Source organism: Metabacillus herbersteinensis (genome assembly GCF_042433335.1).
Lineage (GTDB): Bacteria > Bacillota > Bacilli > Bacillales > Bacillaceae > Metabacillus > Metabacillus herbersteinensis.
Genome location: NZ_JBHLVO010000003.1, coordinates 1 through 115,343, shown reverse-complemented (window position 1 = coordinate 115,343; position 115,343 = coordinate 1). Strand labels below are relative to the sequence as shown.

The window sequence follows — 115,343 nt, the reverse complement described above, 5'->3', positions numbered from 1 at the left end:
CCTGCCCCTGTAGAGGAAAGGATGGTTGTATCTGAAATTGGTGAACAATGATCACCTAGAACAGCTCCTGCAAGAACTGCGGCCATTGCAGGTAATAACAAATTTATATCCGTTGCAGCTGTTATTTCTCCCGCGATTGGAAGCATGATCCCGAAAGTTCCCCAAGATGTACCTGTTGCAAATGCCATTGCAGAACCTAACAAAAATAAAATAACTGGTAAAAATGCAACATTTAAGTTTGATCTTTCAACCAGACTAGCTAAATATTCCCCTGTTTCTAGTTGACCAATTAGATCAACAATTACCCATGCAAGCATTAATATATAAATCGCAGGAAGCATTGATTTTATACCTTCCAAAATTCCTTTAGGCAAGTAGCTAGCACTAATACCCTTGCTAAAGTATAAAATGAAGGTTACAGCTAATCCGAACAAACCACCGTATAATAGAGACGCAGACACATCAGTATTTTCAAAAATAGCGAAAATGTCTACAGCTGCTCCTACTTCAATTGCAGTGTAGCCTGTCCACAAAAATGCACCGACTGTTCCCACAATCAGTGACACAATTGGCCACACAAGGTTAGCAACTGTCCCTTTGTCACTTGTAGGGAGATCTTCTTTTACATCACCTAGAGGCTCCTTTGAAGGATCGACTACCTCACCCGTTTTAATAGCACGCTCTTCATGAACCTTCATACTGCCTAGGTTAATATTAAAGTATGCTGTTGCGAACACGAGCAACAGTGCTGCTAACACATAATAATTCATTGGTATCATTGCCACAAACGCCGATAATGGTGTGTACTCTGTTACACCATGTGTAGCTAAAATTGTACCAATCATTGCGATAATATACGCTCCCCAGCTTGAAATTGGAGAAATCACACAAACTGGAGCTGATGTTGAATCAATAATATACGCTAATTTGGCACGTGATACGCGTTGACGATCTGTGATTGGACGACTAACTTGACCTACTGCCAGGGCATTAAAATAATCATCGATAAAAATTAAGACTCCAAGTAATGCCGCTGTGAATTGTGCGCCTGCACGTGTTTTTACACGTTTCTCAGCCCATTGCCCAAAAGCTCGGCTGCCTCCAGAAATTGAAATGAGTGCCGTTACAATGCCTAAAATAATTAAGAATAGCAGGATATAAACATTCCATGTATTGAGTGCACCATCTGAAATAAAGATGGCCTTAAACGCACCAAAAATTGTCCAAAATGTGTTTTCACCTGAAAAATTAGTTAACAGAAGTGCTGCTGATAAAATTCCAACGCCAAGAGACAATAAAACTCTTCTCGTTAAAATAACCATCAAAATTGCAATAATGGGGGGAATTATAGAAAAAAGAGTGCCTTCCATGAGAAACCTCCTAAGATTTTTTTGAGGGCACTACTTCGCGAGTGGATAAAAACATTGAAAAAAAACGCAAAATAAAAAAGAGTATGATAGAAAATAACTATCATTACTCCCCCTATAAGATGTAATGTTATGTTATCCTCCATCCCGATCAGTAGCGCTCCACCATAGATAGTATCTATAATGACAGTATTACCCTTATTCAGTGCAATACCAGCAAACGGAGCTCCGACATTCTCCATTTACTTCGGCGAAAAATCCTTTTTCTTATGATCACAGTTGTCATCCTCACATAAGATACTCATATTTCCCGCTCCTCTACCTCATCTAGAGATAAGGTGGTAGTACGATCAAATTATATTAAGAAATTATATCAAAGTTTTATTCTTCCATCAACTAGGGTTTTTCTGGTAGTTGGATCGATGGTGAACTATCGTTACTTTCATTAAAGTAGAGAGGAACATCCCCTCTTATATTATCTTTAATTACAGGAATAGTGTTATGAATTGTTGCTCGCTCTGTTGCGAAAGGTAATATGATTTGAACTGTTACTTCTGTGTAAATTGAGATTTCATATATAGCATTATTTATTCCATACTCTGTAATTTTGTATTTTGGATCAGTATGGACGTCACCGATTAGATAAAAGCGAATAGGTATTTTCGGCCCTAATGTACTTAACAGAGCATTACCAGTTGCTCTTCCTAAAGGTATATCATAGATAATTCCTGAGTTTTCTTTTATATCCTTTTTCGGTTCTCCTGGATCTGAAGTATTAAAGTTGCCCATTTCTACTTCTTCTAACTTTTTTGTAATATTGTCTGTTACCCTTCTTAGAGCTTTATTTACTACTCTTGTGTTATATCTAGTGGAATTAATATTACCATCATTGTCTTTATCCTCAATATATAAGCTTGCAGCTTCTTCGTCTGTAAAAAGCTCTCCTTCTACTGCTTCTTGAATAATAAGTGTAGCAATAGATGTAGCCTCAAGTTCAGCAATACTCATTAAAGTGGGTTCTATTTGCTCCTCTATATACCACAGTCCCCCAACAGTCATAAATATAAAAATCACCAACGAAAGTAACAGCACATATCGAAAAGGCAAGGGCCCTCTTTTTGGAGGACGTCCACGAAATTTAGCCAAACAAATCCCTCCTTACAAGCTATACTTATGCATGCAAGGAGGGATGTACGCTCTTAATTTAATTCTAAGTTTAAATTTTTTTATAGTAACCGAAATTACACCATTTTTAACATTGCGTCTCTTCCAATGGTTCCAACTGTAATTCCATACTTTTCAGCTTCATATGTGACCGATTCTAACGGTGCGTCAAGCAATTGTTCAATTGTTCTTACGCCAACTGCTCTTCCTGCGATGATACCTCGATCTTTTAATTTTTCATTTAATAATCCAACATCCAATGCACCACACATAATGTAACCTTTGTCATTTGTGACAGCCATAAAATTTGTTTTCGGCAGTGCTACAGTAATAGCGGTAAACTGTTGATCTTCAATGATAATTGGGGTCATTGTCACCATAATCTTCTACACTCCCTTCATATAATCACATTATGAATGCAGGCGAAAATCGTGTGGACAAATACCTATTCATTATAGGGTATTTTCCTTAATTTCCATGCTAAAAGATCACGTAACATTTCAGGCATATAATACGTTTTCTTTTTTGCGTGACTTATCTCTGGATATAATGGACCCAGTGTAAACATATCAACTGTTGCGACGCTGTAGATCCGATCTAAATCTATGGGCTCTCCATTTACAATAATCTTATTAACATGCTCTTTGCCATCAGAAAGAGTAACAGTACTCACTTCGATTCCATCAAAAACCATTCTACCCATGACCTTCCCACGGAACCCAAGACCTTTTAATTGGAGGGCTTCCATCCGTTTTTCACGTGATTGGATGATAACTTCTTGAAGCACGTCACCTTTTATTTCAACTTTGCAAGGATTAATAGGATGTGGGCAGATGCGGTGAAGGTCCTTTTTTGTTACAACTCCGCTTTTTAGAGGCTCTAGAAGCATTCCGGCGTTTACCATTGAAACCTCGCCTTCACACCACTCTCTGATCGCACTAGCCATTAGGGAAGGAAAAGCTGAATCCTGAAACCAATCAAGTGACAGATCTTCATGTAGAACAACTACAGGCTCTGATAAAAGCTCTTCACTTTTTTGATATTGAGTAGCTAGCCATACCTCTGTTTCCTTACAGGTTTCTTCACGTTCCATTGAATGAAGCATTGCCGTTTTTGATACCAATAACTTTTCTTGAGCGTGAAAGTCCAACTTTACATGCCCTACATACTGCCCATACTTTCCCGCACCGGCCAATAAAGTCTGGTTGATTTCTTTTCCATTCTCTAAAACATGATGTGTGTGCCCACCTAGAATAAGTTGGATATCCAGGAATTCTTGAGCGATAATTTCATCGTCACTAATTCCAAGGTGAGACAGTAAAACAATAATGTCTGCTTTATCTTTTACTTGGTTAACCGTATGTACTAAGCTTTGAAAAGGATCTGTCACCTTCCAACCAAGCAGCTTATAAAACTTTTCATAAAATACCGTTACTCCTAGCAAACACAGTTTCATGCCATTTTTCAGTTGAATGAAATGATACGGTGTTACCCACTCCGGACGTTCATTAAATTCATTATAAATATTTGACAAAACAACCGGAAAGTCAGCTCTTTTGTAAAGAGCGTCTAAGTCTTCATGGGAAAAAGTAATCCCTTCGTTATTACCAATTGTCACAGCATCATATTGAAGATCATTTAACATATCTACATTGGCTTGACCTTTTGTTGCTTCAGTTATTAAGTGAAATCGATCTGCATGATCGCCAATGTCCACAAGAATCATCTGTTCCCCATTCTGCTCATGTTCTTGTCTTTTCTTTTTTATAAACTGGGCAGTTTGAGGCCAATTTTCGAAGTGGCTGTGCAAATCATTCGTATGATAAAGATGAATGGTCTCAAGCACGTAAGTTTCTCTCCCTTTTATATTGAATGGGTCAGACCAAGTTCTTAACTGTCACTGAAAAAATCCAACTGTCTTGGAGCTAGTCCTTCATATTTAATTCCAAATAGTTGAAGCATTTGCTTTGCATTATCTGCTGCATCTCCACCAGAGTTGTTATTAAACAACATATAGAGTAAATCTGTATTCTTTGCGAGTTTACTACAATGCTCCTGCCATTCTAGTAATTCTTCTTTATTGTAACGATAAAGATATCGAACCTCTCTCCAGTCAGTTCCACTTGCAGGCTTCTTCCAGCCGTGAACATTCCTGCCATGCATTCTAATTAGTGTTTTTTGTGAGTTTGTAGGATGAAGTACAGTAGGAACTGAACCTAAACCAGCTTGCGGTTCATCACAAATACTATGAATCCAATTTTCACTTTCCATAAATGTTAAGGTTTTATCATAAAAGTTAGAATTAAACCATGATTGATGACGAAACTCTAAAGCGATAGGATTGTCTTCCATTTGTTCTTTACACCATTTAAGATAATCGACGTTCTCTTTTTTGCAATCAAACCAAGGTGGAAATTGAAATAAGACCATAGCTAATTTATTCTCATCCTTATAAGGCATTATTGATTGGTTAAACGCTACAAACATCTCTTCTTTACTTTGGAATGGAATGTCACCACGTTGATGTCCTGTCATCCCTTGGTAGGCTTTCACTATAAATTCAAAGGTTGCTGGTGTATCCTTTACCCACTTTTCAGCATTTCTCAATGGCTGAATCGCGTAAAAGCTCGAATCGACTTCAACTACCGGGAAATGCCCAGCATATTCTTTTAATTTGTTTGAAGGTGAAGTCCCAGAAGAGTAGAGCGAATCATGATCTCCCCATCCAGTTAGACCAATTTGAATTTTGCTCAGGCGTCTTCCCCCCCATTGCTATCTACATTCATTCTTATTCTTGTATGATACTATATTGTAGTGTTTTTTCGAAGATAGAAGAGATTTTTTGTTTGAATTTGTTAGTAGTAGCTAGACTCATCCATTATCTAAGAATATACAAACACAAAAACGAGTGAATTATGTTACTAATACACTCGTTTTTGTGTTTGTTTTTTTCTTTTACTAATCAATTTAGTCTCTGCGATTGGTTAATAAGTGAGTGTTAATAATAATATTCCTAATCCACTGATTTTTCATAAACTTTTATAGATCCGCCACCAACTCCATATGCTTGAGTTGAATGGAGTCCAACCATATTTTTCATAATAGCCTTCCAAATCTGTTGTTAAATAAAGTTTTTTAAATCCTTTACTAGCTGTTTCTTGAATAGCGTGTTCAAGTAGGCGGGAACCAATTCTTTTCCCTCTATGTTCTGGATCAACATATAAACAAGCAAGCCACGGGTACAAGTCCTGACGACTATTAAGATCGTTCCTAATTAAAGCATATGTACCAATAATAGCTTCATTTAATAGAGCAATATAAAACCTTGGTATTTCATCCTTTGTTTTACAAGAGTGGTCCATACAATCTCGATAAAACGTGTAGTTCTGTTCGTTTCCCCGTTGTTCCCAAAAAATCCTAACTGCTTCATTAAATAAATCGGGCTTTTGCTGTATTTCTACCATCTCCAAACAATATCCCTCCCTTTATAAATCATTCTTGGTCATGCATTATTTTCCCTTCTTTTTCAGAAACACAGTCCCTTTTCTTTATGAAAAAAACGGGCTGACAGTTGAATGTCAGCCCGTTTTATATTTATCCGATTGAACCTTCCATCTCAAACTTAATGAGACGGTTCATTTCAACTGCGTATTCCATTGGTAATTCTTTTGTAAACGGCTCGATGAAGCCCATTACGATCATTTCAGTTGCTTCTTCTTGAGAGATACCACGGCTCATTAGATAGAATAACTGTTCTTCAGAAACTTTTGATACCTTTGCTTCATGCTCAAGTGAGATATTGTCATTTAAGATCTCATTGTATGGAATTGTATCGGATGTAGACTGATTATCCATAATTAGCGTGTCACATTCGATGTTTGATCTAGCTCCGTCTGCTTTACGTCCAAAATGAACGATTCCACGGTAGGTAACTTTACCACCTTGTTTAGAGATGGATTTAGAGACAATTGTCGAAGAAGTATTTGGTGCTAAGTGAATCATTTTTGCACCTGCATCTTGGTGTTGACCTTTACCAGCAATCGCAATTGATAAAGTCATTCCACGTGCGCCTTCACCTTTTAAGATAACAGCTGGATATTTCATCGTTAGTTTAGAACCGATGTTTCCATCAATCCATTCCATTGTTGCATTTGCTTCAGCAACTGCACGCTTTGTTACAAGGTTAAATACGTTATTTGCCCAGTTTTGAATCGTTGTGTAGCGGCAATAGCCACCCTTTTTCACAATAATTTCAACAACAGCACTGTGAAGTGAGTTCGTTGTGTAAACTGGTGCTGTACAACCTTCTACATAATGTACATGTGCCCCTTCATCAACAATGATTAGCGTACGTTCGAATTGACCCATGTTTTCCGAGTTAATACGGAAATAAGCTTGTAGTGGTGTATCAACTTTGATACCTGGTGGCACATAGATAAATGATCCACCAGACCAAACAGCTGAGTTTAATGCAGAGAACTTATTATCAGTTGGAGGAATTGTTTTTCCAAAATGCTCGCGGAAAATATCTTCATTTTCTTTTAATGCTGTGTCAGTATCTTTAAATACAATTCCAAGATCCTGAAGTTCTTGTTTCATATTATGATAAACAACCTCTGACTCATACTGCGCAGACACACCAGCCAAATACTTTTGCTCCGCTTCTGGAATTCCTAGTTTATCAAACGTTTGTTTAATTTCCTCAGGAACTTCATCCCATGAACGCTCAGACTTTTCAGATGGTTTTACATAATACGTAATTTCATCAAAACTCAATGAAGCCATGTCTCCGCCCCATTGTGGCATTGGCATGTTGTAGAAATGCTCCAGTGATTTTAAACGGAAGTCCAGCATCCATTGTGGTTCGGATTTCATACGAGAAATCTCTTCTACGATTTCTTTTGTTAATCCCCGTTTTGAGCGGAAAATTGAAACGTCTTTATCAGAGAACCCATATTTATAATCTCCAATTTCGGGCATCTTTTTAGCCATCCGTACTCACTCCATTCCTTTTAAGATGTGAGGTTAACCTCATTTGTTTTCATTGCTAATTCCCTTTTCCATGGCCTTCCAAGCTAGGGTTGCACATTTGATCCGAGCCGGGAATTTAGCAACACCTTGAAGCGCCTCTATATCACCGAGATCTATATCATCAGCATATTCTTTTCCGAGCATCATGTCCGAGAAAATTTGTGAAAGTTTTAACGCATTATCAATTGGTTGACCTTTGATAGCATGTGTCATCATTGATGCAGATGACATAGAGATTGAACAGCCTTCACCATCAAACTTAGCATCAACGACTTTGCCATCCTCAATTTTTAGCGTTAAGTGTATACGGTCTCCGCAGGTCGGATTATTCATATCAATTGTTAAACTATCCTCGAGTGTACCTTTATTACGAGGATTTTTATAGTGATCCATGATTACTTGTCTGTATAGTGTATCAAGATTAACATTAGAAGACATTGCTAAAGTACTCCTTCGTTTTAATGATTCCTGCTACAAGCTTATCAACTTCCTCCTCTGTATTATAGAGGTAAAAACTTGCTCTAGCTGTAGCTGAAACATTAAGCCATTTCATTAAGGGTTGTGCACAATGATGCCCTGCACGAACAGCAATTCCCTCAGCATCAAGTACAGTTGAGAGATCATGCGGATGAACATCTTCAATGTTGAAGGTGACCAACCCAGCTCGATTTTTCGGACCATAAATTGTGATGCCTTCAATTTGACTCATCTTGTCTAAAGCATATGACGCCAATTCGTGTTCATACTTTTCGATAGTGTCCAAGCCGATATCCTCTAGAAAATCAATCGCTGCTCCAAGTCCAATTGCTCCAGCAATGATCGGAGTACCTGCTTCAAATTTCCAAGGTAGCTCTTTCCATGTTGATTCGTACAAGCCTACGAAATCAATCATTTCTCCACCAAATTCGACCGGTTCCATCTTTTCGAGATGCTCTTTCTTTCCATATAGTACCCCTATACCCGTTGGACCACACATTTTATGGGCTGAAAAAGCAAAGAAGTCACAGTCCAAATCCTGTACATCAACCTTCATGTGAGGCGCAGCTTGGGCACCATCAACCACCATAATCGCACCATTTTTGTGGGCAATTTTCGTGATTTCTTTAATTGGATTGATTGTACCGAGTACATTTGAAACCTGCATCACTGAAACAATTTTCGTATTCGATGTCACGGTAGCTTCAACGTCTTGAAGGTTAATCGTTCCATCTTCTTGAAGCGGAATATATTTTAAAGTCGCTCCTGTAGACTTTGCAACCTGTTGCCAAGGAATCACATTTGCATGATGCTCCATATAAGTAATTACAATTTCATCACCTTCGTGGAGATTAGCTGTTCCGTAGCTTTGGGCGACTATATTTAATGCAGTTGTTGCACCACGAGTAAAAATCACTTCTTGTGTTGATTTTGCATTAATAAATCTACGTACTTTTTCACGAGCTCCTTCATATCCATCTGTTGCTTTCGTTCCTAGTGTATGAACGCCACGATGAACATTAGAATTGTACTCATGATAATACTTCGATAAGGCTTCAATTACTTGTAGTGGTTTTTGAGATGTTGCGGCACTGTCTAGATAAACAAGATCTCTTCCATTCACCTGCTGATCAAGAATCGGAAACTGCTTACGAATATCGTGGATATTCATTACTTAACTTTCCTTTCAATAACCTCTACCAACTGATTTCTTACTCCTTCAATAGGTAGTTTATTTACGACAGGTGCTAAGAAGCCATGGATAACTAAACGTTCTGCTTCTGTTTTTGGAATTCCGCGACTCATTAGGTAGTAAAGTTGAAGTGGGTCCACACGCCCAACAGATGCAGCATGACCAGCTGTAACATCATCCTCATCAATTAAAAGAATCGGATTTGCATCACCACGTGCTTTTTCACTTAACATGAGTACACGTGACTCTTGTACAGCATTTGATTTTGTTGCGCCATGTTCAATTTTTCCAATACCGTTAAAAATTGATGATGCACTGTCTTTCATAACGCCATGTTTAAGGATAAATCCTTCTGAATTCTTACCAAAATGAACGACACTAGTTGTAAAGTTTTGTTTTTGTTCGCCACGGCCGACAACAACTGTTTTCGTGTCGCCAATTGATCCATCGCCCATTAAATTTGTGATGTTTTCTGAGATTGTATCTCCATCATTCATTAGACCTAATGCCCACTCAAGGCCTGCGTCACGACCAACAACTCCACGTCGGTTCACATACGTTGTTACTCCTTTTGCTAACGTATCAACAGCACCATACGTTACTTTAGCGTTGTTACCAACAATTACTTCAGACACTATGTTAAATACAGCATCATCTGGATTTACAGTTGAAATATAGTTCTCAACATAAGTGACAGAACTATTATCTTCTGCAACAACAATCACGTGGTTAAAAAGTGTTGTATCAGCGTTGTCATGCACGAAAACTGCTTGAAGTGGTACCTCTACTACTACATTTTTTGGTACATAAACAAAGATTCCACCATTGACCAGTGCAGCATGTAAAGCAGTTAAGCGATGCTCATCTACTTTAACGCCTTCTGTCATGAAATACTTTTTCAATAACTCACCATGTTCACGAGATGCCGAATGAATATCTGTGAAAATAACACCTTTAGCAGCTAAATCTTTCGATAAAGAAGTATAAGCCGCCGTCGTGTTAAGTTGCACATATAAATTTTTATTTTTATCTTCTAAGTCAATAAGTGCTTTCACATCTTGATGTAAGTTATCTAGAGATGACAGCTTGTCATTTTTTACAGTATGCTGTTTGAAATTTGTAAAATTCCATTTATCAATCTTTGTTTTATCAGGTCTAGGCATCGGTAGGTCTTCAACCTTCGCAAGAGCTTGTAAGCGAAGATCTCGAAGCCAGTCCGGTTCACCAAGCTCGTTTGAAAAGCTTGTGACATAGTCCTGATTAATTGGTAATTTCGTTTCCAATGTCATGTTAATCCCCCTTACGCTTCTTGCCCAACAGTTTCATCTTCAATACCTAATTCTTGTTTAATCCAGTCATATCCTTCACTCTCTAAACGCTGTGCAAGCTCAGGTCCGCCTGATTTCACAACTCGTCCTTGCATCATTACATGTACTTTATCAGGTGAAATGTAATTTAATAGACGTTGGTAATGCGTAATAATTAAGCAACCGAAGTCTTCGTTACGCATTTCATTAATCCCTTTAGAAACGACCTTCAACGCGTCAATATCAAGACCAGAGTCAATTTCATCTAATATCGCAATCTTTGGTTGGATCATCATTAATTGAAGAATTTCGTTACGTTTCTTCTCTCCACCAGAGAAACCTTCATTTAAATAACGTTGCGCCATATCAGGATCCATCTCTAATACTTCCATTGTTGAATCCATAGTGCGGATAAACTTCATTAGAGAAATTTCTTGACCTTCTTCGCGACGAGCATTGATTGCAGAGCGAAGGAAGTCAGCATTTGTTACACCAGAAATCTCACTTGGATATTGCATGCCTAAAAACAGACCAGCACGAGCGCGCTCATCCACTTCCATCTCTAAAACATTTTCCCCATCTAAAGTGATACTACCTTTTGTTACTTCGTATTTCGGATGTCCCATGATTGCTGAAGACAACGTTGACTTACCCGTACCGTTCGGCCCCATAATCGCGTGAATTTCTCCACCATTTATTTCAAGGTTTACACCCTTTAAAATCTCTTTTCCATCAATTTCTACATGTAAATCTTTAATCACTAAAGTAGAACCTGCCATTACTATACCTCCAATAAATATATGAAATTTACTAATTCTCATTTTATTCTCATTCTTATCTTATAACAAATGAAATGTGAACACAAGATATTAAGAAATCATACCCGTTTAAATGCTAATATGTAGTTTTGATACTACCCCTGTAACAACTAGCTACAATACACTGTATCATTTTAGGTAGCAGCAAGATTAAAAGTACATGTATACCCGCTTGAAATCTAATAACTCCAATTAGTTTAAACGTTTTTTCATAAAACAATCCCTACTGATAGCTTAAAATTTATTAGGAACTATTATAAAAGGAACCAATCATTGACTGGTTCCTCCTTTTTAACGTATTACTTTCCGTTCAAATTCATTGACGATCATTTGACTTTTACGGTAATCCATTTCACGACTTTTTTCTACTTCCATGCGTTTATCATGGTGTCGACTGTACTCTGCATAGCCCATTCCGTGAGTTTGGTGCATTGCCTTTTCCATTTCTGTCGTGTAATTGAGATCAAGTTTATCTTGACTACAATAAATAATGAATCATTCCTTTCAAATTTCTTCGTCTCAACAGTTACAAGTGTAACAAGATTTTAACTAACCCTCAAAGTGTGTATGCACTCATATTGGATTGTGAGCGACGATATGAACCCTTTACCCTATTTGACGATAAGTATTTACCTATTTGCTAAAAAATGCTTCATAATGCTAAAGAGTTGATGAAATCCAATAATAATTTCTGGAAAGTGCGACAAATATCTTCGTATTCTACGATAGTCACTTAATACATAAAAAAAGCGCGGGGCGCCTTGTCAGCCTTAGGCATAGCATAAGACGATTCTAAATTGAAGGCGTTCTTTGCCTTCAATTTAGAATCGTCTTATGACCTCGAGGAGCTAGGCGTGGAGCTGGACTGCGAAAAGCAGACTTAGTATCAGATTTTATTACTTATTTGTAAAAAAGAGCCCCTTAGGACTCTTTTAATTTAACTCCTTTAATTCGGTCATACATTCTAGAACGAGTGTGACGGCCTGGCTCATTGCAGCTCCACCGCCAAATGCTGCTGTAACGCCAACCGCTTCCAATATCTCTTGCTCAGACGCTCCTTGATCTAAACAGCCTTTTGTATGATAGATAATGCAATATTCATCCTGTGAAAAAATACTTATGCCCAGTGCTATTAGTTGTTTTTCTTTTTGAGAAAGTGTTCCTTCTTTGAAACAAGCTTCGGTAAATGCATTAAAATGATGAGCTAAATCTGGCATTTTTTCAGTAAACGTTCCTAATCCCATTTTATAGTCAAGTAAAGCAGCTTCTGTTGAATTTCGCGGTTCAAACTGTTCCATTTACATAAACAACTCCATTTCACCATTTTTTCAACGTTAGTATGCTTTGATTTGAAAAATGTATTCAGAAATATATAAGAAAAATAGAAAAAGCCTGTCACGAGGACAGACTCACCTTTTCACTCACCAACTGCTGAAAGAACAGATCCTTCATAGTTTGTTTTAATAAATTCTTGAATTTCTTCTGATTGAAGTACTTCAACCAATGCTTTAATTTCTTCTCTCTCTTCATCACCTTCACGAACAACTATTAAGTTTACATATGGGTTGCTTTCAGGTGACTCAAGCGCAATTGCATCTTCAGCAGGATTTAAGTCAGCATCTAATGCATAGTTACCATTAATTAATACTGCGTCTGCTTCGTCATTTTCGTACGCTTTTGTAAGCATTGCTGCTTCAATATCAGCTTGGAATTCAAGATTTTTTGGGTTTTCTTCAATATCTTCTACTGTTGCTGCTGTTTTTTCAACACCTTCTTTTAAAGTAAGAAGACCTTTTTCCTCTAATAGTGAAAGCATACGACCATGATCTGCAACCGAGTTACTCATAATGATAGTTGCTCCGTCTGGAAGATCTTCTAATGACTTATGTCGCTTAGAGTATACTCCAATTGGTTCAATGTGGACGCCACCAGCACTTACAAATTTATACCCATTATCAGCAATTTGTGAGTTAAGGTATGGCTCGTGTTGAAAATAGTTTGCATCAAGCTCATTTTCTTCAAGTGTTTTGTTTGGCAATACATAATCCGTAAACTCAACGATGTCTAGTTCAATTCCTTTTTCCTTTAAAAGTGGAGCTGCTTCCTCTAAAATATCAACGTGTGGAACTGGTGATGCCCCAATTTTTAATGTTTTACTTTCACCTTCGCCACCTGTACTATCTTCAGCGCCACCACATGCTACTAAAACTGTTGCAATGATTGCTAATAAAAATACCAATAAACTCTTTTTCATTTTCTTTTCCCCCTATCGTTTATCTAGTGATTTAGTTAATAAATCTCCAATAAATTGGATGATAAAAACAAAAATTAAAATAAGTACAGTTGCTATAATGGTTACTTGAATGTTACCACGGTTAAATCCTTCTAAGAAAGCCAAATTACCAAGTCCACCTGCACCAACAACTCCAGCCATTGCTGTGTATCCTACCGATGCAATTGCAGTCACTGTTATTCCAGATACAAGAGCTGGCATTGATTCCGGGAGAAGCACTTTCATAATGATTGTGCTTGTTTTAGCACCCATAGACCTTGCCGCTTCAATAACGCCTTTATCAATTTCACGAAGTGCAATTTCAACCATCCTTGCGTAAAAGGGTGCCGCACCGATAATTAAGGCGGGCAATGCAGCGTTTGCTCCTAAGATTGTTCCGACAACTACTTTTGTAAAAGGTATCAGTAGGATGATCAAAATGATAAATGGGATGGATCGAAAGATATTTACAACTGATGCAACAAGTCCGTTAATCATTCTGTTTTCCCATATGTTTCCCTTAGCTGTCAGGAATAATAGTAATCCTAAAATAATGCCAATAATAAAAGTGGCAACAACCGATAAAGACGTCATATAAATGGTCTCGTAAGTTGCTTCCCAGACCTTTTCCCAATTCACTTCAGGCAGAAGTTGTTCAAGCATTTAGAATCACCTCCACCTCAACCTGTTGATTTTGTATATAAGAAACTGCTCTCTCTACCTCTAGGTCATTTCCATCCATGTGAATAAACAATGTACCGTAAGAGCCACTCTGCGTTTGTGAAATCTTACCTTGTAGGATGTTTACTTCCACTTCAAAATGACGAATGATATTGGTGATTAAAGGTTGCTCAGCTGCATCTCCGACAAAAGTTAGTTGTACAACCCTTCCTTTTGGATATAGCTCCAATAAGTGTTCAACTGTTGCTTTCGTGTCTTCAGGTTCTGTTACTTGCTTAACAAATCGTTTTGTTATTGACTGTTGCGGTTTTTTGAAGACTTGAAGTACTTCGCCTTGCTCGACAACACGCCCCTCTTCCATAACAGCTACTTGGTGACAGATCTTACGAATTACATGCATTTCGTGAGTGATTAGCACAATCGTCAAACCTAGTCTTTCATTAATATCGACAAGTAGTTCTAAGATTGAATCAGTCGTTTGTGGATCAAGCGCTGAAGTAGCTTCATCACACAACAATACTTTAGGATTATTGGCTAAAGCTCTCGCAATTCCAACGCGCTGTTTTTGTCCACCACTTAGTTGAGCGGGGTAGGCATCTTCTCGTCCTTCTAAACCAACCAGCTTAATTAATTCAGCAACTCTTTTATCACGACTTTCTTTTTTCACTCCGACAATTTCGAGAGGAAAAGCGATATTTTCTCGAACTGTTCGTGACCATAGCAGGTTAAAGTGTTGAAAGATCATACTAATTTCTTGGCGAGCTTTTCGTAATTCCCGGCCACCGATTTTATCAATTCTTTGCCCAGCCACTTCTATTGAACCGCTTGTTGGTTTTTCAAGTCCGTTCAGCAAGCGAATTAATGAACTTTTACCTGCTCCACTATATCCAATGATTCCAAAGATTTCTCCTTGCTTAATATCCAAATCTACCGTATCAACTGCCTTAACATTTCCGCTTTTTGATTGATAGATCTTGACAACTTCTTTTAGTTGAATCATGTCATCACCTTCTTTCTAGTTGTTTTTAGTCCTCTCACTCTATTAGTATAAAGATTTTACAATTTTCTAAACGAAAAATGCCTTTCTGCAAAAATGAGCAGAAAGGCATGTAATAGTTAATGTCCTTTCTCTCATCTACCAAAGCAATCATTGCTTTGTGTGAATTGGCACCATTTCAACATCGACTGTTGACGGTTGCCGGGCTTCATAGGGCACTTCCCTCCACCACTCTTGATAAGAGTATAACTTTATTTAATTAGTACCTTATTCGTTTTAAGTGAGTTTTGATTACGTTTGTGATTGTATCATGCGTTAAAAAAATGTGTCAACTATTTTATTCTATTTTTAAGATAAGCTAACAGTTGCTGAAGATCGTATGCTTGTTGCCTTAAAAATAGCTTGCTCTAAATCCTCCAATAAATCATCAATATGTTCGATTCCAACTGATAAACGAATTAAATCTTCAGTAACTCCAGATTTCTTTAAATCCTCTTGTTCGAGCTGTTGATGAGTTGTACTTGCTGGATGAATGATTAGGCTTTTCGCATCCCCAACATTCGCAACATGTGACCATAATTCGACAGCATTAATTAGTGCAGCCCCAGCTTCCCGCCCGCCTTTTATCCCAAAAATGACGACAGAACCGGCTCCTTTTGGTAAGTATTTTTCAGCAAGTTGCTTTCCTGGATGATCTGGTAGCTCTGGATAAGAAACCCATTTAATAGCAGGGTGTTCTTTTAAGTAATGAATTATTTTCCTAGTATTGGATACATGCTCTTTCATACGTACATGAAGTGTTTCAAGACCTAATGTGAATTGAAAAGAGTTGTACGGACTGATAGCGGGTCCTAAATCACGCAGCAATTGAACACGAGCTTTAATAATAAATGCTATTTCACCAAGTGCCTCTGCATAGACAAGGTTGTGATAACTAGGATCAGGGCTAGTGAATCCTGGAAACTTAGGGCTATTCCAATCGAATTTTCCGCCATCAACGATAATTCCACCGAGTGTTGTTCCGTTACCAAGCAACCACTTTGTAGCAGAATGCACAACAATATCTGCTCCATGTTCAATTGGACGACATAAATATGGTGTGGCGAAGGTGTTGTCGATAATAAGTGGTATTCCTGCATCATGTGCAACTTTTGCGACAGACTCTATATCTAAAACATCCAAACTTGGATTTCCAATCGTTTCAGCAAAAATAGCCTTTGTTTTCGGTGTAATCGCTTCTTTAAAGTTTTCTGGATCCTTTGGGTCAACAAACACAGTGTTAATTCCATACTTAGGTAAAGTGTTGGCAAATAAGTTATATGTACCACCATATAGAGTTGAAGCTGAGACGATTTCATCCCCTACACTAGCAAGGTTTAGAATTGACAAGGTAATAGCAGCCATACCGCTTGCGACCGCTAACCCCCCAACTCCACCTTCAAGCTGAGCAACTCTCTTTTCAAAAACAGTAGAAGTCGGATTATGAATGCGAGTATAAATATATCCCTGTTCTTTTAGTCCAAACAAGTCTGCAGCATGATCAGTGCTATTAAACATATACGCATTTGACTGATAGATCGGCACCGCTCTTGCTCCCGTAGCTGGATCTTTACTTAATCCACCATGAATATTCAAAGTCTCTAACCGATAAGATTTTTTCTCTCCCATTGCTATTCCTCCCATAATCATAAAAAATTCAAAATACAAAATGCGTGTTTCGTTCTATCTACCAACATATGGACTCTCTTGTGAAGTTAGCACAATTTTGCATAGAGGGAATATTCAGTCTTTTATAATAAAAAACATTTCTGGATACAAGCTGTCAATTTCAACTTGAGTAAGGTTGACCGTATTGAAGAAATGCATCAACCCTTAAATAATCCCGAAACGATCCCTTAACTCTTACAGCCCCTATCTTTATCATTTGCTGTAGCTTGACTTCACCAGTTAATAGATCGTTTATTTCTTCCTCTGCACCTTCGATAACGAACGATGTTTTTCCACCGTTTCTTTTAATTTGTTTGATTCCTTCAGTAGTTATTTTTATATATATGCTTTTTAAATTAGTTGGTCGAATTTCTAAGGTAAGAGGGTGGTGGGGATAGATCGGAGTTAGGATGTTCAATTCATTTATTCTTTCTAAAAATAAATCAATACACATTATTATTCCCCCGATTGTCTGTCATCGCCTTTGGTACTTAAGATTCTATTCGACTCAGGGATTTCCTTCTCAAAGAATTCGACAGTTAATTTGTTTGCTGTCAGATGCTGATGGTTTATTCATATTTCCCAAGAAATATGTAAAATGCCGCCCTATTTAGGCGGCATATCTTTTTAAAACATCATATAAATATCCAACTGATTGAAACGCATATACTCTTTCAAGTATTATTTCATCTTTAAATATTAGTAAACATGGAACACTTTCAACTGCCCATTGTACCGCCTCATGTGGATAAAAGTTTAGATTCACACTGTATATCGTTAAGTCTGACATCATTTCATCAACAACCGATAACATTTTTTTGCAACCTGACACGTACCACATAAAGGTGTGTACAAGTAAAGAATTGTATAACCTTCTTTGTTTATCCCTTTATCTTTTTCATTCCATTCAATCATTGCTACTTGTTTTACACCTCTTCATAAAAATTTAGCATCAACATCAATATTCGCACTTAGTAAAACAGAAGCAACATGATGATCAGGAGCTGTTGCAACCTCGCGATAGGTTTTATCAATGTAAATGTGTGAAGCCTCTGGAAATTCACGTCTAAATTGTTTCCGTAATCGCTCCCCCGCATCATCTGCATCAACTAATACATATACATCTTTGAAAAAGAGCTCATCGATCAGCTCATCAAGCTTTGTAACGCTGATTGTTCCGTTTGTACAAATAATTTCTATTGGTTCATTTATGACCGTTAAGACCTTCTTTTTATCTGATTTACCCTCAACAATCAATACTTTTCCAACCTCAACTACTGACATTGTCATCACCTGTTTTTAAAGTTAAAAGTCTTTCTATAAGTTATTCGAGTTGTCGAGGTTGTTTCCTTTTAAAAGAAAGAAAACCGACCACTTATTATTTATCTTTATGAATCAAAATGACAACTGCTCAGGTTTCAAGTTGGCCTATAAACTCCTAAAACAAGTATATTAAAACTTTTCAGGAAATTTACTGAGTATGAAAAAAACAGCAGAGGACTACTCCACTGCTACTAACACCAACCATTAACGTCATCACAATCCACATATTTTTCATCAGGCTTAGTCGGAACATCTACATATTGATAAAAATTGTTATCTTCATATTGATAATTCGTTTTCAAATCAAAGCTAGACTCTGCACCTTTTGAAACCATTTGTCCGATTTGCTCATTTTCTAAAAATAAGTTGATTTGCCCATTAGAGAATTTACCAACTACTCGATCGGTTATGTTTAGACGTTGTTTTTCTAAAGTCATATGGACACCCCCTTGTTTTACCTTTAGCGTGTCCATATTTATTAAAGTAATGCTACCCTAGACTATATGAATCTGAATCAGTCTTCGTTTGTCATTTCAACATATTGTTCTGAAGTCATTAAGTTATCCACTTCTTTTACATCGCTAGGCTCAATTACGATCATCCATGCTTTTTCATAAGGAGATTCATTGACAAATTCTGGACTATCATCAAGATCTTCATTTACTTCAACTACTTTACCACTAATAGGTGCGTATAATTCTGAAACGGTTTTAACAGACTCAACACTTCCAAAAGGCTCATCTGCTTTCACTTCGTCGCCTACTTCAGGTAACTCAACAAATACGATGTCTCCAAGCTCTGATTGTGCAAAATCCGTAATACCAATACGTACCTTCTCACCTTCAACTTTCACCCATTCATGTTCTTCCGAATAACGCAGTTCTTTTGGTGTGTTCATTTGTAAAAACCTCCATATTAAGTAGTGTTATGTTTATAATAAGAAAACTAAGCTAGGTCTTAACGATTACGCCTAGTTGAACTTACAAAATAGAAAGGATGAAAGGCTAAGTTCGCGACGTCCTGTCGCAACGCCTTTCTGACCTACATCATGTAGGCCTCCAAGTTTCACGAAATTGATCTTCGTTAAAACCAATTGTAACCTTTTCGTTATTTGTAACTAGAGGGCGTTTGATTAACATTCCATCAGAAGAAAGTACATCTAACATTTCGTCTTCTGACATTGTTTTTAATTTATCCTTTAATCCCAATTCGCGATATTTTTGACCGCTCGTATTAAAGAATTTCTTTAATTCTACACCGCTAGCCTCATATATTGCTTTAAGCTCATCCTTGCTTGGGGGATTGTCCACAATATGTACTTCTTTAAATTCTATTTCGTTTTCTTCAAACCACTTTTTTGCATTACGGCATGTACCACACTTTGGATACCAGTAGAAAGTTAAAGCCATCTTTTCACCACCCACTTACCTAAGTTTTAACATTTGTATTTTATCACAACATGTAACACAAGCATAACAGGAAGTGTCAAAACTCTTGTGATTTTGTTCTATATCATTCCTTAGTGTTAAAATTGCTGTAGAACAGCCAATAAAAATTACCTTATCTTTTAAAACATCCAACTAGTTTCAACATACTAGTCCAACAGTAAAAAGCAGATATACGAGTGTATATCTGCCTTTGTATCATGGTGCATTTATTAAGAAGTATAACCTTCAGCCTCAATGAGTTTTGCAGCAATTTCTCTCTTTTTTGCAATTACGTTAATTGGTGTGTGACGAGTAAATTTGCGTAATGCCGAAATCATCATGCGCAATGAATCACCATGTTCAATAGCCACTAGAGATTCTTTTGCATGTGCTTCAATTTCGTTAAATGCTTCTTGACAGAAAACTTGTGTATATAGAAGTTTTTGTTTATTTTTCTCTTCACCGTTTTTCCCAATTGCTTTTTCGGTGCGAAGAATAGCTGACTCCATTGCATAAACATTACTTACGATGTCAGCAATATTCACAAGTACTTCTTGTTCTTGCTGTAGCCCTTTGCCAAACTTTTGCGCAGCTAACCCAGAAATCATTACCCCAATTTTCTTGGCATTTTTCAATAAATATTTTTCTTGCTCTAATGTACCTTCGCCTACTTCTTCAGGCATAAGCATCATCAACTCTTCTTGTAAAGCTTGAGCTTTTTGGAACAATGGAAGCTCGCCCTTCATTGCTTTACGCAAGTAAGTGCCTGGTACTAATAAACGGTTAATCTCGTTTGTACCTTCAAAAATTCGGTTAATACGAGAATCACGGTAAGCTCTCTCTACTTCGTATTCAGCCATAAATCCGTAACCACCATGGATTTGAACGCCTTCGTCTACTACATAATCTAATGTTTCTGAACCGAATACTTTATTTAAAGAACACTCAATCGCATATTCAGCAATAGATGCCGCAACTTCTTTCCCATCTTTTACTTCATCAGCTGACAAACGGCTCATACGATCTTCGAATAATCCAACGGTACGATAAACAGAGCTTTCCATTGTATATAACTTCGTAGCCATATTTGCTAATTTTTCCTGAATTAAAGTGAACTTTGAAATTGGTGTTTTGAACTGTTGACGTTGGTTTGCATATTGGACAGAAACATCAATGATTCGCTTTGATCCACCAATTGTTCCTACAGCCAACTTGTAACGACCAATGTTCAAAATATTGAAGGCAATAACATGACCTTTTCCTAATTCACCCAATAAGTTCTCTTTTGGTACTAAAGCATCTTCTAAAATAAGTGTTCTTGTAGAAGAACCTTTAATCCCCATTTTCTTTTCTTCAGGTCCAGTAGAAACACCTAAATACTCTTTTTCAACGATAAATGCTGAGAAATGCTCTCCATCCACTTTTGCATAAACAACAAATACATCAGCGAATCCTGAGTTAGTGATCCATTGTTTTTCTCCATTTAATACGTAATGTGTGCCCTCAGCATTCAACTTAGCTGTTGATCTAGCACCAAGTGCATCTGAACCAGAACCAGGCTCAGTTAATGCGTAAGCTGCTATCTTTTCACCTGTGGCTAAATCAGGCAAATATTTATGCTTTTGCTCTTCGTTACCAAACAAAACGATAGGCAATGAGCCAATCCCTACGTGAGCACCATATGATAATGAGAAACTTCCCGCACGAGCAAATTTCTCCGTAATTAACGCAGAACTAATTTTGTCCAAACCAAGCCCACCATACTCCTCAGGAACATCCGCTCCCAATAACCCAAGCTCACCTGCCTGTTTTAAAAGCTTCACAGATTTTTCAAACTGATGATTCTCAATATCATCTAACTCTGGTAACACTTTGTTCACAACAAAATCCTCAGCAGTCTTAGCAATCATCTTATGCTCATCAGAAAAATCCTCCGGAGTAAAAACCCGATCAGCCGAAACATCCTCAATTAAAAAACTCCCACCCTTAATAACACCCTGAATCGTATTAGACATCTAAATTCCTCCATTAATCTTATTTTGAAATTTATCTAACTTTCAATCTCTATGCCCTATATCCCCTTCTAACTCCAATGCCCTTAAAAGAACTGAGCATAAAAACCGCAAGGTTAGCGAAGTTCTTCACCGCCACCAACCTGCGCCAGCAGGACTTTGGGGCCGCACACATATAACTCTCTATTAACGCTTAATACACTCTCTAACCCTATTTCAACTGCAACCCACATGCCCCAAGAAAGTACCAACGCTAACCCTCATATCCACCCAAACACTCCAATGCCCTTAAAAGAACTGAGCGTAAAACCGCAAGGTTAGCGAAGTTCTTCACCTCACCAGCCTGCGCCAGCAGGACTTTGGGGCCCCACACAAACAACAACTCTTTTATCACACTTAGTTCACTCTCTAAACGAATCTATAAAAAACCCCACATGCCCCAAAAAAGTCCAAACGCTAACCCACATCCCAACTCCAACACTCCAATGCCCTCAAAAAGAACTGAGCGTAAAAACCGCAAGGTTAGCGAAGTTCTTCACCTTACCAGCCTGCGCCAGCAGGACTTTGGGGCCCCACACAACAACTCTTTTTTCATACTCAGTTCACTCTCTAAACGAATCTATAAAAAACCCTCATGCCCCAAAAAAGTCCAAACGCTAACCGCCATCCCCACTCCAACACTCCAATGCCCTCAAAAAGAACTGAGCGTAAAAACCACAAGGTTAGCGAAGTTCTTCACCTTACCAGCCTGCGCCAGCAGGACTTTGGGGCCCCACACAACTAGTTTATATAGAAACAACATACACACTCCAACTAATCTCCACGCAAGCCCACACGCCCCAAAAAAGTACCAACGCTACCCCCTCATCCCAACTCCAACACTCCAATGCCCTCAAAAAGAACTGAGCGTTAAAACCGCAAGGTTAGCGAAGTTCTTCTCCCTACCAGCCTGCGCCAGCAGGACTTTGAGGCCGCACACAACAACTCTTTTTTCACACCTAGTTCACTCTCTAAACCTATCCTACCGAAACCCCATCATGCCCCAAAAAAGTACCAACACCAACCTCTATAAACACTACACACTACCCAATAAGCTCAAACACCCCAGCAGCACCCATCCCGCCGCCAATACACATCGTCACCACCCCAAACTGCTCATTCCGACGCCGCATCTCATGAATCAGAGACAACGTCAACTTAGCGCCCGAACAACCTAGTGGATGACCTAACGCAATCGCACCACCATTTACATTCACTCGGTCTTCATCTAACCCTAGCTCACGAATTACTTGGATAGATTGTGAAGCAAATGCTTCATTTAACTCGAAAAGCCCAATATCAGATAGCTCTAGTCCTGCATACTTTAACGCTTGTGGAACTGCAGCAATTGGTCCAATCCCCATAATTTCTGGTGGAACACCTGCTACTGCGAAAGACCTGAACCTGACCATAGGTTTGTAGCCTAATGATTCAGCTTTTTCACGATCCATTACCATTACTGCTGCAGCTCCATCGCTCGTTTGTGATGAATTTCCTGCAGTAACAGATCCTTTTACAGAAAATGCTGGACGAAGTGTACTTAATACATCAACTGTTGTATTGGCACGAACACCTTCGTCTTGACTAAATTGAATGAATTTTTCTTGTAATTTATTATTGGAGTCTACAGAACGCAGTGTTACATCGACTGGGACAATTTCATCAGCAAATCTTCCCGCTTCAATTGCTGCTGCAGCTCTTTGATGGCTTCGTACTGCAAATGCATCCTGTTCTTCTCGACTCACACCATACTTCTGGGCAACTTGTTCAGCCGTGTGTCCCATTCCTATGTAATATTCTGGTGCATCTTCTGCTAATCTAGCATTTGGACGGATAACATGACCCATCATTGGTACGAGACTCATAGATTCTGCTCCACCTGCAATCGCTGTATCTGAGTGCCCCAGCATAATCTTTTCAGCTGCGTATGCAATACTTTGTAAACCAGAAGAACAATATCGATTAATTGTAATTGCTGGTACTGTGAATGGTAGACCAGCTAATGCTCCAATATTTCTTGCCATATTTAGTCCTTGCTCTGCCTCAGGCATTGCACAGCCAATAATTAAATCATCAATATTTCCTTGATAATTCCCTGCACGTTTTAACGTTTCCTTGACAACCAATGCACCTAAGTCATCTGGACGTACATTTGCTAGTGTTCCTTTTTTTGCTCGGCCAACAGGTGTTCTCGCACCTGCAACAATTACTGCATCTCTCATAAGTGAAACCTCCGCTTCTTTAACTAGCTACAATCCTTACATAGTCATAATTACAAGACCAGTCTAGTTTCTTAGTGGCTTGCCCTTTAGTAGCATGTGTTGCATACGTTGTTGTGACTTTCCTTCAGCAACTAGACTTAAGAACGCTTCTCTTTCTAAATCGAGTAAATATTGTTCATCAACCTCTGTTCCAAATGGTAATTTACCGCCTGCAATAACAAAGGCTAGTTTTTTTGCAATTTTAAGATCGTGTTCCGAGATATAGCCTGACATTAGCATCGATTGAGCACCTAATAATAAAGTTGCATACCCTGTTTCTCCTACAACTGGTACTTTCTTTCGGATCGGTGCTTGATAACCGTTGTTATATAGAGCTAGTACTTGTTGTTTAGCATCATATAAAAGATGGTCATTGTTAATGCTTACTCCATCATTTTCGTTAAGGAATCGGTTGTCTCTTGCCTCTGAACCAGACGTAGAAACTTTAGCAGTTGCAATCGTTTCAAATACTTTATTTGCTACTGCTTGAAGATCGAAATCCGCACCTTTTGGCATACTGTTCAATTGTTTAATGTAAAGCTCTTTGTTACCACCACCACCTGGAATAAGACCTACTCCTACTTCAACTAATCCCATATACGTTTCACTTGAAGCTTGGATACGACTAGCAGGCAAACAAATTTCAGCGCCTCCACCTAAAGTCATTCCAAAAGGTGCGGCAACTACAGGTTTTGCACTGTACTTAATCTTCAACATTGCTTGTTGGAAATGACGAACAACCATGTCTACTTCATAGTAATTGTCATCTTGTGCTTCCATTAAAATCATCGCAAGGTTCGCACCAACACAGAAGTTTTTACCCTGATTACCAATGACAAGTCCTTTATAATTGCGATCCACTTCTTCAATTGTGTAATTTATCATTTGAATAATGTCTAAACCAATTGCATTGCTCCCGGAGTGGAATTCTAGTAGTGCAACCTCATCCCCTAGGTCAATTAAGCTTGCACCGCTATTTTTTTTGATAACACCTTTTGATTCCTTGAGAGTTTTAAGGTTAATGTTTTTTGGATTTTCTAAAACTTGTCGGTATTCACCTTGATTGTAGAAAAATAACACACCATTTTCACTCTTATAAAATGTTTCGTAACCCTTTTCAATCATGTCTTTAACCCATGATGGTACATCTAAACCTTGCTTCTCCATTTTTTGGACGGATTTGCTCACACCAATCGCGTCCCATGTTTCAAAAGGACCTTTTTCCCAGCCAAATCCCCACTTCATCGCTTGGTCAATTGCTACGATATCGTCTGCAATTTCACCTAATAGCTGTGCTGAGTAGACAAGTGCTGGACTTGTAATATTCCAAAGAAGTGAACCTGCTCGATCATCTGCATAAATAAGCGCTTTCAATTTGTCGCTAAAGCCTTTGCTTTGTTTCGCTACCTCAACAGAAGCAGTTCGCAATTTCTTTTTCTCTTCATATTCGAAGGTTTCAGGATTTAGCTCAAGAATTTCCTTTCCTTCTTTACGATAAAAACCTTGGCCTGATTTGCTCCCGTACCATCCATTCTCAAGCATTTTTGTCATGAATTGTGGAACTTCAAATACTTCTTTTTCTTTTCCTTCAACTTGTTCATGAACGTTTTTTGCTACATGTGCGAATGTATCTAAACCAACAACATCTAGTGTTCGGAACGTTGCACTCTTAGGTCTACCAATTAGTGGCCCAGTGATTGAATCTACTTCACCTACGCTATATCCACCCTTAATCATCTCTTTAACTGTTACCAGCAATCCATAAGTACCAATTCGATTAGCAATAAAGTTTGGCGTATCTTTTGCTTCAACAACACCTTTTCCTAATACGTCTTCTCCGTAAGTCTTAATAAACGTAAGTACTTCTAGATCTGTATCTTTCGTTGGGATGACCTCTAACAGCTTTAAATAGCGGGGTGGATTGAAGAAATGTGTGCCAAGAAAGTGCTTACGGAAATCCTCAGAACGCCCTTCTGCCATCGCTTCAACCGAAATTCCTGATGTGTTTGAACTAATAATACTACCTGGCTTTCTATATTTATCTACTTCAGCAAAAACCTTCTGTTTAACAACGAGATTTTCTACGACAACCTCAATCACCCAGTCAACATCTGATAATCGTTTGAGATCGTCATCTAAGTTTCCAGCTTCAATTAGCGAAATGTTATCCTTTGATGTCAATGGAGCAGGTTTTTGTTTAAGAAGTTTTTTTATTGATTGACTAGAAATTCGATTACGAACGACCTTATCTTCTAAAGTTAATCCTTTTGTTAATTCCTCATCCGTTAATTCGCGCGGAACGATATCTAAAAGTAAGACAGGGATTCCTATGTTTGCTAAATGTGCTGCGATTCCTGAACCCATAACACCTGAACCTAGAACAGCAGCTTTCTTAATTCGCTGGACCATGATTTTTCCCCCTTTATTTTTTTGAATGAACACTCATTCATTTTTCTCCCAAAAAAATATCTCGCGAATGAGTTCCTTTAATTACTAATATAAAAGATTTTGAAAATTTCTTCAATAGTTATTGTAATATTTTTTGATTAATTAAAAAAAATTTTTGGGGAATCGTAAATTTAGGAGGTGATTTATATGGCACGATTAAAAAAAGATCCTTCAAAAGCAGGCGTTAGTGCAGCAAGTGTAAAAGGAAATTCGGGCCCAACAAACGAGCACGCTGGCGGTGGGAAACGCACCTCCCAAAATCAGCAGTATAAACAGCACAATATGGGTAACGAATAAGGTTTAAACAAACGTTTAATTAAGACAAAAGCGCGGGGCGTCTTGATCAGCCTAAGGCAAGCACGTCGTATGCGTCGGGGCTATGCGCTGTAGTTGGATGCAGAAATGCTATCCATGTTCAAGAATTTTATTAATTCTTTTTTAACGATTGAATGCCTGCTCCTAGTGCATAAAAACACACAAGGAACAGGCACCATTTTATTTTTTCAGCATTCCCTTTAGGACGAACGCAACATTTGCTGGTCTTTCTGCAAGGCGGCGCATGAAGTATCCGTACCAGTCGTTTCCGTAGGGTACATAAACTCTCATTCGATATCCTTCTTTAACGAGTTCAAGCTGACGTTCTGGTCTAATTCCGTAAAGCATTTGGAATTCAAATTGTTCATTTGAGATCTTGTGTTTTTTTACAAGCTCTTTTGTATATTCAATCATTGCATCGTCATGTGTGGCAACTGCAGTGTAGTTTCCATTTAACAAGTGCATTTCGATAATTTTTTTGAAGTTATCATCAACATCCTTTTTCTCTGGGAAAGCAACTTCAGGTGACTCTTTGTAGGCACCCTTAACAAGACGTAAATTTGGATTATATTGATTTAAGTCCTTTATATCATCAACTGTTCGATATAAGTATGCTTGGATAACCGTTCCGACGTTGTCGTACTCTTTCTTTAATTCTTTGAAAATCTCAATCGTTTTGCCACAACGAGAATAATCTTCCATGTCGATTGTAACAAAGACGTTATGTTTTTCTGCTGCTTCTAAAATACGTTTCATGTTTTTCATCACTACATCATCTGAAATATCTAATCCCATTGAAGTCATTTTTAATGATAGCTGTGACTGAAGCTTCTCTTTCCCAATTGCCTCAATAGCTAAAATTGAATTGTCAGCCATCTCATTGGCTTCTTTTTCGTTATCGACGAATTCACCCAGATAGTCAATTGTTACATCCAGATCTTTTTGATTTAGATCCTTTATTACATCAGTCGCAAGTGCAATTGATTCACCAGCAACGAATCTAGCAGCTCCAAAACGTAAGCCGTACTTTTTCGCTAGTTTTGTTAATGTTTTGTTTTTTGATAAAAACAAGAAAAAGTTACGAAGTAATTGCTCCATATTAAGCCCTCCAACTAAACTAAAATAGTTATTCTAATAAAGTTAAAATAGTTCCATTTTTCAGAAAAAAACATAAATATGAAAAGTTAAGCGCATTCATTTCATACCCATTCTATCACCTTTATCTATTTTTGAATATGAAATTTTTGTCGAGATCTGTCAATCTTAATACTTCTAATTATTCTATTAGATTCTTGATTTTGAGAGGGAAAGTTTAACTTTATGAACTAGGAGCTTAACTAGGAGTGGAGTGTGTAACTTTCGGGCCAGAGTGGCTACGAGGGATGTGGCCCAACTTCTTGAGCTAACCGCCCAACTTTCGTGCGCAACTGCCTAACTTTTTGTGTGAAGCGCCTAACTTTCGGGACAAAGCGCCCAACTAGGGATGTGGTGCCCAACTTCTTACGCGAACCGCCCAACTTTCGAGTGCAACTGCCTAACTTTTTGTGTGATGCGCCCAACTTCCGGGACAAAGCGCCCAACTAGGATGTGGTGCCCAACTTCTTGCCCGAACCGCCCAACTTTCGGGACAAAGCGCCCAACTAGGGATCTGGTGCCCAACTTTTACGCGAACCGCCTAACTCGGGCTCTGCTACCAATTATTATTGAGCGAACTGTCCACTAGTTACTCCCTCTAATTTCAAACACTTTTTCTCTATATACAACAAAAAAAAACCGGTTAGTTTTCCTCACCTAGGTTTGATTGTGCTTTTTCTGCTCTGTAAGTTTCGTTAATAGTTTTTATTTCACTTATTAGAGATTTCATATTTTCCTTAGCATCTGGATAGCTTTCGTTCCAATGCTTTGCTAAAGGGGGCATTGATTTTGCGATATGAGTGTAAAGAGCCCACATCTTTACCTTATCCTTTAGTTCTGGCGTTGCTTCACCTAATAGTAATTCTGTATATTTCTCTAGCAATCCTTCAAATTGTTCTTCTAGTTTGTGATTCATTTTAGGCCTCCTGTCCTTTTTAAAAAAGTTAATTAGCTTGGCCAAGTTTCTTATTTTCCTTAATACACTGAACTGGACATGTTCCACAACGCTCTTGTTTGTCAGACATTAAATAGTATAAGCAACAGGTTGATCTTTTCCTAATCAATTGCCCTGTAAGCTCTTCTAATTCTTTGGGATGATAATATTTAGTTAACGGATTAGTTGAAAACGGACCAAAAAGAGCGCCGGGTGCTTCTTTTACAACGTAGATAAAATCTTGAAGTAGCTTTTCATAAACGTCAGAATTCTCTTCTTTATCCAAAAGCGTTTCATACATCCAAAATATATAAATCGCAACATTTTCCCACAAAACAGATCTTGAAACATGGGTATGCGCAGAAATTGCGGCAATAACTCTGGAGACGTTTTCTTTAAACAGAGTTCGGATCACCCCATCACGCCAGGTATGACGATCGTCACTAGGATCTTTTATTACGAGGTCCTGAAAATGAAAGCTTGGTAAACAAAGCGGATCCTCAGGATCTAGTCTTAACGTGATATTGGAAAGATCTGTGTTAAGTGCTTTATTAAAGACAGACATACTGTAGAGTGCTAGCGCAGTTAAAAATGCGTAACGTTTAACAAACATAGATCCTATTACATTTACTTTTGACGTGTTCAACTTCGTACTTAGCTCTTCAAAAACGTTCTGTAGACGAGATGAGTCTAGCAAATGATTTCCTTCAATTAATAAATTCGGGCAGTCCTTTTCAGTTCCTAGCCTATATTGAGTTAAAATTCGAATTTCATTTTCCGTTAAGTTAGCCATGTTTAATGCCTACGTCTTTCAAAATACATCGGCCTTTACCGTGTGGAATGCATAGCGGTGTACCAAATAAGGGGTCTATCGTTACTTCACAGTTCATTTGGAACACATTTTGAACAAGACTACAGTTGATAACTTCCTCTGGACGACCTTGTGCAAAAATTTTCTGATCTTTAAGCGCGACAATTTGGTGTGCATAACGACATGCTAAATTCAAGTCATGTAAAACCATAATAATCGTCCGATTTTCACGTTCATTTAACTCAAATAACAAATCAAGTATTTCAATTTGATGAGTCATATCTAAGTATGTTGTTGGCTCATCTAGTAAAATAACATCCGTTTCCTGAGCAAGTGTCATTGCAATCCATGCCCGTTGACGTTGGCCACCTGAAAGTGAATCTACATGTCTCTCGGCAAACTCACTTAAACCTGTTGCTTCAAGTGCACGAGTTACAGCCTCTTCATCTTCTAAAGTCCATTGCTTTAACCAATTTTGATAAGGATATCGTCCTTGCTTAACTAACTGAAGAACTGTTAACCCCTCTGGTGCAACAGGTCCCTGCGGAAGGATTGCCAGCTTTCTTGCAATTTCCTTTGTGGGAAGTTTTGCAATCGCAGCACCTTCAAGTAAGACCGAACCATTCGTTGGTTTTAAAAGTCTTGCGATTGAACGAAGGAGAGTTGATTTTCCACATCCATTGCTACCAATGAATACAGTGATTTCTCCCTTAGGTATTTTAACATCAAGCTCATTGATAATAATGGAATCTCCATATGACAATGTGAGCGAGTTAGTTTCAATTGCATGCATGTGAAACACCCCTTTATATTAGGAATTTCTAGTTTTAAATAACAGATATATGAAGTATGGTGCCCCGATTGCAGCGGTAAACACACCCGCAGGTACCTCTAATGGTGAGAATAACGTTCGACCAACTGTATCGGCCACCAATACAAGCAGTCCTCCAATTAAAGCTGAAACCGGTAATAATGCCCCAAATGATGAACCAACAAGTCTTCTTGCGATATGCGGCGCCATCAATCCAACGAATCCGATCGCACCGCCAAACGCAACTGAACATCCAGTTAGAGCTGTACTTAACAATAATAGAAGAAAACGGTTTTTCTGGACTGCACTCCCCACACCTGTTGCTAATTCATCTCCTAGTTCTTGTATGTTAACGTTTCGAACAGAAATAAAACTAATGAGTAGTAAAAGAATTGTAACTGGTAGTAAAATGCGAACTTGCTGCCAGGTTGCTGCATAAACGGTTCCTGTGATCCACACATTTGCTTGTGCCGCTTGATAGATGGGTCCTTTCACCATAAATAAAGTGGTTAAGGATTGAGCCAGCATTGAAATTCCAATCCCGATTAATACTAATCGAATCGATGAAGACCCTTTATTCCATGACAGAAAGTATAAAAGTAGACCAACTATGGCTGCTCCTATAAAAGCTGCAACAGGCATCCACTGTATGCTAACTGTTAACGAGTTATTTTGATTACTAAACAATGTTAAAAATAAAACAACGGCTACAGATGCCCCACCTGTAATTCCAATAATATCTGGTGATGCTAGCGGGTTTCGGATAAGTCCTTGTAACATTCCACCCGCCACAGCCAAACAAGTTCCTACAAGTAAGGCAACGATAATTCTAGGTAGTCGAAACGATTGAATGATAAGCTCATCCATTTCCGTACCGAATCCGAATAAAGTTTGTAAAACAGCAATGGGGTGTATAAATAGGTCACCCGTACCTGTACTTATTAAAAAGGTTAAAAAGACAATTCCCATTAATATAAATATTGTATAAAGTGCTTTTTTATCGATTAAAAAAGAAATAAACTTTCCAAGTCGAACCGTTTTATATTTTTTCATTAATTACGAAACCCCCTTCGCGCGATGTAGACGAAAAATGGCGTTCCGATAATTGCTGTCATTACACCTACAGGTACCTCTTCAGGCATAACAATATATCGAGCCCCTATGTCTGACACCACTAAGAGAATTCCGCCTAATACTGCGCAATAAGGAATAACCCAACGATGATCATTTCCAATTAAAAAACGTGCAAGATGTGGAATCACAATCCCTACAAATCCTATTGGACCGGAAATAGCTACAGATCCACCAGCCAAAATAATAATCACGAAGGCTGTTATGAGCTTGACTGTTCCCGTCCGCTGTCCTAATCCTTTCGCAATATCCTCACCCATAGCTAGTACATTAATTTTTGACGAAAGAAGTAAACTTACGAAAAATGCTGCTCCTATATATGGAATCACAGAGGTTAATGAATCCAGGTTTCGACCTTGAATGGAACCAGCAAGCCAGAAAAGCACTTGATCCAATGCGGCTTCATTTACGACAAGAAGTCCCTGTGTTAATGAAGAAAATAATGCTGCCATTGCAGCTCCAGCCAATGTCAATTTAATCGGAGTAAGACCCTCACGACCAAATGACCCAACAAAATAAACGGTAAATGCTGCTATAGCGGCTCCTAAAAATGCCAACCAAGTATACGTCTGCAAAGAGCTGACTTGAAATAACGAAACAGCAATTACTACAAAGAAACCAGCACCTGCATTAATTCCAAAAATACTAGGTGAAGCAAGTGGGTTTTTTGTTAATGCCTGCATGAGTGCACCAGCAATTGCTAGGCTTGCACCAACAGTTGCTCCTATTAAAGCACGTGGAAGTCGAACTGTTTGTAATATTATATGTTCATTTGAGCCATCGAACTGTGTGAATGCATGATAAGCCATCGTCCAAGTTGTATTCGCATAACCGTAAACAACACTCGCACACATTGAAATAAGTAATACGAATAAACCTAATACTAAGCCTAATAATTTAATTTGATTTGTTTTAAGTAACATTCTGTATACTCCTAATGACCTATCCTAAAATCTAACGTTATTGTATCAAATATTAATGACTTTGAAAATCATTTTCAATTAAATGTTGACAATTGCTTGTGTACATTTTATGATTTTACTTGTAAATGAAAATCATTATCAAGTTAAGAGTGTAAGCGGCTCAGCAGTTTAAGGATCACTTTCACTCTTAATAAGATCGATGGTTCTCAAAAAACAAAATCAATGGGGGCAACAATAATGAAAACTACATACAAAAAGTCTTGGCTTTCATTCCTAGTTTTAGCATTAACGATTGTTTTACTAGCTGCGTGTGGAAACAACAATGAAGAAACGAAGGAAACTGAACCTGCAGAAGGTGACGATCCAGCTGCTTCAGAGGCATATACTGTTGAACATGCGATGGGATCAACTGAAATTGAAAAAACTCCAGAAAAAGTAGTTATTTTAACAAATGAAGGAACTGAAGCACTATTAGCAATGGATGTTAAGCCTGTTGGAGCCGTTCAGTCTTGGTTAGGCGATCCTTGGTACGAACATATTACAAGTGAAATGGATGGCGTAGAAGTTGTCGGCACTGAGAGCGAACTTAATGTTGAGGCGATTGCTGCTTTAAAACCAGACCTTATTATTGGTAATAAAATGCGCCAGGAGGCAGTTTATGAGAAGTTAAGTGCAATCGCGCCAACAGTTTTTTCAGAAACTCTCAGAGGTGAATGGAAAGAAAACTTTGAATTTTATGCAAAAGCTTTGAACCGTGAAGAAGAGGGTCAAAAAGTACTTGATGAGTACAATGCACGAATTGCAGAATTGAAAGAAAAAGCTGGAGATAAATTAGATCAAGAAATCTCAGTAGTTCGATTTATGGCTGGAATAACACGTATATATTACAAAGATACATTTTCAGGAGTAATTTTTGATGAAATTGGCTTTAAACGACCAAGCAGCCTCGAAGAGTTATTCTCTGATAAACCGGAAGATCAATTTGTACGTGAAGTAGGAAAAGAAGTTATTCCTAAAATGGATGGAGATATATTATTCTACTTCACATATGCTCCTGCTGGTGATACGGAAGCAACAAAAACAGAAGAAGAATGGACTAACGATCCACTTTGGAAAAACCTAGACGTTGTAAAAGCTGAAAAAGTTTATAAAGTAGACGATGCAATTTGGAACACAGCTGGTGGAGTAAAAGCAGCAAACTTAATGTTAGATGATATTGAAGAGTTTATTATTAATAAGTAAGTTTTTAAAGAACCGGTACAATTGTACCGGTTCTTTTGTTTGTTTTGATCCCCCTTTCTCCTGCACAAAACTCACTCTAACCCCTTCTTTTTCAGAATTCCACATGAAATCTCCAAGATAGAGCCAAACTAAAGTGTAGTTTTAAATGCAGGAGCTGATTTCATCATGTTACAAGCAGCAACTTGGGGAGCAATTGCTGGATCTGCTATATTACTCGGGGCCTTACTTGGCATTTATACAAAAATACCGCGGAAATTAACAGGAATGATTATGGCATTTGGCACAGGAGTTTTAATTGGAGCAGCATCGTTTGAATTGCTTTCTGAAGCTGTTACTGAAAGCGGCCTATTCATCACTTCGATCGGTTTCTTAGGTGGATCTCTCCTCTTTACATTGTCGGAAGTTCTCATATCTAAAAAGGGAGGTAATCAGAGAAAGCGATCTCGCCCCAATCCCGAAAACCACTCAGGATTAACTATTTTTGTAGGAACTATAATTGATGCAATACCTGAGTCAATTATTATTGGAGTTAGCTTAATCGCCCATGGTACCGTTAGCTACTTAATGGTTATTGCTGTATTCATCAGTAATTTTCCAGAAGGATTGTCAAGTACGGTTGGGTTGTTGAAAGATGGCTATAAAAAAAAGACGATCCTGCTTATGTGGTCATTCGTCTTAGCGCTTTCTTCTTTAAGCTCCTTCCTTGGCTTTATTTTACTCCAAGAATCTTCTACGATATTTATCTCTCTTATTGGTGCTTTTGCAGCTGGGGGAATTATTGCGATGACTTCTTCTACCATGATGCCAGAAGCTTTTGAAGAGGGCGGAGCTGTCGTAGGATTACTTGCTTCGTTAGGCTTTCTATGCTCCCTAATGCTTTCACATTTTTAATGAGAAATTTATATAAATCAAAAATAATTGATTTATAAGTTGACAATTAGTAATTAATGGATATATACTGTTATTAGATCAAAAAAAATTGATTTAAGAAACGAGGTAATGTTGTATGTATCATATCCAACTATTAGCAAAAATGAAGCAGGAAGAAATTGAAAAAATAGCTAGGGACACTTGGAAATTTCAAGATTTAAAACCTGCTCGTTTATTTATACCTTTCACCCTTCCTAAGTTCTCTAAGAAACAAGAATGTTGCTGTTCACCATGTTAAGTTAATCAAATTTTATTGATTTAAAAGGAGGAAGTAATTATGAATTATGTACACGTTGGGATTAATGTAACAAACCTAGAAAAATCACTTAGCTTTTACACTAAACTTTTTGGAAAAGATCCCGTAAAAACAAAAGAGGACTACGCTAAATTTTTAGTAGAAAAACCAGGTTTGAATTTCACACTCAATGTAAGAGACACAGTACAAGGTAACCAAGTTAACCACTTTGGTTTTCAAGTTAAAGGTACACAAGACGTGCTCACTCACAAAGAAAGACTTCAAGCTGCAGGGTTAAAAATTGGTCTTGAAGAAGAAAGCACAGTTTGTTGCTATGCACGTCAAGATAAGTTTTGGGTTGAAGATCCTGATGGGAATGAGTGGGAATTTTTCTTTTCTTATGAAGATATCCAAGAGAAAACAGAAGAAACAGCTTGTTGTACAAAGTAAGGCTCAGCAAATGCTGAGCCTTTTTTCATCCGGTTAAAATATCTTCATTAGGATATTTAATTTTTTCTTTAGCAGGATTTGCAAGCGAAAACACCAATGTGAGAGGTCCTAGTTTCCCTAAAATCATCATAAAGATAATGATTTGCTTGCCAAATGAAGTGAGCGTAAAAGTAAGGCCTGTTGAAAGTCCTACTGTTCCAAATGCAGAAACCACTTCAAAAACAATCGCAATGAAGGAAGCATCTTCTGTTAATGTCAATAGTAGAATTGCTCCAAAAACAAACACCATTGATATGATGGTAATTGCCAATACTTTCGATATATATGAGGCACTAATTGATCGTCTAGCAACCTTTATTTCACTCTTTCCTCTTAAAAAGGTGACTGTCGCAAGTAAGATAATTATCGCTGTTGTTAGCTTAATCCCCCCCCCTGTCGAGCCGCTTCCTGCTCCAATAAACATTAAGATGACCATAAAGAATAGAGTTGTTTCACTTAAGGTCGTCATATCTACCGTGTTAAATCCGGCAGTTCTTGGCGACACAGCTTGAAAGTAAGAAGCCCAAAGCTTTTCCCCTAAGCTAAAATCAGCAAACGCATTTGAATATTCAACAGTAAAAAGGAACAGCATGGCAACAACATTGATAATGAGTGTTCCTACTAGCATCAACTTCGTATGAAGTGAAAGCTTTTTTAAATTTCTCTTATTCCATATATCAACAAGAACAGTAAATCCAATTCCACCTATAATGAACAAAGAAGAAATAACAATATTTATGGTGGGATCTCCGACAAATTGCATTAAACCATCTGGCCACAGAGCAAAACCAGCGTTATTAAAAGCCGAAATCGAGTGAAAGAAACTGTAGAATAGCCCTTGCCCAAGTCCAAATTGAGGAACCCAACGAAATGCTAGAAAAATCATTGCTATTAGTTCAATAGTAAATGAAAAAATGATTAAGTACTTAACAAGCCTTATGACGCCACCAATTGATGTTTGATTTAAAGCCTGTTGCATGAGAAGTCTTTCTTTAATTCCGATCTTTTTGCCTAAAGCCATGAAGATTAATACAGCAAAAGACATAATACCAAGCCCACCCACTTGGATAAGTAAGGCAATAATCGTCTGGCCAGCTATTGTAAAGGTTAAACTAGGATCTACTGTAACAAGACCAGTCACAGTCATAGCAGAAGTCGCAATAAAGAGTGCATCAACCCATGAGATTCCTTGATACGTAGAAAAAGGAAGCTTCAGAAGAACTGTTCCAATACTTATGGAAACAGCAAACACAATTACCAATAGTTGTGAAGGATTTAAACGAACAAACTTCTTCAACTTCACCTTACATTCCTTCTTCCTCAAAGTGGTTGATGTCCTTATTTCGACCAATAACTAATAATACATCGCCAGTCTCAATCTTTTCATCAGCAGCAGGTGAAACGTTGATGTCTTCACCTCTCTGTATACCCACAATGTTACAGCCGAACTTAGCACGAATATCAAGGTCAAATAACGTTTTTCTATTTAGCTTAGTTGTAGCAATTAATTCAACCATGCTATATTCCTTCGAAAGCTCTATATAATCTATCATCTTTTCTGAACCGATGTGGTGAGCAATTCGCTTCGCCATGTCACGTTCCGGATGGATCACGCGACATACTCCAATTTTATCGAGTACTTTTTGGTGATAATCATTTTGTGCTTTTGCCCACACGATTGGAACACCCATTTCAATTAGCAGCAAAGAGGTTAGAATGCTTGCTTCTATATCATCCCCAAAAGAAACGAATGCATGATCCACATTTCTCACACCTAATTGCTTTAGTGTGTTTTCATCAATAGCATTAGCCCTTACAGCATGTGTTGCATATTGCGCGAATTGTTGGACCTTATCCTCATCCTTATCAATCGCTAACACCTCTATACCAAGCTCATAAAATTCCTTAACTAAGCTACTCCCAAAACGCCCTAAACCGAACACAGCAAACTGCTTCTTCAACTTCTATTCCTTCTTTCGCTCATAAAATTGCACACAAAAAAGCACAGAGGTATCATGACCCCTGTGCTTTGTATTTACACAAGTTCATCTACTCTCTCGCAACGCTTACGAAGTTAGCTGTCGGATTCGGGCCATGAGAGTAGCCCTACGTTTTGGAGGTAAGATGTAGGAAGTGTAAGGTCAAAAAGTAACCTTTGCTTTTACATCTACCTTCAAAAACGATTCACCCCAAGTGATCTACTTACATCACAAAGTGGTTCCCCCGCTCCTGTTTAAGGATTAAGCGATTAAATGCTATGAATGATTTATGAATGTATCTTACTCCTGTTAGGTGATCACAGTAAAGGTGTATTTTTTCGAGAAAAAGCTTGTAATCGGCTAAAAATTGCTAGTTAAGCGTTTACATTTAGTGTTCTCTCATTCAATCTCTATATTTTGATACCATAGTTTATTTCTTAATCAAACGTTTGTTTAATGGATTTAGTAGTATTTCCACTTGTATTTGCTTACTCGAATTCCATTTATATCCGGTGCCACGAAAACTTTGTATAAAAAAAGAGCAACCCCAAAAATAAGGATGCTCTTCATTGAAAGTATTTACATACTTTCTGTTACAGGTGACTATATAGTTCCACGTTTCTTTTCAGTCTCAGCAACAATTACCGCACATGCAGCGTCACCTGTAATATTAACAGCTGTGCGAGTCATGTCTAGGAGACGATCAATTCCAATGATCAATGCTATACCAGCGACAGGTAGCCCAACGGAATTTAGTACCATTGCAAGCATGATAAGTCCAACTCCTGGTACTCCTGCTGTTCCAACACTAGCTAGAACTGCCGTTAAAACAACGGTAACGAGCTGGATAAACGATAATTCTATCCCATATACTTGAGCAATAAAAATCGTTGCAACACCTTGCATAATTGCAGTTCCATCCATGTTAATGGTTGCACCAAGAGGCTGAACAAAGCTACTAATTGACTCTGGAACACCTAATCGCTTTTGAGCAGTTTCCATTGATACTGGCAAAGTCGCATTACTACTTGAGGTACTAAAAGCAACACCCATTGCTGGTGCGAAATTTTTAAAAAACGTAAATGGATTTTGTTTAGCAAAAATAGCAATTGTCGAACCATACGTTAGTAGGGCATGAACGAATAGTGCTAAAAGAACAACGAACATATACAATCCCATTGCTTTTATTGCACCATAACCTTGGCTACCTACTGCTGTTGCAATAAGACCAAATGTCCCATATGGGGCAAACTTCATAACAAGATTTACTAGATACATCATAAGTTCATTCCCCTGCTCAATCACTCTTAACAAGGTGTCTGCCTTTTTGCCAAGCATTGTAATACCTAATCCTACAAAGATTGAAAAGGCGATAATTTGTAGCATATTCCCTTCAGCAAGTGCTTGGATCGGATTTGTTGGGATAATGTTAAGCAACGTCTCGGTTACAGAAGGTGCTTCCTCAGCCTTATATTCAACATTTGTCGTATCATATTCTCCAATTGTTCCTGGTTGAATGACATAAGCCAATACCAGTCCAATGGTGATTGCAATTGCTGTTGTACATAGAAAATAGAAAATCGTTTTAGCACCAATTCTTCCTAATTTTTTAGGATCACCTAATCCTGCAACACCCAAGGTAATCGAGAAAAATACAATTGGAACAACTAGCATGTTAATTAAGTTAAGAAATATCTTTCCTAGTGGGGTAAATAAAAATGTATTAAGCGTGTCAAATAAACTTGGCGAAGTTAGATTAAGAACTAATCCTACAATCGCACCTATAACTAATCCAATAATAATTTTCGTTGCGAGTTTCATGTAAAACCTCCTAAGATGATTTGTCTTTTTGTTGCTAATTACATGAGATAACTTCCTTGGCAGTAAGGGATTAAGAGGAGAGCATGTTGTTGCGATGGTATATATTTTAACAAGTGTTACTATTTCAAATAAGAGCATTACTCAGTTCTTGCCTCATAACCTAAACGTGTACCTTTTTAATTCCCATAAGGAACAAGTCCAAAACCTCAAGATGGCAAAAAACACAAAAAAACCCCGAGACAACTCGCGGTTTAACCTTGTCATTTTTAGCTAAATATGACGTCCACTGATGACTCTCCTCTGCGCTTGCGAAGTTAGCTGTCGGATTCGGACGAAGAGATGTCCTACGGTTTAGATGTGGGAAGATAGATGTCTGAGGTCAGAAAAACCTAAAACTTTCCCTTCTAAAACGATTCACCCCAAGTGCAGTGCACATGATGGTTTCCCCGCTCCTAAAAATCTAGGATTAAGCGTAATTATGAAGTTGTTACTCTATTTTATATCAAAATAGCAAAAAAATGCAAATATCAAAATTTGGTTGTTTAAAAAACTAACCAAGGACTGACACCCGTTTTTTGTACATACAGATGCAATCCCTAGAATGTATCACTCCTCTGTTAGTTCTAAAAATTCTTCGACATCACTAACAGCTAGCTTGACAGCTTTTTCCCAGAAGTCTTTTTGGGTGAGATCTACTCCTAAATGCTTTTCAGCTAAATCTTCGACAGACATTGAACCTGTGTCTCGTAATAAAGCAATATAGTGCTCTTCGAACGCAGTGCCTTCTTCTAATGCTTTTGCGTAGATTCCGAGTGAAAATAAAAATCCGAATGTATATGGGAAATTATAAAAAGGTGTTCCCGTTATATAGAAATGTAATTTCGATGACCAGAAGCTAGGGTGATAGCTTTCTAAAGACTGACAGTATGCCTCTTTTTGTGCATTTTCCATGAGTTCATTTAATCGATCCGCAGAGACAAAGCCTTCTTTTCGTTCTTCATAAAAACCGTTCTCAAAAATAAACCGAGCGTGAATGTTCATAAGTAGGGCCACACTTCGCTGCAATTTGTCCTCTAAGAGTGCTAAGCGTTCAGCTTCATTTTTTGCATTTTTAACCGCTGCATCCGCTACAATCGTTTCGGCAAAAGTTGACGCAGTTTCAGCTACATTCATTGCATATCGACTATTTAATGGATGCACACCCTGCATGACATGTTGATGAAAAGCGTGACCGAGTTCGTGTGCGAGTGTTGAGACATTTGAAGGTGTGCCTGAAAAAGTCATAAAAATTCTAGATTCAACACTCTCAGGGAAGCTTGTGCAAAAACCACCCGGTGCTTTTCCAGCACGGTCTTCTGCTTCAATCCAAGATTCTTCAAATGCCTTTTTCGTGAAACTTGTTAGCTCACTTCCAAATTGACTAAACTGATCGACAATAAAATCTGAACCATCTTGATAGGTTACTTTGCTATCTGTTTTGACAATCGGAGCATCCAAGTCATACCAACTCATTTTTTCAAGCCCTAGCAGTTTCGCTTTTCGATTTAGATAGTTTACAAGTGGTTGTTTATTTTCCGAGATGACTTGCCACATCATATCAAGCGTCTCTTTTTTCATTCGGTTTATGCGGAGTGGCTCTTTAAGTACCTCCTCCCAGCCTCGTTCTTTGTATACAGCTAAACGGAAGCCACCTAAATGATTTAACGTTTCTGAAAACACATCTGCCTGCTCTTCCCAGGCGTCTTCCCATTTCTCAAAAACTGATTTCCTTACATTGCGATCAGCACTTGAGAACTTATTAAACGCTTGACCAACAGAAAGCTCGTTTAGAACTCCATCCAGTTCAAACGGAATCTTAATTTTTGCTACCAATAAATCATATAGCTGCCCCCAGCCAGAGTATCCATCCACCGAAAGCCCTTGAATCAAGCTCTCTTTTTCCAATGATAGCCTTTCCTTAGAATCCTCACGCTTTTCATTTAATACAAAATGTAGCTGCTGTAAGTCATCATCCTCAAAAAGCTCATTCCATACGCTTTCCTCCGTTTCAACAAGCTTTTGATCAAACTCAATCATCATTGTTGAAAAAGTTGATCTTAATTTCGTAAATCTTGACCTAAGTAGGTTTGCATGTTTATCTGTAGTGTCTTGTGCTTGTAAACAATTAATGTATGACCCAGCTTGTTGAAGCTTTTTGGATACCTTTGCAACAAGTTCAACCACTTGATTAAGTCCTTGATGGGCTGTGGAATCCGTGAGGTGAAGCATAGTCACGCTTGTTTCTAAATCTGTAAGAAAAGATTGAATCGTATGTAAGTAGCTTTCAAACTCGTCTGAATGACTTCCACCCTCAAAGATGACGTCTAAATCCCACGTATCTGAATAAGTTGATTTTTGCACGAATTAGCCTCCTATAAACGTAATACCTTAATTATAAATTAATTCACTGAAAATTCATACTTCTCCGTAAACACGTCTTACTCTTTTAGTGACCCTATAGTTTAAAGCAAAAAAAAGCAGTGCCAATTCTAGTTTCGAATGGCTCTGCTTTACTCGTATAGTAAGGAATTTATTTCGTCTGTTTAACAGGTTTTTCCTCGTCGTCGTCCATAAGTCCTTTTGTTGCATTTTTAAATTCCCTAAGCGTCTTACCCGCAGCTTTACCTAGTTCAGGAAGTTTTTTAGGTCCAAATAATAACAATGCGACAAAAACAATAAGCATGATTTCGCCGAAACCTAAGTTCATTTAGGATACCCTTCTTTCAAAACAAGTTTTACTAATTCTCGTAAATTATAATTGAAACCTTATCAGTTTGTAAAGGCTTTAAAGTGCATGTCACAGCATGCTCATAAACCCAAATCATTATATTTTTCGAATCTGTGTAAAGAAAAAACCGACCAATACTAAAACACTCAGAATTGATACTGATACAACCCAACGGAGATGCTGATTCAGAGAATTATCTTCTGGAGGACTCTCAACTGTTTCACTCAGTATTTGCTCGGAAGTCTCAGGATCATTCACCTTTTCTAATGGATGGGTAAAAATCACTTCTCCATCTTCATTTTTAATAAGCAAGTTTCCGTCCGTTGAAATCTCTTTCACAACTGATTCTCCACGTTTTTTCGTGTAGTACAGAGGTTCGATAAGTTGATACCTATTTTCAGCCTTGTCAATGAATTCTGCTGTTTCAGTTATTTTTTCAGATTCAAAATTTTCAAATCCAAAATCTAAGAGCTTAGCAGTATCTTCATAGGATTGTTTTTCTGTGCTTGTTTTCAGTGTAACCGCAATCAGTTCAATATGATCACGTTGTGCTGTCGTAACAAGAGTAAATCCTGACTGATTCACAAATCCGTTTTTCCCACCTGTTACTCCTTCATATGGCCAATCTCTTAGCATCCGGTGATGATTAATAATCGTCGTATCCCAAGTTTCTCCCTTCCAATCAAGTTCAATCGTCGAAGAGATCTCTCGAAACGTATCATTTTTCATTGCATATTGAGTGATTACTGCCATATCTTCAGCTGTCGTTTGATGCTCAGGGTCAAATAAGCCATGTGGATTTTTAAAAGTAGTCTGACTTACGTTCGTTTTTTCTTTAAGAAAAGCTGTTAAATCTTTTGAAAAATCCTCCACGTTTCCACTTAGATGTTCTGCAATCGCAACACCTGCATCATTACCAGAATTAATAAGTAGACCTTGAATTAATTTTTTCAGGGGAACTTGCTCCCCCTCTTCTAAGTACACTTTTGTGCCATCAGCATTTCGAGCGTTTTCACTGACCGTAACAACGTCATCTAGGTGGCCCTTTTCAATAGCATAAATCGCAGTAGCAATCTTAGTAATGCTTGCAGGATACATGAGTTTGTCAGGTTCCTTTTCAAACAAAACCTCACCAGAAGTTGCATCAATTAACACCGCTGCTTCACTTATAAGTTGTAAATTCGATTGATTATTTTCAGCTACCATCACTTTAGGAATAGTCCCTAACAAAATGAGAAAAATTAAAAGGATTCTTGAGAATTGCATATCGTAATGTCTCCTATTTGAATTTATTCTTTAGTAGCATAACAACTGATAATACGTAAATGCAATGTAAAGAAATTGAAATTTTCACCTTTAATCACATTCCAATGCCTAAACAAAGACGATTGACTTAGACGATTAAATTTACTATGATTACACTGACGAACGTCAGGAAGGTGAAGTAATGACCGCTAACTTAATAAAAAAGGCAGCTAAACGTCACTTTGCTCGTGAAGGATATGATGGTGCATCCTTAGCCGCAATTGCTTCAGAAGTTGGGATAAAAAAGCAGTCGATCTATTCTCATTTTTCAAATAAGGATCATCTTTTCTTAACAATTACAGAAGAAATTTTTAGTGACGAAGTGAATACGATTAAGATATTTTTTGAAGAGAACTCTGGAGGCTCTGTAAAAAGCACCCTATATCTTTTTCTTACCAATTATGGGGAAAGATATGAAAGTGATGAGCAAACGAACTTCATGTTACGAAACGCTTTTTTTCCTCCAAAGCATCTAGAAGATCACGTAATGCAAAAGCTTTATGGCTATTATGATCAATTAGAAGCTCTTTTAATGGAAGTATTACAAGATGAAAAGTTAGTGGTTTCAAGTACAGAGGCAGCTATTGCCTTTTTAGGTCTTTTTGATGCTGTTATCATTGAAATGCTCTACGGCGGTAAAAATCGATTTAATCGTAGACTTGAGGCAAGCTGGAATATTTACTGGCGCGGGATTACAAAAAAAGCGCAAGCGCCTTGTTCAGAGGAAGAAAGGCTAAGTTCGCAACGTCCTGTTGCAACGCCTTTCTCACCTTCATCCTGAAGGAGTCCGACAAGCTGGACCTCGAGGCAGTCAAGAACGCGACGTCAATCGCCATGACTGCACTAGCACGTCCTGTGCGTCGGGGCTAGGCGCTGGAGCTGGATTCAGAAACGCAGACTTAGTGAGAATATTTTATATTTTCCTGTTCTACAACAAAGTGAGGGTTCATAATGATGAAAAACAAATGGCTTATTGTCTATATAGCAGCTTTATTTGAAGTGATGTGGGTATCAGGTTTAAAGCATGCCGGAACATCACTTGAATGGACGGGAACAATCATTGCAATCCTCATCAGCTTTGGTTTGCTGATTCGAGCGACAAACTTCTTACCTGTAAGTACGGTTTATGCGGTGTTTACTGGTCTAGGTGCAGCAGGTACAGTTCTGATTGAAATTCTATTTTTCGGAGAGCCTCTTAAGCTTTTGAAAATTTTACTGATAGTGTTACTTGTTGCAGGAGTAGTCGGACTGAAAGTAATATCGAGTGGAAAACAGGAGGTGAAAGAATCATGAATTGGTTCTTTCTAGTTGCTGCTGGTCTGTTCGAAGTCGTTGGAGTTACTGGAATTAGTAAGTTTAACGAAAAAAAGTCTCTTACGTCCTTTCTTTTTATGACTATGGGATTTGGGGCAAGCTTTCTCTTCCTTACTCAAGCAATGGAAACCATTTCAATGGGTACCGCCTATGCCGTTTGGACAGGTATTGGTACAGCTGGAAGTGCGATCATTGGAATACTTTTTCTAGGAGAAAAAAAAGAGTGGAAAAGAATAGCATTTATTACCCTTATTATTAGTTCAACAATTGGGTTAAAGCTCGTATCATGAACAAAAGCGCAAGCGCCTTGGTCAGCCCCGACAAGCATAAGGCGATTCTAAATAGAAGGCGTTCTTTGCCTTCAATTTAGAATTGACTTATGACCTCGAGGCAGTTACAACCGCGACGTCCTGTCGCTGTAACTGCACTAGCACGTCGTGTGCGTCGGGGCTAGGCGCTGGAGCTGGATGCAGAAACTCTATCCACAGTTCAAAGACTTTATAATTTCCTATCATAAGTAAGAGAGGTTGACTAATAGTCAACCTCTTACCCCTCTATCCTCGGGTGAGTCGGATCACAATTTGGATCACCTGCATCCGTTGCTTCTGCTACCTTCGTCAAATAATAACACTCTTCCCTCAGCATATGGTCTGCCATTAATACAGAAAATGTGCTCAGCATTTCATTTGAAAACTCTAGTTCTTCAATTTCGTCGAGAAACATCCGAAACATTTCTATTTCCAGTGTTACCTCCTTGTTCATTCTTGTTAATGCCGGAAACGAGTTAACATTTGCTCTTAAGAAACCAGACAATTCAATCGCCTTAAGATAAAACTGTTCGAAATGCTTAGTAAACACATCACTTTTTTCTTTCAGGCGTTTTTCAACCGCATCAAGATTATCGGAAATCGCACCCGCATGACCTGCTGCATCAAGTAACCACAACAAATGATGATGTAACTCATGAAAAATTGGCGGTACTTCGTTCTTCTTAAGATATTTCAAAACTAACATATACTCATCTAGCTCATTGACCATGTGGTTAATAAATGTTGGTGGCAGCTGAATTTTTATTTTCCCGACCAAATGGCGTTTAATGAGCGACAACTTAAATACTCTAAATTGCTTTACGTATGCCTCAGCTTCTAATGTAAGTGTATACATATCGTTTTGTTCGGTTGCTTTTTTTAACAAAGTATCAAACGCTTGCTTAAACTCGGTTGCTTTTTTAATGTCTTCTTTTTCACTAACAGCTAAGGAATCTAAAATAAATCGTGCGTGGTCTCCTAGGACCTGCAGCCAAAACATGTGTTCAAAAACAGAAGCTTCTTGAAATGTTTTCAAATTACTCCCCCCACTTTGTCAACTTCCTCCATTATTAAACCTATGGTTAAAAGCTACGAAATAGTCATAAATTTCACCTCATGACAAAGTTGTAATGAGTACTAAATTCCTAGAATATACGTTTCATTGTTGATGTTAGTACTTACTATATTTTGTTATCATCACTCATCTGTTCACTAATTAGACCTAAAACACTCCTTAATCTTTCACTTAATGAAAAAAAGCATAACCCGTCAAATCAACGGCATTATGCTTATACACTTTAACTTATTGATGAATATGTTTTTCCCAGTACGTCATTCCGTTGTCATGGCTCGTTTGGTTCATTCCGAGTTTTTTTAGAACACTTAGGGATGGACCATTATCTTCTAAGCATTCAGCTTTTATTCGATGAACGTCTGTCGAAGTAAATGCCCAATTCATTAATGCCTCAATTGCTTCCGTTGCGTAGCCACGATTCTGAACGTTAGTAGAGATCCCATAACCGACTTCTACTGTTCCTTCGTATGGCTTTCCTTTGTAGCCAATATCACCAATTAAAAGGCCATCACTTTGTTGATAGACGAACCAAACACCCCACCCTTTGTAGGATGTATCATTTTCAATAATACTTAAGTAATAATCGATATGATCGCCCATCTCGTAATCGTCAGAGCTTGTCCTCATTAGTTCCTCTGTAGCAGGAATTAATTTTAATCGCTTCGTGATGATCTCCATTCTTATCCCTCTTTTACTGTTGTTTTGATGGAGGATTATGTACAATTCATCCTATATAATCTGGTACGTTTAGAGTCTATTATAATATGAACGAGTGCGAGTGTGTAGATTATATTATGTATGCTAATAAATGAACTCGCTACAGCACATAGAAATAGCCCGACACATTTCTTATAAATTAGCTAGATGTGCGGATATTTTATTAGAAAATTAAAGATTAAAGTTATAATTTTCAGTTTATTAGTAATGTTGTCGTTATCTTTCTGTTACATCTGCAACGCATTTATCATCTCGCTGTTTTTTACAAGCCTTCTTTTTGTGATAACATGGGTTTTATTCGTTATTGCTGATTAGGAGGAGGAACAATATGAAAAAAATGATCTTTTCATTAGTGGTTATAGCCGCACTAACAACTACAGCAGGAATAAACGCTCAAGCAGAAGAGGTTGTAGTAAATAAAGGAGACACTCTCTGGGGACTTTCACAGGCGCACAAAGTTTCAGTGGATGATATTAAAAGCTGGAACGACTTATCATCAGACATTATTATTGCTGACAATACATTAAAGATATCAAATGATGAAGTGTACACTGTTGTTGCAGGTGATACTCTTTGGAGCATTGGTGAGAAATTTGATTCAAGCGCAGACTATATTTCTGAGAAAAATGAATTAACGGGGGACATTATTGTTCCTGGTCAAGAGCTTGTTATATACAATGATGCAGACGATGAAACAAAAGAAACACCAAAACCAGAAGCGAAACAAGAAACGCAGGAAGAGCCTAAGGACCAAAATCCTTCAGTTGCAGAAGCATCTGCAAGTGCTACCTCAGAAAATGACGTTGCAGAAAAAGAAGTAGCAAAAGAATTTACAGTACTAGCAACTGCATATACAGCAAGCTGTGAGGGCTGTTCAGGAACAACAGCAACAGGCGTAGATTTAAAAGCCAACCCTGATGAAAAAGTAATCGCCGTCGATCCAAACGTTATTCCATTAGGATCTAAAGTGTACGTTGAAGGCTATGGCTATGCCACAGCTGAAGATACAGGCGGTGCAATTAAAGGAAATCGCATTGATGTCTTTATCCCTACAGAAGGAGCAGCTATATCTTTTGGGAAAAGAGAAGTGAATATAAAAGTGTTAAATGAATCTTAATTTGTAAGACTAGAAAGTGGTGTAGCAGATCTCTCTAACAAGGGATTAACTTTGCCACTTTTTTACCAATTAAAGAAGCTAACACAAAGGGATATCCCCTTTGTATTAGCCTTTATTTTAGTAATTAGTAACCATAACCGCCGCCACCGTATCCGTTACCAACGTAAGCTGAACCCACGATAATTACAAGGATAAACAATACAACGATAAGTGCAAAACCGCCACCATATCCACCTTCGTTACCCATTTATGTCACCTCTTTTTCAGTAGAATCGACAGTACAGAGTATCATATGCCTTAATAGTCTAATTCGCTATGGGCAGACCATGAAAAATTATGTAACAAAAAACCAAGACCAATTTCATACAGGTAGGGTCTTGGTTTAATCTTTTTTTCTACTCTTTTCTAGGTATAGAGTTTTTTTCATCTTTTTCATTATTTAGTTTAACGTCTATCGTGCCAGCCATATAATCATCGCTAACTTGTTCATGGGTAACTGCCAGACCAGAAGAAAGTTCATCCTCACGTTTGTAATCTTCAACTTCATATTGTCTACCCGCTATTTGAGTACTATCTAGTGGCTCTTTTTTCAAAAGTAATCCCTCCAAACGTCTGTGTCTACATTCTTACTATTTACATTTTCTTATAAATTAATCAGACGTTTTTTAAAAGCATATCAGCTTTATATATGGGAACATTATCACTGCACGGACTCTGCGTTAATAGGAGGAAAAAACATGAGCAAAACAGAAGGCAAGCAATTTCAGGATGACTTAAGTCAATATCAGATGCCCGACGCTTTAAAACAAGAAAAAAATTACAGCTATAGAGTTGGTTATGAAGCGTCGACAGGGAATAAAACGGATCCTGCTCACACTGAAGAGGGCAAACGCACCTAAAATATTAAGTATGGTTATCTGAATGAGTGCTGTCCCCAATGCTTAAAGCGCTGAGGGTCAGGCGCCCCATAGCATACAAAAGCGCAAGCGCCTTGTTCAGCCTTAGGCATAGCATAAGGCGATTCTAAATAGAAGGCGTTCTTTGCCTTCAATTTAGAATTGACTTATGACCTCGAGGCAGTTACAACCGCGACGTCCTGTCGCTGTAACTGCACTAGCACGTCCTGTGCGTCGGGGCTAGGCGCTGGAGCTGGATGCAGAAACGTTATCCACAGTTCAAAAATTTTAAAATTTCCTAAACAATAAAAAGGTGCCAGACCCCCGGGTTTAAGCAGTGGACTGGCACCAACAAACATTAAGCACTCGTTGCATCTCTTTCAGATAGCAAAATCTTAACTGTTACCGCCTTTCCGTTTCGGTAAACCTTCACGTCAATTTCGTCACCAATTTTTGCTTCAGTATACAGATACTTTCTCAAGTCGCTTGCACCCTTTATTTCTGTTCCGTTCATTGAGACAATTACATCTTGTTCTTTTAAACCTGCAGAATCTGCTGGAGAAGAAGGAGCAATATTTCCAACTACCACACCAGTTGAGATTTCTTTAGGTAGATTCATTGAATCTCTAACATATGCTTCAGGTAGTTCAGCTAAATCGATTAAGCCTACTCCTAAAAATGGTCGTTGAATTTTCCCTTTTTCCATTAATTCATCTGAAATTGGAACGACATCTTCACTTGGAATGGCAAAGCCTAAGCCTTCAACACCATTTTGACTGATTTTCAGACTGTTGATGCCAATCACTTCTCCACTCATATTAATCAGTGGTCCACCGCTGTTTCCTGGGTTAATCGCTGCATCCGTTTGAATAACATCTAAAGCCCAGTCACCATCAGAAGTTGTAATGTTCACAGAGCGGTCTTTCCCACTAATAATTCCCTCTGTCACTGTTCGTGAGAACTCTAATCCAAGCGGATTTCCAATCGCGATTACACTTTCACCCGTTCTTAGTGCTGTAGAGTCTCCAAAGCTTGCAACGGTTGTCACATGCTCACTACTTATCTTTAAAACGGCCATATCTGTTAAAGGATCGGCTCCTACGACACTTGCTTTAACTTTTTCTCCATTGAAGTGGGTAACTTCTACGGATTGTGCTCCTTCGATTACGTGGTTATTTGTGATAATGTAGGCAGCGTCATCTGATTTTTTAAAAATAACACCAGATCCTGTACCCGATTCTACGCCCTGTGCATTTTGAAAAGGATTGCCACTTGCTTGTATATTTGTAATTCCCACAATTGCAGGGGATAAACTTTCAACAATGTCGGCAATTTCATTTTTACTAGAAAGTGGTTGTGCACCTACCTCGACTGTATTTTCCTTTTCCTCAGTAAGGGTAACTTCACTGCCTTGATTAGTGGGTGCGTTTTGATTTATATCTGTAAACGTTGTAACACCTAAAACCATTGCTCCACCGACGATTCCACTTACAATTGATGTAAACCAAGGCCTTCTTGAACGCTCTACTTTGTCTTGATGTCTTGTATTCGTTTCATCATAATATCCCATTTAATTTTACCTCCATTAAAATATATTTATAGATTTGTGATTGGCATTTACTTCTTATGCTACCGTTCCACCTATCACCATGACAATAACTAGTATAGCAAATACAACAGCTATTAATGCTCTCATTATGATCCCTGCCTAACTTGCAATCTTTAAGATAGTTACACTATACAAATAGAGTTTGGGAGAATAATGAAAGAAATATGTGAAATTATGAAAAGTGCGCTACATTGCTCTAGAATGGTTGTATAATAGCTTGGAAAAGGATGTGAAATGATGAGTTATAGTGTTTATTTGGTTGAGGATGAGCGCAACTTAAACGAATTATTAACGATGTATTTACAAAAAGAAAATTGGACGGTGACTTCTTGCTTAACAGGAGAAGAAGCACGAAACTTAATTCATTCTCCTCCACATTTATGGGTTTTAGATATTATGCTTCCGGATATTGACGGATACCAACTAATCCGCGAGATAAAACAAGCTACACCTCACGTACCCGTTATTTTCATTTCTGCTCGAGATGCTGACATTGATCGCGTTCTTGGTTTAGAGCTTGGAAGTGACGATTACATAGCAAAGCCATTCTTGCCAAGAGAACTTGTTATTCGAGTTCAAAAATTATTAGCCCGGACCTATGATCACGAGCCTCAAAAACTACGTACCCTTTCACCTTATACGATTGATGATGGCCTGAGAGTTGTTTATTTGGACGAGCAAGATGTCAACTTAACATCAAAGGAATTCGATTTATTACAGCTTCTCATTAACAACCAAGGACATGCGTTTTCACGAGAACAAATGTTAACAAAGGTTTGGGGATCAGACTATTTTGGCACAGACCGAGTTGTTGATGACCTTGTCCGCAGATTGCGAAAGAAAATGCCAGAGCTAAAGGTCGAAACGATTTATGGTTACGGTTATAGGATGGTCAAAGGATGAAAAACCGTTCGCTTGCGTTTCAAATTTGGCTCGTCTTTTCCGGCATATTGTTGGCTATTTCGATTCTGTTAGTGATTTTATTTCCAACAACGTTACGTACCTTCTTCACGCAAGAAATATATAAATCGATTGAGAATGAACAAATCATCCTAACGGAATATGGCTACCCTCAAAATCAAGATCAATTTTCAGATGAAATTAATTCAGGCAGAGACCGTTCGGTACACCATTTGATTCTACCTGAGAGCCAACCATTTATCTTTTATTCGAAACGTTCGCCTCTTCCTGTTGAATTTTTGCAACATGCACAACAGCTAGCTTCAATTCAGGAAAACAGCAGTGAAAGGTACTCGAAAACAATAAAAGATCAGTCATTGTTTTTTGTGATTCGCAAGCTAACAATTAATAGCGAACCAGGATTTTTGCTCTCATACGCGTGGGATTCCTATCGAAATGACTTAGTTTTTACACTTTTTAAACAGTTGATCGTGATTATGTTGATTGTTTTCGTGTTAAGTTGGATACCAGCTATCTGGCTAGCCAGGTATTTATCACGTCCACTTGTAACATTAGAAAAGCATGTAAAAAACATCTCTGAACTAGATTGGCATAAACCGGTAAACGTTGACAGACAAGACGAAATTGGAAAGTTAGCGAATACAATTGAGATAATGAGACAGCAGCTTGTACGTAAAGATGAAGCACAACAAACGCTACTACAAAATATTTCTCATGATTTAAAAACACCTGTAATGGTGATCCGTGGGTATGCAAAATCAGTCAATGATGGGATATACCCAAAAGGTGATTTAACAAAAACCATGAATGTGATTGAAGAGGAAGCAGAACGGTTGGAAAAAAAGATTAAAGATCTGCTGTACTTAACAAAACTAGATTTCCTCTCGAAGAGAAATCCACTTAAAACAACCTTTAGACTCGATGTGTTGATTCAAAAAGAAGTGGAAAGACTACGTTGGTCACAACCAGACCTACAAGTAACTCAATCTCTAGAAGAAACCACTACCCTAGGTGATGAAGAACAATGGGGAAAATTAGTTGAAAACATTCTTGAAAATGCCTTACGATACGCCAATGAAAAAATCACACTTTCTCTTAAAAAAGTTGAAAGTGAGGTTATCGTTCGAATATGGAATGACGGACCAGCAATTGATGAAAGCATTATTGAAACGATCTTCGAGACCTTTCAAAAAGGAACCAACGGGGAGTTTGGTATTGGCTTAAGCATTGTAAAACGAATTGCCCTGCTCCATCAAGCAGAGGTTTGGGCAAAGAATGAAGAGAATGGTGTTTCCTTTTACTTGAAAATCCCTATGGAAAATCAAGCAATTAAATAGATAACTCATGTACATATCCAGACCTATTCATTTATTGAATAGGTCTTTTTATAAAGAGTAAAAAAATTGACTTAAAAAGTAATTCCATCGTGCTATTATGCCTTCGGACCAATCATTTCCTCTGGTTTAACAAGCTCATCAAATTGTTCCGCTGTTACTAGTTGAAGCTTAGCTGCTGCTTCTTTTAAGGTTAGATTTTCTTTGTGTGCGAGTTTTGCAATTTTTGCGGCGTTCTCATATCCTATATGCGGATTTAGAGCGGTAACTAGCATAAGCGATTGAGAAAGATAACTTTTGATTACCTCAAGATTCGCTTGAATTCCTACTGCACAGTTATCGTTAAATGAACTAATCGCATCCGATAGTAACTGCACTGACTGCAGAAAATTGTAGATAATTACTGGTTTAAAGACGTTTAACTCAAAGTTCCCTTGGCTTGCTGCAAAACTGATTGTGGTATCATTTCCCATCACTTGAGCGACAACCATCGTCAATGCCTCGCTTTGTGTTGGATTTACTTTTCCCGGCATAATTGAGCTACCTGGTTCATTTTCTGGAATTGTAATTTCGCCGATTCCGCTTCGTGGACCACTTGCAAGCCAGCGAACATCATTGGCAATCTTCATTAAATTAGCTGCCAATGCTTTTAAAGCACCGTGAACATATACGATTTCATCATGACTTGTTAACGCATGAAATTTATTTATTGAAGATGAAAAATGGTGAGATGTGAATTCACTGATTTCTTTTGCAACCGAATCACCAAATTCGGGGTGTGCATTGATTCCTGTTCCAACCGCAGTTCCACCGATCGCTAGATTTTTCAAATGGTTTGTTGAATTTGTTATCATTTCCTTTGTTACATGAAGCATATGTACCCAGCCACTAATTTCCTGACCTAGCGTTAGAGGCGTTGCATCCTGTAGATGAGTTCGTCCGACTTTGACGATGGATTTGAATTCCTCTTCCTTGTTTTCAAGGGTAACTGTAAGAGAATTGATTGCTGGAAGCAGGTTATCATGAATTGCTAGAACACCTGCTACATGCATGGCTGTAGGAAAGGTATCATTTGAACTTTGACTCATATTCACATCATCGTTAGGATGAATACGCTCTGAGCTGTTTTTCAGTTGTAATATCTCATTACCCCGCGCGGCCACTACTTCATTAACATTCATATTACTTTGCGTTCCACTTCCAGTTTGCCAGACAACAAGCGGGAAATGATCGTCTAGTTTTCCATGGAGAATTTCATCGCAAGCTTCAATAATTGCTGTAGCTTTTTCTTGGTTTAGCTTCCCTAATTGAAGATTCGCCTTCGCTGCACTTCTTTTTAATATGGCAAACCCTAAAATGACTTCTCTCGGCATTGTTTCTGTTCCAATTTTGAAGTTCTCCTTGCTTCGTTGCGTTTGTGCTCCCCAGTATTTGTCGGTAGGCACTTTAATTTCGCCCATTGTATCCTTCTCAATCCGAAAAGACATGGTACTAACACACCTCCTATTTTGTTATTTATATTGTACGAATGTTTTGTATTTTTATAAAATATAACGACTTGACAAATACAAAAAAACTAACTCATAAGCTGCCATCCCATCACCATAGCTTGTTCAATCCTTCAAACAGCTATGCTTTGATGTGGCATTTTGCTCGTGAGTTAGTTTTTTCCTAGTTTAATTAGTTTGCGAAGCTTTTAAGAATGTTATCGGCACTAGATGCAGTGGCATTCATATAGCTTGCAATTTGTTCGTTATCATTGCTGAGTGTTTCAATGGTTGCACTCATTTCCTGTAAGCTCGCCGATGCTTGTTCAATAATTGCTGCAAGCTCTGTAGTAGACGTTTCAACACCCGTTGACTTTGTTTTTACATCTTCTGAGAGTGATTCAAAGTCACTGAATTTTATATTAAGCTGTTGAAGTAAGTTCGTTAATTGACCAGGACTTTTATCAACTTTATCAAACATGCCACTAACAAGCGTATGTAGGTGTGTTTTGCACAACTGCTTTTCCACCAAAGTCATGTACGAGAATTACTCTCTATCAAACAGCGCGGCCCCAGAAATACCTGGGTTTGTCATCTCATAAGGATTTAAAATAAGATCAAGTTCTTCCTCTGTTAACACATCATACTGCAGGCATAGTTCACGTACGGATTTACCTTCTATAATAGCTTCCCTTGCGATACGTGCTGCCACTTCATACCCAATATGCGGATTAACAGCAGTAATAATCCCTACGCTTTTTTCCACATACTCTTTTAGACGGTCTTCGTTTGCTTCAATACCTGCCAGACAATAGTCTGTAAAGGCACGGAATGCATTGTTCATAATGCTGATGGATTGAAGCAAGTTAAAGACAAGCACGGGCTCCATTACATTTAGTTCCAGTTGGCCTGCTTCAGAGGCCAGGCAGATTGTATGATCATTGCCGATTACTTGGAAGGCTACCTGGTTAATCATCTCGGCCATAACCGGATTTACTTTTCCTGGCATGATCGATGAACCGGGCTGGCGAGCCGGCAATGTGATCTCGCTAAGTCCAGCACGAGGGCCAGAAGCCATTAAACGTAAGTCATTCGCGATTTTAGACATATTCATCATACATACTTTCAACGCAGCAGAGACTTCTGCATAAGCATCTGTATTTTGTGTCGCATCAACAAGATGCTCCGCCCCAACAAGCGGAAGGCCGCTAATATCCGCCAAATGCTTAACCACACTTTCGATGTAGCGAGGGTCTGCATTTAATCCTGTTCCCACCGCTGTTGCTCCCATATTTATTTCATATAAATGCTGGCGTGATTGTTGAATACGTTTAATATCACGCTCTACTACACGGCTATATGCTTCAAACTCTTGACCAAGACGGATTGGCACTGCATCTTGAAGATGTGTCCGTCCCATTTTAATCACATGGTCGAATTGTTGTGCCTTTTTCTTAAAGAAAGTAAGCATATATTGCATTGTATTTAACAATTTTTCGAGTAAATTAAGAGTGGCGATATGAATCGCAGTCGGGAACACATCGTTTGTTGATTGTGACATGTTTACATGGCTATTTGGACTTAATTGAACATAGTCCCCTTTCTCTTTTCCAAGCAATTCGAGTGCACGATTAGTAATGACTTCGTTCGCGTTCATATTCATTGATGTACCTGCACCGCCCTGGATTGGATCCACGATAAAATGATCATGCCATTTGCCTTCGATCACTTCGTCTGCTGCCTGAACGATCAATTTACCAAGTCCTTCGTACAAACGTTTAGTATCCATATTTGCTAAAGCCGCTGCTTTTTTCACGATAGCCAACGCTTTAATTAAGTCTTCATGAATACGATAGCCTGTAATCGGAAAGTTTTCGACAGCACGCAATGTTTGGATACCATAGTATGCATGCACAGGTACTTCTTTTGATCCTAAGAAATCTTTTTCAATGCGTACGTTATGATTTATAGTGATTGTTGACATGTTGTTTCCTCCTTTATTATCAGGCAAGTTTATGCTGCTTCTGACTGTTTAAATGAATCAACGTAATGGTTTGCTTTTTCTTGGTCAAATTCACCTTCCCACTTTGACATGACAATCGCCGCTAATGAGTTCCCCACGACATTAACCGCTGTTCGTCCCATATCTAAAATACGGTCGATACCGGCAATAAACGCCATCCCTTCCAGCGGCAGTCCCATAGAACCAAGTGTTGTTAAAACGACAACAAATGACGCACCCGGAACGCCGGCCATTCCTTTTGACGTTACCATTAATACTAGTAATAACGTAATCTGTTGTGTAATTGATAGATTAATACCATACATTTGTGCCACGAAAAGTGAAGCAAGTGCTTGATAAATCGATGAACCGTCTAAATTAAACGTATAGCCTGTTGGAATAACAAAAGAAGTAATGGATTTCGGGCAACCAAACTTCTCCATTTTTTCCATAATCCTCGGTAATACAGCCTCTGAACTTGCCGTTGTAAATGCCAAAATCAGTTCGTCTTTTAACACTTTCAGGAGAACAAAAATGTTTGTCCCGGACATTTTCGCAATAATTCCAAGAACGACGAACACAAAGAATACCATCGTCACATAAACAGCAAGTACTAAGTTCCCTAAAGGAACTAATGTTGCAATACCAAATTTGGCAACAGTTACACCGATCAGTGCAAACACACCAAATGGGGCAAACTTCATCACTTGGTTTGTCACCCAAAACATTGCTTCTAATACACCTTCAAAAAAGCCAAGGACAGGTTTGCCTTTTTCTCCTATTGCCGCAATTCCTAGACCAAAAAACACAGAGAAGAAAATGATCGGCAACAAGTCACCCTGGGCCATGGATTCAAATATGTTTTTCGGAACAATATGGACAATCGTTTCTGCAAAACCCTCGCTTTCAGCTGTTTTCGTCGTTTCTTCATATTTTGAAATATCACTTTTTTCAAGATTGCTTGTATCTAAACCAGAACCCGGGTGGAACAAGTTTGCCGCCAGTAATCCAATAGCAATGGCGATTGTGGTGACAATCTCAAAATAAAGAATGGTCTTCCCACCTAATTTTCCTAGTTTTTTAATATCGCCAACTCCCGCTATTGAGACTACTAATGCAGCAATGACAATCGGGACGACAATCATTTTAATTAAATTTATAAAAATATCGCCAATCGGCACCATAATGGCCATGGCTGTTTCATTGCCATGGAATAAAGCTCCGACAACGATACCTAGTACAAGTGCAACAAAAATTTGCGTAGCTAAGCCAAACTTTTTCATTTAAATTCCCCCTTATGTTAGTTGTTTTTTTGTTAACGCTTTCATCGTTAAGAATATTCATAGTTTATACTCAGACCTACTAAAACCTACTGAAACTTACTGAAACCTACAAGGGAAAATGGGAAAATAAAAAGTCTCAGTCAAAACCCTCCCCTCTTTTTTACCATTTCAGGACAATGTGTTATGTTTTTAAATAGTGACTGGGGAGGGACCGTATTGAAAGAGCGTATAAGGATTTTACTATTAATGATGATTGCGGTACCTCTTGCGGGTGAATTCAAGTTTTATCCATTCGACGATACATTCAGAGTCAGTTTGGGGACGCCTATCTTTTTCTTGTTTTTGCTGTGGGGGAGGGGGATTCATCCGATTATTGCAGGCATTTCAACGGGGATGAGTGTGTTTGTTTTTCGATTTTTGATGGCTGTTGGGATACAAGACATATCTGTTGAGGAAGCGATGTATCTTCATTTTCCCGCCTTTTTCTATTACGTCATGTACGGGTTCGTATTTCATTGGACGAAATTGAACGAACGGCACGATCAGCCGTTTATGATCGGGCTTTTAGGGGTAATAATCGAGCTTTTTGCAAGCGTATCGGAAATGGTGATCCGTTCTTTCCTGACAAATCAGGACATATCCTTGCTAGCCTTTGAACAACTCGTTTTCATAGCCTTTATTCGAAGCTTTTTTGTTCTCGGTTTTTTTAATATTTTCAAGCTGAGAGAAGCAAAATTCGCTGAAGAAGAGCAGCGCAGGCAAAAGGAGCAAATGCTGCTTTTCATTTCAAATTTGTATGAAGAATCGGTTCAACTGAAGAAGACGATGCAAAATGCAGAAGAAATCACCCGCATGTGTTATGATTTTTATCGCCGGTTAAAATCAGGGGAGACCAACGGCCGTGATGCACAAACGGCGCTACAGATTGCCGGTCTCGTGCATGAGATCAAAAAAGATAACCAGCGGATTTATGCGGGGTTATCGGAACTTATGTCTTCTGAAAACCTGCAGGATTATATGAATATCGAACAGCTCGGTAACATCATGATCGTGTCCAATAGACGATATGCAGAGTCTATCCACAAAGATGTTTCATTTTCCTTGCATGTAGAGGGGGACCATCCGCCCTACCATGTACATATGGTCTTATCATTAATCAATAATTTATTGGCCAATGCCGTTGAAGCCATTAAAGAAGAGGGATACGTATCGCTGCATGTGAAAAGGAAAGATCAATTCGTGGAGTTTTGCGTCAGTGACAGTGGCCCTGGCATTGCACCGAAGCTGAAGGAAGTCATTTTTACAGAAGGCTTTACAACGAAATTTGATGCGGCTGGAAACCCTTCGACGGGTATCGGTTTATCGTATGTGAAACAAACTGTTGAAAAATGGGGAGGACATATTAGGCTTATGGATAACTATAAAGAAACCGTATTCATCGTAGAACTTCCGATGAATGCGATGATATAGAAAGGGTTAGCGAGATGAATTATTTCATTATTGATGACGATCCTGCCATTCGAGCAATGCTGACAGATATGATTGAAGACGAAGATTTAGGAAACGTGGTGGGAGAAGCGGAGGACGGATCGTTAGTGGATAATGGCTTGTTGTCTTTAAAAAAAGCAGACGTTGTCTTAATTGATTTGCTCATGCCATTAAGGGACGGAATTGAAACGATCCGGGCTCTTGCTGATGGATTTCAAGGAAAGTTTGTGATGATTTCACAAGTAGAAGCGAAGGAACTGATTGGAGAGGCATATAGTTTAGGGGTGGAATACTACATTACAAAACCGCTGAACCATCTTGAAATTGCAGGCATATTAAAAAAAGTAAACGAGCGAGTGCTGTTGGAACAATCGATCCGGGGCATTCAAGAATCGTTGAACTTATTTACAGGCCACCCGCAGTCTCCGTTCGTGTCCTCTTCTCATTCAAAAAATATTATGGAAGCCGGACGTTCCTTAATTTCCGATTTAGGCATGATTGGGGAAGGTGGGAGCGAGGATTTACTAAAAATTTTAGGGTTCCTCCAAAATGAAAAGCAAAGACTCGGTTCTGCCTACACGTTTCCATCTTTAAAGGAAATTTTTGCAGGCATCGCAGCTGAAAAGCTGGGAGATCAAGCGAAAGAGGCCGAAATCCTGAAAGAAATGAAAGCTTCTGAGCAGCGTGTCCGCCGCGCTCTTTACCAAGCGCTTATCCATATCGCTTCATTAGGATTGACGGATTATATGAATCCAAAATTCGAAGCCTATTCTTCCACATTTTTTGATTTCTCGGAAGTCCGCAAGAAAATGTTGGAGCTAAAAGACAAAAACGAAAAAGCAAGCAACCAGAGCCGCATTTACATGAAAAAGTTTATCCAAGCGTTGTTTATGGAAGCGAGACAGCTGGTGGAATAATAAACCATATAAAGTGAACCTTCAATCAGTGGGGGGTTTTGTTCATCCCCCACTGATTGTTAGTAGGCCCACAGGATGTGGCGGCCTTAGTCTGTGTTCCTTTGTTCGGGTTAGAATAGCATAATCCCCAATAAAAACCATATTATTATGATTGCTGTCAGCTACACTTTTGCTACCCCTTAATACTATGGCGTCTATCTTTATTACTCATCACGTTCTATGACTAATCCTTCAACATGTTTCTTTCCAAGAAGCTTTTGCTTTTTGCGATTTTCTTTTGTTTCAAAAACATTGGCTAAATCATATTCTTCCGGATATAGGTTTTTTGCATCAATAAACGGTTGAATTCGTTTTTTATTTACTCTTTCCTTTTGGTTGTTTCGCAGGATTTCTAATTCACCTTGCTCATTTTCTAATGAACAGATTATCGCTTTTGCATTCAGATAGGGAATCCAGACTAAATCACCCAATTGATACGTTTCCTGAACTTGTTGTTCTACGGATATACGATCTCTTTTTTTGTATTTTTTTAATTCACTCATGTTTCTTAAATGTTGTTCTGATTGTGATAATTCTTCTTCACCATTTTTTTGAAGTAACTCTACCGGTATGAGAGGCATGCTCGCTTTATAGGTAAGTTCATATGCACGTCGAATTAGGTCTTGATTCATACCAAGTTTAAGAGCAATCAAGAAAGCCTGACTACTTCCGCCCTGGCCGATCAAAAGACGGTAAAGTGGCTGCAATGTATTTACATCAAAATCCATAGATCCATTTTGAAACCCTACAGTTTTTTCTGCATATTCTTTGATCTCGCTATAGTGTGTCGTCGCTATCGTGAGTCCCCCAGATTTATAAAGATCTTCCAGGATCGAAATAGCGAGCCCCATTCCTTCACGAGGGTCTGTACCAGAGCCAATTTCATCTACGATAACAAGTGTATCTATTTTTGCAAGACTTAAAATGCTAATCATATTTTTGATGTGTGAAGAAAACGTACTAAGTGATTGCTCGATACTCTGGTTATCTCCGATGTCTACAAAAATGTCAGCTAAAACAGGAAAGCTACTTGTTTTACACGCAGGAATGTGTAAGCCAGATTGAACCATCATGGCAAGTAAGCCCACTGTCTTAATCGCTACTGTTTTTCCTCCAGTATTCGGTCCAGTTATTACGAGTGAGCGCTGTGCTTCACCCAAATTCAGTGATAGTGGCACCGCATTTTTTCCTAGTAATGGGTGTTTTGCATCGATGATTTTAAAGACTTGATCCTGATTGATCTCAACCTTACAACCGTCCATTGAGCGACTCAGCTTTGCTTTGGCAAAAATGAAATCGTAAGCAACCATAGTTTCCATGTTGATTGATAGCTCCCGCTTATATGTTTCCGTCATTTCTGTTAATGTTCCAAGAATTTTTTGGACTTCAATTTCTTCTTCAGCTTGCAGGAAGCTGAGCTCATCCTGCAGCTTGCGAATATCTTCAGGTTCGATATAAACTGTTAGGCCACTTGAAGACTGATCTAAAATCGTACCTGCTAGTTTGCGTTTATACTCACTTTTGATCGGAACTACATATCTCCCATTTCTCATGCTCACAATTTGTTCTTGTAAAATTCCTGATGAACTCTTCATCACCTGTTGTAACTTTGCTTTTATTTTATCCTCAAGCACCCCGATCTTCTTCCGAGCGCGTGTTAACGATTTACTTGCATAATCATCCACTCTGTTATTACGAATACAGCGAGATAGCTCCCCGGCTAAATCTAAAAGCTCACTCAAAGAAAACGCGTAGGAATAAATTGTAGGGGCAATAAACTCTTGATTTTTCATAAAAGCTTTTAACTTTTTTGTTCCGTCTAAAAATAAAGCTAAATTCCCTAGCTGTTCCGCTGTTAAAATATATCCCTTTTCAACCAATTGTATGACCTGTTCAATACCTTGAAGAGATTGAATCGGTATACTTGACGATTTTTCTATAATTGAACACGCCTCAGTTGTTTCATTTTGTAAAATCCCTATTCGTTTCCTGTCAAAAATCGGTGTCAATTGCTTTACTTGTTGTTTTGCTTGATCTGACATCGCATAGCTCGCTAGACGTTCAATTATTTTATCGAATTCTAAACTTTTAATCGCTGTTTTATTCAATTTTCTTTCCCTCCATTGTTTTGCAAATAGAAAAAGGGTGGTGAACAATAAGTTCACCACCCGCTGATACCATAAAAGAGTAGACTTCACTCTGATCTAACATTTTTTCTCAATAAAAAAACGCACTTTGAACAAAGTACGGGTTTTTAACGAATAGAAAATGTCTAGGTATCCGTTTGTGTATAAAACCGTTGTTCTTAACCTAAATCTACGTAGCCATAGATAAATAAACTTCTAATAGAGCTAAAAGTTTTCAATGTCTCTGAATTTCGTAGACGAAGTATTCACTTCATGATTAGTTAAGAACTAAAACCCTCACACAAACATCTCCTAAATAGTTATATTTTTACAATAACGTAAAATTAAGTTCTCTGTCAATGGCATTAGTAAAAAAAATCTGTTGTATTGATTTTTTTATGAAGAAATTTTGAAAAAACATAAATTTTTCACTCTTTACTCCTTGTAGTAGCATTTTTTCAGCTTATTTTTGAAATTTATGATCGTGTTGAGCTAATATTTGTCTGAGTTTTGAATTATATCATCGAGTTGGGTGCGTTTATCATCGAGTTGGACCATATATCGATTTCTCTACAAAATCCGACAATGTTAGACACATCACAGCACATGTCTTTTCAGCTATCATTCAACCATTCCGGATCTCTTCCACACTTTTCCCACCTTGAAAAGCATGACCAACTTTCATAGAACCAATTGTCTCAAAACCCGACCTTTGGAGCGAATGGAAGAAATTGACGTCCAAATTGATGAAAAGCATGCAGGGATATCCAAGCAATGAAGCACCTAGTTTTAAGTTTTATTATAAAAGTAACTTTGCCAACTCCATGACAAAATGGGCGCCAAAAGACATTAAGCAAACGCCAGCAAAAAACGTCATACCTCTCATCACTTTTTCATTCATTATTTTTTTTGAAAAATGCACAGTAAATACTAAGTTTAAGTTCCAGAGAAAGAGGCCGATAATAATGGCAAAGCTACACAATATTGAAAAAATCATTGAATGAGAAGATGTTAAAACCTGTAGGGATGTGCCAAACACACCGAACCAAAAGATTAAACCAATTGGATTGGCTAAGGCAATAACAAATCCGGCTAAGTAAGCATTCTTTGATTTGGTTTTTATCTGATCATCGTACAAAATAAAGTCACGCGAAAACGCTGATTTAACACTGGTTATCCCTAGATAACACAGCATAATGATACCAACTATATACATGGCAATTTTTATGAACGGATTTGCCATAACTTCACTTAAACCAAAGAAAATACTCAATAACACTATCACGTCACCCGTAAGACCTCCAAGCCCAACCAGCCAGGACGAATAAAACCCTTCTGATAGTCCTCTTTTAATCACTTCTACATTCATTGGCCCAATTGGCGCAGCCAAGCTCAATCCTAATACAATGTAATGAATAAATGTTAAAACAAACTCCACTAAGATCCTCTCCTACAAACTCTTCCTATCGTACGATATGCTTGTACATACGAAGTCATTCATGAAAATTGTAGATGGAGCACATTTCAAACGAGGCCTCACCTTCATAGCTAGTTTTCTTCCATAATAAAGAGGAAATCTGCGCCATATTGCTCATAGTTTGAGATAGTAAGGGGACTTTTTTTATCAGGTCGCCACTTTATCGTGGTTTTACTATGACTCTTCTTAGTTATGTGGCAAACTTCGTTGTCTAGAATTACATTTTTTTGCTGTTCAGGTGTTTTATCTACGAAAATAGGAGTCTTATCTTCGAAATTTTCATTTTATCGACGTTTCGATAAAATATAATCTTTTTCGACAACTGCCCTCATTACTTTTCCGAAAAAAAAAACCCACAAACATGGAGGTTTTCCAGGTAAGTAGGCTCAACTATTCTTCTGAATTATTTCACATCATATCCTTGATCATCAATTGTTTCTTTAATTGCTTCTAGATTTACTTGATCTTCATTGTATTCCACATCTACTTTTCCAATTTCTAAGTGTACTTTGACAAGTGAAACCCCTGGGAGCTTTCCAACACTACCTTCGACAGCATTTACACAATGACCACATGACATTCCGCTAACTTCTAAGCTTACATTTTTCATAAGTTAATCTCCCCTTATTTTTTCATTAGTTTTTGAATGGTTATTAAAACTTCATCAAGAATCTCTTCATCGCCTTGCTGAATTCTTCCTGCTACACAATGTTTCATATGACCTTCTAGAAGAATCGTTGCGACACTATTTAAAGCAGATTGTGTGGCTGAGATTTGGGTAATCACGTCATCACAATAGGTGTCTTTTTCAATCAAACCTTTAATTCCTCTAATTTGGCCTTCTATTCTGTTTAAGCGTGTTACAAGGTTTTTCTTTACTTTATCTGAATGATGACTTTTCCGTTCAGAATGATCGTCGCAGCTACTTTCTTCACTTTTATGTTCTTCAGTCATGTATAGACCACCTTCTTTTTCTATTTCTTAACTTCGATTACAAATGGAAATACTCGGACTTGCCCCTCTTGCTTAAATTCTGCCCAGATTTTATAAATTCCTGCTTTGTTAAATTGAGTTTCAAATATAGGCTCTTTGTCGTTCAGGGGATGAACATGCAGGAAGTTCTCTGCTAGCTCATCGAGTATCACAACATGGCCCATTGCCCCGAGGTATGTTTCCAATTTTGACTCATTTAATTTAAATGAAAGAGTGACAGGTTTGCCAACTGTTGGTGTGTTCATTTCTAAGGTCACTTTCTCTCCGTCAACCGTTCTTGTTAAAGTAGTATCTGCTTCGAGTGAAGTGTGTTGATGTTCACCCGCTTGTTCTCCCACTGTAAACTGAATGGGTTGGACATGATAGCTCAGACCTTTTGGTTTAATGTCAACAAATGCTTTATAAGATCCACCTGCCAATTCCTTTGCTATCTGAAATTCACCAGTTGCTATCTCTTCAGGATGAAGGTGATAGTAGGCATTTAGGTGCTCATCTACTAGGATAAAATGTAATCGTTTTTCATGGTTTATTTCAAGATCGTTAAAGGCATTCCCATTCTGATCCGCGAGGCGAATGGTTATCACATCGTTTTGATAGTTGACATCAACATTCACATCATTATCGAAAGATGGACCTTCATCATGTTGATGTCCCTCGTCTTCATGTCCACTCTTCTCTTTATCTTTCGTTTCGACAGAGCCTTGATGCTCACCATGCTGATTTTCTTCGGTAGGGCTTTGTACAGACTCTGAGTTAGAAAACTGAGCATAAATTGTATACCCTCCCGTGACTACTAGTAGGTAAATCAGCGCTGATAATACCCATTTCTTCATGATTCTCACTCCCTTTTAAAACTCATCTATTTAAGATTTTTCATTTAAATTTACTCTTTGTAATCGGAGAGCATTTAACACAACTGATACTGAACTAAAGGCCATTGCAGCACCAGCGAGCCAAGGCGCTAGGAGACCGAGGGCTGCGATAGGAATTCCAAGTGCGTTGTAGGCAAACGCCCAGAATAAATTTTGCTTTATGTTGCGGATGGTTTTTCTACTCATTAAAATTGCATCTGCAATACTCGTTAGGTCGCCTCTCATTAATGTGATGTCAGCTGCCTCCATGGCAACATCCGTTCCAGTTCCTATTGCCATTCCGATATCTGCAACAGCAAGAGCTGGGGCGTCATTAATTCCATCTCCAACCATGGCAACACGCTTACCCTTTTGCTGAAGCTTTTTCACTTCTTCAGCCTTTCCCTCTGGAAGGACTTCAGCGATGACAGCGTCTACACCGACTTGATTTGCGATTGCTTTAGCCGTTCTTACGTTATCACCGGTCATCATGATTACTTCTAAACCCATATCTTTTAACCGTCGAATGGCTTGCCCGGAAGTATCCTTTACTGTGTCAGCAACTGCAATGATTCCTTTGTATTGATTATTTATTGCCACTAACATTGCAGTTTTTCCAGTTTCCTCAAGCTGTTCCATTTTCGTTAATGCGTGCTGAATTTCAATTGAATTCTCGTGCATTAATTTTCTTGTGCCAATAAGGATTGTATTCTCAGCTATTTTTGCGATAATTCCATAGCCAGGCATTGCTTCAAATTCATCCACATTCTTAAGTGGAATTGATTTTTCCTTTATTCCGTCTACAATTGCTTGTGCAAGAGGATGTTCAGATTGCTTTTCAGCACTTCCTACTAGTTGCAAAAACACATTTTCCTCGAAAGTATCTTCAACAATCACATCTGTTAAAACAGGTTTTCCATTTGTTACGGTGCCCGTTTTGTCTAAAACCACTGTCGTCACTTTATGTGTCAATTCAAGGTGTTCTCCACTTTTAAAGAGAATGCCAAATTCTGCTGCGCGACCAGATCCTGCCATGATTGAGGTAGGTGTTGCGAGCCCTAATGCACACGGACACGCTATAACGAGTACTGCAATTAACTTCTCGAGCGCTACTGCAAACTCGCCTGGACTCACCCATACTAACCAAACAAAAAAGGTTAGAAAAGCAATTCCTACGACAATCGGAACAAATATCCCGGAAATTTGGTCTGCTAAACGTTGAATGGGTGCTTTAGATCCTTGTGCTTCTTCCACTACTTTAATGATTTGCGCTAAAGCGGTATCCCTACCTACTTTTGTTGCTTTAATTTTAAGAAATCCATTTTTATTTAATGTTGCGCCTATTACCGAATCAGTTACTCCTTTATCAACCGGAACACTTTCTCCCGTAAGCATTGATTCATCTAATGCGGAACGACCTTCAATAATTTCCCCATCTACCGGTATTTTTTCACCTGGTTTTACATAAAGAATGTCGCCGACGATTACTTCTTCTAAAGGAATTTCAAGTTCAGTTCCTTCTCGATAAACTGTTGCCGTTTTTGCTTGCAAGCCCATTAATTTTTTTATCGCCTCAGAAGAACGACCTTTAGCACGTGCTTCAAATAATTTCCCTAAAATGATTAAGGTGATAAGGATCGCACTCGTTTCGAAATAAAGCTCTGTCATGTGGTCATTACTTCCGATTGAGAGAATCGACAAGTAAATACTGTAAAAATAAGCAGCTGATGTTCCGAGTGCAACAAGTACATCCATGTTTGCACTTTTATTTTTTAACGCTTTATAGGCACCTACATAAAATTGTTTTCCAATGAAAAACTGGACGGGTGTTGCAAGTGCTAGTTGAACCCAGGGATTCATGAACATATCAGGCAAGTATATAAATGAAGTGAATTCAAAGTGGCTTACCATTGCCCAAAGTAATGGGATGGAGAGAATCAAAGAAAATAAAAATTTACCATTTTGTTTTTCTAGCTCTTTTTCACGATGAGTTTGTGTCTCGTTGTTGTGCTCTACTTTTTCAGTCGCTTGATACCCGAGATTTTCGACTTTCTTTTTTATTTCATGAATTGTTACTTGTGAAGAATTGTATTCGATACTCGCAGTCTCTAAAGCCAAGTTAACGGTTGCCTTTGTTATACCTGGTAACTTATTTAACCCTTTTTCAATGCGGGTGGAGCAAGCGGCACATGTCATTCCGATAATATTGAGCTCTGCTTTATCAGATAATACTTCATATCCGAGATTCTCTATTTTTTGCTGAAATTGTTGAATGGATGTTTCTTCAGGATGATATTTAATCGTTGCTTTTTCAAGCGCCAAATTGACGGTCGCTTCTTCTACACCATTTATTTTGTTCAATCCTTTTTCAATGCGAGTAGAACAAGCAGCACATGTCATACCTGCGATTGGCAGCTGAATTTCTTTTAACTGTTCATTCAACTTAGGTCACTCCTCTTTGATTAGTCTAACTTAAATCAAGCTAATATAATCTTGTCTATATTTATATACTATACCCCCCTACTGTATATTGTCAAATGTTTTTAACTTATTTGAAAATATTGTAGTTTTTTTGCAATCTTAGCAAGAAGTCAGCTGTATCGGCCACATGCCTAGAACACAAAAAAAGGACAACACATAAAGTGTCATCCCTGATTTTTTTCTAAAATGCTCGATAAGTTTGTATAATTGACCTTAGAACTTTCCATTGGATCACTGTCAAATTGTTCTTGTTCAACGACAAACCATTTCACTCCTGCTTCTTTACCGACTTTAATTAAGCCGCCTATATCTAATACTCCGCTTCCGATCTCGATGCTTCGCTTTGTACCGTCTACTTCCTTCATATCCTTTAAATGTAGGGACACGATGCGATCTCCATACTGTTCGATGATAGATGTTGGCTCTAGTCCAGCATAAGTCGCCCAATAACAATCCAACTCAATTTTCACAAGTTCAGGATCTGTATTTGAAAAAAGAATTTCAAAACCAGTTTGTCCGTCAAATTGTTGGAATTCAAAATCATGATTGTGATAAGCAAAAGTAAAGCCTTGGCGTTTACATTCGGCACCAATTTCGTTAAGCATAACTGCAATTGCTCGGTAATCCTCTGCACTTTTTCTCATATCTTCAGTTAGGTACGGAAGGATGATCAAGTCATTATCTATTTCTCGGTTATACTGCAGTGTTTCGTCCAGACGATCCCCCTGAAGAACATCAATACTAAGATGACTTCCAGCAACCTTCATGTTCGTACGATCCAATAGTTCTTTTAATTGCTCTGAGGGTGTATCAAAGTAACCAGCAAATTGAACCGAATCATATCCCATTTCTGCGACTCTCTCGATTGTACCTAAAAAGTCTTTTTCAGTCTTTTCTCGAACTGAGTACATCTGTAATCCTATAGTCATTAAAAAATCCCCTTTCACCTGATGTTTTTTAACTCGTATGTATACCTTCATCTAGTATATATTCGCTAACAATTAGCTTCTTCCTTTTAATCAATGGAATTTCTTATGAAATAATATGGAACAAAAGCGCAAGCGCCTTGGTTAGCCCCGACAAGCATAAGGCGATTCTAAATAGAAGGCGTTCTTTGCCTTCAATTTAGAATTGACTTATGACCTCGAGGTAGTTACAACCGCGACGTCCTGTCGCTGTAACTGCACTAGCACGTCGTGTGCGTCGGGGTTAGGCGCTGGCAGTCAAAGACGCGACGTCAATCGCCATGACTGCACTAGCACGTCCTGTGCGTCGGAGCTGGATGCAGAAACGTTATCCACAGTTCAAAAAATTTATAATTTTCTAAACAATAAAAAAAAGAGAGCAATACTCTGCTCCCTCATCTTAATTACACCTTGCTTTGAAGCTGGCGATCCAATATAAACGTTCCAAACGGAATAAGGGATGCAATTACCGCCCAAATGCCCCATAAAATGGACCAACGTTTTGCAAATTTTACATATACGGCTGCTAAAACAAAGGTAACAAACAAAAAGCCATGAGCAGCTCCAACGACCGATACAGCCATCGGAAGGTCGAAGAAATACTTTAATGGCATTGCGATAAATAGTAATAATAGATAGGAAATTCCCTCAAGTAGTCCAACAACTCGTAAACGTCCAACAGGCGTTTTTAGCATTGTTTCAGCTCCATTTAGTTAGGATATTTTACATTATACTGTTCATTCATTATTTTTAGACGGACAAACCTTGACAATTTGATTACATTTTCAGACTACACTATCTTAAATCCCTAAACACTATCAGCTATCCATTCTAATTATAATACATGAGTACTAAAATTTTGGTAAACATATATACAAAGAACATCTTTAGAAGCAATAGCTGAGGTGAGGAAGTTTGCATCTATTTTCATGGATTATGATGATTTTAGCAGTCTGGCGATGGGGTAATTGGAGGAATTGGCAAAATTATTACCCAACTATGCTATATATTTCGTCCTTAAATTTACTCTATAACTTGCTATGCTCAAATTTTATGCTCTGGGAATACCAACCGGTTTGGCTTTTAGATACACACCCTCACAATATTGACCTTGGCTATACGTTTATCTTCCTCCCAAGTTTAGCACTATTGTTTTTATCTAATTTGCCTGAGAAAAAACCAAACTTGTCTAAACTAGCTTATTTTTTTATGTGGACGACCCTTTCAATTCTTTGGGAATTAGCTCATTACTCTCTAAAGGGCATAAAGTATGATCATGGTTGGACTATTTTTTACTCGTATGCCTTTTATTGGATTATGTATCCAACCTTGTTGCTCCACTTTAAAAAGCCTCTCTATGCCATACTACTTTCAATTCCAATTATTATTTTTTTGCTATGGCATTTTAAAGTCCCGTTTCACTTAGCACCTTTAAAAAGAAGTTAAGGCTCGAGAAAGTTCTTACTCAACTTTCGCATATAGAAAAACTTAATGAACACTTGATAAATCTGGGTAGAGATTGATAATCATGATTTTTAGTTAGTTATTCACCATTTTTACTGCAATTAATTAGTTGTTCTTCAAAAAACAACGGCAAGAAACCAGACTGTAAGCGTTTCTTCAAGAAAGCTTTGCGGTCTTTTCATGGTTTCAACCCGTCATTCAAAGTTGGTGGTCTATTCTGAACCAGAACCACTTGAATTAGTACACTGGCGTACAATAACCTATATAATTCATATTATTCCCTCTAACAATATGATCATATCTAGACCGAATTTCCTTAGTAATTGGACCTTCAAGACCTTTTCCTATGACTCTACGGTCTATTTGGATAATAGGTTTTATACCGATTGCTGTACCTGTAAAAAATACTTCATCAGCTGAATATAGCTCAGTTCTTGATAAGCTCTTTTCAAAAATAGGTAACTTTAATTCATGATTGACTAATCGCATAACAGTATCACGGGTAATTCCTGCAAGAATATCATCTGAAATGGGAGGAGTTATCAATTGTTTATTCTTAACGATAAAAATGTTCTCAGTTGCTCCTTCACTCACATTTCCATCTTTTGTTAGAAAAATAGCTTCATCAAAACCATTTAACTTTGCTTCTGTAGATGCTAATGCAGAATTTAAATAACCCCCTGTAGGCTTTGTTTGGGGAGGAATCATATTGCTACCTATCCGTGTCCAAGAAGAAACACTAACTTTTAGAGCCGGTTTTGAAATGTAACTTATATCTGTGCAATAAATAAATACTCGATTAAAAGAACTCGATAAATCAGGGTGCAACGTATTTTCGCCATTAATGCAGATGGGGCGGATATAGACATCTTCTCGAATAGAGTTTATTTTTAATAAATGGATCGTCCAACGGAATAAATCCATCGATGAATAAGGGATTCGTAGATTCAAAGAATTCCCAGACTCATAGAATCGTTTATAGTGATCGAAGAGTCGAAAAACAAATAATTGTTTTTGGCTCTCATTCCAAAAGGCTCTTATCCCCTCGAAACATCCCAAGCCATAGTTTAATCCTTTATTTCTTACACTAACCGAAACCTCTGATTCATCTAAAAATCTCCCTTGATCAAAGATATACACGATATCAACACCCCAATAAATATGATTTTCTTATATGTATAAACGAATATTCAAATATATTCACCACTGCAAGATTTTAACTATATACGTAAGGAAATTTATTTCAGATATAGAACCTTTAACAGAACTGTTAAATTACTTTCTCACCTTTTATTGTTTATGGAAATGTGTTTTATAGATACTATTTAGAAAGCGTTTTATTCAAAATATCCAAAATTTAAAATTGACTGAAAAGTAAAATTATATTATATTCTAATAACATAATATATTTCAAATTTCGAAACATTTAATGAAAGTGAAGGTGATTTTATGTCACAGATGCTAGCTTTAGTGATTATTATTCTTATTTTATTTATTGGGGACCTCGTTGCTGTTCGAACAAAAGCGTGGATACCTTCTATTTTCGTCTGCGCAGTCCTATTTCTCCTAGGGTATTGGACGTTCTTTCCAAAAGATATTGTAGCATTGGCAGGTGTACCACCGGTCGTTGCGACTATGATGATGTACTTATTAATCACAAATATGGGCACTTTGTTGTCCATTCAGGAATTGAAAAATCAATGGAAGACGATTGTAATTGCCGTCTCAGGTATTTTAGGAATTATCGCTATATTATTCGGTATTGGAACATTTCTTTTCGGCTATGAGACAATCATCGTTGCAATTCCACCTTTAGTGGGTGGCGTAGTATCTGCATTAATCATGTCAGAAGGTGCAAAGGAAGCTGGTCTCGTTTCATTATCCGTGTTTGCAATTGTCATCTATGTTATGCAAGGATTTGCCGGGTATCCACTAACCTCAATCATGTTGAAAAAAGAGGGTAAAAGACTTCTTGAGCAATATCGTAACGGACATTTGACAATAAAAAAATCGGAAAATACAGCTTCCTTAGAAAATGGAAAGACTGAACTTAAGCTATTTAAAAATATGCCCGAGAAATACAACACTGATTTCTTTAAGTTTTTCAGACTGGCATTTGTAGGATATCTTGCATACCTTGTTTCTACTCTATTAGCGCCAATTGTGACAGTTAGCCCGTTTGTTCTCTGCTTATTGTTCGGGGTTATCTCCACAAGTATCGGTTTTCTAGAAAAACAGGTTTTACAAAAGGCTAACGGTTTCGGATTTGCCTTAATGGCTCTTATGCTCTTCATTTTTGACGGGATGAAACAGGCGACACCAAGTATGATGCTTGAGATCCTTTATCCTCTTGTCGGTTGTATTGTTTTAGCAGTCATCGGTATGTATTTATTCTCATTCATAGTAGGTAAAATTTTAAAAGTAAGCAAAGAAATGGCATTCGCTGTTTCGTTGACTGCATTATATGGATTTCCAGCTGACTACATCATCACTGCCGAAGTCATCAAGTCATTAACAGATGATGAGAAAGAAAGAGAGCTGCTAACTAGCCATATGCTGCCGCCAATGCTTGTCGGTGGTTTCATAACGGTCACGATCGTGTCGGTCATATTAGCCGGTTTCTTTGTAGGGTTATTGTGAAAAATGGAGGGGAACTAGTATGAACAGGGTTCAAGAACAAATTGAAAAACATATTCACGCATTGAGTAAATTTACATCAACACCTCAAAAAGGGGTCACACGGCTTACTTATAGCAATGAAGATCTACAGGCACGTAATTATATAAAAAAAACAATGAAGGAGTACGGTCTGAATGTGTGGGAAGATGGTTTTGGCAATATCTTCGGCAAGCTTGAAGGTACTTTAAAAAATGCGCCTAGCGTTCTAATCGGTTCACATTTTGACTCTGTCCCAAATGGAGGTGCCTATGATGGTCCTGCAGGTGTAGTGGCGGGACTTGAAGTAGCTTCCCTCTTTTCCAAAAATAAATTAACACCGAAATACCCATTGGAAATCGTTGCACTTGTAGAAGAAGAGGGAGCGAGATTTGGCGGCGGACTGATGGGATCAAGAGGAATGGTCGGATTACTTTCTGAAGAAGATTTTAAAAACCTTAAAGATAAGGACGGCCTCTCCACTGAAGAAGAGATGGAAAAAATCGGGCTTAATACGTCTCTTCCAAAAGTAAGAGATCCAAAAACAATGAAGGCATTCCTAGAATTGCATATTGAACAAGGACCAATCCTTGAGGAAAAAAATATTCCGATTGGAGTGGTAGAAGCAATCGTAGGTTTGACCCAACTGGAAGTGACAGTAAAAGGGCAAGCAGGGCATGCGGGTACAACTCCGATGGATCGCCGGTCTGATGCCTTAGTCACCGCTGCAAAGATCCTTGCTCAATTGTCAGATCTTGCAATTGATGAAGGAGAAGGAACGGTTATAACGGCCGGCCGTCTCAATGTATTTCCAAACGGTGCAAATATCATCCCGGAAAAAACCGTATTCACAGTGGACATCAGATCAGGCAAAGAAGAAAACGTAAGGAATGTTATTCGTAAAACAAAGGAACTGGTTCAGTCATATAGTGAAAATGGGATTCACACATCAATTGAACAACTTTTATATATTCAGCCAAAAGCCTTGAATAAAGACATTCGTTCCCTTTTGAAGCAACAAAGCAGTCAATTGGAAATTCCGTACTGTTCCATCAACAGCGGTGCAGGTCACGACGCCATGGTCTTTTCTGATTTTACGGATGTAGGTATGATTTTCGTTCCAAGTAAAGATGGACTCAGCCATTGTCCAGAAGAATGGTCAGACTCACGCCATTTGGCAAATGCTGTCCAAATTCTATATGAAGCAGCCAAGAACTTAACGGAGGTGGATTCGAATTGATTCATAAAAAAATAAAAGAAGCAATTCAAAACTATAGTGAAGAACTGACAGAATTACGCAGAATGTTCCATAGCGAGCCGGAATTATCATGGGAGGAGGAGAACACTACTGCATTTATATGTGAGTATCTCGAAAACCTAGGAATATCATACCGAAGAACAAAACCGACCGGTGTCATTGCAAATATAATCGGCGGAAAGCCAGGTAAAACCGTAGCTTTAAGGGGAGACATGGACGCATTATCAGTTGAACAGATTAAAAAAAATTTACCATACGCATCTAGGGAAGATGGGAAAATGCATGCGTGCGGCCACGATGCACATACTGCAATGCTGCTTATCGCAGCCAAAGCACTAAATAAAATCAAAGATGAGTTGCCAGGAAATGTCCGGTTATTGTTTCAACCTGCCGAAGAAATTGCAGAAGGCGCAAGAGAAATGGTGAAACAGGGGGCTGTTGAAGGTGTTGATAATGTCTTCGGCATTCATATATGGTCACAGATGCCAACGCACAAAGTTTCATGTACACCAGGACCTTCTTTTGCTTCAGCGGATTTATTTAAAGTGACTTTCAAAGGAAAAGGAGGACACGGCGCTATGCCTGAGGATTGTATCGATGCGGCAATCGTTGCCTCCTCTTTCGTCATGAATGTACAAGCTATCGTATCAAGAACGATAGACCCCAAAAACCCTGCTGTTCTTACAGTAGGAAAAATGGTTGTCGGCACACGATTTAATGTCATTGCGGAAAATGCGGTTATCGAAGGCACTGTCCGTTGTTTCGACCCTGACACGCGCGATCATATTGAAAGACAGATCCAGCATTATTCTGAAAATGTGGCAGGATTATACGGTGCAAGTGCAACGGTTGAATACACCCGTGGAACCCGAGCTGTGATCAATGATGAATACAGCGCCAAATTAGTCCAAAAGGTTGCTACAGAAGCATTCGGCGAGGACATCTTATATAATGAAAAGCCAACAATGGGTGGCGAAGATTTCAGCTTCTTTCTGGAAGAAGTACCCGGCAGTTTCGCTCTCGTAGGAAGTGGCAATCCCGAAAAGGATACGAAATGGTCGCATCACCACGGCAAATTCAACATTGACGAGGACGCTCTGGCTACAGGAGCCGAACTATACGCTCAATATGCCTGGACTTATCTGACCGAATAAAAGGTCAAAAATAGTAGAGTACCTAAAATGATTATTTAATGGATTTTCCTAATGTAAAAATAATCCCTTTGAACAATAATTAAAGACTGATTTTCCCTTTATCAAATGGAAAATCAGTCTTTATTGGTCATGGCCCAAGCCTTACAGTGTATGAGGTTAACCCTTTCTTTCAATTGCCCCAGGAGGCTTTTCCATCCAACCACGGTCAATCATAATATTTACTCCATCTTCAGAATATGCCATCACCTCTGTTAAGAGTTTAGAATAATTAGCAGCTAAATCTCTTCTCATAGTAACAGACAAAGCATGTCCAAAATACGTAAAACTCGTAGCATTTAAAGAGGTAATCAAAAACATGATCAATTTTTCAGTAAACGGAGATACCTTTGAATCCGTCACTTCCATTTCAACTGGAACTGTACCTAACAAATCTTCTTCTTTCAAAAGGTTATTCAAATACTCAATTTGCTTATTAGCTAAGTCTTTCCCCCTCTTAAGGTATTCTTTGACTTCTTTATCTTCGACGACTTGAATTAAACCATACAACAGGAGTACTCCAAAATAGTTCCTTTCAATGTTAAAAAAAATCTCCGTGAGTTCCAATGAATTTATCGGTCTTCGCTCACCAAACCACCCTGTCAAGAACGATTGTTTTTCTACAAATTCCACCTTATTTGGATAAGGAATTTTTGGAGGGCGGTCATAAATACCTTTTGATAGCATACAGCGTACTGCCGTTTTATAAAGCCCGTTTGTTGAAACAAGAATTTGTGAAAAAAGTTCAAGTACATCATCTCTTGCTACGTTTGAAGTAAAAATTCCATAATTGAATAAACCTATTCTACTCATGCCATATACAAAACTTAACGCATATAAATCGTCAAATAATGCAGGAGCTGAAAGGTTTACATCGCCGTCCGAAAATCCTTGTGGGATCGGAAATTGTTCTTTAGCAAATATATTTTCAATGTAATTCATGTTCGTTTGAGAAAGTTTCAATGCCTCATTTACGATTGAGACGACTTCTTCGTCTTTGAGATGTTGTAAAAAGTGCTTAAAAAAACAGATAGATGCACTATCAAAAATATATGTACTCCATAAGCTGGCTATTTCTGTAGAAGATAACTTGATATCGTAATTTTCCATTAACCATTATCACCCTTTCTAAAAAGAACATTTTTTGTAGGATTAGATATTTTTGTTGAATTTATTCCTAATATTTAGTTGTTTATATTTTGGACTGAACTTTGAGCTTAATTTAACTATTTATTTCCGAGACCAATGTTGATCACTCACACTTGTTTCCGCAAGTTCAAACGTGGTTTTGTATGGTTTAAAGTCAACATGGCGGTTTACCGCGTATAATTCCTCTGGACTGCATAGAAAAAGAGATAAAGCTTCTTTATAAACGTATCGATCGATGTCTTTGGCAACTTCTAAACGCTTCGTTCGATCTGTTTGCATCATCATTTTTTGATAGAGTCTTTCAAATTCTGGTTGCACTGGACCCATTCTAAGCTTCCCATCGGAACCAAAAAATTCACGATGAAAATAGGCGGGGGTGTCTTCTAAAAAGAGTGCTGTTGTGCTTGCTATGAGAACATCCCACGGTGGAGCAATCTTCTTTTCAGCATTCACTCGATCCCACTTTACTTCGTCATCAAAAGGAATAATGAACACCTCCACTCCAACTTGCAAGTTTTTTTCAAGTTGAGATGCGAGGAGACGACAAATGTCTTCGTATTTCTCCTTAACTGCTAGCTTGAGCTTTCTGCCCTCTGGCCATCCTACCTCATTTAAAAGCTGGCGTGCACGAGTTGGATTATGCTCCCTGGCGACTAACTCTTCCGGAAAGTCAAACGCCCAAGGTAAGGTAAGTGCTGGAACCTGCTGAGCATAGCTTTTAAAGCCTTGTTCAATAAGCTCCATTCGATCTACTGCCAAATTAACCGCTAGACGCAAGCGACGGTCATTAAATGGAAGATGTTGTTGAAACTGATTAAAAACTCCTGTTAAAATTTCATTACCTTTTACGTTCATGAGCTTTGCAATTGTTGATGTTTTAACTATACCTGAATCCTTAGGTGATACTTTGGTCACGATATCAACTTGCCCCTCTGTTGTCGTGCAAAGGTGCAGGGCCTCTTTTAGTGTAAGGTCATTACGAAACACAACCGATTTTAGCTTTGGTCCTCGTTTTTTGTTCCAATACTGTTGGTTTGCTTCTAGCAAGACATATGGTGTACGTTCTTCCTTTACTGTTAACCATGTAGCTTGAAATGGTGTGGTCTTAATGAGTGCTGGTATATTAGTAAGTGATGAGTATCCTTTTGAAAGAATAAATGGACCCGTGCCCCACGGGCCAGATTGATCGAGCACTCACCAATGTCCCTCAGCCGTACCAATCTTTGCATACCCAAAGCCGAGCTGCTGCCAAAATTGTAAATTAGCAAAATGGTTGCCACGCATTTTTCCTAAAGCCAATCCATCCCTCTTAGGAAAGTGAAATCGAACTGTGAAATTGTCGACAACCTCTAGGGTTGTTTCCTTAGGAAAGTTCAGCCATGTACCGGGTGGATGAGGAGCGAACCAGCGCTGAAGTTCATCGAAATTCTGTTTCACATTAAGAGCGGAAAACAGTTCAGAATTATGGAATTGTGCATCCTTACGCAACTTCATTTCTAACGTTGTCTCGTCGACCCACTGATAGCTTGCTGCTAAAGACGGGATAACTCTTCCGTCAAAATCAGCTCGAACAGCCTCTTCCATCGTATTAAATAAAATATACAACCAGTTGAATGGGGATGGATCGACGACATTAATGGTTCCAAGTGGCTTGATCAGTAAGGCTTCATCAACTTGAACAAACGTTTGTTTAACCATATTTGACATGACCTCCTTTCTGTTATGACTATTAAAAGCATACTGAGTAGACATTGAAGATATTTCTCTCCTGAATAAGAAAAGCGCAAGGCGCCCGCTTATCGGCGACAAGCATAAGACGAGCCGGCTGGAAGGTTGTTCTTTAACCTTCTGGACGGATTGGCTTATGACCTCGAGCCGATGGCGCCTGGAGCTAGACACAAAAACTAAGTACAAAAAACTTATACTTTCTTATCTTTGAACAAAAGCGCAAGCGCCTTGAACAGCCTTAGGCATAGCATAAGGCGATTCTAAATAGAATGCGTTCTTTGCCTTCAATTTAGAATTGACTTATGAGATAGAGGGGCTAGGCGCTGGCAGTCAAAGACGCGACGTCCTGTCGCATTGACTGCACTAGCACGTCCTGTGCGTCGGAGCTGGATACAGAAATGTTATCCACAGTACAAGAATTTTATAATTTCCTAAACGATTAAAAAATGCCTAGCTACATGATATTCATGTGATAGGCATTTTCTTACTAAATTGATTCTGAAATTTCCTGCGTATTATTTTCCACTTCTGCTCGTTGCTTTTTTGCTTTTTTAAAGTGTAGCAGTTCATAAACGACTGGAATGACGACTAGTGTTAAAAGTGTTGCAACACTTAGTCCACCGATTACAACAATCGCTAAGCTTGCTGATACAAGGTTTCCTGTTTCTGCTTCTTTAAATAGCAATGGAAGCATCGCACAAATCGTTGCAATTGCCGTCATTAGGATTGGACGCATCCTGGTTGTTGCTGCCTCGACGATCGCATCACGGATGATCATTGTTTGTTCATTCTGTCTAACACGGTCGAGTAACACAATTGCATTCGTCACAACGATTCCGATTAACATTAACGCACCAAGTAATGCAGTTATGTCGACTGAGATTCCACTTATTAGCAATCCTAAAATTGCACCGATCGCTGCTAGTGGTAATGAGAACAGAATCGCAATTGGAGCGCGAACCGTTTTAAAGGTAATAATCATAATCAAAAAGACAATTCCGATTGACGCAAGCATCGTCATAAATAAATCTGTGAATTCGTCCTCTTGGTCAACACTTGCTCCACCTACAAGGACTTGCACACCCTCTGGTACGTCTATTCCTTCTGTTTCTTTATCACCTAACACGTTCGCATTTATTTTTGTTGAGATTTCAGACAACTTGGCTGGATCGACAATTGCCGTAACGCGAGCGTACTGGACGCCTTCTTTATGAAATATATTTGTTGCCTTTTCTTCCATTTCTAAGTTTGCTACGCTCGAGATTGGAACAATACCTGCTTCCGTTTGAATCAGCACCTCATTAATTTCCTTTTCTGTTTCAGGACTCATTAGTGGTTCAATGACAACTGATGTTTGCTGCTCTTCCACTTTAATCGATCCTATTGGTGTTGAATTAAGCATTACGGCTGTTTGTTGTGCAACTTGCTCTGCATTTGCTTTAGAGGGGTCAACGACTAAAGAATAGACAGTTTTCTTTTCCTCATGATTGGTTGAAACCTTTTCAATTCCTTTAATTCCGACTATTTCCGTTTTAACATCACTTGCAACTTTTTCAATTTGCTCCAAGTCATCTCCTAATACATCAATGGTAATCGCTGTTTGTTGACCACCCATGAGTGATTGTTCGCTAACCTCAAGCGTTGCATCGCTATACTCCTTTTTCTGAGTTTCTACCTTAGCAATAAAATCTTCCTCTTTTGCTCCTTCTGCTAGTGTAACCATGAGTGTTGTTTCAGTCGGAGAGCTAACATCCCCATATTTCATCGAGTCTTCCGTATTACCTAGCTGTAAATATGTGCTATCAACATTCTCTTGCATCATCATAAATTTTTCTAGTTCAAGAGATTCCTTTTTTACTTTTTCAATTGGCGTGTTATTCGGATAGCTAAGTGATGCATAAACATAGTCCGATTTAGGCTTTTGAACACTGCCTTTTGGAAGTACTACGTAAGCCGCTATCGAACCTGCAAATAGAAGAAATGCGGTAAGCAAAACGACCCATTTATGATTTAAGGACCATGTTAAGAATCCTTGATATTTCCGAGAAGGTTTTGGCTCTTTTAACTTTGTATTCTTTAAAAGTCCTGCGCTCATTAATGGCACGACAGTAAGTGCTACCAGTAATGAAGCCAGTAATGAATACGTAATGGTTAGGGCAAACGGTAGTAAAAATTCTTGTAACCCACCCTCTAATAATCCCATTGGTAAAAATACTGCCACAGTTGTGAGTGTTGAAGAGGTAATTGCTGTTCCAACTTCCTTCGTCGCTTCGACCACGAGCTTGACTGAAAGCTTTTCTGTTTCTGTTTTTCTAAAAATATTCTCAATCACAACGATGCTATCATCCACTAAACGACCGACAGCAACTGCAACTCCACCAAGCGTTAAAATATTTAAGGTAACACCTGATTGCGCTAATAAAAACAAGGTAAATCCAAGTGACAGTGGAATCGATACAATCGTAATAAACGTAGAGCGGATATTTCTTAAAAAGAGCATAATGACAATTGTTGCAAAAAGTGCACCTAGTAAGACTTCCTTGATCATACTTTGAACAGAGGATTCAACCATTTCTGCCGAAGACAAGAAAATATTCGTCTCTACATCCTTGTATTCTTTATTAATTACTTCTGAAGCCTTTTCTACTTCCTCATTAATTGTGACAACATTGGACTGACTATCCTTCGTTACAACAAACAATAAACCATCTTGACCATTTACACGTGTGTAGTTGTTTTCAGGTTTTTTAACCGTAATTTCGGAAACATCGTCTAATGTTACACTTGGAACGACCGAGATGTCCTTTAATGATTCGAGACTATTCACATCTCCTACTACTTGAATATTACTCGACTTTCCATCAATCGTTTTCTCGCCAACTGATGCTGCAAGGTTTTGCCCTTGTAAGACAGACATGACTTGTTGTATAGAGAGTTGTTTTTCCGTTAATTTTTCCTCATCAATTTGCACCGATACGTAAGACGCTACCGTTCCAAACGTCTGAATGTCAGAAACTCCTTTAATTTCTTTAAAATAAGGTACTAGTTCATCATTCGCAAATTGAATGTTTGCTGGTGTTACACCCTCTTCAAATGAAATTGCCACATAAGAAACTGGAATCATTGATGTGTTTAATTGAACAACGTTTGGCTTCATCACATTTGGAGGAAGTGACAATGAATTCAATGCTTCATCAATTTCTCGCTTTGCTTCCTTTTTATCTGTTTTAGATTCAAAGTGAATATCAATCTTTGAATAGCCATCTCCGGTCGTTGAAAAGACTTCTTTTTTTCCATTAACATTACTTACAGATTTTTCAATTGGTATTGTGACTTGTTCTTCCATCGCGCTGGAGTCCATTCCTTGACCAACTGCAACGACCGATATGAACGGCTGATCAGCAGAAGGCAAGAACTCCATCGGTAGTCTCATATAGCTCAAGACCCCCATTATTAATATAATCATTGATACCAAAGTAACTGCTGCTTTGTTTTTAAACGACCATTTTGTAATCCACGACATCATTATTTCTCCTCTCGGGTCTCATTCATTTATTCTTCTGTTTCATCTTAATCCTTTGAATTATTTTCCATAATGATCTTTGGCCTGAATAGTATGTAAGACTTAAGACCGATATTAACAACTAATTAAAAATCTAAACGGACGGCAAAAAACCTCCCCAACACGTTAGGGAAGTGATGAATATTTAGATATTACTAACAAATCATATGGAAGGTTATTCCATTTTCAACTGATTATTACTACCAATTTTGTCTCTTTCGTAAGGATGTAATATGCGCTAGATGATGTTGACTGTGCCATGCATACATGCCAAGAGCAGTATGTAAATTGGTTTTCACTTGTGTTTCAGGGTGAAAAAAAGCCTTCGTAAAGTCTTGATCAGTCATAGCTTTCAGCAAAATTACCCATCTTGCGTGAAGAGAGTACAGCAAGTTTATTGATAACTGCACATCAGCATCAATTGAATCATTAAGCCCAGCCCACTCACTTTCATTATATGGTTTAATAACAGGTACATTTTCGGTTAAACTGAGCTTGAATCGAATAAACGAATTCATATGACTGTCTGCGAGATGGTGAACCACTTGGCGTACTGTCCATCCGCCTGGACGATAGGTTGTATCCAATTGTTCATTCGTTAAATCAGAAGTAGCTTCTTTTAAAAGCCGTGGAGTTTCCACTAATACTTCAATCCATTTTTGACGATCACTATGCCTTATTTCAATTGGAGCCTCGAATTTACCGATTGGGTATCTCAAATCTTCCATCTCTACTCTCCCCTTTTCGATCATTTTCTGTTTGTGTAAAACATATTCTTCTACCAATTGCTTATTTTCTCCTTTAAATTCTCATCGAAGTAATCAATTGTTTCTCGGTCTGAATTTGTTGGGAGATAAAAGGATTGTTGATAACTTTCGTGTCCCTTTCCTGTTATCACAACCCAGTCACCCTTTTGACTCATTGCAATCGCCTCTTTAATCGCTAGCGTTCGATCCGGTATAAAGCATCCATTGTCTTTTCCAGTATCCTTTTTTAGCATTTGAAGCTTTCTTATCATTTCCTCTGAAGACTCTGTATTTAAATCATCCATTGTTAAAATATAAAAATCACTTAATTCTGAAGAAATTCTTAGCATCTCCTCCCTCTTTGCTTCATCTCGATCGCCTCGATAACCAAAAAGATGGATAATTCGTTTTGCTTTACACTGTCTTGCTGTTCTTAAACAATGACCAACAGCACTGGCAGTATGTGCATAATCAACGACAACTGTCACATCATTGATTAATTGTATTCGTTCAAAGCGACCTTCTATTCCTTTAAAAGTTGTCAAAGAAGATAGTAGCTTTTCTTCTGAAACACCAAGATTTTTTGCAGCAATAAACGCTAGTAAGCAGTTATAAATATTATGAAGGCCTGGTATGGATAATTGAACCTTGTATTGTGTCTTGTTATCTAGGAATTGAAAAATAGGTGTAGCATCCATGCTTAATTCAGTAAACTGAATGGTACTAGTAGATGACTTCCCTATGGACTGCACTTCTTGTCCCATTCGTTTTAAGTTTGAAATCAGCTTTGAGCCCCAATAGTCATCATCATTTATTACGGCTAAACCATTTTGTTTAAGCATTGTAAACAACGTAGACTTTGTCTGGAAATATTCTTCTAGCGTCCCATGGTAGTCAAGATGGTCATGATCTAAATTTGTAAATAAACATAGATCAAATTGTATGCCCTCTAAACGTTTCTGATCTAATCCATGAGAAGAAACCTCGACAATAATCACCTCATCCTGACTCTGTGAGATAAGCTTATGTAAATCAAGGGAACTTGGAGTAGTGTTTGTAGAAGGTGTAGCTTTTCCGTTAATTATTGTTTGAATCGTCCCGATTAGTGAACATGATATTCCATTTTCTTGGAGAAGATGTTTCAAAAAATAGCTAGTTGTCGTTTTTCCGTTCGTCCCAGTAATCCCAACAATGACCTTTCTCTCTGAAGGATGATCGTAAAAGTGACTTGCTAATCGACCTAGCCATTCTCTACTATCGTCAACTTTTAGATAAGGTACTGAAAGGTTTGCGATCGTTTCTTCTCCCACAATGACAGCTGCTCCAGAGGAAACCGCATCGTTAATAAATTGATGTCCATCTGCTAGGGAGCCCTTTATGGCAACAAAAATAAACCCCGCTTCAACATCTTTGGAATTATTAGCGATCCCTTTAACCTCAATATTCTCAATTTCACCCTGTATATCGAGGGAATGAACGTTATCTTGAAGCAAGTTACGTAATTTCATTGTTGATAGCTCCTTATTCTTGCACCTCATTATTTTTTTACCGTAAATATTCCGTAATGAGTTTATTTTTCCTTTCTTCCATAGCGACTAAACATAAAAGTTGAGCATGGTTGATATTGGAACTAAAATGAATTTTATTTCGTAAGGCGAAAGATTCTCCTAGAAGCTAGTCAAATAGATGGTAATTATGTCGAATGCGTAATATCTCTTAGTAATATCTGGCCATTTTTGTGATATTAACAGGAATTCAGACGAAACATGCCGAAACATCCACCTTACAAAGCTGTGAGGGGGATAAGATGAAAAAGCAACTAATCGCAAGTATAACGAGCTTAGCTATATTGTCAGCAACACCATTTAATGTTCTAGCCACCGACTCTTGGAAAAACGTCAATGTGAACGAAACAAATGTAGAACAGGGTGGTAGCTTATTTAATAGCGAAAACTATGATTTTGTAAAGTACTCACACATTGAAAAGAAACTACAACAAGTAGCAAAAGAAAGCAAACGCGTTACCTATGAAAAAAGTACATATACCTCTTCAAAGGGAGAACCAATGTATGTCGTAACCATCTCTAATCCAGATGCAAAGGGCAAATTCGGATACTATAAAGGCTTACGAAAAAAGATGCTTAAATCACCAGAAAAAGCGCAGGATTTTATTGATAAGCACCCTGATTTAAAAGTACCTGTAATGATTAACGGTTCCATTCATGGAACAGAGTTTATTGGTACAGATGCAGTGCTTCAGCTTATTGAGCGATTTGCGACCCAAAATGATCAAGAAACAAATGCCATTTTAGAAGATCATATTTTAATTTTCAATGTTGTAGCGAACCCGGATGGACGGATTGATGCAACCCGCTTTAATGGAAATGGAATCGATCTAAATCGTGATTTCATTACCCAATCACAAGCAGAAACAAAGCATACAGTAGATTTAATTACAGAATGGAATCCGATGGTCTTTTTAGATTTGCATGGATATGTAAAAGGATATGGTGGCCCCTCAAAGCCTGGCTTAATTGAACCTTGTACCCCACCACATAATCCGAATTATGAATATGATTTATTTTCTAAATGGTCCCTAGACCAAGCAAAATCAATGGAAAGTGAAATCGTTTCACAACGAGATCACTACGAAAATACAAACACAAGCACTTCAAAAGTTGATTATCAAAATATGGAAGGTACCTATATTCCACTACGAGATGATACAGCAGGCTGGGATGATTATCCGCCAATCTTTACTCCAATGTATGCGATGTACCATGGTGCATACGGCTACACACTAGAAGCACCAACCAACGACTGGGATGGAGTAAAGTGGACATATGATGCTGTAATGGGAGCACTAAAGTTTTCAAGTAACAATAAAACTGACATGGTAAAAGACCAAATTGAAATCTTTAAACGTGGTGTAAATTTTGACCACCCATTCCATCAAGAAGGTTTCTTTCCAAAAGCGTACATCTTACCAGAAAACGATCTTGATAATAGTACTCTTCAAAAAGCTGTAAAACACTTACTGGATAATGATATTGAAGTAACCGAAGCGAAAAAAGAGTTTAGCTATAACGGAAAAACGTATCAAGGAGGTTCCTACATTGTCTGGCTAGATCAAGCAAAGGCAGGACTTGCCAATACGATGCTCTGGGATGGCGAAAACATTACCGAAGATACGCCGGCTATGTATGACATCTCGGCTTGGAGTTTACCGGAGCTTTGGGGATTTGAAGCAGTTGAAGTAAATGCTAAAGACTCATTCAGCGTAAAAACATCAAAGGTGACTGCAATACAAACCAAAGGAACACTAAATGGGAACGGCCCATATCTCATTCCTAACAGTTCTGTCCAATCTGTTTCTCTAGCTAATCAGCTCATCAATAAAGGCTTTTCATTAAACCGTGACAATGATGGTAACTTCTATGTGTCAGCTGATGCGAAAAGTGAGCTTTCAAATCTTTTAACAAAAGTCGATGTAACTGTTGATACAAAGATAATTCCAAACGATGCTCAGAAAGTTGGACGACAGGTCGTTACCATTTTAAGAGATGGCGGAATGAACAAATCTCAATCCCACTCGGGCACACATTTAGCACTAAAGCGGCTAGGATTTATTGTGGAGGAACGTACTCCTAGAGAAATTGCTGAAAACGGCATTGGGGATACGGATGTATTCATTTATAATGGAACATCTCGCCTAATTTCCTATCAAAATAGCAATGCAAACAAAGAATTTGGTTTAGAGAATGTTGCTCAATATGAAAAGTTCAAAAAACATATTAATGAATTCGTTGATAACAGTGGTAAATTTGTTGCATTAGGAGCAGGTGGTTCACAAGCTGCCACTCAGCTTGGACTTACAAGTATAGTCACCAAAACTGGCGGCAGTAGTAGTAACGGAATTGTTAAGGTGGACTATAAAGATAGTCCTTTTACAGCCGGTTATCAACAAAATGATCTTGGGTTCGTCTACTACCCAGCTTGGTATTCAAACGTTGGAAGTGCAGAAGTTCTTGCAAATTATGAGGCTACTGAGGATTTCTTCGCAGCTGGTCATTGGAAAGATTATCAACAGGCGCAAGGTCAGCCGGTAATGGTTAAGGATGAAAACGTTCTTCTCGTCGGAATGGAGCCAGGATTCCGCGATCATACGGATTTCCTTTTTAGAATAATTTCGAATGCTGTTTACTCTAAATAGAACTGTGAATTGCCATTTAGCTGAATTAGCTGGATGGCGTTTTTTTATAAACTAGAACACTACTCGTTCTCAATACCGAGATAATACCTTCTTCCTTTTGTTTCCCCTGAGTATGGCATGTTCATGGAAATTAAGATTTTAGAAGCTACTGAAGTTGAGGGCAAGAGAAGAAATTGCGAAGCTCTTGATTCGTAATTGTTGAACTAACTAAGAGGCTGTAATCTTTTATAGCATCGTGATGTGCATCTTTCGACGTAAAAGAGCATGCTGAGCAGGTCCACTTAGATGTTTTTCTGTTCATTGGTATATATTGACACCTGGGACATTGATCACCTTTCAGAAGCTCTGATTCTGAGATCTGAAATTTTTGAAGAATGTCAGGGTTATATGGAGTATTTAGCTTTGTTAGTATACGTGAGGTTTTCCGAATTTCTTTTGATGTGATTTTTTCTTCTGAATATCTTTTACCAAGTTTTCCTAAATGGTTAAGTATATCGTCACTGTGAATGACGCTATTTGAAATATTTATGTGATTGGATGATGTTTTAATTACTGTATACTGATTACTTATAACAACGATTGTTTCAATTGGCAAGTGTGTCAGTCTGTGTTCTTTTAGGTGTTTTGATAATTGGCGTTTTTGTCTTTCAACTTGAGTGATTGGGTTGAGCATACCTGTTTCTTTATCACTTGATATTCGTACAAACTGGTTGGTGTTTGCGTTAAAAAATACAGTTCCTGAAATATTCTTTACTTCAATGATAAGAAAATAGTATGGAGAAATAATCAATAAGTCTAGCTGATAGAAATATTCCTTATTACCCTTCAACCTCAAGTTATTATTGATCGTGTATTTTTTATCGTCAAGAAAACTTAAGTGGTAGTCTAGTGATTTTTCACCGTTGAATCCCGCTAGACTTCTTCCGTGACTTTCTCCACGCTTTCGATGAATTTTCGGAAGCCGTCGCAACAGTGATTCTAATTTCCGAATATATATTGGAACCTTTTGAGTCTTTAAACTCACAACACCACATCCTATGTCATTTTGTATAGTACTTCGGTCTTTAGAAGTGATTTCCTTCATTGTCAGGAGAAAAGTCAGGAAATTCGCAGCGAAGGCTCTTTATTTAGCCAAAATGTGTCATAATCTGTCCAAAATCCAATTAATTAAGCGGAAAAGACAATTATTCTATCGAAAATCAAAATAATCGAGCCAAAGTCCCAAGAAGCTGATCACTCAAATATATAATTTTCAGAATATATTGACATTAACATCTTAATACAATACATTAGTAATCACCATATGAATAAAGTAGTTCGTTAAATTAAGGAGCGTGTAAATGGGCAATTTACAAAGAAAAGTCGCTATTATTACTGGTGCTGGTAGTGGTTTAGGGAAGGAAACGGCTCTTGCCTTTGCAAAGGATGGGACAAATATTGTAATTTGCGGGCGTAATTATTCCAAATTAGAAGAAGTAGAAAACTTGATTAAAGATAAGTATGCTGTTGAGGTTTTGCCTATTCGTGCAGATGTTTCTTCTGAAGCCGATGTTAAAGTGCTAGTCCAGGCAACTCTTGCCAAGTTTAAAGGGATTGATATATTAATAAATAATGCTGCCGTTTTTCAACAATATCGGATTCTTGACAGTCCCCTAGATAGTTGGGACTACCAATTTAATAATAACGCGACAAGTGTTTTTTTAATGATGAGAGAATGTATACCGATTATGAGGGCTCAAAGATCAGGAAAGATCATTAACATTACCTCTGGACTTGTTAGAGAAGGAGCTGCAGGATTTGGTGCTTATGCTGCAAGTAAAGCTGCTGTTGAGGCCTTAACATTTTCTGTTCAAGATGAGGAGCATAAAAATGGTATTCAAGTAGCTTTGTTCAACCCGGGGGTTATGAGCACGAATTTAGCAACAATTGGAGATGATCCCGCCAATGTAGCACCTTATTTGGTTGAAATCGCTCAGTCAAAGGCAAAAAATAAAAAAAGAGTGATGCAATTAGAGGACTTCCAATTTTCCAATCGATAGAACAACAATTTCAAGCGCTACCTCTTATATAGAAAGGCAGAAGTTCTGCCCAATAAAAAAAGGACTTGTCTATTTGACAAACCCTACTCATTACTAATACTCATTAATATAAGGATTACCACTAATGTTTTTTCTCACTTCTTCAGTAATCTGAAATGGGGCTTTTGATTCACTAGTCGAATCATTCGTAATCTGTACACTTCCATCATAATGAATTGGATTTTGCTCCACTTTTCGCACCTCCTTTTATGTAGTATTTACAAAGTTCTTCAGTTTATTTCAACCTATTTTATTGAATTTTTTCCATTATTTTTTCAAAATTGTAGAACAAAAGCCCCATTATTGATAATATGGGCTTTTGTTAACCTTATAACTATTTTGTTACTACAATCATGACCTTCCGAGAGGATCTAACTTTATTTAGGAATTTTCACGTTAAAATCGGATACTTATCTTTGAATCAAATACTTCTTTCTGAAAATAAAAAAAGAGCCAACACAAAAATGTTAGCCCCTTTCCCGGTAACTTCAATTAAAATGTATGCGCCAAATCCTTTGCACGCGCAATTGCATTTTCTTTTATTTCCTGTGCTTTATCAGGCATTGCCGCGTGACCTTCTACAAATAGACCTTCAAATGAAGGAACACCATAGAATTGCATCATAATATTTAAGTAGCGGTGACCCATTTCCATATCAGCTGCCGGACCTTCTGAATAAATACCACCGCGAGCTTGGATATGCAAAGCTTTTTTGTCAGTTAAAAGTCCAACTGGACCTTCTGCAGTGTATTTAAATGTTTTCCCTGAAACGGAGACGGAGTCAAGATATGCTTTCATAACTGGTGGGAATGAGAAATTCCATAATGGTGTAACAAAAACATATTTATCTGCTGCAATAAATTGCTCACACAACTCTGAAAGACGACCTACTTTTCCTTTTTCTTCTGCAGAAAGCTCTTCAAAGCCTGTACCAGATTGAAGTTTCCCCCATCCACTGAAAACATCAACATCGATTTGAGGGATATTTTCCTTATAAAGATCAATGTGGACAACCTCATCATTCGGGTTTTCCAGTTTATAAGTATCAATAAACGCTTTTCCTACAGCCATACTATAGGATACTGCATCATCATGTGGGTGTGCAGTAATGTATAAAACTTGTGCCATTATTCTTGCCCCTTTCTAATTTTCCAACTAAAGTCAGTTTATTTTGTTCATTATTTGTAAATTAATACTCAATTTACAATAACTCCAATTGTCTTTAGTTATATTATCTCGACTTCAAGATTTATTATAGTATAGGAAAAAAAGTGTGTCAAAACTTTTGCTTGTTACTTATTTAAATTAAAGAAATCCCTCCGATATATATAGTGGAGGGATCATTATGTATACTAATATTGAAAATAGTCTTTTTTATGGACCTGCAATAGCTGTAACTAGTCTACTATTAGTTGCGCTACTTTTTAGTTTGTTCCCAATAATCATTTTTGATCAAAGTAGTTTTTCGAAAAAAGTCGTAAATCGTTGTACTGGTATTTTTCGCTTAACAGGATTTGTTTTTTGGATTTACCTTATGTTTTATTTAGAATTGTTATAGAGCTGCCTTCAGCCCTTATCGAAATCCGCCTATCTTCGTCTAAACTATCCACACGTGTATTTTCAACTGAATTCATGTCATTGATCAACCCCACCAGCGATATTTTTAGTTCTATTCTAATTTACCAATATACTAATTTAGTTTTAATATCTGCTTAATCTTGGGGTCAAAAAATGAACGATCTTTATTTAACAAGCATTCCATATAAAAATAGATGCACAATTTCGTCTGGCTAAATTTTCTGGTGTTTTTATTCCTTGAAATAATTTAGTTAGCGTAAGCCGCTCTATAATTCCTACTAAGCTTTCCGCAACTGTGCTCATGTCAAAACTAAATGAAAATACCCATTTTCTTGCTCTGAAATTAAGTTATCCATTATTTGTTTAGAAAGCTGTTTTTTAATATCCTCTGCTTCTTCACCAACAAAAAGTCCAATCCTTGTTAAGTTGGGATTTTCCTTAAAAAAATGAAAAATTGCCGCTAATACTTGTGATATCCTTTCCGGCACCGAGGTTAAATCAATTCCCGGTTCAAGACGACTACTTTTGGTAAGATCAAATAGTTTTGAACGAAACAACTGAATTAATTCCTGAAATACTGATTCTTTACTTTCAAAATAAAGATAAAAGGTGGGTTGGCTTAAATTGGCCCTTTTAACGATTGTGCTTATTTTTGTATCAGAAAATCCCTTATGTGCAAACTCATCTGCAGCTATCGCAAGTAATAATGACCTACTTCGCTCCCCATTCGCTCCCTTTTTTCTTCCTCTTTGACCCATAATTCTTTACCTCTTATTATGCTAAATTATATTACTCACAAGTATTATTTTATAGGTATTACATCCTAGTCAAGTGAAAATTTTCAATTAACTGAATATTTCGTTCTGTGCATACGTATTCTGCACCTAACTGTCATTTTGTTCGATAATTCGCACTTATTTTAAGTGTTATTTTGCACATCCAACTTTAAAAACCCAGCTACCTTCACAAGAGAAGATTAGCTGGGTTTTTTAATTATTCACATCCAATTATAGAACTATCCTGATCGGTTTAGTAAAAAAGTGACTGCTCATTGTTCAGCAATCGCGCCCGTTTGCTGAATATCAAGAATCTTGATGTTAAAACCATTTGGTAGTTGTATAAATATAGTCATCAGAATTCCCTTTTAAATATAGCTAAAAAATAAAGGGCTGCGTGACCTTCTGTCGAAGAGTTAAAATACTAAACATTTGGAGGTTGTTGCGATGTTGAAACTATTTCAATACAACTGGCAAGTTCGTGATGATTGGTTTACATGGTGCGAAGACATACCGGAGGAAGAACTATTAAAGAAACGGGTCGGTGGGTTCGGCAGTATCCTACATAACCTGTTTCACATTGTAGATGTGGAATATATGTGGATCTTAGGTTTGCGAGGTGAACCAGTACCTGAGGAACCATCGTTTGAGGATTATGCTAGCTTACAAAAAGTGAAAAATCTTTCAAGTCAATACCATGAGAAAGTGGAGCCATTTGTGACATCTTGGACAAATGAAATGGATTCTCGGACACTTTCAGAAACTGATTTCAATGATGAACCGATTAGCTCTAGAGACGAACCAATCAGGCGCCGAGTCATTGAATGTACACACGGAGAGATCATACGTCATGTCATTGTCCACGAAATCCACCATATTGGCCAGTTATCTATATGGGCACGTGAAATAGGAAAGGAGCCTGTTTCCGCAAACCTGAGAGGAAGAGGGCTATTCGACAATTAAAAGGAAACAGAAAACAGTGAAACCTTTTATATAAAAATTGCCTATCGCAAAATATTTTGAGAGTCTACTTTGATCAATTTTTTTCAAAGACAGACTCTTGAGTTTTTTTGTTTTTTTAAATCATTTCACGTCGTTCTCTCTTCTTCTTCTTGGGCATTAGGATTGTTTGCTCCATTTATCAAATTATTGATTGTATTTTCACCTGCTACCTAAGATTGTCACATACATCTGTTTTGGACTTCTTCTTCAACAATCTGGCCCTTTAAATAAAGATAGAGCGCAATTCGTTACTTCAGAATTGCGCCCTTTAACAGAAGACTCGATTTCAAGATAATTAGAATGCGTACTTATAGAGACCAAAATACAATGGACCGAGTAAAAGTATAAATACTACAGCAATAATGATGTATTTGATTGGAGGTGAAACCTCCTCGAACTCCTCCCCGTAGTCAGCTAGGAAGAAGCTGTAGATTAAGTCCCAAAATAACGCCCCAAAAAACACGATCTTCCATAAAGAAGTATTCATTATTTGGATATTTGTTACGTAACCAAAAAGTCCAATCCAGGTAATAATCGAGATTACAAAATCTAGTCTTGCTGGAAAAGTCTTATATTTTCCTTTAATTAGATATCCAATAGCAACAGCACCAAGTATCCCTAAATAAATTGTCCATAATGTATTAATAAACATAATCCATTTCCTCATTCCTCTGATTCACTTTAATCATTAAATCAAGGTCAATCCCAATTTGTTTATAAAATTATAATCCTTTTGATTAATTTTGAATATAGGGGTTTCCTTCCAATCATTTACCTCTACAGAAATTTAAAGAAGTAATGTAATAAATGCTTACTGAATAGAAGTTATCAGGTTTTGATATAATAAGTGAATCATATTTAAAATGGTTATAGTAATTAATCATGGTGATTAGTTCATTAGAATTAAATCTAATCATTACTTTAAGTAAGGAATGAAAAAATGAGTTACGACATTAGCATATGGTCTGTAAATAAAACTTCTTTTGAAAATGAAATCTTTAACCAAGAAAATATTAAACGGCAGAATGAGGGAATCATCTTTGAAGGTCCAAATTTTCAGATTATGATTGGTAACTCTCTAGAAGTAATGGAAGAAGATATACCAGAAGAAGTAGTTGGCCAACTTCCAGGCATTAAGTATTTTACAGAAATTATTTTAGAACCATTAGGTGCACCAAAACGAGCATTTCAGATACTTAAGAAAATTTCTAAAATCCTTGCTCAATCATCACATGGAATTATTTTTGATGAACGAGGAACAATTTCTTCCCCAACTGGCGTGAAAAGGCTAGAAACCATCAAAGTAAAAGACGATCCGGATTGTCTCCAAATGACATGGTGGTTCATGAAAGACCACACTTTTATAAAAGATGACTTTAAAGCATTTTTAGAATTTATTGAATCAACATTGCCTGAAGCATTACCTAGAAGATATGGAATTTATGAGCCGCCACAATTTAAATTGGCCGAAAAAGGAAAAGAACATTTTATTCAGTTTTTATCCGAGCATATACATGAAGTCATTGTTTGGTATCCCAGCAAACCATTTACTTATATTACGATTCAAATCCCACCTAAAATAGGTGCCACACGTGAAGGTTTTAGGGCTTCATATATAACTATGGAGTTTTTGGAGGAAGTGATGAACCAGCCTGGATGGCCTACGGAATTAAAGCGATTTTGGTTAAAAGCTTCAGACCAATTACAACCGTTTTATGGTGAAATGAGAAAGGCAAAGTTTTCTATAGGTGATACGTGGTGGAGAGGCTTTCCAAAAAAATTGGGGAATGCTGCTGTTATAGGAAAGCCTTATATTGATTTATGGCCAGAATTTACTAAAGAAGCCAAACAAACTGATAGTGGTCTTTTTTATATTGAAAACATAAAAAAGGATTATCAGGATCTCCATTCAATTATTGCAGAAGTGCCAGAGGATCTTGTACAACTGAAAACTAAGAAGAAACACTCACGAAACTGGCCTTTTGAGGGACCATTCTTGAAATATAAAAAATAACTTTAATTACAAACCCTAGGATTTAATCCTTCTTGAACAAACTTGCCAAGGGTTTTGTTCAATTATATGGCCCGATTGTTGAACAAAATAAAATAAGCACTCTTTATCAAAAAACAACCTTTTGAAAATTTCATAAACGTTATTAGTTGTTCTAAAACTCGTCCTTTTCTGAACACGCTTCTATTTGATTTGAATGGGGCGTGCACGTGTGTCGACAGGATTGCAAAATTTAGATTTGCAAACAAATGCGTTAACGCAACATGGTGTACGAAAATTTTTCACGATAAGATGAGTGGGACAAAAAAACAACGTCCCGGTTTAGAGGAAGCACTTCAGTATGCACGTGAAGGCGATACAATTGTCGTTTGGCGATTGGACCGACTAGGACGTAACATGCAAGATTTGATTCAAATTGTGAACAGCTTAAATGAACGAGGTGTTGGCTTTCATAGTCTGCAAGAAAACCTAACAATGGATAAAAGCAATGCAACGGGGCAATTGATGTTTCACTTATTCGCAGCGTTTGCTGAATTTGAACGTAACCTGATCGATGAACGCTCGGTTGCAGGGCGAGCAGCTGCAATAGCGCGTGGGCGACTAGGTGGGCGCCCGGAGAAGTATGGACCAAAAGATATTGAAATGATGAAATCTTTAATTGAAAGTGGTACACCGATTAAAGATGTTGCGGAAAAGTGGGGCGTATCTCGCACGACGATTTATCGCTATTTAGAAAAACAGTAAATCGGAAGTAATGAAGAAACCCAGCTAATCTTCTCATGAAAGGTAGCTGGGTTTTAAAGTTGGATGTGCAAAATAACACATAAAATAAGCGCAAAATATCTCCAAAAATGACAACCTAACCTAGAGAATATCGATCCAAATTTTCACTGCGGTTGCAAGTATTAACAAAGCCAAAATAACTTCTAACACTTTTGTTTTTACCTTTTTACCAGCAATAGCTCTTAATAGTTCAGAGCTTCTTGTACTGTGATCCGTCTCTACTTAATTGAACCACCGAATTCTTCACCAATTACTACCATCACTCCGTATTCAATTCCATTGTGAACCATTTTAAGAAGTGACCCCTACCCGCTTTTTCAGCATATAGGTGTCCGTTTTCTACAGAAGTATCACGGAAGATGGTTTCAACAATTGATAACCTCCATGAGTAAATGAAAAATGTATGAGCATATTTGCGGTCTTACTGGTCAGATTCATATATTATAAAATCAGATTGTACATTATCTAAATTAAAGGAGTGATAGAAATGCCTTCAATTAATGGAAAAACAGCTTTAATCACAGGAGCCGGTAGAGGGATTGGACGTGCTACTGCCATTGCCTTAGCAAAAGAAGGAGTCAATATAGGTTTAATTGGTTTAACGTTCGCCAACCTTGAAAAAGTAGCAGAAGAATTAAAAGAATATGATGTTGATGTTTCTGTAGCGGTTGTAGATGTAAAGGACAATGATTCAGTTCTTCATGCAGTTGAACACATTAAATCAGAACTAGGTGCTATCGATATCTTAATAAACAATGCTGGAATTGCTAAATTTGGTGGATTCCTTGAGTTAACTCCAGAAGAGTGGGAAGATATCATCCTAGTAAACTTAATGGGTGTTTATAACGTTACAAGAGCTGTCTTACCAGAGATGATTGAAAGAAAAATGGGTGATATTATCAATATCTCTTCATCTGCTGGCCAAAAAGGTTCTCCTTTAACAAGTGCTTACAGCGCTTCCAAATTCGCTGTTCTTGGATTAACTGAATCTCTTATGCTTGAGGTAAGAAAGCATAACATTCGGGTAACTGCGTTAACACCAAGTACAGTCGCTACAGACTTGGCATTTGACACAAATCTAATTAGTGGCGATCCGGAAAACGTCATGCAACCCGAAGACTTAGCTGAATTCATGGTCGCACAATTAAAACTTAATTCCAGAGTTTTCGTTAAAACAGCAGGATTGTGGTCAACTAATCCTCGATAATGCCCAAAAAATAGACCTGATTGGGTCTATTTTTTTTGTAATTATACAGCTGTAAATAAATTTATTTTCTAGTAACATCAAGTAAGTTTTATGAAGACAGCCAGACAAACTTCAAGATGTTACGGTCGATAAACTTATTCGGCTATGATTTTAACTTTGAATATTTCTTAAAGCGGAAGCAAACCTTACAACCCCTTCATGAATGAGATCATTTTCTCCCCGGCCGAACGTGAACCTCACAAAGCCCTTTTCTGAACCAAAGATTCTTCCAGGCACAAAGGCTACTCCTACTTTCAATGCCTCCTCTAATAATTGATATTCATTTATCCCACTATTTACTTTACACCACAAATGGATGCCTCCCCCTGGTGAGTTAAATTTGATTTGGTCTCCCAATATATCATTTAGGCTAGCTATTAGTTGATTTCTTCGATGTTTTAGTTGCTCTCGTATCATCACAATATGTGATTCAAAGTGATTAGATTGCAAAAATTGATTGGCTATCCATTGAGGGAAAATACTGTGTCCAAAATCAACCTGTTGTTTTGCATCAGCCAGACGCTCAATAACCTTTGTTGGACCTATAATCCAACCTATTCTTAATCCCGATGCTACAATTTTCGAAAGTGAACTAATATATAGTACGTTTCCATTATTGTCCATTGATTTTAATGTTGAGTTAACTTTCCCGTCGAAGGAAGTTAAGCTGTATGGATCATCTTCTATAACTGGTATCCCTAACTCAGATGACAAATCTAGAATTCTTTTACGACGCAGTAAATGGAGAACAACACCTGTTGGATTTTGAAAATCAGGATTAAGGAATACCATACGAATCCTGTGTTTTCTATGTAAGGCTAAAAGGTCATCTGGATTAATACCGTTTTGGTCAATAGACAAGCGAAAAGTTCTTAACCCAGCAGACTGAAAAATCGGAAGCGAATAAGAATAGGAAGGATTTTCCATCGCCACAGCATCTCCAGGTTTAAGCAAGCATTGAACAATTAGGTGGAGAGCTTGTTGGGCCCCAGAAGTAATCAAAATAGAAGAAGGTGTTGTTTTTATGTTTTTATATTCTTCTACATGATTGCATATCGTTTTTCTTAACATCTCGTTTCCTTGAGGATGATCATAGCCAAGATGTCCAATAAATGGTTCGTTAGAAAGAATTGTTTGAAATTGTTCGATTGGAAATAACTCTGGTGACAATTCACCACTTGCCAAATTAATGAGATGATTATCTTGTGTTTCCATCCTAATCCGTTGTACGAGAGGCAAGTTAGGTAGAAAGGACCCATATTCTATGTATCTTCCCCAGTTCGGAATTCGCTTATGAGATAGTCCCCAAATATCAGAACTCACACGGGTACCGCTCCCTTTCACTCTTTCAACTAACCCAAGAGATTGCAACACCTCATAAGCTGCCACTACCGTACTACGATTCACTTCAAGTATATCTGCTAATTTACGTTCAGAAGGAAGTATACTATCTGGAACAAATTCCCCAGAAGAGATTCCTTGTTCAATGTAGTCTGCAATTTGTTTATAAATCGGTTTCTTATCTTCACGGTTTGGTTTCCAGTTCATGAATATCCTTCCTTATAAATTACACAAATGAGTTTATAATAGATCCTTACCTATTCATTCCTCTTTTAGTATAAAATAGTGATAGTGATTGAATCTGCATTTTACCTCGTTTAGTACGATAATTTTGTTAGTTAAACTTTGCTCAAAGTGGATGGTGAAAATTATAGTGAATTGGGTGGTCTTTTCATTCACATTTTACTATATCATAGAACTAATTAGGCTTTGTATATATGGGGAAATAGTTCAAACCAAAAGGTTTACCTACCACACGAATACAAATAATGGGCCAAATAATAAGGTGGTATGAAATGGAACTAGCTATTATCTTAGTTTTAATCATTGCATTAGCAGCATTAATTGGAACATTCTTAGCTGCAGGTCAAGGCGATAAAGATTATAGTTCATCAACTAAATCAAATTTGTCCCGTCTATCAATCATATATCTTGTTCTTGCTATCGTTCTATTTGTTGGAATCGCACTCTATTTAATTTTATAGCAAATTAATAACGTTTCGATTTTTTCTCCTACGTTGATGATGGAAATCGTTTACTTTGTACGGTATCAAAGTTTAATAGTTCTCCGGTCGTATATTAGAAAAGTGAAGATATGAAAGGAAAGACTAGAATTAATTTGACTGGGCAAACGAACACACATACATTCGACAATTTTAAATGATTTCCTTTATTACTATAAGTTATATAAAAAACCCTTTGAAAATAAAGGGTTTCCTAATAAGTTCATATATATAACATTAAGTATATTCATTTAATTTAGCCATTTCTTCAACTAACATGAAAATAAATTCCCTAATAAATAAAAAGCCTTAGGATCTGTTAGTCTTGAGATAACAATAACTTGCGAGATTTTGGGGTTTAAAAATCAATTATTTATGTCTTTTCATTAAATACTTATCATAAAATACAATTTCCATGGCTTTCTATATTGTTCTATAGCCTAATAAAACTAATTTTATATATGGGTTTAAAATTTTAGGCAATAAGTTATTTGAGTTTAAATTTTATCGAGTCCGACTAATGGCTTTCTCTAACTTTTTCCCTTCACTTTTAGTGTTAATTCTAGCTCTTTAAGCATTAGTGAAATCCTTGTTTAACTAATTATCAGCTTAATCTAATACCCATTTTATAGTATTTAGTAAAGGACATTCTTTACATTTATTACAGCAAAAAAGCGTCCTGTCATACAGAAACGCCTTTTTCATTTACCTCCTTACAGTTCACGCTTATTCTTAAAAATTTTCCCATCATGGTAATAAAGTTCAGAGTCTAAATGAACATTGTCGTTTTCTTTCAATTGACGAATAAGCTCTTCACTTTTTGTTTTATTCATTTCTTTATACCAGGTTCCTTGTGGATATAGAACAAGGATCGGACCATGCTTGCATTGGCCGTTACATAATGTTTTAGTTGTGTGAACCTCCTTTTGCAGCTCTAAGTTTTTCAATTCTCCCCTAATGGTCTCTGTTACTTCTTCTGCTCCATTTTTCGTGCATGTTTTCCCGTTGCAAATCAATAGATGTTTGCTCATCCCATCTAAGTTCATGAAAATTCCCCTTTGTTTTTCCTTATTATTTGACCTCTATAACAAATGGATAGCTACCTACTTTACCATCAAATTTAAATTCTCCCCACACTTTGTAGATCCCAGGTTTATCAAATTTTGTTTCAAATAGTGTCTTTTCTTCTGATGTAGGGTGCACATGAACAAATTTCTCACCCTTATCATCCAAAATAACAACGTGACCTAAAGCCCCCAGATAGGGCTCTGGAGTAATCCCTTTCGTATCAAAACTTAACGATACATCTTTGTTTATTGCTAGCTCTGTAGTTGTTAATTCAACTGTCTTTTCATTGATTGTTTTTGTTAAATTTGTATCAACCTTTAGCGAATTTCCCTTATGTTCACTATGACCTTTCCCCACATGCAGCTCTATCGGACTAACCTGATAGGCAAGGTTTTTTGGTTTAATATCAACAAACGCTTTATAAGAGTTTTCAGGTAGGTCGAATTTCAGAGTATACACGCCTTTTCCTTTTTCCTCAGGATGTAAATGATAATAATCTTCTAAGTCGGCACTTACAATAATTAAATGCATAATCTTTTCATGTGAAATTTCTAATTCAGGTGAATTTTGTTCTTTATCCTTCACATCAATGATAATTAAACCTTCTTCATATTTTACGTTTGTGACCACATCACTTTCTGATTGAGCTACATGATCTGAATGCCCTGAATCCTTACCATCACTTCTTTGGCTAGTATGATTATCGTTATGTGCTTGCTCATTAATAGATTCTTTTTCCTCGTTACCATTTGTTGTTGCCGCATGTGTATCGGTGTGATCGTCATTACTGTCCAAGCTTGCATATACGGTATATCCGCCAATTACTAACCCGAGATAAATAATCGCTGAAATCGCCCAGGTCAAAATGTTTTTTTGTTTCATAAAAACACTCCTCTCTTTTTAATTGATAGATTATCCTTTTAACTTAATCCTTTGTAATCTAAGTGCGTTTAAAACAACTGAAACTGAACTAAATGCCATTGCTACTCCTGCAAGCCATGGTGCCAGAAATCCTAGTGCTGCAATTGGAACTCCTATAGCATTATAAGCAAAGGCCCAAAATAGATTTTGCTTGATATTTCGAATCGTCATTTTACTCATAAAGATGGCATCGGCAATACTATTTAAGTCTCCTCTGATTAAGGTGATATCAGCAGCTTCCATTGCTACATCTGTACCAGTACCTATCGCCATGCCAATATCTGCAGTAGCTAACGCTGGTGCATCGTTAATACCGTCACCGACCATCGCGACTTTCTTCCCATCTTTTTGAAGCTTTTTAACTTCCTCTGCCTTTCCTTCTGGCAGAACTTCTGCTAAAACATGGTCAATTCCAACTTGATTTGCAATTGCTTGAGCTGTCTGCTTGTTATCTCCTGTAATCATAACAACCTCAAGACCCATATTTTTTAACCTTTCAATCGCTTTTTGAGAGGTTTCTTTAATTGTATCTGCGACTGCAATCACTCCAGCAAATTGATAATCAATTGCGACTAGCATTGCGGTCTTACCTTGCTTTTCTAAGTTTTCCATCTTAGGTAATATGGCCCCAACATCAATGTTATTTCTCTCCATAAGTCGGCGCGTTCCAATAAACAAGGACTTGCCTTCAACTTTAGATTCGATTCCAAAGCCAGGAATTGCTTCAAAATGTTCAGAACTGCCTAGTTCAATACCTTTTTCTTTTATCCCCTCAACAATCGCTTCAGCTAACGGATGTTCAGAATTTCTCTCTGCGGTACCGACTAACTTTAAAAATACCTTTTCTTCAAATCCGTTTGAAAGAATAACATCTGTAAGTGTTGGTTTTCCATTTGTTACAGTTCCCGTTTTATCAAGGATCACTGTATCCAATCGATGAGTCGTTTCAAGATGCTCCCCGCCTTTAAACAAAATCCCATATTCAGCTGCTCGACCTGATCCTGCCATAATGGACGTAGGAGTAGCTAGGCCTAGTGCACATGGACATGCGATAACTAATACGGCAATTAACTTTTCAAGAGCTACTGCAAACTCGCCAGGACTTACAACAAAGTACCAAACTAGAAATGTCACAATCGCTATGCCAACTACAATTGGGACGAAAATCCCAGATATAACATCGGCTAAACGTTGGATCGGTGCTTTTGATCCTTGAGCTTCTTCGACTACTTTGATGATTTGAGCTAAGGCAGTATCCTTTCCTACCTTTGTTGCTTTTACCTTTAAAAATCCGTTTTTGTTAATGGTTGATCCTATTACTAAATCTCCAACTGTTTTATCGACAGGAATACTTTCACCTGTAATCATTGACTCATCAAGGGCAGATCTTCCTTCAAAAATCACCCCATCTACAGGTACCTTTTCACCTGGTTTTACGTATACGATATCACCAACGATTACCTCTTCAATTGGTAGATTCAATTCTTGCCCGTCTCTTAATACTGTGGCCGTTTTCGCCTGTAAGCCGAAAAGCTTCTTAATAGCTTCAGATGAACGTCCCTTTGCTTTTGCTTCAAACAGTTTACCTAATATAATAAGAGTAATTAACACAGCACTTGTTTCAAAATATAATTCCACCATATGTGCATCAGAGCCTATTGATAAAATACTCAAGTAGATACTGTAGAAATAAGCTGCAGAAGTGCCAAGCGCAACCAAAACATCCATGTTTGCACTCTTATTCCTTAATGCTTTATAGGCACCTACGTAAAATTGACCGCCGACTAAAAATTGAACTGGAGTTGCAAGTGCGAGTTGAACCCATGGGTTCATGAACATCTCTGGCAGCCAAATAAAAGAAGTAAATTCAAAATGACTGACCATTGCCCAAAGTAAAGGGATAGATAAAATAGAAGAGAAAATAAATTTTCCTTTTTGCTTTTCAATTTCCTTCTGCCTATGATCAACCTTTTCGCCTTTAGCTTCTTGCTTTTGATCTAAACGATAACCCAATTTCTTGATGGCTTCCTTCATATCTACGACTGTAACTTCATCAGGATTATACTCTACAAGGGCAGATTCTAAGGCGAAGTTTACAGTTGCGTTTTGGACACCATTTAACTTGTTTAAACGTTTTTCAATTTTGTTAGCACACGCTGCACACGTCATGCCGCTTATATCAAATTCAACTTTCTCACTCACTACTTTGTATCCTAAAGATTGCACTTTATCTTTAAATTGATTTACATTTGCTTTAGACGGATCAAATGTTACTTTTGATTTTTCTAATGCGAAATTTACGTTCGCATCCTCCACTCCATCTATTTTTTTGAGACCTTTTTCTATTCTGATTGCACAAGCAGCACACGTCATGCCAGCTATTTGAAGTGTTGTTTCTTTTTTATCGCTCATAATCTTACACTCCTATCACTACATATTATAGTGGGGTATATTTTTGGAGAATAAAACGTACCGCCGAGACAGCACGTTTTTTCAGTTCCTTAGTGACAGCTTTGATCTTTAGGCGATTTACTCGGCGCTACATCATAACCTTGATCTTCTATGATGTCAGTAATTTCCTTTAAAGAAACCACTTTAGAATCAAATGATACATCTACTTTTTCTTCATTTAAGTGAACCTTTACAAAATAAACACCATTTAATTTTCCTACGTTTCCTTCAATTGAATTTATACAATGCCCACATGACATTCCTTTCACTGCTAATACTACATTCTCCATTTTTTACTCCTCCTTATTCATTATTACTATACCTAGGTATAGTATATTTTATATAAAAAGAAATCGTGCTTTATTCTGCACGGTCTTTAATCAAATTTATTGGACATCATAACCTTGGTCATCAATTGTTTCTTTGATCTTATCAATAGTAATTTCGTTTGGATTAAACTCCACACTAACAGTTCCTGAATCCAAGTTTACCTTAACAGTGGTAACTCCAGATAATTCGCCTACACTGCCTTCAATTGAATTTATACAATGCCCACATGACATTCCTTTTACGTTTAAAGTCATTTTTTCCATATAGCTTAGTCTCCTTTTATTTTTTCATTAATTTTTGAATTGTCACCATTAACTCATCTAAAATCTCCGTATCTCCTTCTTGAATTTTCTCTAGAACGCATGTCTTCATATGCCCTTCAAGTAAAATTCGACCAACACTATTTAAAGCAGATTGAGTAGCAGATATTTGAGTAATAACATCATCACAATACGTATCTTTTTCAATTAATCCTTTTATTCCTCGAATTTGTCCTTCAATTCGATTTAATCTTGTTGTTAAGTTATTCTTCACTTTATCTGAATGGTGGCTTTTTCTTTCAGCGTCTGATGAGCAGCATGGATCGATTTCAACAATTTTATCAAGACTTTCTGAATTCATCGACATTGCCTCACCTCCTTAATAACATATTACTATACCCCCCTATAGTATGTAAAGGGTTTTTATAAATAAATATATATCGCAAAAAAGTAACCCGCATATTCATCGTGTTTAAGAACTTTTATCTTTAAACCACAGAACAGCAAATTACAAACATACCAAAGCTAATATCAGCGATAGAGCTTCAAAAGTACCTATTTATACATCACCTTCATAAATTCATCCTTTCTAAATTTAAGTTTGCCCTATTATCAAAAACCATCATTATAGATAAAAAAACTTCTCATACTCACTCAATAATCGAAAAAAAATATTGGGGAAACTGTTAATTCACTAACAAATTCCCTGGTGCTATATCACCGTGTACCCACACAGGTTCTCATTCCCATTCAGAATCTAAAGCTAGACTCCATATTTCCCTAAACAAACCTGCGTCAAAAGCCTTTTTGTTGTTCTCAATAGCATTTCGGGATTCTTCATTGTATACAGATAATGACCCACCTCGAAATTCAGGTTTGTATTTCTTATATATGTAAATATAAAATCAGACACTCATAATGGAAACCTTTGCGGTATGAGTGTCTGACTAATATTAATTACTACGGAAGATATTTTTCTACTCGAGAATCGTTAATTACACCATCCCAGTTTAAACCAAAGGTAAAGTCATAAGCATTTCCTTCTGTATCGACGTGTTCCTCCATATCATGTGGAACATCTTCATATTGCTCTTCTACAGTCTTCATGTCAGCTGGCATTTGGAACGGTAGAAGTCCTGAAGGTTCGACGTTACCTGAAATTACCTCAAGTATAGCTTGGTCTTGTACACCAAAGTTTACTAGAATTCCATCAACTTTACTTTCAAATTCAGCAAGTACTGACGGAGTACTCATGTTGATTGATACAATTACAGGTTTGTCACCCATTTTCTCTTTTGTTTCAAGTACAAGATCAAGATCTTTTGTATTTGCAGCCGTTACTGTTTTGCCTTTATAAGATCTATTTGTGAAATCTTCTGTTGGATGTCCACCAGCTATACTTACCTCTCTGGCATATTCAGCTGTATATTCGCTGTATTGTAAACTAATTGGTAAGTAACCATTCCCACCAGCTTTGCGATCTTCCACAGAATAACCAAGTCCGCCATCTGGACTTTCAATTCCAACAAGTGCAAAGTCCGCTTCACTAGGATCATTCGTAATATTAAAATATTTTTGAACAACATCAAGATTAAATGGAACTTCATAGTAACCAGGTGTAACTCCCCCACCAAAACGAGCCTTCACAGGAGGATACCAGCGTTCCGGTACATAAGCAGTTAATTTTTCGTTATCTTCTGCTTGTAGTGGTAACACACTATCTTTGTTCTTTAGCATAACAATTGACTTGAGTTGTGCTTCAAAACCTGCTTGCATGAATTCTGAATTACCGACAGTTTTAGCAGTCTCTTCAACATCAAGATAAGGATTTTCAAATAAACCCACTTGGAAAACGTTTTTTAACAATCTAACTGCAGATTCCTCAAAACGATTGCGCATGAATTTTTCTCCATGATCCTCAACCCCCATTTGATAAGCGGCCATAATATCATCAGATTCATCTACACCACCAAATTGATCTACACCATTCATAATGACTTTGTAGAATCGTTCCGCAACGGAAAGATCTTCAACACCCCATGAGGTCCCGTAACCGAATTTCTCCATATCTTCGATTTCAGACCCAATATCCTCGGTTATTCCCCAGTCTGTAGTAATTACTCCATCATAACCATATTTATTTCTTAGAAGATCATTGATCATGAATTTACTATATGAATTACCCACGTTTTCACCATACTTAGTATCTTGATTCCATGAAATTGTATAGTAAGGCATGATTGCGGAAACTGAATTGGTTCCGCCTTTTAAATCAAATGCACCTTCTAAAAATGGAACAAGATGTTCTTCAAAGTTTTTACCTGGATAAACGGCGTATTTTCCAAATGGATAGTGCGCGTCACGTCCAGCTTCACCGGATCCACCCCCAGGCCAGTGTTTGGCCATTGTATTTACACTTGTGTATCCCCATGCATTAGCAATTTCTTCTTCTCCGCTAGATGTTTGAAATCCATCAGCATAGGCTCGAGCCATGTCTGCTGAGAGGGCCGGATCCTCTCCGAATGTACCAGGGAACCGGTACCAGCGGGGATCTGTTGCAATGTCAATTTGTGGAGAAAGTGCGGTTGAAATTCCAAGTGCACGATACTCCTTTGAAGCAATATCACCAAATTCTTCTACAATCTTAGGATCAAATGTTGCAGCTAAACCAATGGACTCTGGCCACATCGAAATATCTCCACCAGCTCCAGCATTAAACTCTGCACTAGAATCCGATCCGTGACGAGGATCAGAGCTGTTATTTAATGGAATACCTAAACCCAATCCTTCAGCCAAGGCTTGAGCATTATTGTTCCACTGTGCAGCCGTCTCTGGACTTGCAACACTTGTAAACAATACGTGACGAAGATTATCATTAACAATATAACTTCTCTGAGCCTCCGTTAATTCAGCGGAATTAATACTTTGATGCGAGCTGTACAGCATTAAACCAGAAATTTGTTCTACTGACATTTTAGATGCTAAATCTTCAGAACGTTCTTCAACTGATAGCCGCCAATCTTCATAATCGTCTAATTTATTATTCTGGTTTAAGTCCTTAAAAGCATATCCTCCCCGAATAATATAATTAACTTCTGAGTTCACTGAATATCCTAAGGTCGGACCATCCCTGTTTGTAACGTAGTTTATTTCACCCGATTCAATTACAGACCACTTTCGTCCGTTGTCTTTTGATAGTCCCTCTCCTTTACCGTTATTACTAGGATTAGCACTGCTACCAAAAACCGGACTTTGCATACCTAATACTAAAGCTGCAATGGAAGCAACACCTATTACTCTTTTAAATCCTTTAAACATATCTTAACCTCCTTGAATTTTTATAAAAATCAAGTGCAAAATCATGTTAATGTACCTGTTAAATATCAGGTCAAGTTTTACCCCTTTTATTTACAGAATAATGTTGCTTGTGCGTCCCTAAGAAATCAATACGTGTAAGCGCTTACGTTTGTATTGTATAATATAATTCGTCTGTCATGTAAAGAATTATTAGCACATTTTAAAGAATATCTTGATTATTTTAATATGACAAAACTAGACAAAAATCATATGTAAAGAGCGCCTAACGATTCAGAGATCTTCTTAAGATTCTGTAGATTTAAAATAAAGATTGATACATATTATACATGACTAATATGTATCAATCTTTTACTTCTTGTTCCACAATCGCGCCCGATCGTAATATAAGTTTAACCAGTTTTTACTGGTTGAACTTTTTTTATTTGGTTTTATTATAGCGGTAGTCGGAGTAGAACGTAGCGCCCGTGGGACATGATCCCGTCCGCAAAACTGTTCACTCCCTACTTGTATAAGCATGTTTCAGGCTGGTTGGGACAAAGATCCCGTTTAACAAGCGAACCTATGACAGTACAAGCAGCACTAGGGACAACCGACTAATCTTAATTTCTAAGGAGGAGATGATGATGAATCCAGTAGTAGGTCTGGATGTTTCTAAAGGGGAAAGTCAGGTACAAGCATTCTTGGATAAGGGTCAACCCTTTCGTAAAAGTTTTAGTGTAAAACATACTGTTGAGGGCTTTGAGAATTTATTAGGATTCTTAAAAGAGATTGAAAGAGTAGCTGATGGTAAGCAACCTTCGGTTATCTTAGAATCAACAGGGCATTACCACTCTCCTGTTATTCAATTTTTAGAGGAAAAGCAATATGTTTATATTATTGTGAATCCCCTTATCTCTCATCGAGCAAGGAGTGCAAGTTTAAGAAAGGTAAAAACAGACGCTGTCGATGCCCATCTTCTTTGCGAACTATTCTATAAAGAAGAAATTGAGCCGTATAAGAAAAGAGGTATTCAACTCTTAAACCTTCGTAATCTTACAAGGCAACAAGAGACAATTTCAGGTATCTCTACACAAACCAAGGTACAGCTTCTAACAGTGTTAGATCAAGTATTTAGGTGTCTTCGGTAATTTTTATTCGAAAGTCTCTTTACAGACTCTTTCCTTATTTCCAACTTCTGAACATGTACTAAGCACTACCGAATCTTTATTAACTGACAAAATCGTATCGTTATGTACCAGACGTTCAGAAAAGTGGGCAAAAGAAAAAGCACAAAAGCTTATTGAGGCTGCATTACGAAATCCATATCAAACAACTTGTATGAAAGTCTATTTTTAACTTAAAGATGTTAATTACCATCGTTCTTCAATATCAAGAGCATCTATCACAAATAGAAGCAGAAATAGATGCCCTAGCTAAAGAAACCTGTTTTTAAGTGAATTAGTTTCACAATATTCTTATTCTCATTTGAGGAAACCTCTTTTAAGTTGATGAAAATTTCTTTTTACTTTCAATAATGTATTGAAACCCATATAACAAAGGAGCTTTGTAAAAGAAATAAAGGAAAAATTGAAAATTATTTAATCGAACTAATTTAGCAACTTTTAACTTTTCCATTAGCTTTACTAAAATAAAAGCGAAGAAAGCATTAACAGTGGCATTAAGTAAAATAAACTGTTTAAAATTCCCTAAGTCCACTTTAATATCCACATAGAGCCAACAAGAAACGGACCAAGATTGAAAGGTAACTCCCCTGTAATATATGAGTTTGGTTTATTATAAAAAGTCCACCATTTTAGTTTTTTTCCAACTTGAACATTTAATGCTTCTAAAAAAACAACAAGAACGGATGCAGGAAGAAATCTTTTTATATTTCGCCTTCCCAAAAAAGATAAGGATAACCAAGAAAGTAAAACCATTGTAATATTAATTAACCACTGATTTTTCAATGACATATTACTTTTTAAACTCCTTTTTTTCTTATAGTTTCCCCTACTTTTTTATATTTATTTTGGTTAATAGAAGTTGCTTTTAAACAAACCTGCCAGTTTAAGTAAAACCTTCACAATCTCATCTGTATTTTAACACAAATATCCAATTTTCTTGAAAGGTGTTGCTGCTCTACAACCTGGCCCTTTCAAAAGGACGCAAATCCTTATTCCGGAAATGCGCCCGATTGTTGGATATCAGTAGCAGCTGAAGATGACTAGCATTTATTGAACTCTAGCACCCGATAGTTTACCATTCTTCACAAATTTCTAAAGTATAAGTTTTTCTAATTTTCCCCATAAAAAAATCCCCTCCATAGTAAACAGTAAAGCATCTTTCTTTTTACTGTCTACTATAAGGGGGAAATATCTATCACAATACAGGAATCATCTATTAGATGTTGCATAGTCTAAGCAGCAATAAATAATCTAGTTCAAGTTATTTTTCGAGATACCAATTTTCCCCATTTCGGAAGAAAATTCTATCTTGCGCTTCTCTACCTACTGTTTCTTTAATTAATTTAATATCATTGTATGAGAATCGATATTTTGCTCGAGTTGAAGGCAAATCACTGCCAAACATAAGGCAGCTTGGGTTTTCGCTATATAATATTGTTATTAATTCACTGATTTCATCACGTTCATACCCAACCCGACCAAAGCCTGTTAAACGAATAGGAATATCTGCAGTAACAATTTTTTTCAACTTATCAATTGAACACTTATGCATCCCAAGATGATCAATTGATACTTTTGGTAATGTAAAAATTAATTCTTCTAATTCTTTATCAATTGTTTGCAAATTAAGATAAAGCTCTGTCTTCCAATTACGTAATTTATAAACTCTCTCTGATAGCTCTTTAATTTCTTTTGGTGAAGCAGATAATCCTCTGTATAGGTTAAATCTTATTCCCTTTATTCCGACATCGTTTAATTTTAAAATGTCTTCATCGGTTGTATCGAATGGAAGCTGAGTGATACCTACAAAATTATTTCCTAATTCTAGAATTGCTTCTGCAAAATAATCTTGATGATACCCTTGAAATGAGCCTGACACAATGGCTCCACCTAATACTTCAATCGACATTTCTTTCATTTCCTTTAAATAATCAGGGACTGTATAATAGTCAGGGACAAATCCTTGATTTTCTTCAAGAGGAAACTTTGGGTCAATAATATGAAAATGGGTGTCAAATATTTTTTGCATAACTACCCCCTACAATATAAACATTAAAATCAATGTTGCAACAATAGCAAACCCTAACCCTAATGGCGTTGCTTTATAAAGTAAATCATTATAAAATTTCTTAGACTCTTCTTCGCTTAAACCACTGTTACCAAGTATCAAACTACCACCTGTAGAGAATGGCGCTAAAGCTGTTGATTGAGCACCGATAATAATAGCAACCGCAATTAACGAAGCACTGTAGCCTGTAGGACCTATTATACCCGCAATCATAGGGAACATAAGCGGTGCAACAACACCCAAAGTACTACTAAAGATTGACATAACACCAGCAATGATTGCCACAGCAATAGGAACAATAATGGACGGCATATTATTGATCATAGAAGCTAATAAATCGATTGTACCTGCTTCAACGGCAACATCAATTAACATTCCTACCCCTGAAACAAGCCATAATGTATTCCAAGGTACTCTTGCCATTACTTCTTTTGGTTTATCCTCAGCTAATTTTAATATGTAAGCCGCGATTGCGAATACAACTGCTAGTAAAGTAATGTCCGTACGTGAGTTAATAAACTGAATAATTTCATTCTCAGGCATAAAATTAGCGAGCATTGGTACTCCTAGTACAATTACCATAAGAAGAATAATTAAAGAAATATTTACTTTTTGTTTTTTTGAAAAAACTTCTGGTTTTTCTATATTCAACTCAACGATTGGACTGTTTTTTCTATCAAAAAACATCAGAATCAACATGATAAATATTGGATAGATAAATGAAACAACAAAGATATCCCTTGTCAGAATATTTGCCTGATCAGCAACAGCTGTTTCACTTAACAAAGAGTTAAAGAGTACCCCATGCGTACTATACATGAAATTTGCACCAGAAAGGGAACCTAGTGAAACTGCGGATGAAGCATGTAATTTATTCATTCCTGATGATTTACATAATGCCATTGCAATCGCACCCATGACTGCCACAGAAGTAAAGAAACCGGCACCCATCCCTGAAACCAACGCTGTAATAAAATACAAAATTAAAGGCAGCCATTTTGTTAGTTTTTGAAATCTATAAAGTAATAATTGAGCAATTTTTTCTAAAGTACCATTTACTACTGCAAAATTAAAGAAGAGCGCTAAGGTGAAAATAACTAAGAATAATTTTGTTGGGAATGTTGCCAATAAATCACTAATAGACATCCCCAAAACAAAACAACCAATTAAATAAGCTAGTGCTAAAGCTACTAAACCAGTATTAATATCAAGTTTTTCACCCAGATAGATTGCAATGATTATAGCCAATATTATTAAAATGGAATAGAACATAATTTCCTCCTCGTTCATTTATCGATCATTTGTTTATATGTAGTGTGTAGTTGCCTGAGATGAAGCGCTTCCAAAATAATGAGGAACTATCAATCTAGTTCAAAAATGACCCCCACCTCTTATCTATTTATTTTTTCTTAGTCTAAACTTAATACTGATTTGTATTTGTACATGTCTCCACGATAGGAAGAAGCACCTGTTAAAACACAACCTTTTTTTACTTTTAAGTCAACACTTCTATATAAAATTGGAGAACCTACAGAAACATCAAGAATTTTTGAAATCTCTTGACTAGCAAGAACTGCTTCTATTTCAATTTCTCCTTCGGTAAGGGACATATTAAATTTATTTAAAAATAAATGCGAAAAAGAATAATTAACATATTCTTCATCAGTAATTTGTTCACCATACTTTTTTAAAAGATAACGGTTATCGATAACCATTGGGATACCCTCTGAAAGACGTAAGCGTTTTACTTGATAAACTTCTTCTCCAGGTTTTACCCCCAATTTTACATCTATTCCTTCTGGACAAGGTACGGATCCCCGATATAGCAACTTAACATTAAAGTTTTCTAAGTACCACCCTCGAAAAAAAGTATCCAATTTAGCAATATCTGTTTTTAATTTTTCTTTTCGAACAATAAAGGTGCCTTTTCCTTGGATACGTTTTAAAAGACCTTCTTCTACAAGCAATTGGACCGCCTGACGAATAGTCATTCTAGAGACATCAAACATTTTTATTAGTTCATCATCGCTTAAAAACTTTTCTTTTCCTTCCTTGTACATTTCATCTGCTTTTTTTCTTAAGCTATCTGCAATTTGAACGTACTTTGGAATAAGAGAATTATAATTACTCATGCTCACCCTCCTAGGGATTATATTAAAAAACAAGTCATCTATACATCTAGATGACTTGTTTTTTATTTTATAGAACCAAAAGTTAAGAGTCAACATAATTTTCTGAATTTTTTATTTCCATTTAAGATTAAGAACAAAACATTATATGATATCCCAATCTTTGTCTTTTTTATGGCTTGATTAATGACACTAAGATTGACACCACTAAAACCTTGATAAACAGGACTAGAAAAACGGTGTCATAACTTTTTTAAGTTATGACACTGTTCTTTTGGAAAAGGATACAAAAAGACACCTGAGAAATTAGTCTGCAATTACATTTGAAAAACTCTCGCATACAACTATACGAGAGTTTTTTGGCTTTATTGTAATCCTTGCGTATGTCGGTATCTCACTGTAAATAAGGGATCGTTTTGATAAGCAAACGTGACAGCTTTGCGATTTACATTTGGCATTTCGTAAAAAATTTCACTTATCTCTGACCCATTTAGATCAATGCCTTTTGTTTCGTTAGGATCAGGTTCATCAAACCTAGGAAGAACAACTGTTACTTCAACTCTCCCACCTTGAACAATGCCTAGACCGTCGAATGGGTGCGTTAGTACAATAAGAAAATGTATTTCGTTGTCACATTTTTATATCTTAGATCTTCCACAATCGGCGCAATTCCATAGTAAGAATTGCGCTCTTACTTTTGGAAAAGGTCCTTATTCGTGAAATAGAGAAGGGATTTTTCATAAGAAATCGGACTATGAACTATAAGTTAAAGTATAGGGTGGAATATTATTAACAACGTGCATTCTCTCTTCATTCTTAACAGACCATGGTATATTAGGAAGGATATTTCTTAATTTTTTTTCTAAGTTCTTTTCTGTTAACTTATCAATATTTTCTTCATCAAAATAAATTACATCGACATCAGGTGTAGTTGTTCTTTCAGTGAACCCGTGTAAACTATCCCAGATTTTAGAGCGTACAAAACCCGCACATATCCACCAATCTGGTAAATCTAATGTCTTTGCTGCTCTTAAAATCTCCATCATTTCATCATCATCGTGAATTATTTTTATTACATCTTCTTTATTTTTCAACATTTCAATCCACCTCTACAGAACGTATATTCGTATTGTATCACAATAAAAATATAAAGGAAGATTATTCCACTAAACTGACGAATTCTTGAGCAAAGAGGTACGACCTACTTAATGCTACAATCGCGCCCGATTGATGAAGAACATTATTTAGAATAATCAATTATTTAGGATATGATTTTCCTTGAATTAGATGGGTATGGGGGTTATGACCCCATCACAATGTCTCCTTTTTCTCTTTTTGGAACCAAGTCTCTAGCAGCTCCTGCTCTCTTTCGCGTGATATCCCTGTTTTTCGTTCTGTATTCTGTCTCGCTTTCTCCCATTGATACACATCATAAACAGTATCTTCAAGAGGTCGGAAGGAAAGACCAGCGTTAACAGCTTTTTCTATACTGATGAAAAAAGATCCTTTCCACGGTTCTGTTTCTTCTTCTAACGGGAAGTGTTCAGGAATCCATAAAGGCATTTCCGTCCATGGCTTTACTTTGTGCTCCAATATAAACTGTTCTTCTGCCCACACAAATTCGGTATCGCTGTTTGTGACAGCTTTACAGGTGTTTAATAGCTCTTTCATAGTCAATTCATAATTCGGACCTGTTACATTAAACGTGCCTTTTTTTCTGTTTTCTGCCATATTGAACACCCATGTTGCTATATCTTTTACGTCAATCAATTGAACAGGGCGATCTGAACGTCCTGGCACCAATACTTTTCCACCTTGTGCCACACGCTGAACCCAGTACGGAAGCCGATCCGTATAGTCAAACGGTCCGACAAGCAGCCCTGCTCTTATATGCAAAACACGCCCTGGCCAATGCTTTTCTGCTTCTGCTTCACAAAGTACTTTCAACGCGCCGTAATAGTCATAGGGAGAAATTTTCCCCTCCTCAACGTCTTTCAACTTATCATCCGGCGGCATGGATTGTAAATGATAGTCTTCCGTAATATTGAAGGGAATCCAATCCTTATAAAGAGAGATGCTTGAGATATATGTATAATGTTCGATGTTATCTCCAAGTACAGTCGCAATTTTTTTGATTTGATGCGGAGCAAATCCGCAGGTATCCATTACAACATCCCATTTCCGGTTTTCTAGAAGTGAAACATCACCGTCTCTATCACCAATTAGCTGCTCAACCTCAGGAAACATCTCTTTATTGGTACCGCGATTAAATAATGTAATTTCGTGACCTCTTTTCAATGCTTCTTTTACCAAAGCTTTTCCTAAAAAACGAGTACCTCCTAATATAAGGACCTTCATAGTTTTCCCCCATTCACTTTAATAGAGTGTAAAAATACCTTCATTTTACATAACGGTTTTCCTTCTTAAAAAGATAAGGAGAGTATAAAAAATTTATTCCCTTTTATTAAAGGAAGGCGTCCAATTGTTCAAGATTAAACAGACTACCCTATCTAATATTCGAAAGATATAACAGATACATTTCTCCCAAACTCCGATGATCTCCTTTTTTCTTCTTATTCAAGAATATGGCCCTAAAATGGAAAACGAGTGCTCATCCTTGTTCCAGGATAGCGCCCTTTAATGGAATTCCTAAAATATGGCCTCAGCTCTAAATCTCCTTATTTCTTATTAAGCTAATCTGCCGTTAGTTAAATAAATTGGTCCTTTTATTAACTAAAATCACTTCTAAATACGCTCTCCTTTTTTGCCTAATCAAACTGATAATCCAATAAAAATATACTTGACCTCAATTGATAAAATAAACGAAACGGTATGTAAACTTATTCTACTTCCACCAAATAGACTGAGCCACATCTCCTCTCTCGGGAATTCTATTTAAATCATTTCTAATACCCACTTCTTGTCCTTCATTTTCTTTAAAAATTGAAAAAAATTCCCTCTTATCTTTTTTGATATTATAACTGAGACTATAGAAGAAAAAAGTTTATTTAAGGAAGTGATGCCAGTGATTGAAAATAATTCTAAGGATATTCGTCAAATTGTTCAAAAAGCAAAAGATGAAGATGATCAAGCGAAGAATGCAACAGATATTGTCAATCATGCAATCTCTGAGATGAATCCACAACGAAGTCAAGAAGATAAATCTCAGAATCATCGTTAGAAGAAACAATAAGAGCCTGAATTAAAGGTAAGTAACTAAATAAAGTGTACCCTTTGTAAAGGACATTTTGAAAAAAGGTCATGCCACTTGGAGAAGGTGATTTCTGTATTGAACAGGAGTCATCTTCTTTAAGTTCCATTGATATCTGAAATTGTTATAGTACGTCATATAATTTATTATTTCTCTTTTAAGTTCTTCCAAA

The 115,343-nt window shown here is 37.5% G+C and carries 105 protein-coding genes, 7 pseudogenes and 4 riboswitches (1 of these 116 running past the window's edge); of the genes and pseudogenes, 27 read left to right on the top strand and 85 right to left on the bottom strand.

Features of this window, described 5'->3' with window-relative positions:
* The 26 genes and pseudogenes from ACFFIX_RS05555 to ACFFIX_RS05430 form a co-directional block, all read right to left on the bottom strand.
* A protein-coding gene (locus ACFFIX_RS05555) for a Na+/H+ antiporter NhaC family protein (RefSeq protein WP_378931413.1) crosses the window boundary here: on the bottom strand, positions 1 to 1,370 show its 5' portion. The gene continues 190 nt to the left of window position 1, outside the view; only the first 1,370 of its 1,560 coding nucleotides appear in the window; it begins with the start codon at positions 1,368 to 1,370; the stop codon falls past the left edge of the window.
* 144 nt (positions 1,371 to 1,514) lie between these two features.
* Positions 1,515 to 1,696: riboswitch (Lysine riboswitch) on the bottom strand.
* Positions 1,697 to 1,763: 67 nt separating this feature from the next.
* Positions 1,764 to 2,513, bottom strand: a complete 750-nt coding sequence (yunB, locus tag ACFFIX_RS05550; protein ID WP_378931411.1) for a sporulation protein YunB — start codon at positions 2,511 to 2,513, stop codon at positions 1,764 to 1,766.
* A 95-nt stretch (positions 2,514 to 2,608) separates the two neighbouring features.
* Complete coding sequence (locus ACFFIX_RS05545; RefSeq protein ID WP_378931409.1) at positions 2,609 to 2,911, bottom strand: YunC family protein; 303 nt, start codon at positions 2,909 to 2,911, stop codon at positions 2,609 to 2,611.
* Between the two features lie 65 nt (positions 2,912 to 2,976).
* Positions 2,977 to 4,377, bottom strand: a complete 1,401-nt coding sequence (locus ACFFIX_RS05540; protein ID WP_378931407.1) for a bifunctional metallophosphatase/5'-nucleotidase — start codon at positions 4,375 to 4,377, stop codon at positions 2,977 to 2,979.
* Between the two features lie 44 nt (positions 4,378 to 4,421).
* Positions 4,422 to 5,285 (bottom strand): DUF72 domain-containing protein, encoded by an 864-nt coding sequence (locus ACFFIX_RS05535; protein ID WP_378931921.1) that lies wholly within the window; start codon positions 5,283 to 5,285, stop codon positions 4,422 to 4,424.
* A gap of 275 nt (positions 5,286 to 5,560) precedes the next feature.
* Positions 5,561 to 5,995, bottom strand: a complete 435-nt coding sequence (locus tag ACFFIX_RS05530; RefSeq protein WP_378931919.1) for a GNAT family N-acetyltransferase — start codon at positions 5,993 to 5,995, stop codon at positions 5,561 to 5,563.
* Between the two features lie 130 nt (positions 5,996 to 6,125).
* Positions 6,126 to 7,523, bottom strand: coding sequence for a Fe-S cluster assembly protein SufB (sufB, locus tag ACFFIX_RS05525; RefSeq protein WP_378931405.1), 1,398 nt, complete (start codon positions 7,521 to 7,523; stop codon positions 6,126 to 6,128).
* A gap of 39 nt (positions 7,524 to 7,562) precedes the next feature.
* Positions 7,563 to 8,000: a Fe-S cluster assembly sulfur transfer protein SufU gene (sufU, locus tag ACFFIX_RS05520; protein WP_378931403.1), complete on the bottom strand. Its 438-nt coding sequence runs from the start codon at positions 7,998 to 8,000 to the stop codon at positions 7,563 to 7,565.
* Positions 7,990 to 9,210: a cysteine desulfurase gene (locus tag ACFFIX_RS05515; RefSeq protein ID WP_378931401.1), complete on the bottom strand. Its 1,221-nt coding sequence runs from the start codon at positions 9,208 to 9,210 to the stop codon at positions 7,990 to 7,992. Before ACFFIX_RS05515 ends, sufU begins: the two co-directional genes overlap by 11 nt.
* Positions 9,210 to 10,520: a Fe-S cluster assembly protein SufD gene (sufD, locus tag ACFFIX_RS05510; RefSeq protein ID WP_378931399.1), complete on the bottom strand. Its 1,311-nt coding sequence runs from the start codon at positions 10,518 to 10,520 to the stop codon at positions 9,210 to 9,212. The genes ACFFIX_RS05515 and sufD overlap by 1 nt, the downstream gene beginning before the upstream one ends.
* An 11-nt stretch (positions 10,521 to 10,531) precedes the next feature.
* Entirely contained in the window at positions 10,532 to 11,317 is a 786-nt protein-coding gene (sufC, locus tag ACFFIX_RS05505; protein WP_378931397.1) for a Fe-S cluster assembly ATPase SufC, read from the bottom strand.
* A 330-nt stretch (positions 11,318 to 11,647) separates the two neighbouring features.
* Positions 11,648 to 11,800 (bottom strand): YuzK family famiily protein, encoded by a 153-nt coding sequence (locus tag ACFFIX_RS05500; protein ID WP_378931394.1) that lies wholly within the window; start codon positions 11,798 to 11,800, stop codon positions 11,648 to 11,650.
* 488 nt (positions 11,801 to 12,288) lie between these two features.
* Positions 12,289 to 12,654 (bottom strand): carboxymuconolactone decarboxylase family protein, encoded by a 366-nt coding sequence (locus ACFFIX_RS05495; RefSeq protein WP_378931392.1) that lies wholly within the window; start codon positions 12,652 to 12,654, stop codon positions 12,289 to 12,291.
* 119 nt (positions 12,655 to 12,773) lie between these two features.
* On the bottom strand, positions 12,774 to 13,610 hold the full coding sequence (locus ACFFIX_RS05490) for a MetQ/NlpA family ABC transporter substrate-binding protein (RefSeq protein ID WP_378931390.1): 837 nt from the start codon (positions 13,608 to 13,610) through the stop codon (positions 12,774 to 12,776).
* A 12-nt stretch (positions 13,611 to 13,622) separates the two neighbouring features.
* Positions 13,623 to 14,291: a methionine ABC transporter permease gene (locus tag ACFFIX_RS05485; RefSeq protein ID WP_378931388.1), complete on the bottom strand. Its 669-nt coding sequence runs from the start codon at positions 14,289 to 14,291 to the stop codon at positions 13,623 to 13,625.
* A complete protein-coding gene (locus tag ACFFIX_RS05480; protein WP_378931386.1) occupies positions 14,284 to 15,309 on the bottom strand; it encodes a methionine ABC transporter ATP-binding protein in 1,026 nt (341 codons plus the stop codon). Before ACFFIX_RS05480 ends, ACFFIX_RS05485 begins: the two co-directional genes overlap by 8 nt.
* Before the next feature lie 128 nt (positions 15,310 to 15,437).
* Positions 15,438 to 15,550: riboswitch (SAM riboswitch) on the bottom strand.
* 104 nt (positions 15,551 to 15,654) lie between these two features.
* Complete coding sequence (locus ACFFIX_RS05475) at positions 15,655 to 16,974, bottom strand: O-acetylhomoserine aminocarboxypropyltransferase/cysteine synthase family protein (RefSeq protein WP_378931384.1); 1,320 nt, start codon at positions 16,972 to 16,974, stop codon at positions 15,655 to 15,657.
* Between the two features lie 160 nt (positions 16,975 to 17,134).
* Positions 17,135 to 17,467, bottom strand: coding sequence for an SCP2 sterol-binding domain-containing protein (locus ACFFIX_RS05470; protein ID WP_378931382.1), 333 nt, complete (start codon positions 17,465 to 17,467; stop codon positions 17,135 to 17,137).
* 156 nt (positions 17,468 to 17,623) lie between these two features.
* Positions 17,624 to 17,928 (bottom strand): annotated as a pseudogene (locus ACFFIX_RS05465) (thioredoxin family protein).
* 21 nt (positions 17,929 to 17,949) lie between these two features.
* Entirely contained in the window at positions 17,950 to 18,297 is a 348-nt protein-coding gene (locus tag ACFFIX_RS05460; RefSeq protein WP_378931379.1) for a toprim domain-containing protein, read from the bottom strand.
* Between the two features lie 230 nt (positions 18,298 to 18,527).
* Positions 18,528 to 18,773, bottom strand: coding sequence for a YusG family protein (locus ACFFIX_RS05455; protein ID WP_378931377.1), 246 nt, complete (start codon positions 18,771 to 18,773; stop codon positions 18,528 to 18,530).
* 77 nt (positions 18,774 to 18,850) lie between these two features.
* Positions 18,851 to 19,234 (bottom strand): glycine cleavage system protein GcvH, encoded by a 384-nt coding sequence (gcvH, locus tag ACFFIX_RS05450; RefSeq protein WP_378931375.1) that lies wholly within the window; start codon positions 19,232 to 19,234, stop codon positions 18,851 to 18,853.
* Between the two features lie 148 nt (positions 19,235 to 19,382).
* A complete protein-coding gene (locus ACFFIX_RS05445; protein ID WP_378931374.1) occupies positions 19,383 to 19,745 on the bottom strand; it encodes an arsenate reductase family protein in 363 nt (120 codons plus the stop codon).
* A 248-nt stretch (positions 19,746 to 19,993) separates the two neighbouring features.
* On the bottom strand, positions 19,994 to 21,778 hold the full coding sequence (locus tag ACFFIX_RS05440; RefSeq protein WP_378931371.1) for an acyl-CoA dehydrogenase FadE: 1,785 nt from the start codon (positions 21,776 to 21,778) through the stop codon (positions 19,994 to 19,996).
* Between the two features lie 1,079 nt (positions 21,779 to 22,857).
* Positions 22,858 to 24,036 (bottom strand): acetyl-CoA C-acetyltransferase, encoded by a 1,179-nt coding sequence (locus ACFFIX_RS05435; RefSeq protein ID WP_378931370.1) that lies wholly within the window; start codon positions 24,034 to 24,036, stop codon positions 22,858 to 22,860.
* 63 nt (positions 24,037 to 24,099) lie between these two features.
* Positions 24,100 to 26,484, bottom strand: coding sequence for a 3-hydroxyacyl-CoA dehydrogenase/enoyl-CoA hydratase family protein (locus ACFFIX_RS05430; RefSeq protein ID WP_378931369.1), 2,385 nt, complete (start codon positions 26,482 to 26,484; stop codon positions 24,100 to 24,102).
* A 186-nt stretch (positions 26,485 to 26,670) separates the two neighbouring features.
* On the opposite strand from ACFFIX_RS05430, the gene ACFFIX_RS05425 reads away from it, so the two are divergent.
* On the top strand, positions 26,671 to 26,820 hold the full coding sequence (locus ACFFIX_RS05425) for a YuzL family protein (RefSeq protein WP_378931367.1): 150 nt from the start codon (positions 26,671 to 26,673) through the stop codon (positions 26,818 to 26,820).
* Positions 26,821 to 27,018: 198 nt separating this feature from the next.
* Here the strand turns inward: ACFFIX_RS05425 and ACFFIX_RS05420 are convergent, their stop codons facing one another.
* From ACFFIX_RS05420 to ACFFIX_RS05395, 6 genes are all read right to left on the bottom strand, one after another.
* Positions 27,019 to 27,936, bottom strand: coding sequence for a proline dehydrogenase family protein (locus tag ACFFIX_RS05420; protein ID WP_378931365.1), 918 nt, complete (start codon positions 27,934 to 27,936; stop codon positions 27,019 to 27,021).
* 679 nt (positions 27,937 to 28,615) lie between these two features.
* Positions 28,616 to 28,888, bottom strand: a complete 273-nt coding sequence (locus ACFFIX_RS05415) for a YusU family protein (protein ID WP_378931363.1) — start codon at positions 28,886 to 28,888, stop codon at positions 28,616 to 28,618.
* A gap of 28 nt (positions 28,889 to 28,916) precedes the next feature.
* Positions 28,917 to 29,699: an IucA/IucC family C-terminal-domain containing protein gene (locus ACFFIX_RS05410; RefSeq protein WP_378931361.1), complete on the bottom strand. Its 783-nt coding sequence runs from the start codon at positions 29,697 to 29,699 to the stop codon at positions 28,917 to 28,919.
* Positions 29,692 to 30,510, bottom strand: a complete 819-nt coding sequence (locus ACFFIX_RS05405) for an ABC transporter ATP-binding protein (RefSeq protein WP_378931359.1) — start codon at positions 30,508 to 30,510, stop codon at positions 29,692 to 29,694. The genes ACFFIX_RS05410 and ACFFIX_RS05405 overlap by 8 nt, the downstream gene beginning before the upstream one ends.
* A gap of 18 nt (positions 30,511 to 30,528) precedes the next feature.
* A complete protein-coding gene (locus tag ACFFIX_RS05400; protein ID WP_378931358.1) occupies positions 30,529 to 31,581 on the bottom strand; it encodes a FecCD family ABC transporter permease in 1,053 nt (350 codons plus the stop codon).
* Positions 31,581 to 32,582, bottom strand: a complete 1,002-nt coding sequence (locus tag ACFFIX_RS05395) for a FecCD family ABC transporter permease (protein WP_378931355.1) — start codon at positions 32,580 to 32,582, stop codon at positions 31,581 to 31,583. The genes ACFFIX_RS05400 and ACFFIX_RS05395 overlap by 1 nt, the downstream gene beginning before the upstream one ends.
* A gap of 237 nt (positions 32,583 to 32,819) precedes the next feature.
* Here ACFFIX_RS05395 and ACFFIX_RS05390 point away from each other — a divergent pair, with 237 nt between their 5' ends.
* The 3 genes from ACFFIX_RS05390 to ACFFIX_RS05380 all read left to right on the top strand — a co-directional run bounded on the left by ACFFIX_RS05390 (position 32,820) and on the right by ACFFIX_RS05380 (position 35,439).
* The gene (locus ACFFIX_RS05390; RefSeq protein ID WP_378931353.1) at positions 32,820 to 33,824 is read left to right on the top strand and encodes an ABC transporter substrate-binding protein; all 1,005 of its coding nucleotides are present in this window, start codon (positions 32,820 to 32,822) and stop codon (positions 33,822 to 33,824) included.
* A gap of 165 nt (positions 33,825 to 33,989) precedes the next feature.
* Positions 33,990 to 34,715: a ZIP family metal transporter gene (locus ACFFIX_RS05385; protein WP_378931351.1), complete on the top strand. Its 726-nt coding sequence runs from the start codon at positions 33,990 to 33,992 to the stop codon at positions 34,713 to 34,715.
* A 316-nt stretch (positions 34,716 to 35,031) separates the two neighbouring features.
* Positions 35,032 to 35,439 carry an ArsI/CadI family heavy metal resistance metalloenzyme gene (locus tag ACFFIX_RS05380; RefSeq protein WP_378931348.1) on the top strand — a complete coding sequence of 136 codons (408 nt, stop codon included), beginning with the start codon at positions 35,032 to 35,034 and terminating at the stop codon, positions 35,437 to 35,439.
* A gap of 25 nt (positions 35,440 to 35,464) precedes the next feature.
* On the opposite strand, the gene ACFFIX_RS05375 is transcribed toward ACFFIX_RS05380, so the two are convergent.
* The 6 genes from ACFFIX_RS05375 to ACFFIX_RS05350 all read right to left on the bottom strand — a co-directional run bounded on the left by ACFFIX_RS05375 (position 35,465) and on the right by ACFFIX_RS05350 (position 43,311).
* Positions 35,465 to 36,781, bottom strand: coding sequence for a TrkH family potassium uptake protein (locus tag ACFFIX_RS05375; protein ID WP_378931346.1), 1,317 nt, complete (start codon positions 36,779 to 36,781; stop codon positions 35,465 to 35,467).
* Between the two features lies 1 nt (position 36,782).
* Entirely contained in the window at positions 36,783 to 37,439 is a 657-nt protein-coding gene (locus ACFFIX_RS05370) for a potassium channel family protein (protein ID WP_378931344.1), read from the bottom strand.
* An 86-nt stretch (positions 37,440 to 37,525) separates the two neighbouring features.
* Positions 37,526 to 37,735: riboswitch (cyclic di-AMP (ydaO/yuaA leader) on the bottom strand.
* A gap of 325 nt (positions 37,736 to 38,060) precedes the next feature.
* Complete coding sequence (locus tag ACFFIX_RS05365) at positions 38,061 to 39,278, bottom strand: dicarboxylate/amino acid:cation symporter (protein ID WP_378931342.1); 1,218 nt, start codon at positions 39,276 to 39,278, stop codon at positions 38,061 to 38,063.
* 288 nt (positions 39,279 to 39,566) lie between these two features.
* Positions 39,567 to 39,761: riboswitch (cyclic di-AMP (ydaO/yuaA leader) on the bottom strand.
* Between the two features lie 123 nt (positions 39,762 to 39,884).
* Positions 39,885 to 41,678 (bottom strand): M3 family oligoendopeptidase, encoded by a 1,794-nt coding sequence (locus tag ACFFIX_RS05360; RefSeq protein ID WP_378931340.1) that lies wholly within the window; start codon positions 41,676 to 41,678, stop codon positions 39,885 to 39,887.
* A 169-nt stretch (positions 41,679 to 41,847) separates the two neighbouring features.
* Entirely contained in the window at positions 41,848 to 42,024 is a 177-nt protein-coding gene (locus ACFFIX_RS05355) for a twin-arginine translocase TatA/TatE family subunit (RefSeq protein ID WP_378931338.1), read from the bottom strand.
* 117 nt (positions 42,025 to 42,141) lie between these two features.
* Positions 42,142 to 43,311, bottom strand: a complete 1,170-nt coding sequence (locus ACFFIX_RS05350) for a D-alanyl-D-alanine carboxypeptidase family protein (protein ID WP_378931336.1) — start codon at positions 43,309 to 43,311, stop codon at positions 42,142 to 42,144.
* 181 nt (positions 43,312 to 43,492) lie between these two features.
* Here ACFFIX_RS05350 and ACFFIX_RS05345 point away from each other — a divergent pair, with 181 nt between their 5' ends.
* The 3 genes from ACFFIX_RS05345 to ACFFIX_RS05335 all read left to right on the top strand — a co-directional run bounded on the left by ACFFIX_RS05345 (position 43,493) and on the right by ACFFIX_RS05335 (position 44,954).
* Positions 43,493 to 44,131 (top strand): TetR/AcrR family transcriptional regulator, encoded by a 639-nt coding sequence (locus ACFFIX_RS05345; RefSeq protein ID WP_378931334.1) that lies wholly within the window; start codon positions 43,493 to 43,495, stop codon positions 44,129 to 44,131.
* 173 nt (positions 44,132 to 44,304) lie between these two features.
* Positions 44,305 to 44,643 carry a DMT family transporter gene (locus tag ACFFIX_RS05340; protein WP_378931331.1) on the top strand — a complete coding sequence of 113 codons (339 nt, stop codon included), beginning with the start codon at positions 44,305 to 44,307 and terminating at the stop codon, positions 44,641 to 44,643.
* Positions 44,640 to 44,954, top strand: coding sequence for a DMT family transporter (locus ACFFIX_RS05335; protein WP_378931329.1), 315 nt, complete (start codon positions 44,640 to 44,642; stop codon positions 44,952 to 44,954). Before ACFFIX_RS05340 ends, ACFFIX_RS05335 begins: the two co-directional genes overlap by 4 nt.
* Before the next feature lie 256 nt (positions 44,955 to 45,210).
* Here ACFFIX_RS05335 and ACFFIX_RS05330 read toward each other — a convergent pair whose 3' ends face one another.
* Both ACFFIX_RS05330 and ACFFIX_RS05325 read right to left on the bottom strand, forming a co-directional pair.
* The gene (locus tag ACFFIX_RS05330) at positions 45,211 to 46,008 is read right to left on the bottom strand and encodes a DUF2935 domain-containing protein (protein ID WP_378931327.1); all 798 of its coding nucleotides are present in this window, start codon (positions 46,006 to 46,008) and stop codon (positions 45,211 to 45,213) included.
* Between the two features lie 267 nt (positions 46,009 to 46,275).
* A complete protein-coding gene (locus ACFFIX_RS05325) occupies positions 46,276 to 46,725 on the bottom strand; it encodes a GNAT family N-acetyltransferase (protein ID WP_378931325.1) in 450 nt (149 codons plus the stop codon).
* A 367-nt stretch (positions 46,726 to 47,092) separates the two neighbouring features.
* Here ACFFIX_RS05325 and ACFFIX_RS05320 point away from each other — a divergent pair, with 367 nt between their 5' ends.
* Positions 47,093 to 47,881, top strand: a complete 789-nt coding sequence (locus tag ACFFIX_RS05320; protein WP_378931323.1) for a 3D domain-containing protein — start codon at positions 47,093 to 47,095, stop codon at positions 47,879 to 47,881.
* Between the two features lie 124 nt (positions 47,882 to 48,005).
* Here ACFFIX_RS05320 and ACFFIX_RS05315 read toward each other — a convergent pair whose 3' ends face one another.
* Both ACFFIX_RS05315 and ACFFIX_RS05310 read right to left on the bottom strand, forming a co-directional pair.
* The gene (locus ACFFIX_RS05315; protein ID WP_378931321.1) at positions 48,006 to 48,128 is read right to left on the bottom strand and encodes a YjcZ family sporulation protein; all 123 of its coding nucleotides are present in this window, start codon (positions 48,126 to 48,128) and stop codon (positions 48,006 to 48,008) included.
* 148 nt (positions 48,129 to 48,276) lie between these two features.
* Positions 48,277 to 48,474, bottom strand: coding sequence for a YozQ family protein (locus ACFFIX_RS05310; RefSeq protein WP_378931319.1), 198 nt, complete (start codon positions 48,472 to 48,474; stop codon positions 48,277 to 48,279).
* A gap of 144 nt (positions 48,475 to 48,618) precedes the next feature.
* Between ACFFIX_RS05310 and ACFFIX_RS05305 the strand changes: the two genes are divergently transcribed.
* Positions 48,619 to 48,780 (top strand): hypothetical protein, encoded by a 162-nt coding sequence (locus ACFFIX_RS05305; RefSeq protein WP_378931317.1) that lies wholly within the window; start codon positions 48,619 to 48,621, stop codon positions 48,778 to 48,780.
* 355 nt (positions 48,781 to 49,135) lie between these two features.
* On the opposite strand, the gene ACFFIX_RS05300 is transcribed toward ACFFIX_RS05305, so the two are convergent.
* Positions 49,136 to 50,347, bottom strand: coding sequence for a S1C family serine protease (locus ACFFIX_RS05300; protein ID WP_378931315.1), 1,212 nt, complete (start codon positions 50,345 to 50,347; stop codon positions 49,136 to 49,138).
* Positions 50,348 to 50,623: 276 nt separating this feature from the next.
* On the opposite strand from ACFFIX_RS05300, the gene ACFFIX_RS05295 reads away from it, so the two are divergent.
* The gene (locus ACFFIX_RS05295) at positions 50,624 to 51,289 is read left to right on the top strand and encodes a response regulator transcription factor (RefSeq protein WP_378931313.1); all 666 of its coding nucleotides are present in this window, start codon (positions 50,624 to 50,626) and stop codon (positions 51,287 to 51,289) included.
* Positions 51,286 to 52,644, top strand: coding sequence for a sensor histidine kinase (locus tag ACFFIX_RS05290; protein ID WP_378931311.1), 1,359 nt, complete (start codon positions 51,286 to 51,288; stop codon positions 52,642 to 52,644). Before ACFFIX_RS05295 ends, ACFFIX_RS05290 begins: the two co-directional genes overlap by 4 nt.
* 95 nt (positions 52,645 to 52,739) lie before the next feature.
* Here the strand turns inward: ACFFIX_RS05290 and fumC are convergent, their stop codons facing one another.
* From fumC to ACFFIX_RS05270, 4 genes are all read right to left on the bottom strand, one after another.
* Positions 52,740 to 54,128: a class II fumarate hydratase gene (fumC, locus tag ACFFIX_RS05285; protein ID WP_378931309.1), complete on the bottom strand. Its 1,389-nt coding sequence runs from the start codon at positions 54,126 to 54,128 to the stop codon at positions 52,740 to 52,742.
* Between the two features lie 193 nt (positions 54,129 to 54,321).
* The gene (locus tag ACFFIX_RS05280) at positions 54,322 to 54,645 is read right to left on the bottom strand and encodes a hypothetical protein (protein ID WP_378931307.1); all 324 of its coding nucleotides are present in this window, start codon (positions 54,643 to 54,645) and stop codon (positions 54,322 to 54,324) included.
* A gap of 30 nt (positions 54,646 to 54,675) precedes the next feature.
* Complete coding sequence (gene aspA / locus ACFFIX_RS05275) at positions 54,676 to 56,112, bottom strand: aspartate ammonia-lyase (protein WP_378931305.1); 1,437 nt, start codon at positions 56,110 to 56,112, stop codon at positions 54,676 to 54,678.
* A 29-nt stretch (positions 56,113 to 56,141) separates the two neighbouring features.
* Positions 56,142 to 57,413, bottom strand: a complete 1,272-nt coding sequence (locus tag ACFFIX_RS05270; RefSeq protein ID WP_378931303.1) for a cation:dicarboxylate symporter family transporter — start codon at positions 57,411 to 57,413, stop codon at positions 56,142 to 56,144.
* Positions 57,414 to 57,629: 216 nt separating this feature from the next.
* On the opposite strand from ACFFIX_RS05270, the gene ACFFIX_RS05265 reads away from it, so the two are divergent.
* Together ACFFIX_RS05265 and ACFFIX_RS05260 are read left to right on the top strand one after the other, a co-directional pair.
* The gene (locus tag ACFFIX_RS05265) at positions 57,630 to 58,883 is read left to right on the top strand and encodes a sensor histidine kinase (RefSeq protein WP_378931301.1); all 1,254 of its coding nucleotides are present in this window, start codon (positions 57,630 to 57,632) and stop codon (positions 58,881 to 58,883) included.
* 14 nt (positions 58,884 to 58,897) lie between these two features.
* Positions 58,898 to 59,818 (top strand): response regulator, encoded by a 921-nt coding sequence (locus ACFFIX_RS05260; RefSeq protein WP_378931299.1) that lies wholly within the window; start codon positions 58,898 to 58,900, stop codon positions 59,816 to 59,818.
* 203 nt (positions 59,819 to 60,021) lie between these two features.
* On the opposite strand, the gene ACFFIX_RS05255 is transcribed toward ACFFIX_RS05260, so the two are convergent.
* The 8 genes from ACFFIX_RS05255 to ACFFIX_RS05220 all read right to left on the bottom strand — a co-directional run bounded on the left by ACFFIX_RS05255 (position 60,022) and on the right by ACFFIX_RS05220 (position 69,445).
* Positions 60,022 to 61,965 carry an endonuclease MutS2 gene (locus ACFFIX_RS05255; RefSeq protein ID WP_378931298.1) on the bottom strand — a complete coding sequence of 648 codons (1,944 nt, stop codon included), beginning with the start codon at positions 61,963 to 61,965 and terminating at the stop codon, positions 60,022 to 60,024.
* 817 nt (positions 61,966 to 62,782) lie between these two features.
* Positions 62,783 to 63,421 (bottom strand): LysE family translocator, encoded by a 639-nt coding sequence (locus ACFFIX_RS05250; protein WP_378931296.1) that lies wholly within the window; start codon positions 63,419 to 63,421, stop codon positions 62,783 to 62,785.
* A 442-nt stretch (positions 63,422 to 63,863) separates the two neighbouring features.
* Positions 63,864 to 64,070 carry a copper chaperone CopZ gene (gene copZ, locus ACFFIX_RS05245; RefSeq protein WP_378931294.1) on the bottom strand — a complete coding sequence of 69 codons (207 nt, stop codon included), beginning with the start codon at positions 64,068 to 64,070 and terminating at the stop codon, positions 63,864 to 63,866.
* Between the two features lie 14 nt (positions 64,071 to 64,084).
* Positions 64,085 to 64,414: a metal-sensitive transcriptional regulator gene (locus tag ACFFIX_RS05240; protein WP_378931292.1), complete on the bottom strand. Its 330-nt coding sequence runs from the start codon at positions 64,412 to 64,414 to the stop codon at positions 64,085 to 64,087.
* Between the two features lie 20 nt (positions 64,415 to 64,434).
* Positions 64,435 to 65,286 carry a DUF8832 domain-containing protein gene (locus tag ACFFIX_RS05235; RefSeq protein ID WP_378931290.1) on the bottom strand — a complete coding sequence of 284 codons (852 nt, stop codon included), beginning with the start codon at positions 65,284 to 65,286 and terminating at the stop codon, positions 64,435 to 64,437.
* A 30-nt stretch (positions 65,287 to 65,316) separates the two neighbouring features.
* Entirely contained in the window at positions 65,317 to 67,746 is a 2,430-nt protein-coding gene (locus ACFFIX_RS05230; protein WP_378931288.1) for a heavy metal translocating P-type ATPase, read from the bottom strand.
* A 203-nt stretch (positions 67,747 to 67,949) separates the two neighbouring features.
* On the bottom strand, positions 67,950 to 68,714 hold the full coding sequence (locus tag ACFFIX_RS05225) for a sugar phosphate isomerase/epimerase family protein (protein WP_378931286.1): 765 nt from the start codon (positions 68,712 to 68,714) through the stop codon (positions 67,950 to 67,952).
* Positions 68,715 to 69,154: 440 nt separating this feature from the next.
* Positions 69,155 to 69,445, bottom strand: a complete 291-nt coding sequence (locus tag ACFFIX_RS05220; protein ID WP_378931284.1) for a DUF3817 domain-containing protein — start codon at positions 69,443 to 69,445, stop codon at positions 69,155 to 69,157.
* Positions 69,446 to 69,686: 241 nt separating this feature from the next.
* Between ACFFIX_RS05220 and ACFFIX_RS05215 the strand changes: the two genes are divergently transcribed.
* A complete protein-coding gene (locus ACFFIX_RS05215; protein WP_378931917.1) occupies positions 69,687 to 70,196 on the top strand; it encodes a CBO0543 family protein in 510 nt (169 codons plus the stop codon).
* Between the two features lie 255 nt (positions 70,197 to 70,451).
* Here the strand turns inward: ACFFIX_RS05215 and ACFFIX_RS05210 are convergent, their stop codons facing one another.
* On the bottom strand, positions 70,452 to 71,354 hold the full coding sequence (locus ACFFIX_RS05210; protein ID WP_378931282.1) for a branched-chain amino acid transaminase: 903 nt from the start codon (positions 71,352 to 71,354) through the stop codon (positions 70,452 to 70,454).
* Positions 71,355 to 71,663: 309 nt separating this feature from the next.
* Between ACFFIX_RS05210 and ACFFIX_RS05205 the strand changes: the two genes are divergently transcribed.
* The 3 genes from ACFFIX_RS05205 to ACFFIX_RS05195 are packed head-to-tail and all read left to right on the top strand — an operon-like array spanning position 71,664 to position 75,281.
* Positions 71,664 to 72,854, top strand: a complete 1,191-nt coding sequence (locus ACFFIX_RS05205) for a hypothetical protein (protein ID WP_378931280.1) — start codon at positions 71,664 to 71,666, stop codon at positions 72,852 to 72,854.
* A 19-nt stretch (positions 72,855 to 72,873) separates the two neighbouring features.
* The gene (locus ACFFIX_RS05200; protein ID WP_378931278.1) at positions 72,874 to 74,109 is read left to right on the top strand and encodes a Zn-dependent hydrolase; all 1,236 of its coding nucleotides are present in this window, start codon (positions 72,874 to 72,876) and stop codon (positions 74,107 to 74,109) included.
* Positions 74,106 to 75,281 (top strand): M20 family metallopeptidase, encoded by a 1,176-nt coding sequence (locus ACFFIX_RS05195; protein ID WP_378931276.1) that lies wholly within the window; start codon positions 74,106 to 74,108, stop codon positions 75,279 to 75,281. Before ACFFIX_RS05200 ends, ACFFIX_RS05195 begins: the two co-directional genes overlap by 4 nt.
* Before the next feature lie 156 nt (positions 75,282 to 75,437).
* Here ACFFIX_RS05195 and ACFFIX_RS05190 read toward each other — a convergent pair whose 3' ends face one another.
* The 6 genes from ACFFIX_RS05190 to ACFFIX_RS05165 form a co-directional block, all read right to left on the bottom strand.
* A complete protein-coding gene (locus ACFFIX_RS05190) occupies positions 75,438 to 76,427 on the bottom strand; it encodes a DUF3231 family protein (RefSeq protein WP_378931274.1) in 990 nt (329 codons plus the stop codon).
* A 120-nt stretch (positions 76,428 to 76,547) separates the two neighbouring features.
* Positions 76,548 to 77,660 carry an ABC transporter substrate-binding protein gene (locus ACFFIX_RS05185; RefSeq protein ID WP_378931272.1) on the bottom strand — a complete coding sequence of 371 codons (1,113 nt, stop codon included), beginning with the start codon at positions 77,658 to 77,660 and terminating at the stop codon, positions 76,548 to 76,550.
* Positions 77,661 to 78,164: an ABC transporter substrate-binding protein gene (locus ACFFIX_RS05180; RefSeq protein WP_378931269.1), complete on the bottom strand. Its 504-nt coding sequence runs from the start codon at positions 78,162 to 78,164 to the stop codon at positions 77,661 to 77,663.
* A 517-nt stretch (positions 78,165 to 78,681) separates the two neighbouring features.
* Positions 78,682 to 81,717 (bottom strand): efflux RND transporter permease subunit, encoded by a 3,036-nt coding sequence (locus ACFFIX_RS05175; protein ID WP_378931267.1) that lies wholly within the window; start codon positions 81,715 to 81,717, stop codon positions 78,682 to 78,684.
* A 239-nt stretch (positions 81,718 to 81,956) separates the two neighbouring features.
* Positions 81,957 to 82,484, bottom strand: a complete 528-nt coding sequence (locus ACFFIX_RS05170) for a YfiT family bacillithiol transferase (RefSeq protein ID WP_378931265.1) — start codon at positions 82,482 to 82,484, stop codon at positions 81,957 to 81,959.
* Positions 82,485 to 82,534: 50 nt separating this feature from the next.
* Positions 82,535 to 84,010 carry a UDP-N-acetylmuramoyl-L-alanyl-D-glutamate--2,6-diaminopimelate ligase gene (locus ACFFIX_RS05165; RefSeq protein WP_378931263.1) on the bottom strand — a complete coding sequence of 492 codons (1,476 nt, stop codon included), beginning with the start codon at positions 84,008 to 84,010 and terminating at the stop codon, positions 82,535 to 82,537.
* A gap of 299 nt (positions 84,011 to 84,309) precedes the next feature.
* Between ACFFIX_RS05165 and ACFFIX_RS05160 the strand changes: the two genes are divergently transcribed.
* Positions 84,310 to 86,715, top strand: coding sequence for a M14 family zinc carboxypeptidase (locus tag ACFFIX_RS05160; protein WP_378931260.1), 2,406 nt, complete (start codon positions 84,310 to 84,312; stop codon positions 86,713 to 86,715).
* A 145-nt stretch (positions 86,716 to 86,860) separates the two neighbouring features.
* On the opposite strand, the gene ACFFIX_RS05155 is transcribed toward ACFFIX_RS05160, so the two are convergent.
* Positions 86,861 to 87,739 carry a nuclease-related domain-containing protein gene (locus ACFFIX_RS05155; protein WP_378931258.1) on the bottom strand — a complete coding sequence of 293 codons (879 nt, stop codon included), beginning with the start codon at positions 87,737 to 87,739 and terminating at the stop codon, positions 86,861 to 86,863.
* 316 nt (positions 87,740 to 88,055) lie between these two features.
* On the opposite strand from ACFFIX_RS05155, the gene ACFFIX_RS05150 reads away from it, so the two are divergent.
* Positions 88,056 to 88,754 (top strand): SDR family NAD(P)-dependent oxidoreductase, encoded by a 699-nt coding sequence (locus tag ACFFIX_RS05150; protein ID WP_378931256.1) that lies wholly within the window; start codon positions 88,056 to 88,058, stop codon positions 88,752 to 88,754.
* A 93-nt stretch (positions 88,755 to 88,847) separates the two neighbouring features.
* Here the strand turns inward: ACFFIX_RS05150 and ACFFIX_RS05145 are convergent, their stop codons facing one another.
* Positions 88,848 to 88,985 (bottom strand): hypothetical protein, encoded by a 138-nt coding sequence (locus tag ACFFIX_RS05145; RefSeq protein WP_378931254.1) that lies wholly within the window; start codon positions 88,983 to 88,985, stop codon positions 88,848 to 88,850.
* A gap of 300 nt (positions 88,986 to 89,285) precedes the next feature.
* Positions 89,286 to 89,921, bottom strand: coding sequence for an FMN-dependent NADH-azoreductase (locus ACFFIX_RS05140; RefSeq protein ID WP_378931252.1), 636 nt, complete (start codon positions 89,919 to 89,921; stop codon positions 89,286 to 89,288).
* Between the two features lie 217 nt (positions 89,922 to 90,138).
* Here ACFFIX_RS05140 and ACFFIX_RS05135 point away from each other — a divergent pair, with 217 nt between their 5' ends.
* Complete coding sequence (locus ACFFIX_RS05135) at positions 90,139 to 90,351, top strand: hypothetical protein (RefSeq protein WP_378931250.1); 213 nt, start codon at positions 90,139 to 90,141, stop codon at positions 90,349 to 90,351.
* A 319-nt stretch (positions 90,352 to 90,670) separates the two neighbouring features.
* Here ACFFIX_RS05135 and ACFFIX_RS05130 read toward each other — a convergent pair whose 3' ends face one another.
* The gene (locus ACFFIX_RS05130; protein ID WP_378931248.1) at positions 90,671 to 91,129 is read right to left on the bottom strand and encodes a TetR/AcrR family transcriptional regulator; all 459 of its coding nucleotides are present in this window, start codon (positions 91,127 to 91,129) and stop codon (positions 90,671 to 90,673) included.
* Positions 91,130 to 91,594: 465 nt separating this feature from the next.
* Between ACFFIX_RS05130 and ACFFIX_RS05125 the strand changes: the two genes are divergently transcribed.
* Positions 91,595 to 92,110, top strand: a complete 516-nt coding sequence (locus ACFFIX_RS05125) for a DinB family protein (RefSeq protein ID WP_307476153.1) — start codon at positions 91,595 to 91,597, stop codon at positions 92,108 to 92,110.
* Between the two features lie 334 nt (positions 92,111 to 92,444).
* Here the strand turns inward: ACFFIX_RS05125 and ACFFIX_RS05120 are convergent, their stop codons facing one another.
* Positions 92,445 to 92,816: a hypothetical protein gene (locus tag ACFFIX_RS05120; protein ID WP_378931245.1), complete on the bottom strand. Its 372-nt coding sequence runs from the start codon at positions 92,814 to 92,816 to the stop codon at positions 92,445 to 92,447.
* 273 nt (positions 92,817 to 93,089) lie between these two features.
* On the opposite strand from ACFFIX_RS05120, the gene ACFFIX_RS05115 reads away from it, so the two are divergent.
* Both ACFFIX_RS05115 and ACFFIX_RS05110 read left to right on the top strand, forming a co-directional pair.
* A complete protein-coding gene (locus ACFFIX_RS05115; protein WP_378931243.1) occupies positions 93,090 to 94,163 on the top strand; it encodes a hypothetical protein in 1,074 nt (357 codons plus the stop codon).
* 193 nt (positions 94,164 to 94,356) lie between these two features.
* A pseudogene (locus ACFFIX_RS05110) lies at positions 94,357 to 94,904 on the top strand (recombinase family protein).
* A 120-nt stretch (positions 94,905 to 95,024) separates the two neighbouring features.
* Here the strand turns inward: ACFFIX_RS05110 and ACFFIX_RS05105 are convergent.
* Together ACFFIX_RS05105 and ACFFIX_RS05100 are read right to left on the bottom strand one after the other, a co-directional pair.
* A pseudogene (locus tag ACFFIX_RS05105) lies at positions 95,025 to 95,129 on the bottom strand (sulfite exporter TauE/SafE family protein); the annotation flags it as partial.
* A 50-nt stretch (positions 95,130 to 95,179) separates the two neighbouring features.
* Positions 95,180 to 95,316: pseudogene (locus ACFFIX_RS05100) on the bottom strand (phosphogluconate dehydrogenase (NAD(+)-dependent, decarboxylating)); the annotation flags it as partial.
* A gap of 114 nt (positions 95,317 to 95,430) precedes the next feature.
* Here ACFFIX_RS05100 and ACFFIX_RS05095 point away from each other — a divergent pair.
* Complete coding sequence (locus ACFFIX_RS05095) at positions 95,431 to 96,150, top strand: 3-ketoacyl-ACP reductase (protein WP_378931241.1); 720 nt, start codon at positions 95,431 to 95,433, stop codon at positions 96,148 to 96,150.
* A 150-nt stretch (positions 96,151 to 96,300) separates the two neighbouring features.
* Here the strand turns inward: ACFFIX_RS05095 and pdxR are convergent, their stop codons facing one another.
* A complete protein-coding gene (gene pdxR, locus ACFFIX_RS05090) occupies positions 96,301 to 97,737 on the bottom strand; it encodes a MocR-like pyridoxine biosynthesis transcription factor PdxR (RefSeq protein ID WP_378931239.1) in 1,437 nt (478 codons plus the stop codon).
* A gap of 308 nt (positions 97,738 to 98,045) precedes the next feature.
* On the opposite strand from pdxR, the gene ACFFIX_RS05085 reads away from it, so the two are divergent.
* Positions 98,046 to 98,234, top strand: a complete 189-nt coding sequence (locus tag ACFFIX_RS05085; RefSeq protein ID WP_378931237.1) for a hypothetical protein — start codon at positions 98,046 to 98,048, stop codon at positions 98,232 to 98,234.
* 731 nt (positions 98,235 to 98,965) lie between these two features.
* Here ACFFIX_RS05085 and ACFFIX_RS05080 read toward each other — a convergent pair.
* From ACFFIX_RS05080 to ACFFIX_RS05045, 8 genes and pseudogenes are all read right to left on the bottom strand, one after another.
* Positions 98,966 to 99,298, bottom strand: coding sequence for a (2Fe-2S) ferredoxin domain-containing protein (locus tag ACFFIX_RS05080; RefSeq protein WP_378931235.1), 333 nt, complete (start codon positions 99,296 to 99,298; stop codon positions 98,966 to 98,968).
* A 25-nt stretch (positions 99,299 to 99,323) separates the two neighbouring features.
* A complete protein-coding gene (locus ACFFIX_RS05075; protein ID WP_378931233.1) occupies positions 99,324 to 100,202 on the bottom strand; it encodes a DUF8832 domain-containing protein in 879 nt (292 codons plus the stop codon).
* A 30-nt stretch (positions 100,203 to 100,232) separates the two neighbouring features.
* Complete coding sequence (locus ACFFIX_RS05070) at positions 100,233 to 102,653, bottom strand: heavy metal translocating P-type ATPase (protein ID WP_378931230.1); 2,421 nt, start codon at positions 102,651 to 102,653, stop codon at positions 100,233 to 100,235.
* An 89-nt stretch (positions 102,654 to 102,742) separates the two neighbouring features.
* Entirely contained in the window at positions 102,743 to 102,982 is a 240-nt protein-coding gene (copZ, locus tag ACFFIX_RS05065; protein WP_378931228.1) for a copper chaperone CopZ, read from the bottom strand.
* A gap of 96 nt (positions 102,983 to 103,078) precedes the next feature.
* Positions 103,079 to 103,285 carry a copper chaperone CopZ gene (gene copZ, locus ACFFIX_RS05060; RefSeq protein WP_378931226.1) on the bottom strand — a complete coding sequence of 69 codons (207 nt, stop codon included), beginning with the start codon at positions 103,283 to 103,285 and terminating at the stop codon, positions 103,079 to 103,081.
* Between the two features lie 16 nt (positions 103,286 to 103,301).
* Entirely contained in the window at positions 103,302 to 103,649 is a 348-nt protein-coding gene (locus tag ACFFIX_RS05055; protein ID WP_378931224.1) for a metal-sensitive transcriptional regulator, read from the bottom strand.
* 376 nt (positions 103,650 to 104,025) lie between these two features.
* Positions 104,026 to 104,151, bottom strand: a pseudogene (locus ACFFIX_RS05050) (aminoglycoside phosphotransferase family protein); the annotation flags it as partial.
* A 91-nt stretch (positions 104,152 to 104,242) separates the two neighbouring features.
* Complete coding sequence (locus ACFFIX_RS05045) at positions 104,243 to 106,600, bottom strand: glycoside hydrolase family 3 protein (RefSeq protein WP_378931221.1); 2,358 nt, start codon at positions 106,598 to 106,600, stop codon at positions 104,243 to 104,245.
* A 623-nt stretch (positions 106,601 to 107,223) separates the two neighbouring features.
* Here ACFFIX_RS05045 and ACFFIX_RS05040 point away from each other — a divergent pair.
* A pseudogene (locus ACFFIX_RS05040) lies at positions 107,224 to 108,020 on the top strand (IS110 family transposase); the annotation flags it as partial.
* A 265-nt stretch (positions 108,021 to 108,285) separates the two neighbouring features.
* Here ACFFIX_RS05040 and ACFFIX_RS05035 read toward each other — a convergent pair.
* The 6 genes and pseudogenes from ACFFIX_RS05035 to ACFFIX_RS05010 form a co-directional block, all read right to left on the bottom strand.
* Positions 108,286 to 108,546: a hypothetical protein gene (locus tag ACFFIX_RS05035; protein WP_378931219.1), complete on the bottom strand. Its 261-nt coding sequence runs from the start codon at positions 108,544 to 108,546 to the stop codon at positions 108,286 to 108,288.
* Between the two features lie 478 nt (positions 108,547 to 109,024).
* Complete coding sequence (locus ACFFIX_RS05030) at positions 109,025 to 109,792, bottom strand: amidohydrolase family protein (protein WP_378931217.1); 768 nt, start codon at positions 109,790 to 109,792, stop codon at positions 109,025 to 109,027.
* A gap of 9 nt (positions 109,793 to 109,801) precedes the next feature.
* Positions 109,802 to 111,103: an SLC13 family permease gene (locus ACFFIX_RS05025; RefSeq protein ID WP_378931215.1), complete on the bottom strand. Its 1,302-nt coding sequence runs from the start codon at positions 111,101 to 111,103 to the stop codon at positions 109,802 to 109,804.
* A gap of 137 nt (positions 111,104 to 111,240) precedes the next feature.
* Positions 111,241 to 111,963 (bottom strand): GntR family transcriptional regulator, encoded by a 723-nt coding sequence (locus ACFFIX_RS05020; RefSeq protein ID WP_378931213.1) that lies wholly within the window; start codon positions 111,961 to 111,963, stop codon positions 111,241 to 111,243.
* Between the two features lie 767 nt (positions 111,964 to 112,730).
* Positions 112,731 to 113,057: pseudogene (locus tag ACFFIX_RS05015) on the bottom strand (nucleotidyltransferase family protein); the annotation flags it as partial.
* A gap of 214 nt (positions 113,058 to 113,271) precedes the next feature.
* Positions 113,272 to 114,318 carry an SDR family oxidoreductase gene (locus ACFFIX_RS05010; protein ID WP_378931211.1) on the bottom strand — a complete coding sequence of 349 codons (1,047 nt, stop codon included), beginning with the start codon at positions 114,316 to 114,318 and terminating at the stop codon, positions 113,272 to 113,274.
* Between the two features lie 667 nt (positions 114,319 to 114,985).
* Here ACFFIX_RS05010 and ACFFIX_RS05005 point away from each other — a divergent pair.
* On the top strand, positions 114,986 to 115,141 hold the full coding sequence (locus ACFFIX_RS05005) for a hypothetical protein (protein ID WP_378931209.1): 156 nt from the start codon (positions 114,986 to 114,988) through the stop codon (positions 115,139 to 115,141).
* A gap of 78 nt (positions 115,142 to 115,219) precedes the next feature.
* Here ACFFIX_RS05005 and ACFFIX_RS05000 read toward each other — a convergent pair.
* A partial coding sequence (locus tag ACFFIX_RS05000) for an IS3 family transposase (protein WP_378931915.1) occupies positions 115,220 to 115,343 on the bottom strand: 124 nt, incomplete at its 5' end.

Excerpts from the sequence above, each read along its gene's own strand:
- ACFFIX_RS05545 (WP_378931409.1), bottom strand. The coding sequence starts at position 2,911 with ATGGTGACAATGACCCCAATTATCATTGAAGATCAACAGTTTACCGCT.
- ACFFIX_RS05530 (WP_378931919.1), bottom strand. The coding sequence starts at position 5,995 with ATGGTAGAAATACAGCAAAAGCCCGATTTATTTAATGAAGCAGTTAGG.
- sufB (WP_378931405.1), bottom strand. The coding sequence starts at position 7,523 with ATGGCTAAAAAGATGCCCGAAATTGGAGATTATAAATATGGGTTCTCT.
- sufU (WP_378931403.1), bottom strand. The coding sequence starts at position 8,000 with ATGTCTTCTAATGTTAATCTTGATACACTATACAGACAAGTAATCATG.
- ACFFIX_RS05515 (WP_378931401.1), bottom strand. The coding sequence starts at position 9,210 with ATGAATATCCACGATATTCGTAAGCAGTTTCCGATTCTTGATCAGCAG.
- sufD (WP_378931399.1), bottom strand. The coding sequence starts at position 10,520 with ATGACATTGGAAACGAAATTACCAATTAATCAGGACTATGTCACAAGC.
- sufC (WP_378931397.1), bottom strand. The coding sequence starts at position 11,317 with ATGGCAGGTTCTACTTTAGTGATTAAAGATTTACATGTAGAAATTGAT.
- ACFFIX_RS05500 (WP_378931394.1), bottom strand. The coding sequence starts at position 11,800 with ATGGAAAAGGCAATGCACCAAACTCACGGAATGGGCTATGCAGAGTAC.
- ACFFIX_RS05495 (WP_378931392.1), bottom strand. The coding sequence starts at position 12,654 with ATGGAACAGTTTGAACCGCGAAATTCAACAGAAGCTGCTTTACTTGAC.
- ACFFIX_RS05490 (WP_378931390.1), bottom strand. The coding sequence starts at position 13,610 with ATGAAAAAGAGTTTATTGGTATTTTTATTAGCAATCATTGCAACAGTT.
- ACFFIX_RS05485 (WP_378931388.1), bottom strand. The coding sequence starts at position 14,291 with ATGCTTGAACAACTTCTGCCTGAAGTGAATTGGGAAAAGGTCTGGGAA.
- ACFFIX_RS05480 (WP_378931386.1), bottom strand. The coding sequence starts at position 15,309 with ATGATTCAACTAAAAGAAGTTGTCAAGATCTATCAATCAAAAAGCGGA.
- ACFFIX_RS05475 (WP_378931384.1), bottom strand. The coding sequence starts at position 16,974 with ATGGGAGAGAAAAAATCTTATCGGTTAGAGACTTTGAATATTCATGGT.
- ACFFIX_RS05470 (WP_378931382.1), bottom strand. The coding sequence starts at position 17,467 with ATGTGTATTGATTTATTTTTAGAAAGAATAAATGAATTGAACATCCTA.
- ACFFIX_RS05460 (WP_378931379.1), bottom strand. The coding sequence starts at position 18,297 with ATGTCAGTAGTTGAGGTTGGAAAAGTATTGATTGTTGAGGGTAAATCA.
- ACFFIX_RS05455 (WP_378931377.1), bottom strand. The coding sequence starts at position 18,773 with ATGACTTTAGAAAAACAACGTCTAAACATAACCGATCGAGTAGTTGGT.
- gcvH (WP_378931375.1), bottom strand. The coding sequence starts at position 19,234 with ATGAACACACCAAAAGAACTGCGTTATTCGGAAGAACATGAATGGGTG.
- ACFFIX_RS05445 (WP_378931374.1), bottom strand. The coding sequence starts at position 19,745 with ATGGCTTTAACTTTCTACTGGTATCCAAAGTGTGGTACATGCCGTAAT.
- ACFFIX_RS05440 (WP_378931371.1), bottom strand. The coding sequence starts at position 21,778 with ATGTCTAATACGATTCAGGGTGTTATTAAGGGTGGGAGTTTTTTAATT.
- ACFFIX_RS05435 (WP_378931370.1), bottom strand. The coding sequence starts at position 24,036 with ATGAGAGATGCAGTAATTGTTGCAGGTGCGAGAACACCTGTTGGCCGA.
- ACFFIX_RS05430 (WP_378931369.1), bottom strand. The coding sequence starts at position 26,484 with ATGGTCCAGCGAATTAAGAAAGCTGCTGTTCTAGGTTCAGGTGTTATG.
- ACFFIX_RS05425 (WP_378931367.1), top strand. The coding sequence starts at position 26,671 with ATGGCACGATTAAAAAAAGATCCTTCAAAAGCAGGCGTTAGTGCAGCA.
- ACFFIX_RS05420 (WP_378931365.1), bottom strand. The coding sequence starts at position 27,936 with ATGGAGCAATTACTTCGTAACTTTTTCTTGTTTTTATCAAAAAACAAA.
- ACFFIX_RS05415 (WP_378931363.1), bottom strand. The coding sequence starts at position 28,888 with ATGAATCACAAACTAGAAGAACAATTTGAAGGATTGCTAGAGAAATAT.
- ACFFIX_RS05410 (WP_378931361.1), bottom strand. The coding sequence starts at position 29,699 with ATGGCTAACTTAACGGAAAATGAAATTCGAATTTTAACTCAATATAGG.
- ACFFIX_RS05405 (WP_378931359.1), bottom strand. The coding sequence starts at position 30,510 with ATGCATGCAATTGAAACTAACTCGCTCACATTGTCATATGGAGATTCC.
- ACFFIX_RS05400 (WP_378931358.1), bottom strand. The coding sequence starts at position 31,581 with ATGAAAAAATATAAAACGGTTCGACTTGGAAAGTTTATTTCTTTTTTA.
- ACFFIX_RS05395 (WP_378931355.1), bottom strand. The coding sequence starts at position 32,582 with ATGTTACTTAAAACAAATCAAATTAAATTATTAGGCTTAGTATTAGGT.
- ACFFIX_RS05390 (WP_378931353.1), top strand. The coding sequence starts at position 32,820 with ATGAAAACTACATACAAAAAGTCTTGGCTTTCATTCCTAGTTTTAGCA.
- ACFFIX_RS05385 (WP_378931351.1), top strand. The coding sequence starts at position 33,990 with ATGTTACAAGCAGCAACTTGGGGAGCAATTGCTGGATCTGCTATATTA.
- ACFFIX_RS05380 (WP_378931348.1), top strand. The coding sequence starts at position 35,032 with ATGAATTATGTACACGTTGGGATTAATGTAACAAACCTAGAAAAATCA.
- ACFFIX_RS05365 (WP_378931342.1), bottom strand. The coding sequence starts at position 39,278 with ATGAAACTCGCAACGAAAATTATTATTGGATTAGTTATAGGTGCGATT.
- ACFFIX_RS05355 (WP_378931338.1), bottom strand. The coding sequence starts at position 42,024 with ATGAACTTAGGTTTCGGCGAAATCATGCTTATTGTTTTTGTCGCATTG.
- ACFFIX_RS05350 (WP_378931336.1), bottom strand. The coding sequence starts at position 43,311 with ATGCAATTCTCAAGAATCCTTTTAATTTTTCTCATTTTGTTAGGGACT.
- ACFFIX_RS05345 (WP_378931334.1), top strand. The coding sequence starts at position 43,493 with ATGACCGCTAACTTAATAAAAAAGGCAGCTAAACGTCACTTTGCTCGT.
- ACFFIX_RS05340 (WP_378931331.1), top strand. The coding sequence starts at position 44,305 with ATGAAAAACAAATGGCTTATTGTCTATATAGCAGCTTTATTTGAAGTG.
- ACFFIX_RS05335 (WP_378931329.1), top strand. The coding sequence starts at position 44,640 with ATGAATTGGTTCTTTCTAGTTGCTGCTGGTCTGTTCGAAGTCGTTGGA.
- ACFFIX_RS05325 (WP_378931325.1), bottom strand. The coding sequence starts at position 46,725 with ATGGAGATCATCACGAAGCGATTAAAATTAATTCCTGCTACAGAGGAA.
- ACFFIX_RS05320 (WP_378931323.1), top strand. The coding sequence starts at position 47,093 with ATGAAAAAAATGATCTTTTCATTAGTGGTTATAGCCGCACTAACAACT.
- ACFFIX_RS05315 (WP_378931321.1), bottom strand. The coding sequence starts at position 48,128 with ATGGGTAACGAAGGTGGATATGGTGGCGGTTTTGCACTTATCGTTGTA.
- ACFFIX_RS05305 (WP_378931317.1), top strand. The coding sequence starts at position 48,619 with ATGAGCAAAACAGAAGGCAAGCAATTTCAGGATGACTTAAGTCAATAT.
- ACFFIX_RS05300 (WP_378931315.1), bottom strand. The coding sequence starts at position 50,347 with ATGGGATATTATGATGAAACGAATACAAGACATCAAGACAAAGTAGAG.
- ACFFIX_RS05295 (WP_378931313.1), top strand. The coding sequence starts at position 50,624 with ATGAGTTATAGTGTTTATTTGGTTGAGGATGAGCGCAACTTAAACGAA.
- ACFFIX_RS05290 (WP_378931311.1), top strand. The coding sequence starts at position 51,286 with ATGAAAAACCGTTCGCTTGCGTTTCAAATTTGGCTCGTCTTTTCCGGC.
- fumC (WP_378931309.1), bottom strand. The coding sequence starts at position 54,128 with ATGTCTTTTCGGATTGAGAAGGATACAATGGGCGAAATTAAAGTGCCT.
- aspA (WP_378931305.1), bottom strand. The coding sequence starts at position 56,112 with ATGTCAACAATCACTATAAATCATAACGTACGCATTGAAAAAGATTTC.
- ACFFIX_RS05270 (WP_378931303.1), bottom strand. The coding sequence starts at position 57,413 with ATGAAAAAGTTTGGCTTAGCTACGCAAATTTTTGTTGCACTTGTACTA.
- ACFFIX_RS05260 (WP_378931299.1), top strand. The coding sequence starts at position 58,898 with ATGAATTATTTCATTATTGATGACGATCCTGCCATTCGAGCAATGCTG.
- copZ (WP_378931294.1), bottom strand. The coding sequence starts at position 64,070 with ATGAAAAATGTAAGCTTAGAAGTTAGCGGAATGTCATGTGGTCATTGT.
- ACFFIX_RS05240 (WP_378931292.1), bottom strand. The coding sequence starts at position 64,414 with ATGACTGAAGAACATAAAAGTGAAGAAAGTAGCTGCGACGATCATTCT.
- ACFFIX_RS05235 (WP_378931290.1), bottom strand. The coding sequence starts at position 65,286 with ATGAAGAAATGGGTATTATCAGCGCTGATTTACCTACTAGTAGTCACG.
- ACFFIX_RS05225 (WP_378931286.1), bottom strand. The coding sequence starts at position 68,714 with ATGACTATAGGATTACAGATGTACTCAGTTCGAGAAAAGACTGAAAAA.
- ACFFIX_RS05220 (WP_378931284.1), bottom strand. The coding sequence starts at position 69,445 with ATGCTAAAAACGCCTGTTGGACGTTTACGAGTTGTTGGACTACTTGAG.
- ACFFIX_RS05215 (WP_378931917.1), top strand. The coding sequence starts at position 69,687 with ATGATGATTTTAGCAGTCTGGCGATGGGGTAATTGGAGGAATTGGCAA.
- ACFFIX_RS05205 (WP_378931280.1), top strand. The coding sequence starts at position 71,664 with ATGTCACAGATGCTAGCTTTAGTGATTATTATTCTTATTTTATTTATT.
- ACFFIX_RS05200 (WP_378931278.1), top strand. The coding sequence starts at position 72,874 with ATGAACAGGGTTCAAGAACAAATTGAAAAACATATTCACGCATTGAGT.
- ACFFIX_RS05190 (WP_378931274.1), bottom strand. The coding sequence starts at position 76,427 with ATGGAAAATTACGATATCAAGTTATCTTCTACAGAAATAGCCAGCTTA.
- ACFFIX_RS05180 (WP_378931269.1), bottom strand. The coding sequence starts at position 78,164 with ATGGTTAAACAAACGTTTGTTCAAGTTGATGAAGCCTTACTGATCAAG.
- ACFFIX_RS05175 (WP_378931267.1), bottom strand. The coding sequence starts at position 81,717 with ATGTCGTGGATTACAAAATGGTCGTTTAAAAACAAAGCAGCAGTTACT.
- ACFFIX_RS05170 (WP_378931265.1), bottom strand. The coding sequence starts at position 82,484 with ATGGAAGATTTGAGATACCCAATCGGTAAATTCGAGGCTCCAATTGAA.
- ACFFIX_RS05165 (WP_378931263.1), bottom strand. The coding sequence starts at position 84,010 with ATGAAATTACGTAACTTGCTTCAAGATAACGTTCATTCCCTCGATATA.
- ACFFIX_RS05160 (WP_378931260.1), top strand. The coding sequence starts at position 84,310 with ATGAAAAAGCAACTAATCGCAAGTATAACGAGCTTAGCTATATTGTCA.
- ACFFIX_RS05150 (WP_378931256.1), top strand. The coding sequence starts at position 88,056 with ATGGGCAATTTACAAAGAAAAGTCGCTATTATTACTGGTGCTGGTAGT.
- ACFFIX_RS05140 (WP_378931252.1), bottom strand. The coding sequence starts at position 89,921 with ATGGCACAAGTTTTATACATTACTGCACACCCACATGATGATGCAGTA.
- ACFFIX_RS05135 (WP_378931250.1), top strand. The coding sequence starts at position 90,139 with ATGTATACTAATATTGAAAATAGTCTTTTTTATGGACCTGCAATAGCT.
- ACFFIX_RS05130 (WP_378931248.1), bottom strand. The coding sequence starts at position 91,129 with ATGGGTCAAAGAGGAAGAAAAAAGGGAGCGAATGGGGAGCGAAGTAGG.
- ACFFIX_RS05125 (WP_307476153.1), top strand. The coding sequence starts at position 91,595 with ATGTTGAAACTATTTCAATACAACTGGCAAGTTCGTGATGATTGGTTT.
- ACFFIX_RS05120 (WP_378931245.1), bottom strand. The coding sequence starts at position 92,816 with ATGAGGAAATGGATTATGTTTATTAATACATTATGGACAATTTATTTA.
- ACFFIX_RS05115 (WP_378931243.1), top strand. The coding sequence starts at position 93,090 with ATGAGTTACGACATTAGCATATGGTCTGTAAATAAAACTTCTTTTGAA.
- ACFFIX_RS05095 (WP_378931241.1), top strand. The coding sequence starts at position 95,431 with ATGCCTTCAATTAATGGAAAAACAGCTTTAATCACAGGAGCCGGTAGA.
- pdxR (WP_378931239.1), bottom strand. The coding sequence starts at position 97,737 with ATGAACTGGAAACCAAACCGTGAAGATAAGAAACCGATTTATAAACAA.
- ACFFIX_RS05085 (WP_378931237.1), top strand. The coding sequence starts at position 98,046 with ATGGAACTAGCTATTATCTTAGTTTTAATCATTGCATTAGCAGCATTA.
- ACFFIX_RS05080 (WP_378931235.1), bottom strand. The coding sequence starts at position 99,298 with ATGAACTTAGATGGGATGAGCAAACATCTATTGATTTGCAACGGGAAA.
- ACFFIX_RS05075 (WP_378931233.1), bottom strand. The coding sequence starts at position 100,202 with ATGAAACAAAAAAACATTTTGACCTGGGCGATTTCAGCGATTATTTAT.
- ACFFIX_RS05070 (WP_378931230.1), bottom strand. The coding sequence starts at position 102,653 with ATGAGCGATAAAAAAGAAACAACACTTCAAATAGCTGGCATGACGTGT.
- copZ (WP_378931228.1), bottom strand. The coding sequence starts at position 102,982 with ATGGAGAATGTAGTATTAGCAGTGAAAGGAATGTCATGTGGGCATTGT.
- copZ (WP_378931226.1), bottom strand. The coding sequence starts at position 103,285 with ATGGAAAAAATGACTTTAAACGTAAAAGGAATGTCATGTGGGCATTGT.
- ACFFIX_RS05055 (WP_378931224.1), bottom strand. The coding sequence starts at position 103,649 with ATGTCGATGAATTCAGAAAGTCTTGATAAAATTGTTGAAATCGATCCA.
- ACFFIX_RS05045 (WP_378931221.1), bottom strand. The coding sequence starts at position 106,600 with ATGTTTAAAGGATTTAAAAGAGTAATAGGTGTTGCTTCCATTGCAGCT.
- ACFFIX_RS05030 (WP_378931217.1), bottom strand. The coding sequence starts at position 109,792 with ATGCAAAAAATATTTGACACCCATTTTCATATTATTGACCCAAAGTTT.
- ACFFIX_RS05025 (WP_378931215.1), bottom strand. The coding sequence starts at position 111,103 with ATGTTCTATTCCATTTTAATAATATTGGCTATAATCATTGCAATCTAT.
- ACFFIX_RS05020 (WP_378931213.1), bottom strand. The coding sequence starts at position 111,963 with ATGAGTAATTATAATTCTCTTATTCCAAAGTACGTTCAAATTGCAGAT.
- ACFFIX_RS05010 (WP_378931211.1), bottom strand. The coding sequence starts at position 114,318 with ATGAAGGTCCTTATATTAGGAGGTACTCGTTTTTTAGGAAAAGCTTTG.